The following is a 106,243-nucleotide window of genomic DNA, read 5'->3' on the forward strand; positions in this document are numbered from 1 at the left end:
CACTGACCGATTTCGCGCCGGCCTTGCCGCGCACAGCGTCGACGAAGGCCTGCCCGATACCGCCGGCACCCGGAGGCTCTCCTGTCCCGCGGGCGAACACCACTTCCGCGTCCGGACATGGGGCCGCGTCGGCCTGGGGCGCCGGAGCGCTCACCACTGCCAGCGCCGTGGACGAGGCTGCGAGCAGGCCCATGAGCCCGTGGATTCTTCCGCGGTTGGGCGCCGCGGGAGGTTGGTTGCAATCGATTGTGTACATAGGAGAACCTTCGCGTCGGGATAGGACGGCCGATTGCCCGAATTCGATGGTACGTAACGCCCGCAAGCCCCTCGGAGCGTGCAGTTCGTGGCCCCACCGCACGCGCGCGAAAATCGTTGGACGGGTTGCGGACGAATTGATAGCGTCGCTCGCGACCGTGACGGCACGCGAGGAGGTGAGACCCATGGACGCTGTAACCCTGTGGGTGCTCCCACTCGCGTTCGCGGTCGGGCGATCGAGGTAGGTGTCGCCGGGAGCGCCTGAACAATGGAACTCCCGAAAGGCGCCACACCATGCATTTCACTTCTGAGACATCGTCGAACGGTGTCATCGAACGCACCTTCACCCTGGACGACGTCACCGGCGTGCTCTGGTCACCGGAAACCGGCTCCGACGGCGCGCCCGTGGTCCTGGCCGGTCACCCCGGCGGCTTGGACAAAATGGCCCCGGGGCATGTCGGGCGGGCCCGTTCCTCGGTTCTCACGGACGGTTTTCACGTCGTTTCGATTGATGCACCCGGACATGGCGACCGGCCACGGAGCGCAGCCGATGTGCACCTGGTCACCGCCTTCCAGCAGGCTCGGGCAGAGGGCAGTCCGTCATTCGGCCGGATCCTCGCTGAGTACTGCCACTCGGTGGCCGAGCGCGCCGTCCCCGAATGGCAGGCGACGATCGACGCCGTTCAGGCCCTACCCGAGATCGACGCGCGGGCGGCCATCGGTTACTCCGGCATGACGCTGGCGAGCGCGATCGGCATACCGTTGGCCGCGGCCGAGCCTCGGATCACCGCGGCGCTCTTCGGTGGGGTAGTCGCACACGATGCGCTGCTGGAGGCGGCGAAACAGGTAACCATCCCGATCGAGTTCCTGCTCCCGTGGGACGACGAGGAGATCCCACGCGGATTCGGTCTCGAGTTGTTCGGCGCGTTCGGCTCGGAAGACAAAGTGCTGCACGCCTTCCCGGGTCGACATCACCCGGTGCCCACGGACCGGATCGACACCCGGTTCTTTCCCCGACATCTCGGGCGGTGAGTGAGGGCACACTGCCAAAATGACAAGTGTCTGAGGATTGAGGCGGGATATGTGGAGTACACGAGTTGAACAGCCGCAGGATGTCAGCCGCATCCACGCTGTGAACGCGGCAGCGTTTCCCACCGAGTTGGAAGCGAACCTCGTCGACGCGCTCCGGGAAGACCCGGCCGCGTGGATCGACGGACTGTCCGTCGTCAGCTGCGACGCGAGCGGCGAAATTGTGGGATATGCGTTGCTCACGCGATGCACGGTCGACAGCCATCCCGCGCTCGCGCTCGGACCCTGTGCGGTCGTGCCCGACCTCCAGCGAGGTGGGGCTGGTTCGGCAGCTATTCGCGCGGGGCTCGCGCGGGCGCGAGAACTGGGGGAGAACCTGGTAATCGTTCTGGGGCACGCTGATTACTACCCGCGATTCGGATTCGTCCCGGCATCGCGTCTCGGCATCACTGCGCCGTTTGCCGCACCCGACGACAATTTCCTGGCCCTCACTCTCAATCCTGATGACAAGGTACCCAGCGGTGAGGTTGCCTATGCGAAACCCTTCGGCGTCTGACGCTTGAACCGCACCGTCACTCTTCTGTGAGTCGGGTCGGCTGCGATTCTGCCTGCGCCAGAGCCGATTCGGCAGTTCCCAACCCGATGCGGGTGTTGCGATAGTCGGTGGGGGTCAAGCTGAACCAGCGTTTGCATGCGCGGGTCAGCACGCTCTGCTCGGCGTAGCCGAGTTGGCGACACAGCTGCACGAGGGGCAGGTCGGTGTCGAGCAACAATCGATGGGCGAGTTCGCGGCGAGTTTGATCGACCATCTCGGCAAAGGTGGTTCCTTCAGCGGTGAGACGGCGTTGCAAAGTCTTGGAGTGAATGCCGAACTGGCGGGCGACCAGTTCGGCGGTCAGCTCTCCGGTGGGCAGGAGCTGGCGGATGATCCTGCGCACGGTGTCGGTGAAGCCCCTTGCATGTTCGGCGCGGGCATTGGACAGGTAGTGCAACGCGAGCTGATGAGCGAGCGGATCGTGGTTGAGTGGGCGTTGTAAGTCGTTGGCGTGCAGGGTGAATCCGGCGAACGGTTCGCTGAAATGCGATGGGCACCCGAAGTAGCGGCGGTAATCGGCTCTGGTGCCCAGCGCGGGGTGGGGCAGGTGCACGGACACGGGCCGGTAGGTGGTGCCCAGGAAAAGGTGCAGCACGCGCAGGGTGACGCCGAGGGCCAGTTCGACGGCCTGGGCCTGAGGCGGCGCCGGGTGTAGCAGAAAGTCGAATTCGAACCGGCACATCGTCTCGTCGGTGTGCGACTGGATGTGTGCGGTGATGCCGGGACTGTAGGCGCTCATGTAGGTGTCGAGGATCGTGAACGCCTCGGCCACGGTGGCGGCGGTGCGGGCCGCGACTCCGACCGGGCCGAGGATGTCGATGCTCTGCCGCTCGGCGAGCCGGCGACCGAAGTCGTCCGCACCCAGTACCGCGGCTGCGCTTTCGACCGCGGCGATGGCACTGCGCAACGGAATATAGCGGTCACGTTGTCCGGCATCGGCGGGATTGATGCCGGCGAGCTCCAGCAGCGCCGCGGGATCGCCCTCATGGGCGGCGACGAGTCCGCTGAATCCCACCAGCGATGATCCATGGACCAGTTGCATGTCCATCACGATCAAGAAGATGTCCAGCAAAGTCAAGACACCAGCTAATGGCTCAGGCAAGGATGAGCGGGGCTCGGGCGACAGAAGGGACAGCATGGATAGCAAGAGGTCTTGGCGGAAGTTGAGCGTGGTGGCCGTCGCGGCAATGGCGCTGACCGCGGTCGCCTGCGGCAGTGACAAAGGTTCGGACAACGTTTCGAGTGCGCCCGCCGAAGAGGTGACCCCCGACCAGATCCGGGAGATCGCCAAACAGGCCTACATCTACGGCTTCCCGATGGTGGACAACTACCGGATCCAGTACGCCTACTTTCAGGACAAGCAGAACCCGCAGTACAAGGCCCCCTGGAACACACTTCAATCCAACGCGCAGGTGTTCACGCCGGCCGATACTGCCATTCAGACCCCTAACTCGGACACCCCGTACAGCTTCTTCGGGGCCGATCTGCGCACGGAACCGTACGTGCTGAGCGTTCCGACGATCGAAGCGAAGCGGTATTACTCGCTGCAGTTCATGGATCAGTACATGTACAACTTCGACTACGTAGGCAGCCGGACGACCGGCAACAATGCCGGCAAATACCTTCTCGCGGGGCCGAATTGGAAGGGTGAGAAGCCTGCCGGTATCGACAAGGTGATTCAGTCGGACACCGAATTCGCCTTCGTCGCATACCGGACTCAGCTGTTCGGGCCCGACGACCTCGACAACGTCAAGGCGATTCAGGCCCAGTACGGAACCGAACCGCTGTCGACGTTCCAGGGCAAGCCGGCGCCGACCGCCGCACCTGCAGTGGACTTCATGGTTCCGCAGACCGCCGAGGAGGAGCGCAAGTCGCCGCAGTTCTTCGAGACCCTCAACTTTGTTCTGCAGTTCGCGCCGGTCTTGGACACCGAGAAGGACCTGCGCGCGAAGTTCTCCTCGATCGGCATCGGCACGGACAAGAAGCTGGATATCGCATCGCTGAGCAAGGACGAGCAGGACGCTTTCCAGGCGGCGATCACCGATGCCTGGAAGGAATACGATCCGATCCAGGCGAAGGTGGACAGCGGCGAGATCTCACCGAGTGAGTTGTTCGGCAATCGGCAGACACTCGGAACCAACTACCCGTACCGCATGGCCGGTGCGATCAACGGCATCTACGGCAACGACAAAGCCGAGGCCATGTACCCGAGCTTTTCGAAGGACTCGACGGGCGCTCCGCTCGACGGCGCGAACAAGTACATCTATCGCTATGCGCCCGGGCAGCTGCCCCCGGTAAACGCGTTCTGGTCGCTGACGATGTACCGGATGCCGGAGAGCCTGCTGGTGGCCAATCCGATCAATCGTTACCTGATCAATTCACCGATGCTGCCCAGCCTGAAGCAGGATCCGGATGGTGGTTACACCATCTATGTGCAGCGGGAAACCCCCGGCCCGGAGAAGGAATCCAACTGGCTGCCGGCGCCCGAGGGCCCGTTCCGGTTGACGCAGCGGCTGTACTGGCCCAAGGAGGCCGCCCTCAACGGCACGTGGCAGGCGCCTGCGCCGCAGAAGGTCGGGTGAATGTGATGTTGCGACAACATGTTTCGTGGCTTCGTGGAATGGCCGTCATCGCCGCGGCGACGCTTGCGGTCACGTTGACCGGCTGCGGTAGCGGCAAGGATCCAGGCAACGATTCGAAGGAGCAGTCCGTGCTGACCACCGCTCAGATCCGCGAGATCGCCAAACAGGCGTACGTCTATGGCTTTCCGATGGTGGACAACTACCGGATCCAGTACGCCTACTTCCAGGACAAGCAGAGCTCGCAGTTCCGCAGTCCGTGGAACACCCTGCACTCCGATGCCCACGTCGCCACTCCCGCGGATACCGCAGTGCAGACCCCGAACTCGGATACCCCGTACTCGACGCTGGGCGCGGATCTCCGGGCGGAACCGCTGGTACTGACGGTGCCGGAGGTGGAGAGCAACCGGTACTACTCGGTGCAGCTCATCGACGCCTACACCTACAACATGGGCTACCTCGGCAGCCGCACCACCGGAAACAAGCCCGGAAAGTACCTGCTCGCAGGCCCGAACTGGAAGGGAGAGAAGCCTTCCGGTATCGACGGCGTGCTGCACGCCGAGACCGACTTCGTGCTCGCGTTGTACCGCACCCAGTTGTTCGGCCCGAACGACATCGACAACGTGAAGGCGATCCAGGCCGGTTACAAGGTGGAACCGCTGTCGAAGTTCCTCGGTACCGCGGCGCCCCCGGCGCCGGCCGCGATCGACTTCGTGGTTCCGCAGACCCCTGACGAGCAGCGGAAGTCGACCAACTTCTTCGAGACGCTCAACTTCGTCCTGAAGTACGTGCCGGTGCTGGACTCGGAGAAGGAGCTTCGGGCGAAGTTCGCGTCGATCGGGATCGGCACCGACAAGGACCTCGACATCGGTGCGCTACCCGCGGACCAGCAGCAGGCCTTCCAGGACGGGCTCAACGACGCGTGGACTGAATACAACGAGCTGCAGGCGAAGATCGACAACGGTGAGGTCACGACCGCGCAGATGTTCGGCGACCGCCGGACGATGGGTACCAACTATCTGTACCGCATGGCCGGTGCGATCAACGGCATCTACGGCAATGACACCGCCGAGGCGATGTATCCGATCTTCCGCCTGGATTCGGCGGGGGCCGCGCTCAATGGCGCCAACAAGTACACCTATCGATTCGCTCCCGGCCAGCTGCCGCCGGTGAAGGGTTTCTGGTCGATCACCATGTACCGACTGCCGGAGAGCCTGCTCGTGGCCAATCCGATCAACCGGTACCTGATCAACTCGCCGATGCTGCCGCAACTGAAGAAGGACGCCGACGGTGGCTACACCTTTTACGTGCAGCGGGAATCCCCGGGCGCGGACAAGGAGTCGAACTGGCTGCCGGCTCCGGACGGTCCGTTCGTGTTGATCGAACGGCTGTACTGGCCTGAGGAAGCCGCAGTCGACGGAACCTGGAAGGCACCTGTTCCCGAGCAGGTTCGTTGACATCGTCTGGCAACCTGACAGCGAGGTGATCCGTTGTCGGGCAGTCAGACTCGACCGCCGAATCCGCGGAGTTCCTGCACCGTTGCGCCGGGCCCGGCCATGCTGATTTCGCCTGCTGTGCGGCGCCCGGACAGCCAGCGGACCAGATCCGGGGGAGAGCCACGGAGAATCACCTCTGGCCCAGACTTCGGCCCAACCGACCACCGGTGATCGCCGTCGCTGCTACCGATCGTCACCCGAGCGCCGGCGGGCAGCTTCCTGAGTTGATAGCGCAGCACGAGCGGAATGACGTCCACGAGTGTGGCCGGCACCGCGTGGGTTCGGGTGTCGAGGCCGACGAGATCCTCGTGGTGGGTCCAGTATTCGAACAGAGCCAGCGGAGCCACCACCGGCTGTAGAAGCAGCCGCGGCATGGGGCGACGCAACCGATCGACCACTGCGGCAAAACCGTGGCGTCGTTCTCGGCGAAGCGCGGTGTCCACCATCTTCGGTGTGCCTGCCACCGAAACTCCATGGGTTACCAGCGATCGGGCGATGAAGGTCGTCACGCCGCCGTAGCGTTCTTCGCCCGCGAGGTGAGCCGCAAGGTCCAGCGCGGTCCACTCGCCGCATGCGGTCGGCGCTGAGGGACCCCGCTCGATCAACGACTCAGTCAATGCTGCGCGTTCGGCGCTGACGTCCTCTGCGATCGTCATGTCCAGAAGTGTTACCTCAGGGCGACGGGCAATCGTCACGTTTCCGACGAATCAATCAGCCCTTCCAGACCACCTTGTCGGTGCCGCCGGAGTCCCGATAGACGACGCTGTCGGGTGCTGTCCCGCCTCGTACGTCAAAGTAGATCCGTCCGGTGGTTTGGGTACCTGGCGCGATCGGTTGGTTGGCCAGGCCGTCCGTCTGGTTTCCCTTCATATCCGCGTAAGTAGAGCTGTTGACAGCCCGCGCGTTGAAGTCGGAAATGTTCGGAGTGGGGAAGCCGCTCACGGCCTCGGCCGTTACGTCGGCATACCAGATTCCGTCATTGTGGCCGCTGGGTTGCAAGTTGCTCACGGTGTAGTCGATGGCGCCACCTGGACTGGGAAGCTCTGCTGTTTGGCCGAACTGCAGCGTTTCCGGATCTGCATATGCCGGCGTCGCCGCCACGATTCCGGCCGCCGCGATCCCGGCAGCCGCCGTCATCGTTTTCATCGCGATCTGTGAGAATGCCACGTTGGGCTCCCTCCGCCGTATTCCTGTTGCCTCCAGGAATAATTGCCGTTTGCCTGCATCAGAGGTGTATCCAAAAGCGGGGCTGTCAAACGTGTTGTCTGCGGTGCGGCCGGTATCGCGTCGCCGTCGGGGGTGACCGTTTCAACCGCCGATTTTCCGGCTGACCGGCCTCGACCCTTCCTGCCTTTTGAGCCGTGAGCGAGGCTGCAGATTTCGTGATGGTTTCGGTTGAGCATAGGTATTGCAGCTAACCCGCGAGGCGCGGCGCCGACATCGCCCTTTCGGCTCTAACTTTGGCCACCATGGCGGGATTGGGCAAGTACGTGAAGCACTGGCGCACAGCGCTTCACGCAAGCGTATCGGCGTTGATACTTGCGATCCCGGCACTTGCCATCGCCCCCGTGGCTCACGCAGCTGCGCCTGCGGCGAGGTTATCGGTGTCATCGACATGGCAAACCGGTTTCATCGGCCACTTCGTCATCACCAACCCGAGCACCGTGCCACTGTCCGATTGGAAGCTTGAATTCGACTTGCCGATGGGTGAATCCGTCTCGCACACGTGGAGTAGCAACCTCACGCGGTATGGCACGCACTATGTGCTCACACCCGCGAATTGGAATCGCATCATCGCACCCGGCGGTACCGCCACCGGCGGCCTCAGAGGCGTGTTGTCGGGCTCGTACGTACCACCGTCGAATTGCGTGCTCAACGGACAATATTTGTGCACCTAGCGGTGGCGACGCGAACGGAACGGGAGCACGTCTGACCAGGGGGTACGACTGCCCATCGGCAAACGAGTTGCCTACCGGCAACCATGCGATCGCCCGCCGTTCCAGCCCGAACCGTTATTGGCGTTTTGCCAGATCTCAAATGTTCCAATACAGTTCCTGGCTAATTACTGCACCGCTGTAGTGCCAGCTAGGGTGATATCGACCACATTCTGGCAATAAGGGTGGTAGTTGCCACAAATGTGACGTGTCGGCGGCGGGCTGACTCTTGCGTCGCCTCGGCTGTAATGCACGCAGCAAACATGCATTCGCGCGCTTCTGGTCGGATCGGCGCTTGGTCGCCGCGGAATGACCGATGCACGGTCCATCCCTGTCTTTTCGGCGCCCGGAGCGCGGGGGGAGGGGGTGCTCGTGTCTGACACGGCTCTACTAACTCAAACCCAGAGAAGCGAGTACCACCATGCCGAAGTTCGGCGGACCGATCGAGAAGTTCGGAAAACAGAGACACGTAAAGAAGAGCATCACCGCCGTTCTCATTGCGACCGGCGTCGGCGGTGCCACTTTGCTTTCTGCCCCGATACACCGGCCTGCGGTGGTAGCCGTTGAGCGACCGCCGGTGGCGGACACAGTCGCCAAGCCCGCAGTTGTCGCCCCCAAGCCGGTGGTCGTGACCAAAGACTCCAGCGCGCAGGACATCGTCAAGGCCATCGTGAGCCAAGGCCGAGCCGCCAGGCTGAGCGACGACCAGATCAAGGCCGTCATCGCCACCGCGAAAATCGAGTCCACTTTCCGCCCGACCGCCTCCGGCGGTGTGCAGGCCTATGGCGGCCCGGGAGGTGCGGCCGATGAGGTCATCGGGCTGTTCCAGGAGAAGGCCAGTTTCGGCACCGTCGCGGAGCGCCAAGACCCCAACAAGTCGATAGCCCGGTTCATCGGCCGGTTCACTGAGGCGTTCAAGAAGTACGGCATCAACAACGACGCTGTGCTGGCGGCCACGCTCGCGCAGAACCCGCAGTTGCTCAAGTACCGCGGCGGCGTCGGAACTCATTACTACAACACCATCAAGGCCGCGATGAGCGCTGCCGCAGATATGTACGGTCAGGCCGTCAGCGCCCCGCTGCAGCCTGTCACCTGACTCTTCACGTCCAGACCGTCAGACTGACTTGGTGACGCCGTAGTAGGCGACCGATCGTCCTGGAACTGCTCAGCGATGCCGCCCGCAGGCGAGCGGCGCACGGTGCGATCTCCTGCGCCACTCAAGTGGTTCGGTTATAGTCCCGGCCGGGCAAGGGTTCAGGCGCAACGTGTGCCACACCACACCAAGACGCGGGAGGAAAACCCATGAGGACGAACGCATACCGCAACACGGCCGTCGTCGGCCTGGCGGCTGTTGTGCTGATCGCTGCGGGTTGCAGCAATGGCACGAGCGTCGACGCGTCGGCGCCGCCTCAGGTCGAATTGATCGTCACCTCCGCGACGGAATCCCCTGCGCAGCCCCACGAAGTGAAGCTCGCCGGAGATAGGGACGTCGAGGTGACGCTGACCGGCCCGATCGCTGCCAAGTACGCATCGGCAACCGACAAGCAGAAGGAAACTCTCGGCAAGCCACTGACCGGTGACCGCAACGCGGGAACCCGGGACAGCGGCGTGGTGTTCCAGCAGTTCCAGGGCGGCGTGATCGTCGCAAAGAACGACGAAGTGGGCACACCGGCCTACATCGTCGCGGGCAAGATCCGGGAGGCCTGGAACGTCCCGCGCGACGCGGCCGGCGTGCCCGTGGTGACGGGCGATAACGGGTCGGCAGGGCCGCTGGGCGTCCCCACCAGCGACGAGAACACCGATGGTGATCTGCTCGTGTCGACCTTCGAGCACGGCAAGGTCGAGTTCGACGCGAAGACCGGCAAGGTCGAGGTGACCGTCAACGACAAGGTCGTACCGTCCGGGCTGTAGACAACAGCCGAAGCGGTGCATGAAACATGCTGCTATACAGCATGTTTCCGTCGCGATGCGGTCGACCTGAGGAGCGTCGAACGGAAACTTTCCTGTTGCGGGAAATAGGATTTTATGGCTTCGAGCGTGGGCCTTTAGCGTCAGTCGCATGGAGCGGAATTTTCAGTCGGCCCGTGAATTGGTGGTCGCGTTGCGCGCCGGTGAGGTGTCCTCGGCGGAATTGATCGAGGCGGCGATCGCTGCGGTCGAGCGGGACGACGCGGTGATCAACGCGATCTGCGTGCCGGACTTCGACCGTGCACGAGAGGCTGCTCGGCATGCCGACCAGGCGCGTGCCCGTGGTGAGGATCGGCCGCTGCTGGGTATTCCGGTGACGGTCAAAGAGTCATACAACGTGGTCGGGCTGCCCACAACCTGGGGCATGCCCCAGTACCGGGACTTTCGGCCGGCCGAGGACGCGGTACAGGTGTCGCGACTCAAGGCCGCCGGTGCGGTGGTGCTCGGTAAGACAAACGTGCCGTTGGGGCTGCAGGACATACAGAGCTTCAACGAGATCTACGGCACCACCAACAATCCGTGGGATCACGCTCGTACGTCGGGCGGATCCTCTGGTGGCTCGGCCGCGGCCCTGGCCTCCGGGTTCGGTGCACTGTCCATCGGCTCCGACCTTGCCGGGTCGCTTCGGACCCCCGCACATTTCTGCGGCATCTACGCGCACAAGCCAACGCTCGGGCTGGCCGCGACGCGCGGGATGACCCCGCCGCCGGGGCCGGCCCTGCCGGCCGAGGCCGATCTCGCCGTCGTCGGTCCGATGGCGCGCACTGCCCGCGACCTCGCACTCCTGCTCGACGTGATGGCCGGACCGGACCCGCTGACGGTCGGCGTGGCGCATGAGGTGACGCTGCCACCTGCGCGCCACGAACGACTCGCCGATTTTCGGGTTCTGGTCCTCGACGAACATCCGTTCATTGCTACCGGGGCCGCGGTGCGCGCCGCAGTCAACCGGGTTGCGGATGCGCTTGTCTCCAATGGTGCCCGCGTCGAACGAAGCAGCCAGCTGCTGCCCGATCTGGACGACGCCGCATTGCTGTACACACAGTTGCTGTTTTCTGGCTCCGCAGCACGATTTCCCGTCGAGGCGTATGAGCAGTTGCAGACCCGCGCCGCAGGTCTGAGTCCAGACGACCAGAGTCTCGACGCGGCGCGACTTCGCGGAATGGTGTTGAGTCACCGCGATTGGATCGAGGTGAACAATCGTCGCGAGCTCCACCGCTACGGCTGGCGACAGTTGTTCGGCGAGTTCGACGTCGTGGTGTGTCCTATTACGCCGACTCCGGCGTTCGGCCACGACCACAACCCTGAGCTGTTGGAACGTCGGATTGACGTCGACGGAGTCGAGTACGCGTACTTCGACCAGCTGGTCTGGGCCGGTCTGGCCACAATGCCCGGCCTGCCCGCCACCGCCATCCCAGCGGGTCAGTCTCCGGAGGGACTGCCGGTCGGAGTGCAGCTCATCGGTCCGATGTTCGAGGACCGCACTCCGTTGCGGCTGGCCGAACTCCTCGAAAAGGAGATCGGCGGTTTCCGGGTGCCGGAGTAGGCGCGCCTGGATGTTCCGGCGGGATGGCGAACCGTCAGCCTTGTGGCTTCGTCCATGACCGAATCGCCTCCGCCACGGACTGAGAGACCGGTCAGTCGCGTTTCGTCTCGTAGCGCAGCAGCACGGTGCCGCCCGGGAAGGTGCGGTTCTCCAACAGCCGCAGCGAGATCCATGAAGGCAGGGTCGGGAAGAACGGTATGCCGCCGCCCACGGCGGTGGGCGCAACCACGATCCGGTATTCGTCCACCAGTCCGGCTTGCACGATCGGTGCGGCCAGCGTCGCGCCGGCCACCTCCAGCGTTCCGTCGGTTTCGGCTTTCAGCTGCCTCACCACCTCGACCGGGTCGTCGCGCACCAGGCGGGAGTTCCAGTCGACCGAATCCAACGTGCGCGAGAAGACGACCTTGGGCATGTTGCGCCAGATTCGGGCGAAGTCGACGATCAGAGGGGTGGCGTCGGGGGCCTGGTCGGCGGTCGGCCAGTAGGCGGACATCAGTTCGTAGAGTCGGCGCCCGTAGAACGCCAGGGCAGTCTCCCGTTCGAAGTCGTTCCAGTACTGGTGCAGTTCCTCGCTCGGTTCGGACCAGTCGATATTGCCTTGTGCGTCGGCGATGTACCCGTCCACCGACACGTTGAAGCCATAGATGAGTTTGCCCATTCAACTCAGACCGCACCGGAGGGCAAAACTCATCGCGACGCCATATGCCGTCCCTCCGTATCCGTGTGGTCCACACCGCGAAGTGCGGGCAGTCAGCCGTCCCCGAGTCGGCCCAGCCGCGACTCTGCTTGTGCCAGAGCCGATTCAGCGGCTTGTAACCTCCGTTGCTGCGCTTGCGCTGACCGCTCTGCTACGTCCAGCTGCGTCGTCGCCGTCTCGATGTCATGCTCAGCGGCGGCCACCGCCTCGAGCAGCTTCTCGTAGCGCCGACGCGCAGTTTTGACGCTCGCACGATGCTCAGTCACCGAGGCGACCTCGTTGTCGTGGGCGGTGCGCGCTGCGTTCACCTCGGACGCGGCAGTGTCGCGGTTGCGTCGAGCCTCGTCCAGCGCGGCAACGTCCGAGTCGGACTGTTTCTTCGTCGACAGCGGTGGGGTCGCCCGCGATACCGAGCCGGTCTCGGGCCATGATTGAGTGACGACCGCGGAGGAAGCTCCGAAGTCGCCGAAGCCCGACCACTCTTCGGCTCGAGACAGCCGGCCCAGGCGGGCGGCGACCTCGGGGTCTGCGATCGCCGCCTGCAACGTGGCTGTGACGTCGTCGCGCACACCCGCCGCGGGATCCAACCCTGCAGACGCAAACGCCGCGCGGGTCAGTTCCTGTACCAGACGCCGCTGGACCGTGGACAATTCGCGGATGCGTTGCCCGTCCATGGCTGCATGCGCGGCGCGCAGCGCCTCATGCAGATCGGCCACTCGCCGGCGCACCGTTGCGTCGGTCAGTGCCAGCCGGTTCACCACCCAGGCCGCCATCGTCGGTCGCCGGGCCGCGGCGATCGCCTTGGCCGCCTCAGCGTCACCGCGCTTGCGTGCGGCCGCCGCGAACTCCTTGCGCCGAGCCGTGAACTCCTCCGGCCGCGTGCCGTAGAGCGAGTCGAGGTCGTCGTCGGCAGTCACTGCCACGGCCTCGTAGTAGGACAAGCCACGCGTTCATTTTCGCAGATGGGCAGGCTGTCACACCGAGGAGCAGATGAACGGCGCCGATTTGGTGTGGAGTGGGCGAGAACCGCGGGCTGTTCGGGGACCATCGTCTCTGTCAGCGTGAGCGCTTCCGGAGGCCCGCGGACTTCGGGATTTCAGGCGTTCTTGGGCAACCGAATACCCTCGGCAGCAGTGAAACTGGCGTCGTCTTCTGAAGACAGTCCGATAGACACCACAGTGCGCGCGAAGACGGCGTCGGTCAGATACGCGAGCGCTACCGCCCACCGGTTCACCATTCGCGGCATGGCGTAGAGGTGGTAGGCGCGGGTGACTGCCTTGGCAGGCAAGCCGGACATGTGCACGCCCAGCGGATTCGCGACAGCGTAGCGCGGCCCCAAATCGACGACCAGACCCATGTTGCGGTGCTTGTAGTGTCGCCTGTTGCCGTAACCGAGGCTGGCAGCAACGTTGTGCCCCAACGTGTTACCTTGCCGGATCGCATGTTGGGCGGTCGGCGGAGTGATCTTGCCAGGCTGGGTCATGTCCGGCACGGCGGCCGCGTCACCGGCGGCGAAGACGTCGAGGTGGCCCGGCACCTGCAGATCGGTCTGCACTTTCAACCGGCCCTTCTCGGTTTCCAGTCCCAGCGTCTCGATCAGCGGCGCAGCGGTCACCCCGGTCACCCACGCGACGGTACGGGTGCCCACCACCGAATCGTCGCTCAGCACCACGTGATCGTCATGGACCTCTTTGAGTGTCGTGCCGAGCCGTACGTCGATACCTCGGCTTTCGAGTACCCGCATCGCAGCCTCGCCCAATTTGCTGCCCACCTCTGGCATCACCTGCTTCGCCACGTCGAGCAGCAGGAACTTGACGGATCGCGGATCGAAATTCATCTGCTTCGCGGCCGCATCCGCGAGCGCCCGCAACTGGGCAGTGAGCTCGGTTCCCGAATACGAGGCCCCCACGACGACGATGGTGCGCCGCGCCTGAGCCAGAGTCGCGTCGGTATCGAGGCACGCAAGCTCGAGCTGTTCGATCACGTGATCACGTAGGTAGAGCGCTTCGGCCGTCGTCTTCAGCCCACGGGCATGTTCGGCCAGACCGGGAATGTCGAACAGCTTCGTGACGGATCCTGGCGTCAGCACCAGCCGGTCCCACGCCATGCTCGCCGCGCGCTGCTCTGGATCGGTGAACGTCACCGTGCGGGCATCAAGGTCAACGCCGTCGACGCGACCGCGTACCGCCCGTACGCCCTTGAGCGCACCGGCCAACGGGACGGTGACGAACCGCGCATCGACGACACCTCCGGCCACGTCCGGGAGCAGCGGCGTGTAGAGCATGTAATCGACCGGCGAAATGATCGTGATGTCGATCGGCGCGTGATGCCGGCGTGCCAAACCGGCAAGCCGCCGTGCGCATTGGAAACCGGTGAACCCGCTACCGACGATGACGACAGACTTTCTCGGCCCGCCGCCGTCCAGAGAATGTTCGCCCATAATGCTGGCGTACCCGTCTGGCAACGGGACGACACCTCACAATCAACCTGTACGGGCCCGTTGAATCCTTTGTCGATTGCGGGACAATGCGCAATGACGCGCTGCTAGCGTGGGGTATGAGAGCGCAATCATCGCCATTCCACCCCGTCCATTGCGCCGATGATCTTATTGACGCCTACCTCGCACACGAAGATCGGCTACTCGCCGAAGCCGCGGGCGACGCGACCGGCGCCGGCGAGTACCGCCGCCGCGACGATGACGACGTCCTGGCGGCGCTCCGCGCCTGGAAAACGAAGGCGGCAGATCGCGGCAAGCCGCTCACCGAGAAGGACTGGACAAGTCTGGTCCTCGAGCTTGTGCACCGCGCTGCTGCGCAACGCTGACGGCGCGTCGGTATCGCGCCGTTCACCATGCTGACGTCGTGCACCTTGCCGTCGCCCCGGAAAATTCGTGCACGGAACGGCTGTGTCGGCGACTTAGCCTTGGGGTCATGGGTCAGGGGACAGTCGACGGTTCATTGCAACTCGCTTACTCAGCCATGGTTTCCGCCGATGTCGGGCCTTTCCTGCGAGCGCGGGGGTTCGACGTAGCCGGGTCCGGTTTCGAGCGGGAACGGGGACCGCTCTACGACATCATCAACTTTCAAGCCGACTGGCATAACGGCACGACGTCGTGGCACGGATTCTTTGTCAACGTGGGCATCGGATCGGCTGAGGTCGACACCGCATGCCCAGGATACGAGCGAATGAGTCATCCACTCAAAGGTTCGCTCATGCAACATCGTTGGGAGCATTTGGTACCTGATCTGCCTTACGAGGTGCGGTTCAACGATCGCACCGACATGCACCAGCTCGCCGCCGCGCTCTGCGATGGCCTAGATCTGGTGCTGGCTGAGATGGAACAGATAAGCACCACAAAGCAGTTGGTGCGGTGCGCAGTCGACAACAACTTGCTGATCGAATACGACAAGATCAGCCGGTACCTGGCCGCAGTCGACGATATCGACACGCTGACGGAATACGTCACGACATTGCACAATTGCTTTGGGGGTCAAGAGCGTTGGTCGATCTTCAGCCGCAACATCAGCGCGGCCGTCGGGCCTTGCGCGCGCCTGCTACGGGAGCAAGGGGTGCTTGACCCGCCTACCCTCAGTGGCGGGAATGACTGTCCTTGATTGACGCCGTCACCGGCTCGAAGCGCATGGGTTCTATATCCGCTTGCGGTTCGAAGCGTCGCCTACCGACGCGCTACTGCACCGAACGCGTGGCTGATTCTTCTCGACTGTACAGTGCCGCGGCGCCTAGGCCGGCGAACAGTGCAGCACCGCCTCCGGCGACGATGGCGCCGGTGGCCGACAGGCTTCGGGCCCGTACACCGCGCACGGCAGCGATGACGTCCAGGAGGTCGGTGAGCAGGCCAAGCTGTAGCGCGCGCGTCTGCAGTGGCGGTGAAGCGGCGTCGGTGATCGCGACTGCCAACGTCAGTTCACGCGAGCCGAAGAGTTGGGCAGTGAGGGGTTGATCGCGGCCGGCACTCAGTCCCATGAGCCGGCCGGTCGTGTTAGGAACCAACCACGCGGCGAGGCCGGTAGCGAGCCGCAGGGCTGCGAAGACATGGATGAGTGCGTTGCGATTCACTCTTCCAGACTTCAGGAAAGCCGCAGACCCTTCAAGAGGGAAACCCATCCTCCAGTTTCGCTGGTGCGACAGCCAGACCGACGGGCACGGCGTCGCGCCTCACCCGTTGTCCCGCCAGGTGAGCACCTCTTTGAGAGACGCGAGGTCGTAACCGTTGTCGGCGGTGAGTTCGGTCTGGAACAGCGTGACTCCTGCCTCGCGGAATGCGTCGGCGCTATCGGCGTTCTCCCACAGCGTCGAGCGTTCGATATCGGCACCGTTGCGGCCGAACGTCGCTGCAAGCTCATCGACGCGGTCGCTGGACCTGCGGAAGGCGTCGAGGTCTTGGAAGGCGTGCCAGATGTCGGCGTGCCGGGCAACGGCGGGCAGCGAGCGCTTTGGCCCGGTGCCGCCGATGAGGATCGGTACCTTGCGCACGGGCGGCGGAATCAGTGCAGCGAGCCGGTTTTCGATGCGAATCAAGCTGTCGTCGAACAGATCGAAGCGGGAGCCGAAGGTGCCGAAGTCGTAACCGTATGTGGTGTAGTCCTTTTCGTACCATCCCGCGCCGAGGCCGAGAATGAGCCGGCCGCCGCTGATGTGGTCTACGGTGCGCGCCATGTCAGCGAGCAGGTCTGCGTTGCGGTAGCCGACGCCGGTGACGAGGAGCCCGATCTCGGCGTGTGAGGTGATCTCGCCCCACGAGGCGAGCGCGGTCCAGCCCTCGAAGTTGGCCACGTCGGGCTGCTCGTCGGTCAGGATGGGCTTGCCGTCGACGATGCCCTCCATCGCCGGGCGATGAAAGTGGTCGTAGCCGAAAATCACGTCGACGCCGAGGTCGTCAGCGGCGAGGACAGCCTCGCGCCATGTGCGGTAATCGGGTGCGCCGCCGGGCTGGATCTGCACGGCGACGCGGACGGGACGGGTCATGGATGCTCCTGAGTCGGGGAGGGGGCGACTCTTGAGCCAAGTTCATCGGGCGCGATGTTTATTCCGGACCGGCACGTCTTGGTAGTGACCGGCTCATCCCAGGATCGCCCGGGCTGCGCGTTCGGCGATCAGCATGACCGGCGCGTTGGTGTTCCCGGAAGTGATGGTGGGCATCGCCGAAGCATCAACCACTCGAAGGCCGGCGACGCGGCGCACGCGACAATCGGTGTCGAGCACCGTGGCGGCCGATCGCGGCAGACCGCGCGTGTCAAAGGCCCCCATCGCGCAGGTGCCTACCGGATGAAAGATGGTGGTACCGAGCTCGCAGGCCGCCTGCTGTAGGTCTTGGTCGCTGACCAGTTGCGGGCCAGGAAGCAACTCTTCGGGGCAGTAGCGTGCCAGGGGCTGCGCCGCCATGATCTGGCGAGTCATCCGGAGCCCGCGCACGGCGGCTTGACGATCGGCGTCGGTGGAGAGGTAGTTGCAGGAGATCTTCGGGTTGGCGAGCGGATCTGCGGTCGCTATGCGCACATGGCCCCGCGAACTGGGTCGCAGATTGCAGACTGAGGGAGTGATCGCTGCGAAAGGATGTAGCGGTTCACCGAACTTGGGCAGAGACAAGGGCTGCACATGCCACTCCAGATCGGGACTGGCCAACTCGGGATCGCTTTTGGCGAAAGCTCCCAGCGTGGAGGGCGGCATGGTCATGGGCCCTGAGCGCAGCAACAGGTACTGAATTCCCATGCCGCCACGGGTGATCCAATTCCGGTACAACGTATTGACGGTTTGGGCGCCGCGCACCCGGTAGACCGTTCGCAGCTGAAGATGGTCCTGGAGGTTTTCACCCACACCCGGCAGATCGACGGCCACCGGCACCTGGTGCTGGGTGAGCAGCCCGGCCGGGCCCAGACCCGACGCTTGCATGAGCTGCGGTGAACCGATCGCTCCGGCACTCAGGATCACTTCCCGGCGAGCCTGAACGTCGATGATGTGGCCGTCTTTGAGCAGCCGCACACCGGTGGCGCGGTGCTGGGCGGTAATCCAGGCACCGCGACGCTGGTCTTCGCTGACCTGGTCGTCCATCAGCAGCTGTAGGGCCTGGGTGTGGGTGTAGACGGTGAGATTGGGTCGGTGGACGACGGGATGCAGGAAAGCATCGGCCATCGACCAGCGACGGCCGCGCCGTTGGTTGACGTGAAAGTAGGCGCTGCCGGAGTTGTCGCCCCGGTTGAACTCGTCGATCGGGGCAATGCCGACCTGGGCGGCGGCGGCCTGCCAAGCGTCCAAGATTTTCCAACGCACTCTTGGCCGTTCGACGCGGATCTCACCACCGGCGCCGTGCCAGTCATCAGCTCCGCCGAAGTAGTCCTCCAATTGCTTGTAGATCGCCAGTGTCTCGCCGGGACCGTCCGGGCCACCCCAACGCCAGCGGTCGTCACCGGTGGCGTGGGCCCACAGGTCGTAATCGCTGGCTTGGCCGCGCATGTGGATCATGGCGTTGATCGACGAGGAGCCGCCGATCACACGGCCTCGCGCGTAGTGAATGCTGCGACCGGCCAGACCTGTGTCGGCCTCGGTCGTGAAGCACCAGTCGGTGCGAGGGTTCGCAATTGTGTACAGGTAGCCCACCGGGACCTTTATCCAAAACCAGTTGTCGTCGCCGCCGGCCTCGATCAAGAGCACTCGGTGATCGGGGTTGGCGCTGAGACGGTTGGCGAGCAGGCAGCCCGCACTACCCGCGCCGACGATGACGAAGTCGAATTCGGCGACGGGACTCATTTCCGGCAACGTTCCTCCATGGCGTCTGATGCGTGTCCCAGTGTGCGCGAAGTCCGCCCGAGCACGTATCCACGCGTGCCGTCGTGGTTCACCGTGTCGCCTTCGTCGGGAGAAGCCAAGACCGCGGCACGGGATCCGGAATAGCGGGTTGCCATACTCGATCTCGCCGTATTCCTGTTCCTACTGAGTCTTGCAGCGCCAGGCCAGGCCAAGCCTCGATGACAGTGAACGGGGACGTTTAGGAGCCGCGAAGTTATCGAATTTGTCGTAGCACGGCAAAGCCGCAGGCTTCTCCACCCCGGGGTGCAGCGACCCGGGCGAAGAATTCGAAACCCTGCCCTCCGGTGCCGCGCTCGATCCCCCGCCCGCGGTAGAGCCTGTCGAAATACGCACGCGGGCTTTGCGGCGGACCGATCTGGACGTTGACGCCATTGTCCAGGTTGTACGGGCAGGCAAACAAGAGTGCGAAGCGCAGCGTCGGCAGTTTTGGAGAGGACAGCAGCATCACCCCCTCCGTCCCATACACGCCGATCTTCTTTTCAGCACAGAAGATCCCCGCTGAGACGAGGTTGTCGGGATCGCCTGGCGCGATCGATTGTCGGGCGACGACCTGCACGAGAGGGGAGTCCAGTTCCGGCGTCGAGTGCGTATCCATGAACGAGGTCATGGAGCCGGAGTCCATGAACAGATCGCCCGCTTCGCGGCCGGTCGTGCCAAGGCGCCAGTCGCGGACGACGAAGTCATGATCGGTGTCGTTGAACACCATGCCGAGAAATACCTTCTTATTGAGCACGAGAAAGAAGAGCAAAATTTCGGCCACTATGGCCAAGGCGGCGCCGACGACCAACGTCATGCTGCCCATGGCCACCACGCCGGCGATGAGTGCCGGCAGCAAGGCGGCACCACCGAGCAGCGCGGAGAAAGTCCCTGCGATCATGGCAATGCCGAAGGATGCCAGGGTAGTTTCCGCGATGGTTCTTGCGGCCTGTTCGGGTGTCATCCTCTCATTCAGTAACGACAGGCCGTTCGTGACATGGCGGAGGTACCGATCAATTTCGGATCCCCGGAGTGTGCTTACCTGCTTGAATCGCTGCTCGGTGAGCGCAACGTTGGGCACTACGTTCACACCTGCGCCAGCCCCGAAGAGGATCTCGCGGACGTTGATCCGTGGGTCAGCGTGAGGCCATTCGGCGGAAGGCTGCACGCCAGAGATTCTCTGCTCCACCCAGTTCAGAATGAGCTCGTGTACGTCGTGGCGGGCCTGGGCAGCGCTCCGATTGCCGTCGAATAATGGACCTAATTGGAGGCCGGTGTTTGTCGCGACCCGCTGCAGGATTGTTTGGGTAAAGTCGCGATTCTGTGCGGGGTCGGTAGGCGCTGGTTTTGACATCACTTCTCCGGCGGACAAATTAGTCAGGCGCCCACACCGCCGATTTTTATTAGCAGTGCGGGCGGCTGGTTGGCTGGGGCGCTATTTCCCGTCGAAGGCGTAGATTCCCGCGGCGTCTCCACCTGTGGGCCCGGAGCAGCTTGCCGCGAAGGTGTATCGACCACCGGTGGTGGACACGTATTGGCCCCGGCCGGCATAGAGTTCCCGATAGAAAGCCTTGGCGCTGGTCGGACTTTCGCTGGTCTGGACGGCGACGTTGACGCCATTGAGGTACGGCAGGGCGTATGGGCAGGCGAAGAGCGCCGCGAAACGTGGCACGGTTTCCGTATGGCCGTCGGAGTAGTTGGTGAAGACCATCACTCCTTCAGTGCCAAATAAGCCGGGCTTCTTTTCAGCAAAGAAAATTCCGCCTGCAACGATGTTCTCTTTGACGTCGCCGACATCGGTTTTGGCGATAACCTGGACCAATGGCGAGTCGAGAAATTCTGTCATGTGGCTCTCCATGAAGGAATTGATCTCGCCGGTTTCTAAATACAGATCGCCCTTATCGGTGCTGCCGGAGCGCCAACCGTAGGCCTCGAGGTTCAGATCCGAGTTGTTGTAGACGATCCCAAGGAAACTCTTCTGATTCTTGAACATGAGGTACAAGAGCAGTTCGGTAATCAGGACGAGGGCCGCACCGATGACGACGGACATTTTGCCCATGGCCTTCACGCCGGCGACGACGGCCGCTCGCAGCGCCTGCCCCGCGCGCAAGGCCTTTATCGTTCCGACGATCATCGCTAGCGCAAACGACGCAAGTCCAGAACTGATGATGGTGGCGGCCGCTTCGCCGGGCGTCATGTCCTCTCTGAGCAACCTGAGTCCGTTGGCGGTGCGCGTTACGTAGGCATTGACGTCGTCTCCGCGATACGTCTTGAGAATGTTGTAGTTGTATTCGATGACTGCCACGTTGGGCGTGACCGGCACCTGACCGGTGCCAAAGATGGCTTCGCGCGGGTCAATTCGCTGGCCGGCGAGCGGCCAGTCAGCATCGGCGGATTCGCCGGCCTGCTTCTCCTCGACCCAGTTGAGGATGAGGCTATGCATCTGTTCGCGGATCTGGGTAGGTCCAAGGTCTTGCTCGAAAAGGCTTCTGATCGCCAGGCCGGTGTTGGCTTCGATCGCCTCAATAATTTCGAATGCCGCGGCGCGGGAATCAGTGGTGAGGGTGTTGTGATCTGACATGGTGTCCTCCAGAGGATGAGAATGCAGAATTTGGCCGGCCGCGATGTATTGGCCGGTGTGCAGGTTGGCAGGAGAGGTATTTGCCCGCTGCCAGATTCGGTAAGTATCGCTGGGCGGTCTGGGCGGCGATGCACGTCCAGTACATCTGAGGCAGTCGCAGCGGTTTTCGAGGGGCGCGCTCACCACCCTGACGTCGTCCGTCGTAACGTTGCAGGCCCGGACAGTTGATCCGAGGCAGCTCAACAAGTTTGAGCAGACGGGATAGCTTGGATATGACGCCCGCTGACACGCTGCGCGACGATGCGCCAATGACAGAAGGCGGCTCACTGAGCGCGGCGAGGACCGCAACTACATCGTTAGCTCATCGAACCGGATGACATCGATGCTGGAGATCTGCGGCAACCTCCGATGCATCAAATATTCGAATTGGCTTCCGCGCCGAACTGCTCGATCGTCGCATCACGATCGTCGGGTCCAAGGCGGGCGGGCAACGGCTTGTCGGATTCCGGCTGTTCGGCGCCGTCGACGGGCAGGAGACGCACGAGATCCACAGCCTCCAAACGACCTAACCGCTTCACCCGGGAGGATTGAATTGGCATCAAGAATGGTCATGAGCGACCTCCTTGTGCCCCTCGGGATGATGTATTCAATACTAGCGACCAACGGTGTTCTGCACCCATGCATCGGCAACAACCAATTGACGCGAACGACGTATCCGTTGATATCACAAGCATTTTCGGCGACCAGGGAGAGTCGCGATGAGACGACGGCATGAACGTCAGCAGTTGCTGGCCCTCATGGTCGTCCGCCCGATGCGACAGCAGAACTCGGAGGCGAGCGAAACCCTTTCTCCAACAGGAGAAAAGGGCGACCATTTCCTGTCAACCCATCACATTCGGTCCGGTCGTGTTTATGCCCTTGCCGGGATCCATTCTGGGGGAGAGGCGGTACGGGAGGTGGCGAAGCGCAGAAATGACGGCCGGGGCTGAGTTCGACCTATGCGCTGACTAAGCGTGGTTGTTGGCTGTCGCGCTGGTCGGCGAGGGGATGGAGCACCGGGCCCGTCAGTCGCGCCGCGGTGTCACAACGCGTCGTACACGGCGGCGATGAGCCGATAGGCACGGCGATCGCCGGCCAGCCAGTCGCGGCGCAGGTTGGGCACGAAGGCGAAAGCGACATTGTGGTCGAGATCTGCCAGTCCCACCGACCCGCCGGCCCCGGGGTGACCGAAAACAGTCCGCTGCGCGGGTTCGGGCACCACGAAGTTCTGCGACGGCAGCATGTAGCCGAGACCGAATGCGCTTTCCAGGCACAGCACCCGGTCGCGGCCGCGGACGCGTTCTGTGATCGCTTCCCGCAGTGGACCCGGGGCGACCAGGGTTCCCCCGATCAGGTCGCCATAGAATTTGGCCAGATCACGCGCGGTGGTGACGAGGCCGGCCGCGGGCCAGCCGGCCGCCAATACTTCTGGATCATTATAGGATGCAACGGGATTCGATGATGCCCGGATGAACAGCGATTCTGGATCGGCGATCGCGGCCACCATCTCGGTGACTGTGTCGTCCGGAATCGGCGGCGCGTTCTCGGCGCTCCAGATGCGCTGCTCGGGCGGTGGCGAACTCATCCGGGCAGCCTCGAGCACCGCCGCACCGGAAGCGCCCATTTGCAGCCGATCGCCCAGGTGGCGCCGGGTGAACTCGCCGACTGTCATGCCGGTGTGGCGGCGCACGAATTCGCCGACCAGCCATCCGAAAGTCAAAGCGTGATAACCATGTTCGGTCCCGGGCTGCCAGAGCGGGCGTTGACGCGCCAACAGGTCGGCCATGGCCGCGGGATCCGCGGCTTGGGCCACCGAGACCGGGCGCTCCAACACGGGCAACCCGGCCCGGTGGGCCATCAGGTCGCTCAGGGTGATCTCGCCCTTGTCCTGTTGGGCGAATTCCGGCCACCAGGCGCTCACAGGTTCGTCGGCACCGTTACCGCGCTGCTGGGCGACCATGAGGGCCGCGGTCGCCGTCACACCCTTGGTGCAGGAGAAGGTCGGACAGGCGGTGTCGCGAGTCCATGGACGTCCGGTCCGTCGGTCGGCGATGCCTCCCCACAGATCCACCACCGCACGACCGCCGACGTACACCGCCACGGCGGCGCCGAGGTCGTCGCCGTTGGCCAGACCCGCTTCAAAGACGGCTTTCACTTCGGCAAACGCGGGGTCAGCGTGCCCCTCCGCTGAACTGGACATACAGCGAATTAGAACACGTTCTAGTATTGATCGAGTGCGGATCCGGGGCAGCCGACGGTTTTACCGCTCCCTCGCCCCGATCAGGGCTTCCGAGATCACGCCGGTCGCCTTCTTCAGTGCGGGGACGGCCCGAGCGATCAGTTCCTCGTTGACGTGAGCCGAGGGCCCGGAGATGCCGATTGCCATCGGCGTCGGAGCGCCGGGCACCGCCATGGCGACGGAGCGAACACCGATCTCGAACTCCTCATTGTCGACGGCGTAGCCGTCGACGCGCACGCGTTCGACGTTCGCGAACACCGCAGAAAGGGTCGACGCACTGTTCTCGGTCGGTGCGGGAAATCCGGACTGCGTGACCAGTTTCAGAATGCGTGCATCATCCAACTCGGCCAAGACCGCCTTGCCCACACCGGTTGTGTGCAGACCGACGCGCTGGCCGACCCCACTGTTCGTCCCCATCAGCTTCGAAGGCAGAACCTGTCCGGTGTAGATCACCATGTCACCGTCGAGCACAGCGAGACTTGCCGTCTCCGAGAGCTCGTCGACCAACGACTGCAGCACCGGGGCGGCGACCGCGCCCAGCTGGCGGTTCGCCACTACGCCGAGCCGAATCAATCTCGGCCCCAGTGCGTAGCGGCGATTGGGCAGTTGGCGCACATAGCCGATTCCGACCAACGTGCGCAGGAAACGGTGAATTGTCGGTGGCGGCAAGGGGGACTCCGCCGACAACTCCGTCAGCGAGCACTCTCCGCCGGCACGTCCGATCAATTCCATCAACTCGAACGCGCGCTCCACCGACTGCACGCCGCCCGACTTCTCCGCCATACAGTCCACTCCTGGTCGACGATTGTTGTTCCATCCAACATGCGCAACTTAGTTTCCGCAATATGGAAAAGTGTTCGAGTGGGGATGATCGGCCGATAATCTCGCGCTAAACTCCACAATGTGGAATTCTGTTTTCACGGAAACTCTCGACAGGGGAGGGGGCACCTGTGACACGACGCCTCGACGATGCGGTGCTGGCCGATATCGATCGCCGCCTCTCGGACGCCGACGCACAACTGGTGAACCGATACCCCGGCGACGACGGACGTCGGCAGCCGGTCCATACCGTCTACATTCCGGGCAACCAGTACTCGGCGGCCATGCCCGCCGAGTGGGGCTCCATTGCTCTTGCAACCACGAAGGATGCAGGCGGGCTCGACGCAGTGGCCGCACTCGTCGGTGCGAGCCGCGGAACCGACTGTGAACCCGAGACGCTCGCAGGCCTCGTCGAGAACAAGCTGACCACCGAGCCGATCGAAGACCTCCGCATCGACTTCGAGGACGGCTACGGCACCTTCGATGATGCGACCGAGGACGCCGATGTCGCACAGGCGATCGCCGCACTGCGGATCGCGCTCGACGCAGGCACCTCGACCCCGTTCGTCGGCACCCGCTTCAAGTGCTTCGAAGCGGGCACCCGTGCGCGCGGATTGCGCACGCTCGACATGTTCGTCAGCGGACTCGCCGAGTCCGGCGGCCTCCCTGACGGCCTCACCCTCACCCTCCCCAAGGTGACGTCCGTCGATCAGGTTGAGGCGATGGTCCTCGTCGCGAGCGCGCTCGAACGTGCGAACGGACTGCCGGCCGGCCGCATCCGTTTCGAAGTGCAGGTCGAGACACCGCAGGCGATCCTCGGCGCCGACGGCCGCGCACCCGTTGCCCAGTTCATCCACGCCGGCCAGGGACGTGTCAGCTCGCTGCACTACGGCACCTACGACTACTCGGCGTCCCTCGGTATCGCCGCCGCCTACCAGTCGATGGAGCATCCGGCGGCAGACCACGCCAAGAACGTCATGCAACTCGCCGTCGCAGGCACCGGCGTTCACATGTCCGACGGCTCCACCAACATCCTCCCGGTCGGTGAGCCCGACAACGTCGCCATGGCGTGGAAGCTGCACGCGCGCCTCGTTCGACGCCACCTGGAACGCGGCATCTACCAGGGCTGGGACATGCACCCCGCCCAACTCGTCACCCGATACCTGGCGACCTACGCGTTCTACCGCGGTAGCTTCGCGTCCGCCGCGACACGCCTGCGCAACTACGTTCACCGACTCGACTCAACCGTCATGGACGAGCCGGCCACCGCCCGCGCACTCGCGAACGTGATCCATCGCGGCAGCGTGTGCGGAGCCCTCACCGACGACGAGATCGAGACGGCCGCCGACCTTCCCACGTCCACCGTGCGCGACATCGCGCTCGGCCACACAACCAGGAGTAATCAGTGACCACAGCGTCGTACTACACGCCCCGCGGCGGCTTGCCCCCGCAGACCGATCTGCTGACCGACCGCGCCATCGTCACCGAGGCCTACACAGTGATCCCGCGCGGCGTCCTCTCGGACATCGTCACCTCGGTGTTCCCGGAGTGGACCGATACGCGCGCATGGATCATCAACCGACCGGTCGCCGGTGGTGCCACGACGTATTACCAGGCGATCGTCGAGGTCAAGCCCGGCGGCGGGGCGCAGCGACCCGAGCCGCAGCCCGAGGTGCAGAGCTTCCTGTTCGTCACCTCCGGTGCGCTCACCGTCGACGCGGCAGGTCAGTCGCAGACGCTCACCGAAGGCGGCTTCGCCTACCTTCCTGCAGGCACCGACTGGTCGGCCCACAACAACGGCGACGCCGACGCGACGTTCGTCTGGATCCGCAAGCGCTACGAGGCCATCGAGGGCCACACGGCGTCGGTGAAGTTCGGCAACGAGCAGGACATCGAACCGTCGGCCATGCCGGGCACCGACGGCAAATGGCGCACCACGCGCATGCTCGATCCGCAGGACCTCGCATACGACATGCACGTCAACGTCGTCACCTTCGAGCCCGGTGCGACCATTCCGTTCGCCGAGACTCACGTGATGGAACACGGCCTCCTGATGCTCGAGGGCAAGGCCGTTTATCACCTCAACGGAGACTGGGTCGAAGTTCAGGAAGGCGACTTCCTCTCGCTGCGCGCCTTCTGCCCGCAGGCGTGTTACGCGGGCGGGCCGTCGAACTTCCGTTACCTGCTGTACAAGGACGTCAACCGCCAGATCATGCTCTGACGCACGACGAGACCGGGCGCCTCATTGAGGCGCCCGGTCTCGCGTATGTCGTTGGCCTACGGCTGGATTGGCCAGCCGATGACCTTCTTCTCGCGCGGCGTCGCGTAGGTGCGCACCTTCGAGGTGGACAGACCCATCCGGACCAGGCCTTCGGCGATGGTGACCGCCGAGCGGACTCCGTCGACGATCGGGACTCCGGTCGCGGCTCTCACCTTCGCTTCGAGCTCGGCCATACCGCCGCAGCCGAGACAGATCACCTCGGCGTGATCGTTCTCGACGGCCTCTCGCGCCTGGCGCACGATCGCCTCGACGGCCCGATCCGGATCCGACTCGAGTTCGAGCACACCAAGGCCCGACGCCCGCACCGACGCGCATCGTGCGTCCAGGCCGGCGAGTTTGAGACGGTCTTCGATCAGCGGGACGGTGCGGTCGAGCGTGGTGACGACCGAGTACTTGTGTCCCAGATACATCGCTGTCGACGCGGCCGCCTCAGTGATGTCCACCACCGGGACGTCGAGCAACTCCTGCAGACCTTCCCGACCGTGCTCGCCGTAGCCGGCCTGGATCACCGCGTCGAACGGCTCGGGGTATGACGTGATCGCGTCCATGACTGCGATGGCCGCGAGATAGCTCTCGAAGTTTCCTTCACACGAGTCCGCGCCGAAACGCGGTGTGATTCCGACGATCTCGGTACCCGGCGATGCGACACCGCGTGCTGACTCGGCGATCGCATCGGTCATCGAGACCGTCGTGTTGACGTTGGCTACGAGGATTCTCATGGCAGTCCCTACTAGTGCGTGCTCGCCACGGCGATCGGCTCGCCGGAGACATCGTGGAACGGTCCCCGGCGGTCTGCAACCAGCAAGTACACGATCGCACCGAGTCCTGCGCCGATGAACCAGGAGAACTCCGAGACGACCTTGAACGCCGGAACGAACGCCATCAGGAGTGCCACTACCGCAGTGATGACCAAGGCAACCACGGCACGCACGTTGACGCCCTTCGCGTAGTGGTATTCACCGAGCGCATCGGTCGAGAACAGGGCGGGAACGTTGATCTTGGAACGACGCACCAGCCAGTAGTCAGCCATGATGATGCCGAAAAGCGGCCCGAGTATGGCGCCGAGGCCACCGAGGAAGTAGTTGATGACGGCGGGGGAGTTGTACAGGTTCCACGGCAGGATCACCAGCCCGATGACGGCCGAGATGAGTGCTGCGCGACGGAAGTTGAGGTGCTTCGGGAACAGGTTGTTGAGGGCATAGATCGGGGCGACGAAGTTCGCCATCAGGTTCACCGCGATGGTCAGGATCAGCAGTGCGAGTGCCGCGAGTACCAGCAGCAGGGTGTTCGGCACTTCCTTGACGATGTCGGCGGGCGAACCGATGACGCGCCCGTCGATGCGGAACTGAGCGCCGGCCAGGGTGATGACGATGCTGCCGAACACCAGCATGTTGAGCGGGATGCCCCAGAAGTTGCCTTTCACGATGGCCCGCTTCGACGTGGCGTTACGGGTGAAGTCGCAGAAATTGAGGACGAACGTGCCGTAGATCGCGACCCACAGGCTGGCGCCGCCAACGATCTTCAGCCACATGTCGACGCCGGTCAGCGAGTCGGGTGTGGTCCACGCGATGGTCCAGTCGGCGCTGCTGAGCATCCAGATCGCGAGCGCGACCATCGTGATCAGAATGACCGGACCGGCGACCGCCTCGTACTTGCGGATCATCTCCATGCCGTAGCTGACGATGACCACCTGGATCACCCACAACCCGACGAACGAGATCCATCCGAGTGTCGACAGCCCCAGGAAGCTGTTCGAGTCAAGGGTCTGGGCCGATGGTGCGAGCGCGACGATCAAGATGCGCAGCACCACCGACGCGAGGTAGGTCTGGATGCCGAACCAGGCGATCGCGACCGCGCCACGGATGACGGCGGGGATCTGGGCGCCGCGGGTGCCGAACGAGATGCGGCTCATCACCGGGAACGGGACGCCGGTTTTCTCTCCCATGAACCCGGACAGGCTGAGCAGCAGGAAGAGGAAAGCGCCGCCGAGTCCGAGGACGAGCAGGATCTGCCACCCACCGAGACCGAGAGCGAACAGGCCGATGGCGAACGAATAGTTGCCCAGGCTGTGTACGTCGTTCGCCCACAAGGTGAAGATGTTGTACGCGCTCCACCGGCGACCTTCGCGCTTGGTGGGCGCGAGATCGGCGTTGTACAAGAACGGGCTCACGTCGGAGAACGGGGCCGCATCGGTACGACCGGAGTCGCCGATGAGCCCGGTGGACTCTGTGGTCATGGATAAGCCTGTCACGGTCAGTGCGACGGCGCTCACCGCCGGCGCATGCATTCCATTATGTGGAAGTACTATTCCACGATTTTAGTAAGTAAGTCGTATAAAGACGCCGACTGTCAAGCTTTTGGCGCGATTGACTGTGTCCGCGCTCACACTTAGGGTTGGTCACACGGTGGAGTGTCATTTCCACGATGAGGAATTATGCTGCTAGTTATGGAGAGCTGCCGATGACCGCCGCCGCACCCGAGACGTTGAAACAGCCTGAATTCGACCTGGTGGTCCGCGGTGAACGCACGCTGACGACGGCGGGAATCGTGGCCCGAGAGATTGGTATCCGCGACGGTCGCGTCGTCGCGATCGAGCCGCTGGGGAGCGGCCTCACCGGCACAGAGATCGTCGAGCTCACCGATGAGCAGGTCATGATCCCGGGGTTGGTCGACACGCACGTACACGTCAACGAGCCGGGCCGCACCGAGTGGGAGGGTTTCGACTCCGCTACCCGCGCAGCCGCGGCGGGCGGTGTGACCACGCTGATCGACATGCCGCTCAACTCGATTCCGCCGACGGTCAACGTCGAAGCACTGAATGCCAAGCGCGCGGCTGCCTCGGGCAAGACGCACATCGACGTCGGTTTCTGGGGCGGCGCGATCCCCGGCAACACCGACGATCTGCGCGGACTTCACGACGACGGCGTGTTCGGCTTCAAATGCTTCCTACTGCACTCCGGTGTCGACGAGTTCCCGCATCTCGACGCCGATGAGATGGAGAAGGACATGGCCGTACTGGCCGGCTTCGACTCCATGATGATCGTGCACGCCGAGGACTCCCGCGCCATCGACCATGCCCCCACGGCCGAGGGTGACCGGTACGAACGCTTCCTCGCGTCTCGGCCGCGCGGCGCCGAGAACGTGGCGATCGCCGAGGTCATCGAGCGCGCTCGGTGGACCGGTGCCCGCGCGCATATCCTGCACCTGTCGTCGTCGGACGCACTGCCGATGCTCGCGACCGCAAAGCGCGACGGCGTCCGGATTTCCGTCGAGACCTGCCCGCACTACCTGACGCTGCTGGCCGAGGAGATCCCCAACGGCGCAACCGCATTCAAGTGCTGCCCACCGATCCGTGAGGCGTCGAATCGGGAGCTTCTGTGGCAGGGCCTGCTCGACGGCACCATCGACTGCATCGTCTCTGACCACTCACCGTCGACGGTCGACCTGAAGGACGTCGAGAACGGTGACTTCGGCGTTGCGTGGGGCGGTGTCGCGTCGCTACAGCTCGGCCTGTCGTTGATCTGGACCGAGGCAAAGCGTCGCGGGATCAAGCTCACGCAGGTGCTCGAATGGATGGCGGCCAAACCCGCCGCACTCGCCGGACTGAACAACAAGGGCAAGATCGCCCTCGGCTACGACGCCGACTTCGCGATCTTCGAGCCCGACTCCGCGCAGGTCGTCGACGTGCACAAGCTGCACCACAAGAACCCGATCAGCCCGTACGACGGACGTGCGCTCGCCGGGGTCGTGACGAGTACCTGGTTGCGCGGCAAGAAGATTGACTTCAAGACGGCACAGGGCAGGATGCTGCGCCGCGGCGGCGTGTAGCGCAAGGCTGCGGGAAGCCACATGGGCGGGGCGTAGTTGGGAACTCAGGTAGCCTGGGGTACGACCTCGAGGAGCTTCGTCATCATCTCGCACCCCATAACCATCGAGTTGTTTCGTGGACTCGCAGAGCTCGAAGATACTGGCCGCGGCCAACTTCCGCACCGCTTGCCGCGGAGCGCACGTGCGCGATGCGACGACCCGCAACTGTTGAGTGCTGAAGCGCAGCCCTCCGGTGTGCGTGTCGCGGTGCGAACGACCGCGACACTTATCGAGCTCGATCTGCTGCGGACACGCGTTGTATTGACCGGCGTGCCGCCGCGTGCCGACGGTGCCGTGGATCTGCTGGTCGATGGTCGGCGGGTTCAGCATGCGACGGTGTATGGCGGTGATCTGGTGCGCATCGACCCGGCAACGGGTGCGACGGAGATGGAGCAAGGTGAGGCGGCGACCCTTCGCTTCGACGGGCTTGCTCCACAGGACAGGACGGTCGAGCTGTGGCTGCCGCATTACGAGCGAGTCGAATTGATTGCCTTGCGTACGGATGCACCGATCGCAGCCGCCCCGGCGGACCGACCCATCTGGGTACACCAGGGCAGCTCGATCAGTCAGGGTTCCAACGCCGCCACTCCCAGCACCACGTGGCCCGCGTTGGCGGCCGCTCACGCGAACCTCGACCTGGTGAATCTGGGCTTTGCGGGTAGCGCAATGCTGGATCCGTTCGTCGCCAGGACAATTCGTGACCACCCCGCCGACCTGATCAGCGTGAAGATCGGTATCAACCTGGTGAATTCGGACCTGATGCGCCAACGCGCGTTCGGTCCCGCTGTACACGGATTCCTCGACATCATCCGTGACGGGCACCCAACGACGCCAATCATGGTCATCGGCCCACTGCATTGTCCGATTCACGAATCTACGCCAGGGCCGGGAAGTTTCGACGAGGAAGCGCTGGCAGCAGGAACGATTCGCTTTATTGCGCTGGGCGACCCGGCCGATGCGGAGGTTCCGAACGCGGCGCTACGGCGGCTCACGCTCCAGAGCATCCGCGAGCAGCTCACTCAGATCGTGGCGCGGCGCCAGACCGAGGATCCGCATCTATCCTATGTCGATGGTCTCGACCTGTACGGACCTCGCGACGAGGCGGCACATCCGCTACCCGACAATCTGCACCCGGACGCCGCTACCCATCGGCTCATCGCAGAACGGTTCGTTGCATTGGCATTGGGGTAGATACGACACTGACCTCCTGGTAAAGCCCACATACTGACTAGTGGACCTTTCGGGTGGCGAAACCGTTTCCGTCTTGCCGGGTGACGAAGGGCTATCCGCTGTTCGGCATCTACGCTGAGAACGCGCGGTGTCTGGCAACAGCGCGAACACGATGGGGGAATGCAGCGAGGTGCGTCAGGCATTGCATAGAGGCTCACAGTGGTAGCTGTTTCGGCGCTGGTGCTTTCGGGTAAGGGCGGAACAGCGAAAACGCTATGGCAGATGATGCTGGCGGGGGAGGCCTCGCGGGCTGGGATCTCCGCGTTGTTAGTCGACGCAGACCCAGAGCGAAATCTGTCTAACCACTTCGGAGTTTCGCAGCATTCGACCGGCCTGGGTTCAGTGCTTGAGGATGCCGATATCAGTTTTTGGGGGAATCCCGACAAGGGAGCGAAGCGAATCGATGAGGAGATCATTGAAACTCGATGGCCCGGAATCGATTTGCTACCTGCGGGTGCTTCCTTAGGCCGTGTTGCGGGCTTCGGCGTATCGGACACGGGATTGTTGCGGGCCATATTTGACGCTGCCGGCATCTTTGGCCGTTATGAGGTTGTCCTGATCGACACTGGCGGCCGCACTGGCTCTCTGGAAGCCCTGGCAATGCATCTAGGTGACGTTGCGTACGCGCCGATCACTCCGACCCTTGACGCTGTACGCAAAGCCCGCGAGGCCCGTGACAGAGTTGAGCGCATCCAACGAACGCATCCACTGAGGTGGTGTGGTGTGGTTTTATCTGGTTTCGACCGTAGAAACGGCATCGACCAGTCGATCAGGGAACGGGTAGAGACGGAATTCGGCGACGAGGTCCGTGCTGAATTGCCACGGCGGGCCGTCATCAATGAGGCCTTTCAACTCGGAAACCGACTCGGTGATTACTCCGACGCAACAGCGAAGAATCTCGCGCGAATCTTCCGAGATTTCCTGGAACACGACCTGCTGGGTCGAAACGCGAGCGACCTGTGACGGCAGCGAAATGTGGTGGGTCAGACGTTCACTGCAGTGGTTCGGGCGTGAAGGCGACGTCGACACCGCCCACGGTCATCGTCACCTGATCTTCCATGACCATCACCTGCTGGCCAGAGTCACGTTGTGCATGCCGTGAGCGTACGGCGCGAACGGAAGCACTCATACTCGACGAGGTGTGAACGAGCTCTTCCTACAGTCACTCAGAGTCACTGCGAGAGCATCTCCTCCACGGGTAGAAAAGGTTGGGCGGCAGTCCAAATGGGGAGCGTGACCGCCACTCGCAGTCGGACGTGCTTCACTGGTAGACCGCCATATTCGTTCCGGCCATACTCCTGGATGAAGAGGGGGCCTGGACATGCGAGACGGTCGGCCATATAACCGTCGCGCATTGGCTACGCTGTACACCATGCGCCCGTTGAATCTGCATCGGGTTGACCTCAACCTGCTCCCAGGTCTCGTCGCGCTGCTCGACGAAAGACACGTCTCTCGCGCCGCCGAGCGGGTGGGCATCAGTCAACCTGCGATGAGCCGCACGTTGCACCGGTTGCGACGGCTCTTCGACGACGAACTGCTTGTGCGCGGTGACGAGGGCTATGCCCTGACGCCGCGCGCAGAGCGAATCCGCGCTCAAATCTCAACGTTCCTACCGAGTTTGGACGAGCTGTTTGGTACGGATGCTTTCGATCCGGCCTTGGCGGCCCGTGATATCCGCATCATGCTCACCGATTACACGGTGTCGGCGTTCGGAACGGCCCTCGCCCGAGCCATCCGCGCCGAATCGCCGGGGTCGACGATCTCATTCGAGGTGCTCGACGGTCGGGCGTTAGACAAGCTCGAGGGCGGCAGTATCGACCTGCTGGCACTCGGGCGAACGCCGCCGCCGCGATATCGCGCCGAGAAGCTTTTCAGCGATCGGTTCGTCTGTGTAGTGGCGGCCGATCATCCGCTGGCCAAGCGGCGGTCCATGGGATTGGCGCAGTATCTGCGCTGGCCTCATCTGGCGATCGACGTCGAAGAGGGGATGCAGCCCGGCGTGGATCCCGCGCTGCACAGCCTCGGCGTGTCGCGGCGCATTCAACTGACCACTCCCTTCCATGTCACCGCGCCCGCAGCGCTGCCCGGATCCGACCTGGTGCTGACCTTCCCGTCGCGACTGCTGTCCTGGGTGCCCGATGACGGTGCGACCAAGGTGATCCCGGCGCCACCTGACATCCCGCCGTTCACCATTTATGCGGTCTGGCACCCGCGGATGGACGCCGATCCATGGCATCGGTGGCTGCGGCGCATCCTGCAGGGCGTGACCGCCTCACCGCCTTCCGGGGCGCCGCCCGTCGAAGCCTGATGGGTCGCAACTGCCTCTGGCCTGACCTTCCTCGAACTATGCGTGTCATGCATGTGCTACTAGGCAAATGATGCACTTCACAGATGGCAAACGGTGAGGCAGCGTGGAGTTGTGCGGCCGATCGGACTTCCTCCAGAACGACGGCGCCGGAGCAACATCCACATCGAAGGAGAATTCCTTGGCTACCGTGAATGAAAAGCTCGGCGGGCGTTTACCACTGGTCGACCCCGCCGGATTGTCACCCGAGCAGCAGGACCTGGCTGCTTCGGTGAGAACCACACAATTGCCGTGGGCCATCAACGCCGGATTCGAAATCACCTCACCAGATGACCGATTGATCGGTCCATTCAACGCGTTCATGCATCATCCCGAGATCGCCTCTCGCTTCCTGGCTTTCGCGGCTGCCGAATCGAAGTTCGCCATGCTCAACGAGCGCATCCGCGAAATCGTCATCTTGGCGGTCGGGGGAGTGTGGGCCGCCGAGTACGAGCTCTATGCGCACTCGGTGCTGGCGGCCAACGCCGGGATCGACACGGCGGTCATCCAGGCGTTGGCCCATGGTGAAGTTCCGACGTCCCTTCACGGTGACGAACTGATCGCCGCTGAACTGGCGCAGCAACTTTCGAAGGCCCATCGCATCGACGACGCGTTGTATCGGGCTGCGGAAACGGCCTTCGGTCGGCGCGGCCTTTTCGACATCGTCGCGCTGATGGGGCAGTACCTCACCGTATCGGCATTGCTCAGCCTTTTCGAGGTGCCGGCGCCCCGCTGAAACATGCGGCCGGATAACGACACATCGACGTAACAGCATATTTCGAAGGAGCATCATGACCCTCAGCAACACCGCGAACACCACCCTCGCAGCGGTGGCCAACTTCCCGCCGAGCTACTTCCTCGAGAACATCGCGGTACGCGGTGATGGATCCCTCCTGGTGACGGCCCTCAACCACAGCGAGCTGTGGTACGTGCCCGCGCCGACGAGCACCATCCCAGTCGAGCCGCTCCTCATCGCGACGCTCGACGGGCTCACCATGGGCATCGTCGAGACTGAACCCGACATCTTCTACGTCGGAACGCTCGGCGATCCGTCATTGCACCGCTTCGACTTTCGCGGGTGGACGCCGGGTGACGCGGTGCCGACCTCCCGGGTGCTGACCTTTGCTCCCGACAGCGCGGGGCCAAACGGCGCGTGCCTCCTGGCGCCGAACGTGATCCTCGTGGCCGACTGTGTGGAGGGCCTCATCTGGCGGGTCGACCTCAGCGATGGCGGTCTGAGTGCGACCGTGAAGTTGTGGCTACAGCATGAGTCGATGGCGCCGTCGTACACCGACCCGTTCGCGCCGGTGGTGCTGTCATCCACCGTGCAGATCCCGATGCCGGGCGTCAACGGCGTGCGCTACGCCGCCTCGACCGGTCACCTGTACTACACCGGGTCCGCGACGGAGAGCTTCCTGCGCGTGAGGGTCGATCCCCGCACGTACGAGCCGGAGGGTGCGCCGGAACTGATCGCCGAGGGCATCCACGCGGTCGATGACTTCTGCCTCGACGAGGAGCCGGCGTCGCCTACATCACCACCCACATCGACAACACCATCCATCGGGTTCCGCTACAGCCGGGCCACGGGCCGGAGCCGGCAATCGTCGCGGGTGATCCGTTCACCGATTCGCTGGTGGGCCCGTCGAGCATCGTCTGGGGCAGGGCGCCGGGTGACTACGGACGGGTCGCTTACGTCACCACCGATGGTGGACATGCCAAGCCACCCACCGACGGCATCGTGCGACCCGCGCAAGTGGTGCGCCTTGCTCTCGAAAAGGAAACCGTGTCGAGCGGATAAACCGGAGGCACTGACCGAACGTGTCCGATATCCACGACTGTGCCGGCGAGGACGATTGTGAGGAAGGCCAGGCCAGGGCGCGTCACCGACTGCCAGCCCTCGACAACGATGACGTCAGCGTCCATGGCGCCAACGTCGACAAGTACCGGGGCTCAGACGCTCACTGAAGTGGTTCGGGCGTGAAGGCGACGTCGACACCGCCCACGGTCATCGTCACCTGATCTTCCATGACCATCACCTGCGCCGAGACCCGTCGATCGACACTCTGGGCCAGTTGCTGCACCGCCGCATGCGGTATCTGCACCACCGACAGGTTCGGCAGCTTCGCCACTTTGGGTCCCACGGTGCGCCACCAGGTGGCCACGCCGGCGGCGAACGGGAACAGCAGCACCTGGTCAGCCTGGCTGGCCGCCTTACCCAAGGCGCGTTCATCGGGCTGGCCGACGTTGATCCACTCCAGGATCCGGCCCGTGTAGTCCGCAAGCCGTAAGTCCGGTATGCCAGGTGTGGACAGGCCCGCACCGAACGCCAACTCACCGTCGACGTCGTTGAGCCGGTGTGCGCGTAGCCCAAACGCCAATAACCGCACCACCATCCGCTCATCGGTCTCACTGGGATGACGGGCCACGGTCAGCGTGTGATCGGCGTAGTAGCCGTGATCGACATCGGAGACGCCAAGTTCGACTTTGAACACTGTTGCAGAAAGGGCCACGTCATAGTGTCCACCCTGGTGGTGTTCCCCGGGCAGGCAGGCCGCTTAGCGTGGTCATAAGCCTCGCGCACGAGCACTGCTCCGGTGCTGTCGGCCACGTATGCCATCGTCTCGTCCGCGCTGACGTCGACACCCTGCGAAAACCCACCCAGCCGGGTGGCCAACTGAGGCCTACGCGCAACCCGGTACGGCATGGTCGCGTAGATTCTTCGAGAACAGTCCGAGCATTCAACGAAGGCCATCATGTCCGAGGATCAGTTCACAGACGTTCCACCGAATCACCTCTCCATCGATCCGCGCAGCGCCTTCTACAGCGAAGAGGTGCTTCGGCGCGATGTGGGTGTTCGCTTCAATGGCGTCGAGAAAACCAATGTCCACGAATACAACGTGGCCGAGGGTTGGGTGCGTGTTGAAGTCCCTACCGCTAAGGATCGCCGCGGAAATCCTATGGTCGTCAAGGTAAGTGGCACGGTCGAACCTTATTTCCGCTCAGCGGAATAGCGGACGCCCAGCAGCTGCAACGAGTACTGGTTCGCCCAGCGCGCTGTCGCAGTTCACGCGACACTGCTCACGATTGCGATAACCAGCCCGCCCAGGGTCAGCACCCCGACCATCACCGCGGCGGCGATCGCCCGGCCCCGGCGGTGCCGGCGTACGTCGTAGATCGCCACCGCGATGCCGGCCAAGATCAACGCTGCATAGGCTGCCAGCCCCATCGTCAGTGTCGCCGTTGACGCGGCGCTGGCAAGGGTCACGTTGTGCACGCCGTGAGCCTACGGCGCGCGGCTTGGCCAGGTGGCGCGTAGGGGAGTCGTCATCCGCCGGCCGTCGTTCGTCATGCCACCACTGTTAGTGCAATCGACCCGCCCGATCCAGACGCGAGCGCGCCCAGGGAATGCCGAACCGGGTTCTGGACTGCGTCCTACGGCCACCTACGTTCAAGCGAAAGCGATTGCAGCGCATATGATCGCGATCCACGCGAGGCCGAGTACCTGCAGCACGCGGTCTTTGAGAACGATGTCTTCGGGCTCGCCGGCTATGCCACCGTCGACGTCGACGGCATAGCGCAGGACTGCGATGGTGATCGGGACCATTGAGACGGCAAACCATGACCCGGAATGCCCGTCGCGCTCGAACGCCCACAGTCCGTAGCACACGACGACGGCTGTGGCGGACATCGTCCACACAAATCGCAGGTATGTGCTGGTATAGCTTTCCAGCGACTTGCGGATCTTCGCGCCGGTCCGCTCAGCGAGCTGCAGTTCGGCATAGCGCTTTCCAGCGACCATGAACAGCGATGCGAACGCCATCACCAACAAGAACCACTGCGATAGCGGGATGCCGGTCGCTGCGCCACCAGCAATCGCCCTCATCAGGTAAGCCGAGGAGACGATGCAAATATCAAGCACGGCTTGATGTTTGAGACCGAAGCAGTACGCAAGCTGGATCGCCAGATAGACCGCGATCACGAGCGCGAGCGATGGTGCAATCGCGGCGGAAATCGCCAGCGTAGCCGCGGCGAGCGCGATCGCCAACGTATAGGCGAGGGCAGGGGAGACCACCCCGGCGGCAATAGGCCGGAACCGCTTGGTGGGATGCTGGCGGTCGGCCTCCACATCACGGGCGTCGTTGACGAGATAGATCGAGGATGCAGCCAAACTGAACGCCACAAACGCGACACCCACGTTGAAGAAGAGATCACGGTAGTCGTAGTGGACATCGCCGCCCAGAGTCGCCAAAGGTGCAGCCACCACGAGGACGTTCTTGATCCATTGTCGAGGTCGCAGCGCCTTGATAATGCCGGCGGCCAGGTTGGTAGGCGGCCCGACGAGGGTGGATGCTTGTTCGCTCACAAGTCGTGATTATCGACTAGCGACAACCGCAGGTCGTACTGGCGCGCCTGACAAAATGCACAATTGGCACCGTCGCGGATTGCTCGTAGGTCTGGGAAGGGGCGACTCTTCAGCCCATCACGTGAATCGGGTGCCTGTCTTACAAAACGTCGTACACTGTCGTTATGGCTGACACGATTACCTTCCGGCCGGACGAAGACACATCGAAGGCTCTGGAGGTCTTGACCAAAGACGGAACGGCTGTGTCCGCAGTTGTTCGATCTGCGCTTATCGATGCCGCCCGGCGGAAGGCCGGCGCGGCGATTCGCGCCGAGGCGGAAAGGCTTGCTGAAGACGTGTCTGACCGCGCTGAGGCCATGCAGGTGCTACGCGATATGGATACGCTGCGTGCGTGGTGAGGTCTTTCGGTTGAGTGCACCGCGGGGGAGTCGCGGTCATGAGCAGTCCGGTTCCCGCTATGCAGTAGTAGTCCAGTCGGATCAGTTGCCTTTGTCGACCTGGCTGGTTGCGCCAACCTCCACGTCGGCTCGTGCAGCCAGCTTTCGTCCTGAGGTTGAAATCGGCGGCGTCAATACCCGGGTACTTGCCGAACAGGCTGCGGCGGTCGACCCGGGCCGGCTCGGCAAGAGCGTCGGGTTCTTGAGCTTCGATGAGATGCGCCGCGTCGATGCGGCACTCCGTATCGTGCTGGATCTATGAGCGCCGCGCCGTCACTGGGTTGATCCGCTGCTCTCCACTCGACGGGTGCGGCAAGTCAAAGCCGCGAAAACAGATGGCGCGGCTCGAAGATCGACGCCGGGGTACGCGAGACAGTCGGTGTGGAGCACCGTGGCGGCGGACCGCGGCAGGCCACGTGTGTCAAAGGCCCCCGCTGAACCCGTGGGGCCCGCTGCGGCAAGTCTCCGTGTTGTGTCGTGCCCCTCGACTGGGCACACAAACACCGACATACCGTTGTCGCGACACTGTCTGATGCTGGTGTCATGAACAAGAACACGAACACGAACACGAACATGGTGGATACAAACTCGGTTGCTGCGGATGCGGCGCTCGCGGTGTGGTTGGAGATGTGGAACACCGACAGTGAGATCGCTCGTCGGATCTGCAGTGAGGATTTCCTGATTCATTTCCTGATCTCCGAGACGGATGGGTCGAACCCGGGCGACGACGTGCTGGGCGCGGAGAGTTTCGTTCGGTTCCTGGATCGGTATCGCGAGCAGCATCCGGATGTGGTGTTCACCGAGGTCGCGCGGGCCGTGGACGGCCCGCGCGGGCGGATGCTGTGGAACGTGCAGGACGGGGAGGTTGCTGCGGGAGGGATCGATGTCTTCGACTTCACCGAGGATGGGCTGATCCGTGAGGTGTGGTCGGTGGGCGGGACGCGCGCGCACCTCACCTGAGACCGGGGGAGACTCACATTCATGAGGAGAGCCGAGCGGTTGTACGCGCTGGTCGATCTGCTGCGGGGATCACGCCGGCCGTTGTCGGCCGCTCGGCTCTCTGAGGAGTTCGAGGTGTCAAAGCGCACGATTGAGCGGGACATCCAGTCGCTCCAGCTCGCGGGGGTCCCGATCTATGCCGACTACGGGGTGTCGGGCGGGTATTCGATCCTGCGGGAACACTCCCTGCCGCCGCTGAATCTCTCGGTACCGGAGTCGCTGGCGGTGCTCGCGGGGCTTGGTTTGCTGGAGAACTCTCCATATGGTGCGGCGGCGCGTCGGGCGCGGGGCAAGGTCCTCGCGATCAGCCGCGAGGATCAGCTCTCGCCAGTCGATGAGGCGTTGGCGTCTATGTTCGTCATCGACGCCCAGTCGCCGTCCGAGGCGGCGATCTCGCTGATTCCCGAGGCGGTCGCCGCGCGCCGGGTCATACGGCTGGAGTACACCTCCGAGGACGGCGAGACCCACACCACCCGTGACGTGGAGGCGATGGGTCTGCTGCGCGGCGGTGATTCGTGGATGTTCGTCGGATGGTGTCGGCTGCGTGAAGGCATCCGCGGATTTCACCTCGGCCGCATCCGGCACCTGGAGATCACCGGAGAGGTGTTTCCCGAACGCGATCCTGCGGTGCTCGACGCGGATCTGTCGCGCTGGCGCACTCGGCGGCTCGGGTGACGCCCCAGCCGGCAACCGCGGGCATGTCGCGGTGCGCCCAACTTCGACGAGAAAGCCGCCAAGTGCGATGCGACCCGGACAGCCCGATAGGCGAGAACCGTTGGGCGGCAGAGCAATATACAGTAGATAACTTGACATAATGTAGCTTATCGGCACAGTTTCAATGTGGCGATAACGGCGGCGACGTACTGCCACCTTCTTTACCTGCGGCGGACTCAAGCCTCTGGGCCTTCCCGTGTCCAACCATCATCCGTCTCGCTCGTTGCGTGGCTGTGCGATGTGCAAACCGAACACGCGGTCCGTGGCGGCCGGGCCGCCACGGATCCCGCCGCAACACGTTCGACTTCTTGGATACGCACGCCAGCCTCTTGGCCCAACCCCAGCGCCAGTGCAAGTTTTTCCCCATATTGCAGATTACGTCACAGTGACGTTTTACAGGGTGGTGCCCGTGTGCGCTAATTCGATTGCCCTGCAGGCTCTTCCGGCCTTCGCTGGCCCGGCGTGGTGTGGAGCCTGACAGCAGGTCCAGGTGTCGATCCGGTGATAGCGTCGTTGGTGAATCGCAAGGGGTTGGTCAGATGTCGATTGCGACGGAGCGGACGCGCCGGCGAGCTGCGCTGCTCCTGTCCCTAGCGTCTGCAGTGGCGATCACCGCCGCCTGTGGTGCCGATTCGATGCGGCCGATCGCATCGGATGATCCGGTGACGACGCTGCCGGTGCCGGCCAACGTTCCACCGTTTCCGTTGCCCAGCGACATTCCACCGGTGCCTTTGCCGAGTTCCGTCCCCACGGTGCAACTGCCGAACGAGATTCCACGGGCGCAAATTCCGGCAGACGTACCGCAAGTTGAGTTGCCTGCCGAGATTCCCCAGATTCATCTACCGTCCGCGATCCCTCCTATCCCCTTCCCATGACCATGTTGCAAGGCATCATTCGTCACTGTGACGAATGATGCTGTCCAGGAACGAGTTTCGGGTGTACCTTGTTGCCGTGGTCGCACTCCTCCTGCCCCGGGCTCCGGCGATTAGCCCTCGCGGTCGGACGCGGTGGTGAGGAAATCGACGGCGGCGCGAATTGCGGGGCGGTGCCGCAGTATTCGATAGTGCGCGAGACGTCCGAGCCCACGGGTGGTTACCAGGCTCGCCGCCGGCCACATGCCAAGGATTTCTTGACTTGTCTCGTATGGGCTGTCGGGATCGTCAGGGTCGTGGACAAGCAGTAGCGGCGGATTGTCGCTGCGCGCGGCCACCGCTGTTATGTCGGTGTCGAACAGCGGCATACCGAGGCGGCGGTCGAGGCGGCGGTGCAGCCGGTCGCGGATACGTTGACCGAAACCATGACGATCGGCGAAAAGGTCCAGATACAAAGAGAAGTCGCCCATCGGCGCCAGAAACACCAGCCGCTCGGCGGGTGTGCCTTGCGCCACCGCCAGCGCGGCGGCTTTGGCGCCGAGCGAGTGCGCGACGATCGCGCTCGCGGGACCGTGCTCGCGCACGACCGCGCGGACTGCCTCGGCGCACTCCACGATCGTGGTGCGGCCCGGGGCGAGTGCGCCGGGGTCGGATTCATTGTGGCTGGGCAAATCGAACGCGATAACGCGGTGTCCGGCGTCGACGAGCGGCTTGACGAGGACGGCCAGGTGGGCGCGACAGCCGCCCCACCCGTGCACCAAATACACCGGCGCCCCCTCCCCCCACGCCTCGCCACAGATCCGATGGCCGTCCCACGCAGCCTCAACCGGTTGCCCCGGAGGAACTCCCGGTGGCATGCGCAAGCTCATCTCCACCGCAGGCGGCGTGCACCAGAGTTCGATCGCCCACCTCGCGCCCAGTGCGGGCGCGAATCGTTCGAGCAGCCCGAACGTCTTGCGCACTTTCGGTTCGATCGGCGGTTCGACGCCAGAGCCCGCCTCACCCCGGTCGAGTTCGGTAGAACGCGCCATCAGCAACCCCCCATCTCGGTGCACCGCGCGATCCCCGTTCGCTCTATCCGGGTGCCCCGCGATCATTTGACATGTGGCGGCATATGTCAACGGACGAGTGGTGGCGCCAATGAACGACCTCCACGGCCGGGCAGGATGGCGAACGCCGGCCGCCTCGGACACCTTCAGCTGGTCGCGGCGCAGTGTCAGGATGATTTCTGCTCCGGGGCAAGCCCCTGGGTCAGCCACGGGTTCTGTGTCGCCGACATCAAGGCGCACCCGTGGAGTCGAGGGCTCGACGGAGCAGATCCAGTAGCGTCGCGCGCTCCTCGGCCGTCAGGCCGCGAAGCAACTCCTTGCCGACCTCGGCCGCCGCCGGCGTGAGCCGACGCACGGTGGCCACTCCGTCGTCGGTGATGGCGATCAACTTGCGGCGCCGGTCATTGCCGTCAGGCTGGACGGTGATCAAGCCACGTTCTGTCAACTTGGTCAGGACCGGGGTCAGTGTCGACTTGTCGAGGTGGGCAACCTCGGTGAGCGCCGAATGGTCAAGCTCCCCCCGTTCGGTCAGCTCGGCGAGCACGGTGAACTGAGGCCCGGTCATCTGCGGGTCGACCTTTTCGTGCCACAGTCGGGTGTGACGCTGGTACAGCCGCCGGGCCAGTGGTCCGGCGCCGTCGAGTACGGCGTGCGTCCGTGACATTGCAGTCCTCCTCCGGTTGACACCAATAATAGGACGTGTACATACTAATTAATAGTTCGTACACGGAATAATTGGAGGGATGGCGCGGATGAGGCTGGTCGTCGGCATGACGGGTGCGACCGGAGCGCCGATCTGCGTGCGGTTACTCGAGGCGCTCCGGGAGATGGATGTGGAGACGCATCTGGTGATCAGCCGGTGGGCCCGCGCGACGTTGCAGCAGGAGACCGGCATGAGCGCCGCGGCGGTATCGGCACTGGCCACCGTCGGCTATCAGCCCGACGATCAGACGGCCACAATCTCCAGCGGCTCGTTCCGCACCGACGGCATGATCGTGGTGCCGTGCAGCATGAAAACGCTGGCGAGCATTCGGATGGGATTCGGCGAGTCACTGATCAGCCGCGCTGCCGACGTCACGCTCAAAGAGCGGCGCAAGCTTGTGCTCGTGACGCGTGAAACCCCGCTGTCGTCAATCCATCTGGAAAACATGCTCGAACTCAGTCGCATGGGAACGGTCATCTTTCCTCCGGTGCCGGCGTTCTACAACGAACCAGCCACCATTGCCGACTTGGTCGAGCATCTGACCGCGCGCATCCTCGACCAGTTCGACCTCGAACTGCCCACCGCTAAGCGCTGGAGCGGAATGAGTCGCCGACGCGCCTCCGCCTCCTGAGCTCTCATCGACGAAAAGGAATCCCGACGTGCAACACGGCAGTGCCCTGAATTTTCGTGACTTCGTCGAGGATCTGATCCAGGCCGGCGATGCGGTGATGATCGACGCGGAGGTGGATGCCCACCTGGAGGTAGCCGCCATAGCGCGTCGTGTATACGAAAATCGTGGTCCTGCACCGGTTTTCAATCGGGTGAAGGGCGCCGCCGACGGCTATCGGCTGATGGGCGCGCCGGCCGGTATGAGCCGCACGGTATCCGGTTTTGGGCGGATCGCCAGCCACTTCGGACTGCAGCGGTCCAGTGGACCCCGCGACATCGTTGAACATCTCGTGTCGACGATGAGAGCCGATCCGATCGCGCCGCATGTGGTCGACTCCGGGCCGGTTAAGGAACACGTCCTGACCGGGGCGGAGGTAGACCTCGAGCGGTTCGGTGTGCCGATGTTGCACCAGCAGGATGGCGGTCGCTATTTCGGCACGTACGGGATGCACGTCGTGCAGACACCGGATGGATCTTGGACGAGTTGGTCGATCAGCCGACTCATGCTGCGGGACAGCAGATCCCTGGTAGGCCCGGCAATGCCGATGCAGCATATCGGCATGATTCACCAAGAATGGTCGAAGCTGGGAAAACCCACACCCTGGGCGTTCGTACTGGGCGCTCCGCCCGCCGCGATCGCCGCCGCCGGGATGCCGCTACCCCACGGTGTGAATGAGGACGGTTACGTCGGCGCTCTCACCGGCGAGGGCGTGGAGGTGACCAGGTCTGAGCTCCACACGCTGATGGTCCCGGCGAATGCCGAGATCGTCGTCGAGGGGTACATCGACCCGACAGCTACCGACTGGGAAGGGCCGATGGGTGAATACCACGGCTACCAATTCGATGAAGGCAAGCCGCAACCGGTGTTTCACGTCGAGGCGATCACCCACCGGGATCAGCCGATCCTGCCGTTCTGTGTCGCAGGCATGCCGCCGGAGGAGAACCACACCATCTGGGGCACCATGATCTCCGCGGCAGCCCTCGACCTGCTGCGCCAAGCCGGCCTGCCGGTCGACTTCGCTTGGTGCTCGTACGAGGCCGCGACGTGTTGGATCGCCATCTCCATCGACATTGCATTGCTCGCTGAAGACCCCATCGCCGAGAAGGATCTGGTCCGCGCGGTGGCCGACGTGCTGTTCAATTCGCACGTGGGGTGGTTGGTGCCAAAAGTTCTCCTGGTCGCCAACGACATCGACATCACTGATATCGATGCACTGGTATGGGCCATGGCAACCCGCTACCGGCCAGGCCTGGGCGAGTATGTGTTTCGTGACGCGCCTGGGATACCCCTGGTGCCATACCTCACCGATGAGGACGTCGCGAATGGACGGGGCGGAAAGTCCGTGATGAGCCTGATGCAGCCAGAGCAACTCGCAACTGGTCGTACGCACGGAATCGCCGCGCAGTTCAGCACCTCCTATCCCGAGGAGGTACAGCGCACCGTCATCGATCGGTGGGCCGAGTACGGGTTTCCCGCGGCCACCGAACCGTCCCGCAGATGTTGAGAATTCTGCGCTTTTCGCGACTCGTCACATCAAGTTTCCGACCCCCGGCGTGTAGGACGGTGATATCACCCCGCTGCTCGCCACCAGCGTCGTGCATGTGACGGTACCGCTGAACTTGGCGGTGGCCGCATTCAACCTGACCAGTGGAGCGGAAATCGTCAGACTGCCATCGGATTCCACGACCAACTCCGTTCCGTTGGGGTGCAGCAGCCGGACATTCTGCGCGGGCTCGTCAATCACCACCTGATGTCCGCTGCGCAATGTCAGCGACCGTACGGCAGGCGTCGGCGGCTCTCGCCACACCGCGCCGATCACATAGGGATGGTTGGGGTCGCCCGCCTCGAAGGCAACGAGCACCTCCGTTCCCACGGATGGCACCTCCTGTGTGACGCTTGTGAGGGGCTGTACGACTGCCGCCCACAGTGTCTGGGCGCCCGCAACGGCTGGCAGGGCGACGGCAACCCGTCCCGTCTGCTCCGGGTCGACGTTCTCAGCCACGAGGCCCCGGTAGACCCCGAACATCTTCTGATTGCTCATGGCATCGATGATTACGGTCGGCGGCGCCGACAACGCGCATCTTGCCCAAAGTCGAACACCGAATCTGTGGCCAAGAATCCGCGACAACGGCAGGGCAAGCGATGAGTCTCGGTCGGCCGCAGAGTCTGATCAGCATGACAACGACGACGAGAGTGCTCAGTGTGTCGATTCCGGTGTCTGACCAGGACGCCGCGCTGAAGTTCTACACCGAGGTGCTGGGATGCGAACTCCGCACCGATATGGAGGTCTGGCCGGGCGCGCGGATGATCGAGGTCGCCCCGCCGGGCTCGGTTGTCTCCCTTGTGCTGCTGCCGCACGACAGCCAGATCCCGATCGCGATCCGGCTGGGTACCTCTGATGCTCAACAAGCCCATGACAAGATCCGTACGGCCGGGGTGACCCTGCACAACGAGGAACTCGTGCGCATGGAGGGAATCCCGGCGATGTTCTCCTTCACCGACCCCGATGGCAATGGCTTGGTCTACCTCGAGGACACCGAACAGATCGATTCCCGCTAGCCACCCCAACGTTCGGCTCCACAGCACGGAGGACCAAGATGGCGGACTCACGTTCCTTGGACATCACATTCACCGCTCGCCTGGGCAAGGCACGCCCCGGAGACACGTGGACCTGCGTTCAGCTCCCTGATTCAGCACAGATCCTCGGCACGAGGGGTCTGGTGAAGGTTGCCGGCACAGTTGACGGTCACCCGTTCACCGGAGCATTCATGGCCCTGGGCGACGGAACGCACAAACTCCCGGTGGCTGCTGCCATCCGCACGGCTATCGGAAAGACCGATGGTGACGACGTCGAGGTCCACATCACCGAGCGGCTGAACTGACCCGGCACTCGCAGACTGGTGGAGCTCCGTGATGAGCGTCGTCATCCATCGACCCGAACCGGTGCGCAGCTGGGGCCTCGGCCAATTCTGTTCCGAACGTCGCAGGCCCCGACGAACGCCTGCTCGCCTTTGAGTTGCCGTGCTTTGTAGGCTTCGAACATGCCGTTCAATGCCGGTGACGTCTTTGCCGGGTACACCATTCAGCGGCTCCTCGGCGCCGGTGGCATGGGCGAGGTCTACCTGGCCCAGCATCCCCGCCTTCCCCGTCTGGATGCACTCAAGATCCTCTCTGTGAGCACCACGCGCGATGAGGAGTTCCGCGCCCGGTTCAACCGAGAGGCGGAGTTGGCCGCAGCGTTGTGGCATCCGCACATCGTCGGAGTGCACGACCGGGGCGAGTTCGACGGCCGGCTGTGGATCTCGATGGACTACGTCGAGGGCACCGACGCCAAGCACTTGATCGAGCAGCACCCGTCTGGGATGCCCTTGCCGGATGTGGTGGAGATCGTGACGGCAGTCGCCGAAGCGCTCGACGTCGCGCACGAACGGAACCTGCTGCACCGCGACGTCAAACCGGCGAACATCCTGGTCACTACGCCGTCGGGAAGTGCCCGGCGACGCATATTGCTCACCGATTTCGGTATCGCCCGGGAAGCCGACGACGCGAATGGCCTCACCGAGACCGACGTGGCCATCGGTACCGTCGCGTATGTAGCGCCCGAGCAGCTCACCGGGAAGACGCTCGATGGCCGGGCAGACCAGTACGCTCTGGCAGCGACCGCCTTCCATCTGTTGACCGGCACGCCCCTCTTCGACGACACCAATCGCATCGTCCAGGCCGGCAACCACCTCTACACGCCCCCTCCCCGGCTGTCCGAGCGCCGCCGCGACCTCGCCCATCTGGACGCTGTGATGGCGAAGGCGCTGGCCAAGCAACCCGATAAGCGCTACGCGCGGTGCCTCGATTTCGCCCGGGCGCTGGGCGGGAGCACGGATGTGTCGACCGCGCCCCAGCCGGTGCCGCCTGCTGCGGGCGTCCACACCGCCCCGCAGGAGATCCCCGACGCCCACGAGCGGAGCAGCTCACCGGAAACCAAGCGGTTGGCCATGCTCACGATCCTGGGCACCGCCCGCGGCGTGCAGAAGACACCATCCGGGTCTAACGGCGAGGAACAGGTCTGGACCTTCCGTGTGGAGCGATACGAGTCGACCGGTGAAGCGCACACCGTCGTACCGGTCGAGCTCCGTGGCAACTCCATCACGGGCGAACTCTCCGACGGGGATGTGGTGGAGGTCAGTGGCCCTTGGGACGACCGAACGCTGTTCGCCGACTCAGTGGTCAATCATTCGGCCGGCGCCCGCGGACGCCGCCGGCGCGACTCGTTCGAGGTGAGGTCAGGTAACCGCCGACGTGCTTTGGCGTCGCGTCCGGTGCGCATCGTGTTGATTCTGGCCGTGATCGCGATGGTCGTTGCGACGTCCGTCCTTCTCATCCGCGGTTTGGGCTCGTCAGACCACAGCAACCCGGGGTCGATCGTGAAGCCCGAGAGTGCGACGGTGTTCTCCCCCGGCGGCTCACCAGACCATCCGGATCAGGCAAGTCTGGCCATCGACGGCAACCCGGATACGTCATGGTCCACCGACATCTACCAGGATGCGGCGCCGTTCCCGGCCTTCAAACAAGGCGTCGGCCTGCTACTTCAGCTCCCCTCGCCGACCGCTTTGAGCGAGGTGACGATCGACGTGCCCAGCACCGGAACGGAAGTCCAGATTCGTGCGGCAGAAAGTGCCCACCCGAACAGCCTGTCGGACACGACCGAGCTGACACCGAACGTGGCGCTACAGCCGGGAGACAACACCATCACCATCGACAATCAGACGGAGACGTCCAATGTGCTGGTGTGGATTTCGAAGTTGGGCACCCTTGATGGGCAGAGCCGCACGAACGTCTCGGAGATCACGCTGCGGGCCGCAGGCAATTAATCACCCGGCTCGAGCAGACGCTTGGGGTGCATGCCGTCGACCTGACCGATGAACGGTGGGTGGATGCTGTAGCCGAGCATGCGGCGAATGTCCTCGGAGACGGACCGCACGGTGTCGCGGGTCATCGACAAGGTGAATGCCTCCTGCGGGCGTAACCACGGCTCGCAATACTGCGCCGTCAGCGCCAGGCGTGCGTTCGCAGAACGGTTGGCGCCACCTCCGTGCCACAAGGTTCCGACGAAGAACACGCATGACCCGGCGCTCATCACCACCGGCTCGCGTTCGGCGGGCTCGGGCAGCCGATCGCCCCACTCATGGCTACCCGCGACGATGTCGGTGGCACCGTTGTCGGCAGTGAAGTCATCGATCGCCCAAATCGTGGCCGCTCCCAGTGCGTTTCGCGGTCGGGGCAGCGGATAGAAGCTGTCATCGGTGTGCAACATCTGGGCCTGCTCCCCCGGCAGGATGTTGATCACCTGGAGCATGGACAACAGGTAGTTGGGCATGAACAACCGATCCAGCAGCGCCAGCACACGCGGATGGTCGGCGATCCGGTCGCAGCTGCGGGTCTTGTTCAACACGCTGTACACCCGCTGCGTGGCATGCCCTTCAAACCCGTTGCGGCCCAGCAGATCCAACAGCGGATCCACAGATTTCCGAATCTCGTCGAGCTCGGCCCCACTCAGTAGATCAGGCAGGATCACGTATCCGTCGCGCAGCACTGCCGCCAGATCTGTGTCTGCTACCGCAGGGTCCACCTGCTCACCGCTGCTGCGGGTCCGCCGATACGTACCGGCCAGGTCACCGGCCAACTCCGTCAACGACGTCACTTCAGTGCTCATGGTCGCCCTCACCGATACATAACTGATTTCTGTTATGGTTCGGACTATGGCACGCGCGCCGGTCGGACGTCAACAACTGATCGATGCCGCGCGTGACGAACTCGTGCACGGAAACGGCGTCTTCGAACTCAGCGGGCTGACCCGTCGCGCCGGCCTAAGTACGGGCGCCCTCTATCACCACTTCGGATCGAAGAGCGGGCTTCTGACCGCGATTTACGACGGCTTCTACGACGGGCTGCGCCACGCGATCGCCGATGCCCACCTACCCGACGGCGACTGGGCTACTCGCGAGCGCGACCGCACCCACCGCTTCGTCGCCTATCACCTCGCCGACCCGCTGGCGCCGGTTCTGCTCAACCGCACCGCCAGCGACCCACAGCTCACCGAGCTCGGTGAGGCCTACATTCACGACCTCATCGACAACGCCGCCGCCAACATCCGCCACGGGCAGCAACTCGGCGAACTCCCAACGGATCTGGACCCCGACAGCGCCGCCGCGTACGTCATCGGAGGCCTACGCCACGGCATTGCGCAACAACTCCGGGTCATCCCAGCGCCCAATTCCGATCAAGCCACACAGACACTTTGGCGCTTCACTGCTGCCGTTCTCGGCATCGCCTAGCTAGCTCGCGCGAACGGCGTCACCGCTCCAGCTCACTGGCTGGGACGGTGCGATGTGCCATCGAAGAGTCTGTCGAGGTAGTAGTCGATAGCGGCCGACGCGGCGTCGGGATCGATGACGTCGAGGTCGAGAAGCGGGGTGAAGCCGGTCATCGCGAGCAGAAGGTTTGTCTCGATGACCGGATCGCGATCCGGCGGGATGTGGCCTTCGGCCATTGCATGCCTGATCAGGCGTTCGGTCAGCGCTCTGCCGTTCCGGAGTCCGAGGCGGGCCCGTTCATGCAGCTCTGGGTCGTGCAGCGCCTCGAGGGTGTAGGCGGCGCTCATACGGCTGGTGGCGCGGGCGTCCGCATGCAGGGGGAGCATCTCTATGAGGATCACGCGCAGTGCGTCTCGAGGGTGCGGGGGCGAGCCGAGACGCTCGAGGCTTTGGGTGACGCGCTGCGAGGTCTGCTCGGAAGCGAACTCCATCGCGAATTCGAGCATCGCTGTCCGGGAGGCGAAATAGTGCTGGACCTGGCCGAGGGAGACGCCCGCTTCGCTGGCGACCTCGCGCATCGTCGCCCGGGACCAGCCTTGTTGTTCCACTACCCGCCACAGCGCGCGTGCGATGGTTTCGCGGCGTTCTCGGTGGTCGACCTGTTTCGGCAACGCACACCCCTTTCGTTATTACCATACATCTGACTTAATACAAGCGACTTGGAAAGGAGTAGTGCGAATGACCAGTCGACCGAGGAACGTCGAAGCACACATCGAGGACCGTGCCCGATCGAGCTGGACGGAGGTTGGCGGCGCGCCACACGCCCTCCCGGGCGAGCGCAGCGCTTTTGAGTTTGGGAGTGCGCGATGACCGCATTCACCGACCCCGAGCTGGAGGCAGCATATTTCGCGGCCTACGACGCGGTGATGGCCAATTGGCCGGTGGCCGCCGAGACGGTAGATCTTCCGGGACGGTACGGGACGACACGGGTCACGTCCGCGGGCCCGACCGCAGCGCCGTCGCTGGTCCTGCTCCACGGATACAGCGGCACGTCCGGAATGTGGTATCCGGTAGTCGGTTCGCTGGCCGAGGAGCACCACGTGCGCGCCGTGGACACCATGGGTGAGCCGGGCCGCAGTCGACACACCGGCGCCGCCTTGACCAGCATGGAAGATCTCGTGGACTGGCTGGCGGAAACTTTCGATCTGCTCGAGTTACCCGCCGCCGACCTATGCGGCCAGTCCCTGGGTGGGCACCTCGCGCTCCGGTTCGCGCTCGTCCATCCCGAACGGGTGCGGCGGCTGGTCCTGCTCGATCCGCCGTTGACCTTCGCCGGGCTCAGCCCCGAGTTCGAGGAGCTGGGCCGGAACCGCGACCCCCACCCGACTTTCGAGGATGCTCGCGCACTGCTGGCACCGGGCGCTCCCAGCAGCGGGCCGGCCCATCTGGAGGCCTACTTCGACCTGCTCGCGCACGGAGCCGCGCACTTCCCGGCCTCCCCGATCGTTCATCCGCACCTGCCGGACGGGCTGACGCACCTGCCGGTCCCGACCCTCGTTGCCCTGGCCGGGGCGAGTCAGGTGCACGATTCGGAGGCAGCAGCGGAAGTCGCGCGGCGGGCCGGGGCGTACACGGTGATTCTTCCCGGTGCGGGGCACGGTCTCCTGGCCGACGTCGAACCTGTTCGCAGCCTTGTCCTCGAACACCTCCGGCAGAAGGACTCGCCGACTTGATACCGCGACAGCGGCCCACAAGGCCGATTGCCCGATCGCGTCAGCCCCGGTCGTCGCGACCGCGACCGGTGATCCGGTTGAAGGCGGAGACGCCCGGGATGTTCGTCAACATCCGGAAGACGTCATTGCCCGTGTTGATCAACGATTCCAGTTGCGGCAGGAGGCGGTCCAGTGTGCGGAACATCGGGTCGGCCATGGCCATGTACCGTTCGGTCCGATCGATGGTGGTGTTGAGCCGTTCTGTCGCGACGGCAAGATTCTCCAGCAAATCGGGTAGTTGGGCTGCTAGCTGAGCCGACGCCGGCGGAATCCGCATCGCGCCGCTCGCCACCGCCTGGGCGGCGCCAACGGCGGACTGGGCCGTCTCGACGGCTGCCTGAGCGGCCGATTTGAGGTCGCTGGGTTTAGGTACCTTCTGGCTACTCATACCGCTAACTGTCCCCCCACGTCGGCCGCTCCGTCAGCAATATGCTCGAGCTGATTCGGCGTCCGGGGCTCACCCATCGTCGAGCGGCGCAGCGGGTCACCGATCACTTCCAGCAGATGCTCGACGACGGCCTGATGCGCCGCATGCCGGGTAGTTAGTCCGCGGGCTCCGGCGGAAGCCCGTATTGCACCGCTATTCCGCTCAGCAGCATCGTCATTCGATGGTGAAAGGCGTGTTCGCTGAACGGGTCATATCCGGACTCGGCGACCGCGCGCAAAGTCGGATAGTCGGAAGCGGAACGTTTGGCCGTGAGGCGGAAGATCCGGGCCAGCCACGGCTGTCCGTTTTCGGCGTGGAGGTGTTCACGGTGCGCCTCGGTGACACTACCGATCGCCATCGCGCTCACCGCCGCCCACACTGCCATGGCATCATCGGGCGCCAGGCCGTGCTCTGCCAGCGCCTCGACCGCATCGCCGTTGCACTCCATCTCCATCTCGTCGCGCACCCCGCCCGTGACGAACTTCTCCACCAGTGCCGGCTGCGAAGCCAGCACGGTCCGGATATAGCACGCATAGCTGCGCATCCAGGTGGCCCAATGCTCACCGGCGTACCGCGGGGGCGGTGACATGACCAGTGCGCTCTCGGCGGTCAGACGCAGTAGATCGTCCTGGTTCTTCACATGGTGATAGAGCCCCGGGAGGCTGATGCCAAGATGCTCGGCAACCCGGCGCATGGTGACGTTCTCACTGCCGATCTCCAGCACCGCCGCAACGATGGCGCGCTGGTCGATGCGGGGCGGCCGACCGCGACGCGGCGCTAACTCGTTGGAGCTCATGTCATCCCGGTCGTTTCTCTCGCGGCGCTCATCGGTGCCCTCCCGCCTGGCGAGACACTTTCAATCCGGGGCTTGACGATAATCGATACGCATTCTAAGAATCAATATGAAAAATCGGGTGACCACCTCGATCGTCCACAGAAATGAGTAAGCGACATGACTGACTCCGCGCACCGCCAGAACCGTCAAGTCTTGTTGCGCCGCCGCCCGGATGGACTGGTCTCCCCCGATGACACGGAGCTGGTGACCACGTCTGCACCGGTACCCGCCGAGGGTGAGGCACTGCTGCGGACGACGTATGTGGGCATCGATGCGGCTGCGCGTACCTGGCTGGACGGCGAGCCCGGCTACCTTCCGGCCCTCGAATTGGGCGAGGTTGTCCGGGTGGCCGGTATCGGCGAAGTTGTCGAATCACGATGCGATGCCTACAAAGTCGGCGACCTGGTCACCACGCTGACGGGGTTGCAGGACTATGCGATCATCCGCGACGACCTGTTCAGTACGCCGGTGGTCGGTTACACCGATCCACTCGCGGTGATGTCGATCTACGGACCGACGGGTGCCACGGCGTACTTCGGCATGAAGGGCGTCGGCAAGCCTCAAGCCGGCGAGACCGTCGTCGTATCGGCTGCCGCGGGCGCCACCGGATCGGTGGCCGGACAGATCGCCAAGATCGTCGGTGCCCGGGTGGTCGGTATCGCGGGCGGCCCGGACAAATGTCGTGCCGTGGTCGAGGATTTCGGCTTCGACGCCTGCGTCGACTACAAGGCCGGCGACCTGTCCGCTGCGCTCAAGGAGCAGTGCCCCAACGGAATCAACGTCTATTTCGACAATGTCGGTGGAGACGTGCTCAATGCCGTGCTGGCCAACCTCGCGCACAAAGCCCGCGTGGTGATGTGCGGCATCATCTCCAGCTATCTCAACGGCGATCACCCAGGCCCGTCCAATTACGTGAACCTGCTCGCCACATCCTCGACGATGCAGGGCTTCATCGCACTCGAAGAGTGGGCACACTTCGATGAGGCCTTCGCGGCCCTGAGCGACTGGGAGCAACAAGGTCTGCTGGTCCACCGCGAAACCGTCTACGAAGGACTGGAATCCGGCATCGACGCTCTCAACGGATTGTTCACCGGGGCCAACATCGGCAAGATGCTGGTAAAGATCAACGAGCCGAACAGCTGACGCCGTGCTGACGCCGTTCGACGATTATCCGATTCACGCCTCGGCAGACCCGGTCGCCACACCGGCCAGTGCCGACCCCAACCACTACGACCGCTATTGGTTCAACGGTCATCAGCGTGACGGCGAGTTCTACTTCGGTGCGGCGATGGGCCACTACCCGGTTCGCGGGATCATCGATGCCGCTTTCAGTCTGGTGAAAGATGGGGTGGAGCATTCGGTCTTCGCCTCGGGGGCCATGCCTCTGGACCGATCGGCGTCCATCGGCCCGTTTCGTATCGAGGTGGTCGAACCGCTGCGCACCATCCGCTACATCGTCGATTCCAACGAGCACGGCATCTCCTGCGATCTGACCTTCCGCGCCACGACCGTCGCCATCGAAGAACCTCGCCAGCAGCGGCGCACCACCGAAGGCATCGTGCTGACTGATCACACCCGGCTCACCCAGTGGGGTTCCTGGGAGGGAACGATCTGTGTCGACGGCGAGGATCTGACAGTCGAGGCCGGTACCGTGCCGGGAACCCGCGACCGGTCCTGGGGAATCCGGCCCATCGGTGAGCAGGTACCTGTGCTGCGTCAACCCATGCCGTTTCAGGTGTTCTGGCTCTGGGCGCCTCTGCATTTCGGTGATCGATTCACGCACTACGCCTTCCACGAACACGAGGATGGCCGCCGGTGGTTGGAGACGGCCCAGATTCTGGATCCGATGCCGGCGGGCGCCTCCCCGTGTAGCCGGGTGGGTGTGCGCGAGTGCTATGAGCTCGGCTACGAGCTCGAGTGGGAACCGGGCCGACGGGAGATCCGGCGGGCCCATCTGTGGTTCACCGATCCCATCGAGGGCGAGACCCGCATCGAGGTGGAGAAGCTGTTCACCTTCCGGATGCGCGGGATCGGCTACTGGCATCCACATTGGGGACACGGTTCCAATCACGGACAGTTCGAGATCGGCCGGGAGTCAGTCAATCTCGACGACTTCGACCCGACCGACTTCGCGTCGATACACCTGCAGAACGTCGTGAAGGCCACTATGGGCGAGCGCGCCGGGATCGGTGTCGTCGAGCAGATCGCGATCGGACCACACGCGCCGTCGGGGCTCACCGGATTTATCGACGGCTACCAACCCTGAGGCCGCTGATCCCGCGCTACGCGCTTTCTGAATGGATTAGTGCGCGCGCCAACAGTTTCATGACGCGCAAGGTCTTCGGTTCGTCGGCATCGTCCAACGCCAGCCCGCGCGACGTCACTTCGTCGGTCAGGGCCTGTTGCCGTTCAACAGCCTGATCGACATCCGTGACGCGAATGGAGAGCTCCAGAAAGTCCGCTCCGGCGACCGTCCACCGTTCCGCGGAAACATGGTCGACCGCGCCGATCGTGACGTTCTTCCATTGGGTCGCGGCAATCGGGCCCAATGGCGTCAGCCCGCCGAACGCCACTCGAATCTCGCCGCAGTCGGCCAGGAAGTCGAGTTGAGACTTTGTGAACGCCTTGACGAGACGGCCGTCCCCCTCGAGAGCCGATTCGATGCTGCCTTCGTCGAGTTCGGCCTTGCACGACGCGGCAAGTACATGCTTTGAACGCGACCAATCACCTTCGACTGTCAGGTCGGCATCGTTGTCGGGGATGTCTCCCCATTGTCCGACCAGTTGTGACCACCGGCACGGACGCAGCTTGACCGTCGAATCTTCACCACCATCCCTGTTTCTGCGTAGCCGCAGAACAATTCCCGCGCTCAGCAGCGGCAAGGGGGGCCGCGCACCCTCGGTCAGATCGTCGAGGAACCACACTCTGCGCGCCTTGCCGTCGGTCAACCCCAACACCGACAACGCATGGTCGACGCTCCCCTCGATGTTCAGTTTGATCTCGACCGCGCTCGGCTCAGCCATCTCGCCTCCTGTTGCTCGCTTCATCGGCTCGGTGCATACGTGAACTACCCGATTCGTGGATCGGTCACCTCGTCGACCAGTTCGTTGGTCGCGGGGTCGAGGCGCTGCAGACGCGACACATGATCGGCATCGGTCGTCACTTTCATGATCAGTTCGGTCGCGTGCAGACCCAGCGATTTCAGTGTCGCCGTGGCCGTTTCGACGGCTTCCCGTTCGGTGATGTCACGGCCACCGGTATAGACCTTCGTGGTGTGGGCGAACGCCGTTGTTCCGTTCGTGCGGTGAAACGAAACTCTGCGGACATCGATGGGTTCCTGCGGCGGACCACTGAAGGTGCCTGTGGTATCGAACTGGTTGACGACCGACACCGATGCGCCGTTGTCCGTCATCAGCTCGAAATGCAGTTCCGTGACGCCGGTCGCCACCAGCGACGGTCCGTTCAGCGTGATGGTCGATCCATCGACAACTGCGGTACGAAAGAACCCGTAGCTGCGAAATATCGGTTTTGGCGGAAGGTCCACGTTGAATTCCAGGTGCAACGCGAGGGTTGATTGAGCGACCACCGAACGTGGAGCGTGGGAGTAATGGACCGTGGCCGAGTGGCCCCAGGTTTTCACGTTATCCGTCAAGACGATCATCACAGCGTCCCCTTCTGCAAACCGACGCCTATTAGCGTATGAAGCGCTGATTCAGGTGCCATGAGTACTGCACTACCTGTTCTGGCCCGCGTCCGGCACCGAGTCAGACCGTTGGTGGCCGATACCAAAACGCAACCTGCGCAATGAATTACCAGAGTGGAATTCTGTAACAGATGGGGCTGACGTTACTGTTGTGATATAGAGTACGTACGTACGTAGTTACTACATAGATTCCATCTGGACGTTATCGCTGCCACGGCTGTCGCAAGGCGGGAGGGGAATGCGTGACCATGCCTTCCGTACCCCACGGGTGTCCTCTCAGCTTGGGCCGTCGAACACTCTTGCGCACAGGGGTTCTCGCTGCCGCAGCGTTCGCGGCGTGGGGCACTCCCCTCGCCCGGGCGGAGCCCGACACTGGCCAGTGGGATCCCACGCTGCCCAATCTGCTCAGCGCAGGTGCGCCGGGCGATCCGGTCGCCATTGCCAACGCCTCATTGCAGGCGAGCGCTCTTGCCGCACAAACGACGTTCGACATGGGCCGAAAGTTTCTCGGCAGCATCGGTCTCGGGCCCGCTGACGCCGGTGTCGCAGCCCCGGGTTTGCGCGGCAACCGCGTTTACGGCCGACAGGCGGTCGAGTACGTCATCCGGCGCGCCGGAACGCAATTGGGGGTGCCCTATTCGTGGGGAGGCGGCAGCCTGACCGGTCCCAGCCGCGGAGTGGATTCCGGTGCCGGCACCGTCGGCTTTGACTGCTCCGGACTCACCCGCTACGCATTCGCCGGTGTCGGTGTCCTGCTCCCCCGCTATTCGGGTGATCAGTACACGGCGGGCCGCCATTTGCCCCCGTCACAGGCCAAGCGGGGCGATCTCCTGTTCTGGGGTCCTGGTGGCGGACAGCACGAAGCGCTGTATCTCGGCGGCGGTCAGATGATCGAGGCGCAGCAGACCGGAGTTCCGATCAAGATTTCGCCGGTCCGCACCTCCGGCATGACGCCATATGTCACTCGCATCATCGAGTATTGACGCAGATACCCGCTCGTGGTGTTCGAACGCGAACACCGACCTCAGCGACAGAGCAGGCCCGATGCCCCCAGCACCAACGTCGCGACCGGAACCAGGGCGATCACCGTCGCCGCGCCGAACAGGCCGGCGCCGGCACCGACCCGCATCCACGGTGTAGGCGGAAGAGCAAGGCGCTCAGCGCGGTTCAGTAATGCCACATCGCCGGCCCCGAGGGCCTGGGCCGGCGTAGCGCCGGCGAGTGCCATCAGCCCCGAGAGGAGCGTGTGCTGCCCATGTCGGCGCACCGCGACATCGTCGGCACACATTTCCAGCAGTCGACCGACATCGGCGGCGCCCCGGGTCATCAGGCGCACCCGTGGAAAGACAATCGCCAACCCACGTAGCGCGGTGACAATCGTCGGATGGTGTCCGTCGAGATGCGCCCGCTCGTGGGCGAGTACAGCCTGCAGCTCGCCGGTGCCCAGCACGGCGACCGCCCCGGTGGTGACCACGATTGCCGGAGGCTCCCCCGCCACGCAGTACGCAGTGCGCTCAGCGGTGTCGACGATGAAGACGTCGCGCTGATCAGTCGGACGTCCCACCAGACGCACCGCCTGGGCGTGACCGTGGGCATGGGCGTGCAGGCGCCGAATGGCCCGTACGGCTTTGATTCCGACACCAACCACCGCCACCATCAGCGAGACCGCCACGACCATCACCGCCGCTTGCGCCGCAACTCCCGCGCGCCCAGCTGCGATGTCGCAGAGGAACTGCACACACGATGCCAAGAACGACGTGCGCCGGCCGCCGTGAACGACCACATCGAGGATCACCAACATCGGAATGACGATCCAGGTGGCCAGAACGCTGACGACAGCGGTCAACCAGGCCGCCACACCGAACCGGGGAGCAGATCCGCCGCGGGTCAGGGCACTGAGGACAGTCGGCGCCAGCACCACCATCGCCACGCTGTAGATCAGCAGGCCCGCGGCGACATTCACCGCTTTTTCGCCCTCGTCGACCGTCTGGCCAACGTACGCAACGCGGCGCGCAATCGATCGGAATCCTGTGGGTCGATCTGCTCGATGAAGTAGCTGAGTACCAGATCCGAACGCCCACCACCGTCGAGAGCCTCACGCATCAACTGAGCGGTGTGCTGCTCGCGGTTCAACCTCGGCCAATACCGGTAGGCGCGGCCGTCGCGGTCCCGTTCCAGCCAGCCCTTCGTGTGGAGATTGTCCATCGTCGACATGACGGTCGTGTAGGCGATCCGGCGCTCCCCGACGAGCTCGTCGAACACCTCGCGCACAGTGACCGCCGCGGGAACGCGATTCCAGATGCGATCCATGATGTCGGCTTCGAGTTCGCCGAATCCTCGTACGCGCACAGCACCCCTCCAAGATCGGTGATCCGAGCGTACCTCGCACCGAGGCATGGCTCGTGTCCCGACGCGACCGCCGTATCTACTACATATGCCAGTACGTAGTACTGGCCTATGGTCAGTCGGCGTAATCGAGTCGGGTCATCATCCCGGCGTCCTGGTGATATGTGTTGTGGCAGTGGAGCATCCATGAACCTGGATTGTTCGCGTCAAACACCACGCGCACCTGCTGCATCGGCAACACGATCAGCGTGTCCTTGCGGGCGCCGGGTCGCCCATTGTCACTGATCACCTGAAAAGTATGGCCATGCAGGTGCATCGGGTGCCACATCATCGACGAGTTCCGGAAGGTCATTGCCACGCGTTGTCCTTCACGCACGGTCAATGGCTGCGCATCGGCGAACGCGCGGCCGTTGATCGTCCACTCGTAGTTCGCCATTGACCCGCCCAGTTCGACGGGCAGGTCCGTGTCCGCGGGCCTGGAGTCCAAGGTGGCCTCCGGAATTGCGGCGAACGTGCTCACCGTGCCGAGCCTCCCCTGCAACTGCGGAGGCGCATAGTCGAGCGGTGGGGTTGCGCCGTCAGCGGTGACCAACAGGGCCCGCGTCGACGCATTCTTACCCTCGGCCGCCGCCACGAGCGGGAATACCCCGTCGCGTGCCGTGACCACAACGTCGTAGCGCTCGCCCATCCCCAGCAGCACTGCATCTACCTCGGTGGGGACGACGGGGAACCCGTCGGTATGGGTGACGGTCATCCGGTGCCCGGCCAAAGCGACCCGGAACGCCGTATCGGAACCGGCGTTGATCAATCGGATCCGCACGCGTTGGCCGGGGCGCGAACGGAAGCTGTTGGGGTTCTGAGCGCTACGGCCATTGACGACGTACATCGGGTAATCGACGTCGCCGGCGTCGCCCCCGAGTGCCGAACTTGTATGACCGCCCATCGAGCCCATCTCGCCTTGGCCGTCCATACCCGGCATGTGGTGTCCTGCGCCCGACGGCTTGCGCAACCGGTCGTAGATCTGGGCAGGGCTTTCGCCGACGCCGTCGGTCCAATCGTCGAGCATCACAACCCATTCAGCGTCATATCGGCCGGGGTCATCGAGATCGTCGATGATCACCGGGAAGTACAGGCCGGTGTCGGCATCCAGTCCGGTGTGTGGGTGTGCCCAATAGGTACCGGGATGGGGTGCTGAGAATCTGTACGTGAAATCACGCCCATCGGGGACGTCGGGGGTGGCGGGCGCCGCCCCGTCCATGTCGTTGCGAAGCGCCAGGCCGTGCCAATGCGCCGAGGTCGCACGGCCGAGCCTGTTGCGCACTGTGACCTCCAACTCATCGCCGACCGAGGCCCGCAGCAGGGGTCCGGGCACCACGTCGTTATAGGCGATGGTCTCGGCGACCCTGCCACCGAGATCAATTTGCGTGCGTTGTGCGGTCAAAGTGGCCGACACGGTGCGGCCGCTGTGGGGGCGGCGGACCTCCGCCGCGGCGATGGCATCCGGGGAAGTTGCGACGGTAGGGGTGGCGCTGGTTTCCCGCTGGCACGCCGCGATGGCCGTCGCGCTCAAGGTTGCCGTGACCACGAGGAACCCACGACGGCTGAGACGCGGCGGGCTGGCGGTGTCGGGCATGGTCGGCTCTCCAGTGGTTCTTCCTGACGGGGCGAGGTGCATGGTGCTCGGTCTCCACCTGACCACCGGAGAACGGTGAATCGGTATGGGTTGTATGAAGATTTGTTGAAGAACGACGCCTCAGCGACGGCACAAGCGACTGCGCGAATCTGGTGCGATCTACTATTCCCGTACGTAGCTAGTAGACTGGTTGCGCAACCATGAATCCGGTCGAGCGGACATGGTCATCAAGGACACCTTGTCGATGGAGGCCTCGTGCAGCACCGCACCGGATATGTGTGGATCACCGCGATCGCGGCGACCGTCATCGTCACCGCATCAACCGTCACCGCTGCGTCCGCACAGGCGGACCCCGTGGGGCCGCCACCGCCCGTCGAACCGGCACCACACTTCTCGCCGGCCGAAATACCTTGGCCCGCACCGTTCGGTGTGGCAGCTGATGTCGGTGTCCCGGCCGGGCAGAACCCGCTACCGTTCACCGGTGAGGCGCCGTTCTCGCCACCTGCGTTCAACCCGGCCAATGGCTCAATGGTCGGTGTCGCCAAGCCGATCTACATCACGTTTCAGCGGCCGATCGCCGACCGTCAGATGGCGGAGGACGCCATTCACGTCTCATCCAACCCGCCGGTGCCCGGCAAGTTCTACTGGATGAGCGACACCCAGGTGCGTTGGCGTCCCATCGATTTCTGGCCGGCCGGCACCCTGGTGAGCATCGATGCCGCTGGCACGAAATCGAGTTTCCGCGTGGGTGATTCACTGGTGGCCACCATCGACGACGACACCCATCAGATGCAGGTTCACCGTAACGGCAAGCTGGAGAAGACCTTCCCGGTCTCCCTGGGTAAGCCTGGCTACGAAACCCCCAACGGCACCTACTACGTGTTGGAGAAGTTCTCCGACATCGTCATGGACTCCTCAACGTATGGAGTTCCGGTGAACTCGGCCGAGGGCTACAAGCTCAAGGTCAAAAATGCCGTCCGCCTCAGCAACACCGGAATTTTCGCGCACAGCGCTCCCTGGTCGGTTGCCGATCAGGGCAAACGCAATGTCAGCCACGGCTGCCCCAATCTCAGCCCGGCGAACGCACAGTGGTTCTTCGACCACTTCGGCAGCGGCGACCCTGTCGTCGTCAAGAACTCCGTCGGCCTCTACAACCAGCCGGACGGGGCGCAGGACTGGCAGATCTGATCAACGCGTCGGCGCCGAGCCTTTGCGCATTGTCGCGTTTAATTTGTAGTGCGAATTGTCCACATTGAAATGCGAGCAATTGATTGTCAACGTTGGGCAGGCGGTCAGCGATTGCACATGAGATCGACGTATGCGGTGGTATAGCGCACGAGGTTGTTCACGTTGCCCGAAGGACCCCGCTGCACCCACGAATGCTTGACGTCGGTGCCCTGCCGGACCGCCGTCACGGTGCATTGGTCCATAGGCGCATTACCCACTTTGTTGAGGATCACGCGGAATCCCTGCGCTTCGAGATCGCTGATGGTCGCCTGGGCGGACGTCTGACCACTGGGCGCAGCATTTGCCGGCACCGATGCGGCAAACCCGAGTGCCGCCGCAACCGAGGCAACGGCGACGGTATTCAAGAGCATATTGTTCGTCATCCAATTCCCTTTCCGGCCAGTCGATAAGCCGACCTCGTATTCCTGAGGCGTCTACATCGAGCCTACGTGCGAATACGAATCCAGGGTGAAATTCATAGGCGACCCATACTTAGCCGCATAGGAGTTTCACGGTTAATTCAGGTCGAATTCAAATATGGGACTGGTGCCGAACAATCCGGCGCGTCGGTCTCAAAAATTCCCGTCCAGGAATTCCGCGTACGCAGGCAGGTCGAGCTGGCCGTGAACTCCGGCGCCGGGACGATGCCCTGGCTCCGCGCGAACAGGACAGTGTGGCCGAGTGCGGGCGCCATCCGGTGGTAGCGCAGCCCACCGGCGTAAATCGGGTCAGGCACGAAATCCATTCCGAGCGTGTGCATCTTGAGCAGCGGGGTACCCTGCGATCACCGCAACGTGGGCGGATGCGGCTCGGTGTCGCCTGACGGCGTCACGGTTGGCGCAGCCGTGGCTGCAGTACCTCTGGCTACCGGGTCGGGTGAAGTCCACGAATGCCATCGTGCAGTCAACCAGGGCGCACCGGCGGATACGTTGCATCCCGCGTTCGGTGAGAAAGTGGGCAGCCGCAGCGCTTGTGGCGCCGGCCAGGGTGGCCGCGAAGCCCGCGTCGGCGTCGCGGTAGTGCAGATGCCAACCACTGCCGTCATGGTTGGTGATCGACGGACTGGTGGCAAATCGATCCAGCAACCGATTGAGGATGCACGCCCGGTTCTCATCGGTGTCGGCGTCGACGACATCCGTCCATTGCTCGAGATAATCGCCCACCTCTCGGAGGTCGGCGCGCGTGACGCGACAGTGGATCGGCATGCCCAGACCCGTCCAGCGCCGTTCCAGATCGCCCGGCGTCGTCGCAGGTTGATTGACCAGGTTGGTCGCGTTCCGCAGCAACGGCTCGATGTAATGGTTTACACGCATAAGACCATTACAGCAGTGTCGACCCATGCCGTCGACCTCTCCCAATTCCATTCCCGTTCACGATGCCGCAGGCGATCAAGTCACGGATTGGCGCCCCTTGGTGACCTGCTGTCTCGCAACCTTTCTGCTGCTGGCGTTCACCACAGTCGTGACGGTCAGCGCCGAGCCCATCGCAGACGGGCTCGGCGCTGGATTCGCGGTAGCCCAATGGATCATCGACGTCTACACCCTCGCTCTGGCGGCGCTGGTGGTGGCGATGGGCACACTCGGAGATCGGCTGGGACATCGGCGCGTGTTCCTGACCGGGCTGATCATCTTCGGCGTGGCATCGACGGGATGCGCGGCGGCCACCAGCGGCGGGGCTCTGGTCGCGGTCCGTGCCATCCAGGGTGTCGGCGGTGCCGCGATCTTCGGCACCGCCGTCCCGTTGTTGACCCACCACTACCATGCCCGGACACGTGGGATCGCATTCGCGGTGTGGGGTGCAGTGGCCGGGATCGGCAGCACCTCGGGCACGATTGCCGGCGGAGCCGCAGCCCAATTCATCACGTGGCGCTGGTTGTTTCTGGCGGCGGTGCCGATATGTGTGGTCGCCGTAACCGTCGGCCTGCGGTCACTGTCGCGTGACCATCACGCGCCCGTACGACTCGATGTCACCGGAGTAGCGCTCATCACCACGATGATGACGGGGACCACCTACGCCGTGATCAAGGCCGGCGAGTCGGGGTGGGCTTCGCCCGGAACCATGGGTGGGGCTGTGGCGAGCCTCGCCGCGGGCTGGGTTTTCGTACTCGTCCAACGCCGCGCCACGAGCCCGTTGTTGCCCCCGGAACTTTTCGCGACCCGCGGCTTCATCGCTGTCCTCATCGCCGGCTTCGCCTACTACTTCGCCGCTTTCGCCACATTGCCGGTCCTGTCGCGGTGGTTACAGTCCAGCTCCGGCATGCGGCCCCTGCAGGCTGCTCTGGTGTTGACGGTGCAGCTTGCGGCGTTCGTGCTGGTTTCGCTCGCATTCAGCGCACGGTTGCACCAGGCACCGCGCAGCTGGGTGCTCGGGGGCGGGACCGGACTCACCGGCCTGGCTTGCCTGTCCGGTGCCGCACTTCTGCTGCGCCCGGAATGGATGTCCCTGGTCGCGATGCTCATCGTCACCGGCATCGGGGCGGCGATCGTATCCCCCGTGCTGCCCGCAGTCGCGGCGACATCGGTCCCGCCGCCACGGGCGGGAGTCGCCGCCGCGGCTGCCAATGCCGCTCGTCAACTCGGTCTGACCATCGGTATCGCATTGTGCGGCACCATCAGCCAGGCAGCAGACGCGGGCAGTGGTCCCGCCACAGGCGCGGTCGTCGCCGCCCTCCTCACGTCGGGCACGGTTGGGATCTGCGGCGGAGCGATCAGCGCCCGGTTGCTCCGCGCCCCATGACCTTCCAATGGGATCAGGTTTAGGGCTCGCCCTGACCGGATAGCCAACGTATCCATGAGATTCATCCGGACGTGGATTGGAGGTCTACAGCCATGAATATCACCCGGATTATCGCCGGCGCAGCGGTCGCAGGTGGGATGGCGGCTGCAGCCGCCGGACTGAGCGCGGCCACCGCGAGCGCGGCCCCGGGGCCTGCGCCGATTCCGAATCAGCCGATGATCGCAATGACCATCCCCGGGGGGCCTAATCCCGGTCAGCCGCCTGCGTCAGCACCACCGGCACCGGCTCCTCCGACATGGGGTGCGGGCAATCCCCAGGTGTGGGATGAAGGCTGGCAGCACTGGGGCGTATGGATGAACGGAGTGTTCGTTCCGACGTACTAACCGGATCGGTGTCCTCCGTCACCGCGGAATCTCCGCGGTGACGGAGCCGCTTCCAGACCGTGTTCCGCGGGGCGGGACTGCTGCCGGTCCGGCACTTCGACACCCGTAGGTTGGTCGGCATGACCGAGCCGGAATTGAAGCAGATCGACACATCCGCCGGAGTGCTGCGGTATTACGACACTGGCGACGGACCAGCACTGCTGTTCCTGCACGGCTCGGGCCCTGGAGTCACCGGTTGGCGTAACTTCCGAGGGATACTGCCGACCTTCGCCCAGCAATTCCGTTGTCTCATACTGGAATTCCCCGGATTTGGGATCACTGATGACATCGGCGGCCACCCTATGATCTCTGCGCAGGGCGTGGTGGGGCCTTTCGTGGATGCCCTCGCCCTCGACCGCGTCCACATCGTCGGCAACTCCATGGGTGGTGGCGTCGGAATCAACTTCGCCATCCGGCAGCCCGACCGCATCGGCAAGCTCGTCACCATCGGTGGGATCGGAACCAACCTCTTCAGCCCGGGGCCCAGCGAGGGCATCCGGTTACTGCAGGAATTCACCGAAGACCCGACCCGCCAACGCCTTGTCGATTGGCTGAACTCAATGGTCTACGACCCGGCGCTGGTGACCGACGAGTTGATCGAACAGCGCTGGGAGCTGGCTACCGATCCCGGGACACTTGCCGCCGCCAAGCGGATGTATGGCAAGGCGGCGTTTGCGGGCATGATGGCCGCCCTACGGTCGTCTGACGCCCCGATGCCCTGGGCACAGATGCACAAGGTGGCGGCCCCGACGCTGCTGACCTGGGGCCGTGATGACCGCGTCAGCCCCCTTGACATGGCCCTGATCCCCATGCGGACCATCCCGAACGCCGAACTGCATGTGTTCCCCAACTGTGGGCACTGGGCGATGATCGAGGCGAAGGACGCCTTCGAGCAGACCGTGCTGGGATTCTTGACCCGCAGCTAGGCGGCGTTTGGACTGCGGGCCAGAGCGCATGCACTCATGGAAATCCATCGTTGAATCTGTGATACACCGCTGTATATTACTTATGTGCGCCACGTCGTATGAGCTCGCTGGCCTGCCCCTACCGCTCCCCCAACGGAGAAGGACCGCAATGGATCTGGTCGATCGAATCGCCAAACACCGCCGTATGGCCGAGAGCTACCGGGACAAATACGTACTGCGCAAGGTCCACGAAGGCGAGACTTACGACGAGTGGGAGTTCACCGACGACGCGGTGTACACGTCGCCCTACTTCGTGGCCGGGCAGGAACTCGTCCTCAAAGACGTCGCAACCTCGTTCGACGTCGCGGCCACCGTCGAGGCCAAGGCTTATTCCGTGGCCTTCCCGGACTGGAAACCCGTTGACCACAAGTTCTGGCCGGCAGAGAACGGCCTTGTCATGCGCTACCGCTGGGAAGGCACGACTGCCGACGGCGAAACGATGGGCTTCTACTCGATCAGCTTCATCGACACCAACGAGAACGGCCAGATCACCCACTGGTCCACCTACGTCAACGACGAGGAGTACGGGCCTTTCCTGGAGAAGGCAATCGGCGCTCGCGGGCCATTCCACGGCGACGAGTACATGGAGGCCTTGGCCCGCCACTTCGAAAAACACAACCTGACCTGGTGAGCGTGGGCCGCCGACCCTAATCTGAGAATCGGCTGTCAGCCATCAATCATCTTGACACCCTATGGATTTCAATCTGTTGCCGATTGCACAGCTCTTCCCCACAATCACCACAGGGCAAACACATCGCCTCGAAATAGCTTTGCTCTCCGTGCGGCACCGTCGTCGCACGGTTCAGAACGGAGTAGAGCAATGGGTTTCAAGAGATCCGTGGGCGTATCGGCGATGGCGGCAGGAATCGGAATGGCCGGGCTACTGGGCCTTGGCATCGGTACCGCCGACGCCGAACCGGGCCCTGGTTGCGACCGTCCGGGAGCGCCGCAGTGCGACCGTCATGACGACCGTGGCTCCCGGCCCGACGACTGGCACGGCCGTGGCATCGACCAGGGCCGTCGCGATCATCAACCCTTCGAATGGAATGGCCAGCGGGTGACCCCGATGCCCTCCGGCGACGGCCGCGGCTGGGGCTTCTGGTTCCTGGATCGATGGGTGCCGATGTAGACAACCGATTCTGGTGGGGCACTCATCCCCTAGTGCCCCACCAGATTCCGGAACGGCGACGGTCAACGCGAGGTAGAGCACACCGCTTTCGCTGCGCCGTCCATTGCGGTGGCCGCGGTCCAGTTCGCATGGTCTGCCGGCACGAACTTCGGCAGCTTGGTGGCGTAGTTGTCCACATACCGTGACTGTGCCCGCAGGAGACCGGCCAGCAACGGATCGGTGGCTTTGTCGGCCAAGGCGCGCAACTCGGCGGCCTCCTGGCGCATGACCGGAACGACAGCCAGTGTCACTGACCGTTGCTTGGGCGACCAGCGCGAGGCCGGAACCCGGTGATCGGTCTTGACCCAAGCCTGCTGCTTGCCGTCGTACCCGACGCTGGCCCGCTGCCACTGAGAGCAGACGGGATCCGGCTTGGTAGCCGCAAACGCCTGCGCGGGCCGGCGTCCCGGCTCATCGGTCACGGTCGACGCAACCACTTCGGCGGGAACGGGTTTCACACTGGTCCGAGTCGCTTCGGCAGCGCTCTGCTCATCGTCGTGTCCGGAGACGGTGACCGCCACGACGCCGCCGACGAGCAATGCGGCAGCGGTGGTCGCACCGATCGTTTTCCACACCCGTGCACCGGTCAACCTGGCGCTCAGGGGCCGACGACCGGCACCACCGGCGCCGAGCGCCACGTTGAAGGCCGCGTCCGGGCGAGCCCGTAGCTCCGCGACAGCCACTTCGACCGCAGCGGTCGGCGTTGCCAGATCCGTGAGTACCTTGACAAACCGCGCCACCGACACCAGATCGCGTCCGTAGAGATTCGCTTGCGGTTGTCCCGCCGGAAGGAACCGCTCGACCAGGTCCTCGCGCAGCTGCGACGCCCGGGCGATTTCAGCCGCGGTCAGCCAGTGCCCCGGAACGTCTTCTGCCCCAAACCCGGTCATCAGTTCGTCCTTCCCACCCGCACCTGATGATTGGTACCGCATGCTGTGCATGCGCGGCAACCGCCAAAGCGCTGCTACGTCACCACGTTGCTGTCACAAGTTGGCCACCGAAAGATCACGGCCCTCCAAAACAAGGGCAACCCGGGATCGACTGGCAAACAACCACTCTGGATCACGGCCGTGTGTTCACGACGGGAAGTACACCGTTTGGTTGGAGAACAAGGTGTGCGGGCGGCTGATGTAATTGGCCGCGGCGGCAACTGCGGCGCGGGTACTCACATCGTGGTCGCCGTACTCCTCGACGCACAGTGACTCGAGGGTGTCACCGGCGATGTGTCGACGACGATTGAGCCCGGGAACGACCAGAACCTGCCCTGGGGCCGGATCGGCAGACGCGTCGAGGTTGTTGGCGTTGGCGACGACTACCGTGAGGTGGTCATCCCCGTACCACCGGCCCGCCAACCCCGCGAAGGTCTCACCGTCGACAACCGTGTGGTGCCCGACGTTGGCGAGATCCGGGAGCAGCAACCAGGTACCACGATGAATTTCCCGTTGTGCCACACCGTTGACCACTTCCCAGATCAACTGGATCGCCGGGCTCTGTGTCCCATAGAAGGACTGCGTGAGCTGCTGGCGGGCGGCAGTGCCGTCATCGGAGGTGAACAGATACCGGTAGGTGACATACGGGATCAATATCTCCTGCCCGATGTTGATCAGGCCCGGATTGCTGAGGTGATTCTGTTCGGCGATGACGGGATACAGACCGCCGTCGCCATATTCGCGCTGGGCGATCCCGAACAGGGTGTCCCCGAGCGCCACGGTGTAGTTCTTCATCTGGCCGTACCTTTCTCATCGGTTGAGTCTCAGTGGTTGAGGCGTCGATCCGCTCAGTGTCGGTTCCGTCCACGGAGACAGTCGCGCGTAGCCGGCTACCTCAAATGACGGCATCGGATCTGAGGGCGCACATTTGAGGTAGCGCGCTACGCGTGTCCATACCCACCGGTCTGGTCATGCTGGAATTCTCGACCTGTCAGTTCAGATGCCGGACGGTGATGACGATGACGTATGGGATACCGACATGACCGCGCTGACCACACCGCAGTCAGCGGCAGGTGACCGCCCGACGCTCACTCTCGCCGGGTCAGGCTCGACGTCAGCAGGCGACAAACCATCCGGTTCCCCACTCCGAGACAAGCTGCGCCACCAGCCGTTGTCGGTGTGGCGCGAGGTCGCCCGGGGCCGGCTCGCCGATCTGCATGTCGATCTCGACGCACTCCCGATCGACTGCCGGGACAACCCGCGATACCTCGACGCACGGCGCCGGCTCGAGGAGGCCATCCAGATCGTCAATGCCCCGCGTAGCCTTCGTGGCCTGCTCAACGGAGCCGCTGTGGAAGCCACCTGGCTTCGAATTCACGCCGTGGATGTCACCGTCATCCGGCTGGCGACACCAGGAGTGGTCCGGGCTCGGCTACCCGAAATCGTCTCCACCGGAAAGGAATTGCTCGGCGAAAGCCATGAGGCGGTCGTGGCGATCGGGGCAATTCTGGGGCACTCGAAGTGGTCCGACCGCGACCGCGAAGCCCTGGCGCGCAGTACCAAGGCGGTACATGCCGCCTCTGACAGCGAGAGCATGCGGCTACGCAGCTTCCGCAATGTCCTGCTGGGTGCCACCGGCGTGTTGGCGCTGTTGGCCATATGTTTCGGGATTGTCGGTGCCATTCGCCCCGACACGTTCGGTCTCGTCACAACCGGCACATCGACACCCCGAGGTGATATCGCGATCGCCGAGCTCCTCGGCCTGGTGAGCGCCAGCCTTGTCGGTGCGGTGGCCATCCGGCGGATGAAGGGAACATCCACGGCCTACGCGGTGCCGATGGCCTCGCTGATGCTGAAACTCCCCACCGGCGCATTGACCGCTGTCGCCGGACTGCTGATGGTCAAGGCAGGGATCGCCGGAGACGGGGTCAGCGTCACCACCAACGCCCACGTAGTCGGCTACTCGCTGTTGTTCGGAGCGTCGCAGCAGGGCATCACCGGGATGGTGGACCGTCAGGCACAAAGCCTGCTCAACAACATCTCGTCGAAGGACAACGCCTGATCGACAGGCCGGCTTGGCATGATGCTGGATATGGATCAATACCGCCGCGGGGATTTCGTATTCGACGTCACCGACAGCGGACCTCCCGACGGACCGGTGGTTGTTCTGCTGCACGGCTTCCCACAGCAGAACAGCAGCTGGGAGCAAATCATCCCGCTGCTCACCGGCAAGGGCTACCGGTGTTTGGCACCCAATCAGCGCGGCTACTCGCCCGGCGCCCGGCCTACTCGCCGCCGCGACTACCGCGCGACGGAATTGGTGAAGGACACCCTCGCACTGCTCGACGCCAGCGGTGCCGACCGGGTGCACCTGGTCGGCCACGATTGGGGTGCCGCAGTCGCCTGGAGTCTGGCCGGCTACGCACCGGAAAGGCTGGCCTCGCTGTCGGCGTTGTCGGTGCCCCACCCGATCGCCTTCTTGCGGTCGATGATCACCAGCCGACAGGGCCTGGCGTCCTGGTACATGTACGTCAATCAATTGCCCCGGGTCCCCGAGCGGCTCATGCTCGGTCGCGACGGCAAGGGAAAGGCCATGGCCGAATCCCTGATCCGCAGTGGGCTGCTGCCGGAGGCAGCGGCACGTGACACCCGGGCCATGGCGGAACCCGGTGCACTGACCGCGGCACTGAACTGGTACCGAGCCATGCCTCTGAGCCAGTCCGGCCTGGACGCAGTGGACCAGATCACGGTCCCGACGCTGTATGTCTGGAGTGATCGCGACATCGCGATCACCGCCAAGCCGGCACGTGACACCGTGAAGTACGTGAGCGGTCCCTACCGTTTCGAAACGCTCGCCGGAGCTTCGCACTGGCTTCCGGAGGAAAAACCTGCGGAGATCGCAGAAATGCTGTTGCAGTGGTTCGCGACCCATCCCGTTTGAGCGGAAGATGACAAGTGTGCTGACTCTGGGAGTGCTCCTCGGCGACGGTATCGGACCGGAGATCGTGGATTCGGCGACCAGGATCGCCGAACGGGCCTTGTCAACTGCGTCGGTCGATGTGCACTGGCGCGAACTGCCCTTCGGCCTCGAGGCGATCGGTGAGTTCGGAACTCCGCTGCCAGAACCGACACTGGCCGAACTCGACGGGCTGCCCGGATGGATCCTCGGACCGCACGACAACGCCGGCTACCCTGCGCAGTTCCGCGGCACACTGTCGCCCGGTGGGGCAATCCGCAAGCGCTACAACTTGTTCGCCAATATCCGGCCCGCCCGGACCCTGAGTGCCGCCATCGACGCCTTATGCCCCGATCTGGACGTTGTCATCGTCCGGGAGAACACCGAAGGCTTCTACGCCGACCGCAACATGTACGACGGCGCAGGAGAATTCATGCCCACGCCCGACGTCGCGCTGGCCGTCGCCGTTTTCACCAGGACCGCGTGTGAGCGGATCGCCCACCAGGCCTTCCAGTTGGCCGTCGCCCGGCGCAAGTCGGTCACCATCGCCCACAAGACGAATGTCCTGGCCAAAACCACCGGACTGTTCCGCGACGTGTGTCTGGCGGTCTCGAAGAGCTACCCCGATGTCGAAGTGCGTGGCGAACACATCGACGCACTCGCGGCTCGGCTGGTGAGTCATCCCCGCGATTTCGATGTGATCGTGGCGGAGAACATGTTCGGCGACATCTTGTCCGATCTGGCAGGCCAGTTGAGCGGCTCCCTCGGGATGGCGCCGTCGATCAATGCCTCGCACACCCACGCGATGGCCCAGGCCGCACACGGGTCGGCGCCCGACATCGCCGGACGCGACGTCGCCAACCCGGTGGCGATGATCCTGTCCACCGCGATGTTGCTGCGCTGGTTGGGCAGCCACGACGGTGGCACCCCGGAGCTCGGCGTCGTCGCCGACCGGATCGAGGATGCCGTCCGTCGCGTCCTCGATGCGGGTGTCGGAACGCCTGACATCGGCGGCAGCGCGTCGACCTCGTCCTTCACCGAGCACGTACTCGCCGCACTGCGATGACCGCTAGGGGCGACGAGACGCCTGCGTCAGCAGTCGGTAGCCGCCGTAAAAACCCAGCGCTGCAACGAAATTGACAAAGTAGGCGATGTCGGCGCCGTGCCACGCAGTCGCCACTGCACCCTGGATCAGGGTGGTGTTCATGAACGGCACCGCTACCGCGTACGCCACCGCGAACGCGATCAGGGCCACCACCGCGTCGCGACGAACCGTGGATTCGGCACCCGGATCGATGCTCGCGCGGCCCCGGATTCGGTACATCCAATCCACCACTACCACCGCGACAAACGCCGGAATCCAGTAGCTGACCAACAGCAGGACGTCGGTGAACCGGGTCGCGGTGTCGGCGGCGTGCAGCCACAGGATCAAGCCGAACGCCAGCACCGTCACGATGATCGCCGACACCGGCCGACGCACGCGCACACCGATGGTCTGCAACGCCAATGAACCGCTGTAGTCGTTCATCACGCCCGACCCGATCGCCGCGAGGGCGATCACCAACAAGGCCAGCCCGCCGAGCAGACCCCCGCCCATGACGGCGTGAACGCCGTCGGCGGTGTGCTCACCGATGACGGCTGCGGCGGCGATCCCGATGCCCTGGACGAAGATGTAACCCAACACGATTCCGGCGAACGAGTATCCGAACACCTGCCACCGCGACGAATCCGTGGGGAGATAGCGACTGAAATCGGCGGCATAGCTGGCCCACGAGATCGCCAGGCTCAGGGCGATGGTGACCTCGAAAACGAAGGCCCCGGCCAGATCCGCACCGACAGCCGACGGCGGCACCACGATGTCATGGCCGCTGACCAGTTTGACCGTGAAGACCGCGAACGTGAGGAAGAGGATGACGGTCAACACCGCCTGCAGGCGGTGGATCAACTCGTATCCGAATACCCCCACGACGCCCTGGACTGCCAGCACGATCAACACCGCGCTCCAGAACGGGATGCCCAGCAGCGCCGCGAGCGCCTCTCCACCGAACAAGCCGACAAGGGCGTCCCAGGCGATCGACGAGCCCCACTGCAGGATGCCGGGCACCACGACCAGACCGCCAAATGCCATGCGCGCGTTGGGAAGTTGGCCAGCACCAGTGCGCGGTCCCCACGTCGACAGATAGGCGACCACGGCTGAGCCCAGGACAGTGCCGATGACCATGGCCAGCAGGCCCAGCCAGAACCCCAGCCCGAGCGTGATCGCCAATGTGCCGGTGAAAACTCCGGTCATATTGACCTGCGGCGCGAACCAGACCGTGAACAGCCGAGCCGGGTGGCCGTAGCGCTGGTCGGCGGCGAGGGGCGCGATTCCATGGGTCTCGACCGTCAGATCGCCCGAACCGGTCGGGCGACGCCCGCTGAACGTGGACGCGTTGAGTGCGCTGACTCCGAAAGCCATTCGTCTATTCGACCACGCACCCGGTGTGCGGGCACATGCCGGACCAAGGCCATAATCGACCAAACACAAAGATTAGCTATGGATCGGAGCGGAAGTGGCCAGGACCGACACACACCGGTCCGCCTTCCCGGCTTCTCCGGCGCGGCGCCCCGCCGGTGTCCTGATCGCCGGCCTCAGCCTGATCGCCCTGACCGTCGCCATACTGCAGACCGCGGTGGTCCCGATCCTGGGCATCATCGCCCGGCAGCTGAACACCACTTCGGTGGCGGTCAGCTGGGCCGTCACCGCCAACCTGCTCGCCGCGGCCGCCTCGACCCCGCTGATCGGGCGACTCGCCGACCTCTACAGCAAGAAGCGTGTCCTGCTGGGCGTCCTGGTGGTCGTGCTGACAGGTTCCGTGCTGGCCGCGGTCACCGCATCAGTACCTCTGCTGGTGGCGGCCCGCATCCTGCAAGGCGCCTCCTACGCGCTCTACCCCATCAGCATCGCGATCCTGCGTGAGGAACTCGCCGAGGATCGCCTGGTAGGGGCGATGTCGGTCTTGTCCGGAACGCTGGGTTTCGGCGGCGGCGCCGGTCTCGTCGTCACTGGTCTGCTGATGTCCGGCGACGCCGGGTATCACCGGGTCTTCTGGCTCACCACTGCGTTCACCGCAGTCGTGATCGTGGTGGCGGTCGTGGTCGTGCCCAACCGCCGGCCTGATGCCGGTGGTGCCATCGACTGGCTGGGCGCTGCCGGCCTGGCGATCGGCTTGTCGTCGGTGCTGCTGGCGATCACCCAGGGCAATTCGTGGGGATGGCGTCATCCGGGCACCGTCGGGTTTCTGCTCGGCGGCGTCGCCCTACTGACTGGCTGGTGGTGGTGGGAGCGACGAGCCGCCGATCCCCTGGTCTCGACCACGATGCTGGCCCGACGACCCATTCTGCTGACCAATCTCGCCACGATCCTGGTCGGAATGGGCCTGTACTTCGCCTTTCTCGGCCTCACCCAATTCGTGCAGATGTCGCGCCAGGCCGCCGGCTACGGATTCGGGGCCACCGTGCTGCAGGCAAGCGTCTACTTCCTACTTCCCGGGGCCCTCACGGGTTTCCTGGTGGCGCTGGTCAGCGGGCGCTACATCGACCGGTACGGCGCCCGCCGGGTGCTGATGGTGGCCGCTGTCGCGGGAATCGCAGGATTCGTCATGCTCGCAGTCGCCCATGACCGCCCGTGGCAGGTCATCCTGGCCGGCATGTTGGCCAACGCGTACATCAGCCTCGGGTACGGCGCGTTGCCCGCCCTGGTGGTCAGTGAGGTGGACACCAGCGAGACGGGCATCGCCACGAGCATGAACGCCATCGCCCGCACCATCGGCAGCTCGGTGGCGGCGGCGGTCGTGGCCGTGTTGCTCGGTCATCGGATGGTGCCCTCGGAAGTCAGCTTCGTGACCATCTTCGTTGCCGGCGCGGTCACCGCCGCGTTGGCGATGGCGCTCATCGCAATCTCCCGGGCACCGGACCGCCACCGCGACTCCGTGCACACCATGTCGGAGGCCCGCGCGATGAACCACGAGTGGGGCTGACCCCGCTCAGTCGGCGGTTTCTTGTGGCGTCTGGCCGCTGAGCTGCGAAACTCGATACCAGCCAGTGGTTGCTCCCGCAGAACATGGGCCGAACACGGCCGCCGTGGCCGTTGGCCCGCGAGGCTATGGAATCGCGCTGTCAAGGCGGCCCAAACGAAGGATTCCATTGAAAAATTGTTAATTCTCTGCGGAATCGCTTGCGAAGGTCGGCGCAATCGGCGATTGTTTACCGACAGCTTCCGCGGCTGTACTGGAGGAGGAGTCCGCTGACCGGCCCAGATATCACCGCCGTCGACAAGTCGACGGGACACGACGGCGCGCCACGCATCGGCGCCCCCGTCATCGAGATCGACCACGTCACGAAACGGTTCGGTGACTACGTTGCCGTGGCCGAGGCCGATTTCTCCATCGCGTCGGGTGAGTTCTTCTCGATGCTCGGCCCCTCGGGGTGCGGGAAGACCACCACACTGCGCATGATCGCCGGATTCGAGAGCCCGACCGAGGGTGCCATCCGGCTGGAGGGTGTCGACGTTTCCCGCGTGCCACCGCACAAGCGCAACGTCAACACGGTCTTTCAGCACTATGCATTGTTCCCGCACATGACGGTGTGGGACAACGTCGCCTACGGGCCGCGCAGCATGAAGAAAGGCAAGCCCGAGATCAAACGCAGTGTCGACGAGCTGCTGGAGATCGTTCGGCTCACCGACTTCGCCAAGCGCAAACCCGGCCAGCTCTCGGGCGGGCAACAGCAGCGGGTGGCGCTGGCTCGCGCCCTGGTCAACTACCCGAGCGCGCTTCTACTCGATGAGCCGCTCGGCGCCCTGGATCTCAAGCTGCGGCACGCGATGCAGTTCGAACTCAAGCGGATCCAGCGCGAGGTCGGCATCACGTTCATCTACGTCACGCACGATCAGGAAGAGGCGCTCACGATGAGCGACCGGATCGCGGTGATGAACAACGGAAACGTCGAGCAGATCGGTAGCCCCACCGAGATATACGACCGCCCGGCGACGGTGTTCGTCGCCAGCTTCATCGGGCAGGCCAACCTATGGGCGGGCCGACAGACCGGACGCGCCAACCGCGACTTCGTCGAGGTGGACGTGCTCGGCACCACGCTCAAGGCCAAGCCCGGCGACACCACCATCGAACCCGGCGGGCACGCCACACTGATGGTCCGCCCGGAACGGGTCCGTGTCTCGATGGATGCTCCCACCGGGGATGTGGCCACCCTTGCCGCCACCGTCAAAGACCTGACCTTCCAGGGTCCGGTACTTCGGCTTTCCCTCGCCGCACCTGATGATTCGACGATCATCGCCCATGTCGGGGCTGAACAGGACCTGCCGCTGCTGCGTCCTGGAGACGCCGTGCACGTCAGCTGGTCACCGGAGGCCTCGCGAGTACTCCCGGCGGCAGACATACCCACCGCCGAAGACCTCGAAGAGATGCTCGACGACAACGCCTAGACCCTCTCCGTCCAACGCCCGTCATTACGGAAGCGCCCGAATTCCCCGAAAGGTCGCCATGCCCGAGAACCTCGACCCCCGACTGCTCGCCCGACTGACTGCGAACCGCACATCACGTCGCCGTTTCCTGGGAGGCGGCGCGGCTGCCGCAGCCGCACTGGCGCTGGGGCCCTCGGTCCTGGCCGCATGCAGTTCAGGTGAGAAGTCCAGTGCCCCATCCACCTCGGCCGCACCCGACGACGGGTCACCGGCCAGTGGCCTGCTGCGGGTGTCCAACTGGCCGCTGTACATGGCACCCGGGTTCGTCGAGGCATTCCAGAAGTCGTCCGGTTTGCAGGTCGACTACAAGGAAGATTTCAACGACAACGAGCAGTGGTTCGCCAAGGTGAAGGAACCGTTGTCACGCAAGCAGGACATCGGCGCCGATCTCGTGGTGCCCACCGAGTTCATGGCTGCCCGCATCAATAATCTGCACTGGCTCAGTGAGATTCGTGACTCCCGAGTGCCCAACAAGAAGAACCTGCGCCCCGATCTGCTGAACTCGAAGATCGACCCGGGGCGCAAGTTCATCGCACCGTTCATGTCCGGCATGGTGGGCCTGGCATACAACAAGGCCGCCACCGGCCGGCCCATCACCAAGATCGAGGATCTGTGGGATCCCGCCTTCAAGGGCCGCGTCAGTCTACTGTCGGACCTGCAGGACGGCTTGGGCATGGTCATGCTCTCGCAGGGCAATTCACCAGAGGACCCCACCAGCGACGGAGTCAAGAAAGCCGTAGACACGATCCGGGAGAACAAGGACAAGGGCCAGATCCGCAAATTCACCGGCAACGATTACGCCGAGGAGCTGGCCTCGGGCAATGTGGTTATCGCCCAGGCCTATTCGGGTGACACTGTGCAGCTCAAGGCCGACAACCCCGACATCGAGTTCATCGTGCCGGAAGCCGGCGGTACCTGGTTCATCGACACCATGGTGATCCCCTACACCACACAGAACCAGAAGGCTGCCGAGGCGTGGATCGACTACATCTATGACCGGGCGAACTACGCGAAGTTGATCGCCACCACGCAGTTCGTCCCGGTCTTGTCGGACATGACCGACGAGCTGAGGAAGATCGACCCCGCAATCGCCGGCAACCAACTGATCAACCCGCCGGCCGCGACCCTGGAGAATCTCAAGTCCTGGGCGGCCCTCACCGACGAGCAGACGCAAGAGTTCAACAGCCTCTACGCCGCCGTGACCGGAGGCTGACGCCGATGGCAGGTGTGGCCACCAGCAGCCGGCAACGGAGCAAGATCGCCCCTTACCTGATGATCCTGCCGGCCCTGGTGTACCTCGGGATCTTCTTTGTGGTGCCGTTCTTCTCGCTGGCGCGCACCTCGTTGTCGACGTCGGGCGGCTCCGTGTACTTGCCGACGCTGCAGTTCGATTGGAACTTCGGCAATTACGCGCACGCCTTCACCGAGTACCAGGACCAGATACTGCGCACGTTCGGGTACGCGTTCGTCGCGACGGTGCTGTGCGCGATCCTCGCCTTCCCGCTGGCATACGTGATCGCGTTCAAGGCGGGCCGGTTCAAGAACCTGATCCTGGGCTTGGTGATACTGCCGTTCTTCGTCACCTTCCTGATCCGCACGATCGCCTGGAAAACGATCCTCGCCGATGACGGCTGGGTGGTGAGTGCTCTCGGCACCATCGGTCTGCTACCCGACGAAGGCAGACTGTTGTCTACCAGCTGGGCCGTGATCGGCGGCCTCACCTACAACTGGATCATCTTCATGATCCTGCCGCTGTACGTGAGCCTGGAGAAGATCGATCCCCGGCTGATCGAAGCATCCAAGGACCTGTACTCGTCGAACGCCCGCAGTTTCACCAAAGTGATTCTGCCGCTGTCGATGCCAGGAGTGCTGGCGGGCAGCATGCTGGTCTTCATCCCCGCTGCGGGTGATTTCATCAATGCCGACTATCTGGGCAGTACCCAGACCAGCATGATTGGCAACGTGATCCAGAAACAGTTCCTGGTGGTCAAGGACTATCCCGCCGCCGCAGCGCTCAGCATGGTGCTGATGGCCATCATTCTCGTGGGCGTGCTGCTCTACACCCGGGCGCTGGGGACGGAGGACCTGGTATGACCGCCGCCGCAGTCGAGGCCGCCACCAACCCGGCCGAACCGAAAGTCGTCAAAGGCTCCCCGCGATGGGGCGACCTGCTGTTACGGCTCATCGCCGGGCTGGTGTTGTTGTACCTGTTCCTGCCGATCTTCGTGATCGTGTTGTTCTCGTTCAACGATCCGGCGGGCAAGTTCAACTACACCTGGCAGGGATTCACCCTCGACAACTGGGCGCACCCGTTCAAATATCCGGCGCTCACCGAGGCTCTGAAATTGAGCCTCAACGTGGCCGCCGTGTCGACGGCCGTTGCCCTGGTGCTGGGCACCCTGGTGGCAATCGCCCTGGTGCGCCAACGTTTCCGTGGCCAGAAAGCTGTCGACACCTTTCTCGTGCTACCGCTGACTGCCCCCGAGGTCGTCATGGGTGCCTCCCTGTTGACGCTGTTCCTCGATCTGGGTTGGGCCACCGGCTACACCACGATCGTGGTGGCCCACATCGCCTTCCAGGTCAGCTTCATCGCAATGACGGTGCGGGCCCGGGTACGCGGTTTCGACTGGACGCTTGAGGACGCCTCGATGGATCTCGGTGCGAGCCCGACCCGGACATTCTTCAAAGTGACGCTGCCGCTGATCGTTCCGGGCATCGTGGCTGCCGCGATGCTGTCGTTCGCCTTGTCGCTCGACGACTTCATCATCACCTACTTCGTCAGCGGATCCACCGTCACCTATCCGCTGTATGTCAACGCAGCGGTCAAGGCCGCAGTGCCTCCGCAGATCAACGTGCTGGCCACCGCCATCCTGGTGGTGAGCCTGCTGTTGCTCATGGTCGGCACGCTGTACCGGCGCAAGCGGATCGACGCCTGAATCAGGGTGTGTCCAGTCGCACCGTGACAGCCACTTTGCCCCGACTGTCACGGTGGGCGACGGCATGTCCGGTCCGGTCGCGACCGTCCAGGTTCAGCAAGGTGAGCTGACCGCCCTCGCCGAGGAAGTTGCGCCACCAGGTCTTACTGTCCGGCGTCATCGCGTTGATGGTCACCTGGTCGCCGTCGCGCTTCACGGAAACCGGTGTCTCGAACGTGCGGCCCGACCGGCGCCCGGTGTACCGGATGACCACCACACCGTGACCGATCCAGCGGCCGAGCACCGGAACACGGGTGAGGCCCACGGCGGCCGCATTGAACCACCGGGCGACGGGGGAATTGAAGATTCCGCGTGACATTGGCGCCAGCGTAACCCGATCAGCCGACTTCGGCGGGGACCGGTGTGGCACGCGCTCCGGTGCGTGCCGCGCCGATCCCGGCGGCCACCACGAAGCAGATGCCGAACACGGCGGCCGGGGACGGAATCTGGCGCAGCAGGACAAGACCGACGAGCATGGCGAACGCCGGCTCGAGGGCCATCAGCGTGCCGAACGCGGTGGTGCTCAGATGGCGCAGTGCAGACATCTCCAGCGCGAACGGGACCACCGGTAGCAGGATCGCCAGGCCCACACCGATCAGCAACAGCTGCGGCGTCAGCTGCGGAATCACCGAGGGCCCGACGACCGCGGTGCCGACCAGGCCGGCGACCGGCATCGACACCCCCAGGCCCTTGATACCGGCCACCTCGTCGCCGACCCGTTGGGTCAGCAGGATGTAGCAGGCCCAGCACAGCGCGGCGCTCAAGGCGTAGAGCACACCGATGAGGTCGACGTCTCCCGTCCAAGGCTCGGTGAGCAACACGACTCCGGCCGCCGCCAGCCCAGGCCACAGAATCCGATTGCGGCCCTTGCCATGCGCCACCGCGACCCCGAGCGGGCCGAGGAACTCCAGTGCACTGGCTGTGCCGAGAGGGATCCGGGACAGCGCAGCCATGAACAGCATGGTCACCCCGGCGGTGACCACGCCGAGCGCGACGCAGGCCCAGAAGGCAGATTTGGTGAACGCCGAAGGGCGTGGCCGCACGATCAGCAACATGAGCACGCCGGCCCAGGCCAGGCGCAGCCACGCGGCCCCCTCGGCACCGATGTCGTCGATCAGGCCGACCGCCACGGCCAGACCGATCTGCACGCACAGCATGGAGGCCATGGCCATCAGGGCGCCGGTGCGCGCCGGATGTCGAACCTGGGTCACTCGCCATTCCCCTTGGGGACAACGATATTCGCCAGCACCATCCGGAGGAACGGACGGTAGACCGCCTGTTCATCGAGGAGGCTGTTGAGGGTGACGCCGTCGTTGGCGGCCAGAACCACCCGGGCGAGATCCTGCGCCGGGATGCCCAGGTGACCACCCAGGCGGGCCGCGCCCTTGGAGATGTAGTCCGCGAGGGCACGGACCGTCTCCTCCCGCTGTGCGGCCACCCGCTCCCGCGCGTCCGGGTTACGTAACAGAAACAGCGTGTATTCGGATCCGAGCGCGGCCCGGTCCGGCCCCTCGGCGGCGACCAGATCCCGCCAACGGTCACCGAGCTCGTCAGCGTCGAGATCGTCGAGTCGGTGAAATGTCGCGATGACATCGGCGAAGCCGTCGAGGAATTGTTGACGTTGCCGTTCGACCACAGCCAGGAACAACTCGGCCTTGCTCCCGAAGTGGGAGTAGATGGCACCGCGGGTATATCCCCCGACCTCGGCGATGTCTTCGAGCGCGGCCCCGTCAAACCCCTTGCGCGCAAATACCTCCTCGGCAGCATCCAGCAGAACGTTGCGCGTGTGCTCCAAGCGGCGTTGCTTCGTCCAGCGTTCGGCCATGACCCCATCCTGTCAAACGTTAGCCAGCGGGCGCGGCGTGCTCCTCCATGATCGTCGCTAGTCGAACCCATATATACATATTTGTATTGAATATACGTCTATGTATAGTAGTGACCACAGTCACAAAAAGCGGCCCCGACTGTCGCCAGGCTCGGGGCACACCGACGTCACCAACACCTCACAGCCCGGATATCAAATGAGGAGGCCCGCTCGTGCAGACAGCACGCCCCGGAAACTGGGTGGACAACGCCACCCGCCTGGACGACATCGCGCCGGACGCCTATCGGATGGAGATTCCGACGAGTCGCTATATTGCGCCGGAATTCGTTGCTCAGGAACGTGATTCGATCTGGAAGAAAGTCTGGCAGGTGGTCGGCCGGGCGGACGAGTTACCCAACGCCGGCGACTGGAAGCAGTACCAGATCTTCGATCAGTCCTATCTGATCGTGCGGGGCAAGGATGGCACGATCCGAGGCTTTGTCAATGCCTGCAGGCATCGGGGCAACGTGCTGTGCCGCGAAACCCGTGGAAACGCCAAACGCGGCTTCCTGTGCCAGTACCACCTGTGGTCGTATGACCTCGACGGCCGACTCAAGGGCATGCTCCGGGAAGCGTTGGCCGGGCCGATCGACAAAGACACCCACGGGCTCATCGACGTCTCGGTGGGCACGTTCGCCGGGTTCATCTTCCTGAATCCGGATCCCGATGCCGCGCCCTTGGCCGACTTCATCGGCGACGAGGTCGCGACCATGCTGGCGCCGTATCACCTCGACCAGATGGTGACCGTGATGGACGTGACCGAGGCCATCGACTGCAACTGGAAGGTCGTCCTCGATGCCTTTCAGGAGGGCTATCACATCGACGGCATCCACCCGCAGTTGCTGCGAGTGATCAACATCGACCCGGCCACGAGCCGGTACCGGTTCTTCGATCGGCACAGCGTGTCGATGGCACCGTTCGATGTTGTCGGCGCCACGCCGGAGCAACAGGTCGACGGCATCATGGACCTACCAGAGACCTTCCCGTCGACCGTTGCGGTGCTCCCCCGCTTCCAGGAGCTGATCGCCGAGTACCGCGCCGATGACGGCTCGTTGAACTTCGCCGACGGAGTGACCGCGCGCACGCTGCTACAGAGGGCAACGCGAGATACGTTGACCGGCATGGGGCTTGATGTCAGCGGTCTGACCGACGCCCAGATGAGCGACAACCACGGGTGGGTGTGGTTCCCGAATTTCTTCATGACCATCCGGGCCGGGGAAGCCACGATCATCATGGCGCTACCGCATCCCGACGGAGACCCCAACCGGTGCATCTGGCACGTGGCCAGCTACATGTGGTTACCCGACGAGCACAAAGCCGCGTTCACCGCGGAACCGATCGTGGTCGACCAGGCGGGCAGCTACAAGTATTTCGAAGCGCTACAACAGGATTACGAGCAGATGCCGCGTCAGCAGATCGGATTGCGCAACACCGCTCTCAAACACATGGCCTTGGTCAAGGAAGAAGTCGTCATCGCGCACTTCCATTCGGTCGTCGACAGATATCTGGCGCCAGCCGGATTCTGAGCCGTACCGACCGCCATTCCGACCACAGAAGAGGAACTTCCCCGTTGAGAGACGTCAGCGAAGTTGTCGAAGAATACACCGGCCGCCGCCGCACCGTGGTGCAGTACGCCGTCACCACCAAGCAATTGGTAGGCGCCGCAAAGCAACCCGGCTTCGGGGCCGACGGTTGGGCCCCGCTGGCCGCCTTGGTCGCCGTTGACGAGTTCGAACGCGTCGGCAATTTCAAGGAGGTCATGAACTGGGAGCAGTACACCGACTTCATGACGAACTGGGCCGCGACTTCCGAGTGGGACGGCTTGTTCAAACGCGTCAGCGAGGTTGACGGCATCGTGTTCCTCGAACTCGAGGAGCACACCAAGATGGGCGACTTCGAGTCGGTGGTCAACTCGATCTCGGTGTACGAGTTCACCGCCGACGACAAGATCCGCCACATCGACCTCTATCTGCAGATGGCGCTGCCGAACACCGAGATGCTGACCAGCTATGAGGGAGTTGCGATCTCCGAGTGACTGCCACCCCGTGCGGACACCGCCGGTGAAGTTCGCCCGGTGCTCACGGTCCCGACATCTTCCGATGCCACAGTGTCCATGTGCGGAGCGAACCGAGCCGGGTATCCTCGGCCGAGCGATTCCACCAGAGGTGTGTCGTGGCGGTGCGTATCCTGCCCGCGCCACTGAATTCTCTTGTGGCACCGACCTTTCTCGGTTTCGCCTTGATCAACACCTTCACCTTCGGCGTCGATCTGGCCATCCTGACGATGCTGCACGGCGGGTTGCGGGCGCCGCTTCCTGTCGCGGTGACCGTCGGATACGCCGCGGCCTTCGGCCTGGCCTACTACCTCAACCGGACCCTGAACTTCCGTTCGCATGCAGCCGTAGGTCCCCAACTGACCGTCTACGTCGTGGTTGTCGTGATCAACTACCTGGCGTTCATCCTGGGAGTGTCCAGTGGCCTGGCAACTATGGGGGTCGAGTACCACCTGGCGCGGATCGTCGCCGGCGGCTGCGAGGCCGCCTTCATGTACAGCGCGATGCGATGGGTGGTGTTCCGGTGACCGGGGCTACCGGGGCGCCGTCCGTTCTGGAAACGGATCATTGGAGAAATCGATCTGAGCCGCGGGGTTGCTGATCGCCGTGACGAGGCCGGTGCCGAACGCTCCGGCGCTGTCGTACAGCGTCGAAGCCCCCACGGCGACGCCGTCGGCGGCCCAATGCGAGTCCGCCTGCACACCGATCCACTCGTCACCGGGGAGTCGGGACAGCGCGACGGTGAGGTCACCGTTGATGTAGCCGACGCCGGCGGTTCCCAGGTTGGTGACCAGGCTCGTGCCCTCAGCCGCCATCGCTGCCCGCACAAACGGTGAATTCGGGTGCCCCTGCACCACGGTGATGGTGCGGTTCATGAATCGCTTACGCGACGCGTTCTGATGGTCGGCGATGGCGCGGCCCCACCCTCCCGCGTCACTGCCCATGTACGTCGTCCGGTCCCCGTCGAGCGCGGCGGGCGGTTCGAAGTCGGTAGGTGCAGTCCACTCCTCGCCCCGCGGCGGTGCACTGAGCCGGTATTGCACCAACGTCGCACGCGCCACGGTCACGCCGTCCTGAACCAGTTCGCACTCGGAATTACGGACCCGTCGGCCATCGCGGATCAACGCCACCTTTGTCGTGGTCGGCAGCCCACGCGCGGCTTTGAACAAGTCGACCGTCAACCGCGCCGGCAGATACTCGGGAAGCCCGAAGGCCGACTCCAGCGCCCGGGCGGCCAGGCCGACCAGCGCCGGCCCGTTGAGGTGGTCCTCACCCCAGTGGCTCTGCGCAAACCGGGTCGGCTGGAACCTGTCCTGCTCGGACTGCACAAAATGGGCGTCGACCTCCGTCATCGGCGAATCGTCGCATATGGGCTAACTAAATCGGTCAGCGGGGATCAGGTAACGCACCGGGCGCTCAGCCAGCGCTGCTGGAGCCGGATGAAATGGGCATCGACGACGGCGCCGTGGCCGGGCACGAACACCCCGTCCTCCCCGCCCGCGGCCAGCACCACCTCAAGCGTGGCCGGCCAGGCCACCAGATCGGAGTCGGCATCGATCACCGGGTCGCCCGACTGTTCCACGAGATCTCCGCAGAACACCACCGTGCGGTCGTTCGGCACCGTCACGATCAGGTCATGGGCGGTGTGGCCGGAGCCAGGACGGCGGATGCTCACGGACCGGCCGCCGAGATCGATATCGGCGCTGGACACCTGGTGGGCAGGAATCGACATCGCCGCAATCGCCCGGTCGACGTCGTCGGTGTCGGCACCGTGTCGGATCGCATCCGCGCGCAGGTGGGCCCGACGCCGCACCATGGTGACGGCAACCTCTGGGGCGCAGTGGATTTCGGCGTCCTTGAACCAGGAGCAACCGAGGATATGGTCGAAATGGTTGTGGGTCAGGACGATATGGCCGACGGGCTGCCCCGTCAGCGAAGCTACGTCGGCTTCGATTCCCGCGGCCTCGGCCAACGTGGTGCCGGAATCGATCAACAGGGTCTGCGCATCGCCGCTGACCAGTCCGACCGTCACGTCAAGAAATGGCAGGCGGGTGCGCCATACACCTGCACCCAACCGCTCCCAGTCGAAGTTCATCGTCCACCGTGAATGCCGACAATGCGCCGCACGCCTGCGAAGCTACTCCTGTGCGCCGCATCCTGTTCTGTGTTCTTGTACTCGCCGCCGTCGCCTGCGGCATCACCGTCCCGTCGGCGTGGGCGGCCTGCGCGACCGCGACCGACTGCGACTTCGCCGAACGGATCGCCGCTGCCGACGCCTATCTGACGACGCGCCCCGGCACGGTCGGATACGTGCTGCGCGACCGGTCCACCGGTGCCGTCTACCGGAACAGTCACGCCGGCGAACAGGTGTGGACGGCATCGACGATCAAACTGGGCATGGTGGTCGACCTGTTGACCAGACAACGGGCGGGCACTGTCGCGCTGACCGATGCGGACCGGTCCCTGATGGCGGCCATGCTGCATTCTTCTGACGACGATGCCGCCGACACCCTGTGGTCCCGGTACAGCGGCGCCGATCATCAGGCGTTCAACGCCGATTTCCCGGCCTACGGGCTGACCGGACTTCAACCGCAGCGCGGATTCAGTCGGATCTACCCCTATTGGGGCTTCCAGAAGGCCACACCCGAAGATCTGGACCGATTGATGACCTACACCCTCACCAGCCTCACCACAGCCGAGACCGCCGGCATCGTGGATGCGCTGCAGCACGTGGACGCGAACCAACAGTGGGGCGTCTGGGGCGCCGGACCGGCGATGAATCCCGGCAACAAGGACGGCTGGTCGCTCGAGCAGGGCGGCTGGGTGGTCAACAGCGTCGGTTTCGCCGGACCGCAGCAGCGCTACACGTTGGCGATCATGAACTCCCTCGGCGATCAGGGCGGCTATGACGAGGGAGTCCAGACCACCACCCACCTCAGCGAAGTACTGCTGGCCGGGCGCCGGTGAGCTGACCGCGCAGGTTTGCCGTGCCGGGCTAGGGGGCAACTACTAGCTCATGTTGATCAGACGAATCGCCCGCCCTATGTTGTCTGCGACCTTCATCGCCCGAGGTGTCGAAACCCTGCGCGACCCGAGTGCCTCCACCGAAACGACACGCAGAACGCTCGGCGCGCTGAGTGCCCTACCCGGCCCGGTCGGCGCAGGAGTACCCAACAACGCCGACGCGGTTGCACGGGTCAACGCGGCGGTTCAGGTGGCGGGCGGACTGCTCTTCGCGCTCGGCCGTGCTCCCCGGCTGACCGCGGCGGCGCTGGCCGTCACGATGATTCCGAGAAGCATTGGTTCCCAAGCATTTCTGAAAGATTCCGACCCGCAACACGCCGCGGCGCAGCGGCGTGAGTTCCTCACCGACGTGAGTCTGCTGGGCGGCCTGATCATCGCGGCGGCCGACACCGCGGGCAAACCGTCCCTGGCCTGGCGCGGACGCCGGGCCGCACGGCAGGTCTCGGCCAGCGTCGCCGCCGCTGTTCCCGGTGTGACGACCGGCAGCCTCAACAACAACGCCCTCACCGACAGTGCGTTCGCGGAGAAGGTCGGGCAGGGCCTGGCCGTCGGTGCCGAACGGGGCCGTGAGCTGGCCGATGTAGCGGTCGAGCGGACGAGCGAATTGGCCTCCGAGTTGGCGCAACTCGCGCGGGAACACGGGCCAGAAGTGGCCGACGCGGCCCGTGAACGTGCCACCGAGTTCGCGCACATCGCCCGTGAGCGCGTACCCGAACTTGCCGAGGCGGCCCGCGAACGTTCTGCCGCGGTGGCCGATATCGCGCGAGCTCAACTTGATCAGCGCCGCAATCGGTAGCGTTGGGGGCATGAGCACGGGTGACTATCAACCGGGATACGGTCAGTACGGACAACAGGGTGGCTATCCGCCGCCTTACAGCACGCAAGCACCTGGGGGCCTGGGCCGGCGCTGGCTCGCCAGGGTGATCGACGGGATCTTCGTCATGATCGTGGCGTTCTTCCTGTCGTTCGTCACCGATTCGCTGTCCAGCTATTGGGTAACCGGACTGTTCACCGGACTGCTGATGTTCGTCTACTACGTGGCTTTCGAGGTGGCGATGGGCGCGACGCCCGGCAAGAAGCTGCTCGGGCTCGTGGTGCATGGTCCGGCCAATGCGCCGAAGCCGACGGCCGCGCAGTCGGCGATCCGCAATGCCTTCACGCTCCTGACGATCATCCCGTTCGTCGGCGGCTTCCTGGCCGTTGTCGCGATGATCATCATCGCGGTGACCATCAGCTCCAGCCCCACCAAACAGGGCAAGCACGACGAACTCGCCGGCGGCACCCAGGTGGTCCGGGGCTGAAACCCGTTGTGTGGCGGCTCGGCTTACCCGTTCAGACGACGAGCCCCAGCAACAGCACGAAGAGCAGGCCGGACACCGACAGCACGGTCTCCATCAGTGACCAGGATTTGATGGTCTGACCCACGGTCATCCCGAAATACTCCTTCACGAGCCAGAATCCGGCGTCGTTGACGTGCGAGAAGAACAGCGAACCGGCACCCACCGCGAGCACCACGAGTGATACCTCGCCGGTGCTCATCCCCTCGACCAAGCCGAGCATCAGTGACGAGGCGGTGATGGTGGCCACGGTGGCCGAACCGGTCGCCAACCGGATCAGGACGGCCAGCACCCACGCCAGCAGCACCACCGACAGGTTGGCGCCCTTCGCCCATTCGGCGAGCAGGGTGCCGATACCGGTGTCGACCAGAACCTGTTTGAAGCCACCGCCGGCTGCCACGATCAGGATGATGCCGGCCACCGCCGGGAGCGATGACTCGATGCATTTCACGATCTGGTCACGGGTCATCTGTGCACCGCGCCCGAGGGTGAACATGCCGACCACCACCGCGATCAGCAATGCCATCAAGGGCTGACCGAGGATGTCGAACGTCTGACGCAGCAGATGGGACTTGTCGTCGACGAAGATGTCGACGAGCGCCTTGCCCATCATCAGGGCCACCGGCAGTAGAACGCTGAACATGGTGGTGGCGAACGTCGGCCGTGCCTTCGTGGCGGTCGTGGTGGCCCCACCGGAGTCAGCGCCTGCGGAGTCCGCCGCGTCGAACCGGTCCGGGACCTCCAACACCACCCAGCGACCGGCCAACTTGCCGAACAACGGACCTGCCACCACGATCGTCGGGATTGCCACCAGCACACCCAGCGCCAAGGTGACTCCGAGATCGGCGTTGAGCAAGGAGATCGCGGCGACCGGTCCGGGATGCGGTGGCACGAAGCCGTGCATGGCCGACAGGCCCGCCAGCGCGGGGATGCCGACGGTGATCAAGGACAGTTGAGAACGGCGGGCCACCAGGTAGATCACCGGCATCAACAACACCAGGCCGATCTCGAAGAACATCGGTAGTCCGATGATGGCGCCCACCAACGCCATTGCCCACGGCAGCGCCCGTGGCGAGGCATGCCCGACGATCGTGTCCACGATCTCGTCGGCGCCCCCGGAGTCGGCCAAGAGCTTGGCGAACATCGCACCGAGAGCGATCAGGATCCCGACGCTGGCAGCGGTGGATCCGAAGCCGGTGGAAAAGGAAGCGAGTACATCGCTCACGTTCTCGCCCGCAGCGATGCCCACGGTCAGCGCGCCGAAGATGAGGGCCAGGAACGGATGCAGTTTGACGATCGTGATGAGCACGACGATCACGGCGATGCCGGCCAGTGCGGCCAGGACCAACTGCGCGCCGCCGGCCACCGGCTCGACCAGCTCGGTCCCGGCCGCGAGATGAGTGAGCGCCGAGGTCATCGGTTCTCCTGTTCTGTGGTCGCAGTGTCGGATCGGACTGTGCCCCGGTGCACGTACTCGTCGACGATGGCGTCGATGCTCTGATCCACGTCGATGGCGACACCGACCTCATCAGGGCCGAGCGGCTCCAGCGTCGCGAATTGCGAGTCCAGCAGGGCGGCCGGCATGAAATGCCCCGGTCGGCTGGCCTGGCGCCGGCGGATCACCTCGGGTGATCCGCTCAGATACAGAAACACCACATCGTGGCAGTGCTGCCGCAATTGGTCGCGGTACTTGTGTTTGAGCGCCGAGCAGCTCATCACGCCGCCATGGTGGTGCTTGGCGAGCCACTCACCGATCGACTCCAGCCAGGGATAGCGATCATCGTCATCGAGGGCGTGCCCCGCAGACATCTTGGCGATGTTGGCGGCGGGGTGAAAATCGTCCGCGTCGGCGAACGGCACCCGCATCCGCTGTGCCAACGCGGCCCCGACGGTCGACTTGCCCGACCCCGATACGCCCATGACCACGACTGGTGAACCCATACATCCGCCTCACAATGTGTGTCTGCCGTCACACAGTTTGGCGTAAAAAGCATACGATTGCAACACCATCACAATTAGATCTGTTTATTAACCACTCCATGCGAGATATGACAGGATGTGAACGTGTCCTCGCCCTCAAACGTCGGCGCGCTGCATGCCAGTCTGCTGACCGCGCTCGGCACCGGAATCGTCTCCGGCAAACTGGCGGCTGAGCAGGTACTGACCCTGGACCGGGTCAGTGCCGAGCACGAGGTATCCCGCAGCGTCGCGCGCGAGGTCATCCGGGTACTCGAATCGATGGGCATGGTGGAATCTCGGCGCCGGGTAGGGATCACCGTCCAGCCCGCGCGCAAATGGAATGTGTTCGACCCCATGCTCATTCGCTGGCGACTGCAGGCCGGCGACCGCGCCGCCCTGCTGGCATCGCTGTCGGAACTTCGGCGAGGTTTCGAACCGGCCGCCGCAGCACTCGCCGCCAGGCGGGCGAACCCCGATCAGTGCCGAATCCTGGCGGCCGCGGTTTCGGACATGGTGGTGCACGGACGGTCCGGCAATCTCGACGCATACCTGTTGGCGGACAAGGTTTTCCATCACACACTTCTCGATGCCAGCGGCAACGAGATGTTCCGCGCACTCAATGACGTGGTGGCCGAGATCTTGGCCGGACGCACCGAACACGGTCTGATGCCGGACTCCCCCAACCCGGCCGCCACCGAGTTGCACGACGAGGTGGCCCGGGCGATCCGGCTGCGTAACGAGGACGCCGCCGAACGAGCGATGCGAGCAATCATCGACGAGGCCGCCACCGCGGTGACCGACGGTGACGCTCCCGGTGCTTAACTAGCGGTATGGGTCGTTCTCCCGCTTTGGCGCGTCGTTTCTTCGACCGGTTGGAGCCGGTACACGGGGTCACCTACTTCGCGCCGGAATCGCTCGCGGCATTCGCGGAATTCGGCTACCCCGGCTTCTGGATGGGGTACTTCGGTGCCCGCTCGGCGCCGCTGGGCATCGTGCCACCCGAAGTCGTCGCCGCAGCGTTCTACAACTTCACCATCGAGCGCGTGGCCAGGGCGCTGCCCGCGGCCTGGGACAAGGCGAGTCCGGCAACGCTTTTGCGGGTGCGGTCGGATTCGGCTGTCGCGGCCCTGCGCCGCTCCGGGGTAACCGACTCCGAGTCCACCCGACTCGCGGCCGAGCTGACGGCAAAAGCCGCCCGCACCGCACCCTTGGATGGCCGGCCTCTCTATGCCGCCAACCGAGCGCTGCCGTGGCCGGAGGAACCGATCGCGAAGCTCTGGCATGCGGTCACCCTGCTGCGCGAGCAACGCGGCGACGGCCATATCGCTGTGCTGGTCTCCGAGGGGATCAGCGGTCGGGAATGCAACGTGTTGCACGCCGCGGCCGGTCGGGTGCCGCGCGAGATGATCATGCGCGGCCGCGACTATGACGATGAGCAGTGGTCGGGTTATGTCGAACAATTGCGCTCGCGCGGTTGGCTCGACGGTGAGGGTGAGCTCACGGACGCCGGGCGAGACGTCAAGCAGGCCATCGAGGATCGCACCGATGCCCTGGCTCTGAGAGCACTGGATGCGTTGACCGACGACGAGATCAGCACCCTGTTCCGGGTGCTGACGCCGATCACCCGGCAGGTGGTGGCCGCCGGCGACGTTCCGGCCGCCACGCCGATGGGCCTGAACCGTGACGACCTCGACGACGACAGCGCCCATCTGGGCTGACGGTCAGCGCGGGGCGTACATGATCAGTCCGACGCCGACGAGGGCTACCAGCGCACCGGCGACATCCCAGCGGTCGGGCCGGAAACCGTCGGCCACCATGGCCCACAACAACGAACCGGCGATGAACACGCCGCCGTAGGCAGCGAGGACCCGGCCGAAATGAGCGTCGGGCTGGAACGCCGCGACGAAGCCGTAGGCACCCAGTGCGATCACACCGGCGCCCATCCACGTCCAGCCGCGATGCTCGCGCACGCCCTGCCACACCAGCCAGGCGCCGCCGATCTCCAACACCGCGGCGAGGACGAACAGCGCGACCGACTTGCCTACCATTGCTCAAGCCACTCCGAGGTAGGCGGCACGAATGCTGTCGTCCGCCAACAACTCCCGCGCATCGCCGGTTCGGGTGACATTGCCGGTCTCCAGGATGTAGGCCCGGTCCGAGCGACTCAGCGCCTGTTGGGCGTTCTGCTCGACCAGTAACACCGTGGTGCCCTGCGCGTTGATCTCGGAGATGATCTTGAAGATCTGGGAGATCACCATCGGCGCCAACCCCATCGACGGCTCGTCGAGCAACAGCACCCTGGGCCGGGCCATCAACGCGCGCCCGATGGCCAACATCTGCTGCTCGCCGCCGGAGAGGGTGCCGCCCACCTGGGAACGCCGCTCGGCCAACCTCGGGAACGTCTCGAACACCCAGTTCAATCGCTCGTCATGCTCGTGGCGGGACGCGAATTTGCGTCCATAACAACCCATCTCCAGGTTTTCCACCACGGTCATGCCCGGAAAGACCCCGCGTCCCTCGGGCGCCTGGATCAGGCCGTCGATGACGCGCTGGTGGGCTTTCACGCGCGTGATGTCGCGTCCTTCGAACCACACCGAGCCCGAGGTCAGCGGCCGTAGACCCGAAATCGCCCGCATCATCGTGGTCTTGCCGGCCCCGTTGGAGCCCAGCAGGGTGACCAACTCCCCCTCGTGCACCACCAGCGAAACCCCGTGCAACGCCTTGATGCGGCCGTAGTGCACCACCGCGTCGCGCACCTCGAGCAGCACCGGGCGGCCGGCCTCAGCCGAGTTCGTCATCGGGCACCCCCAGATACGCGGCGATGACCTTCGGGTCCTCGCGGATGTCATGTGGTGATCCGTCGGCGATCTTGCGGCCGAATTCCAGCACCACGATGCGGTCGGTCACGCCCATCACCAGGCGCATGTCGTGCTCGATCAACAGCACGGTGTAGCCGTCGTCACGGATCTTGCGGATCAGCTCGATCAGCGACGCCTTCTCGGCCGGGTTGAACCCCGCGGCCGGCTCGTCCAGGCACAGCAGCTTGGGCTCGGTGGCGAGTGCGCGGGCGATCTCGAGACGCCGCTGATCTCCGTAGGGAAGGTTCTTGGCCTTCTCCTCCCCGCGATGTGCGATGCCGACGAAGTGCAGGAGGGCCACGGCGCGTTCGACCGCCGATCGCTCCTCGCGACGATGCCGTGGGGACCGCACCAGGGCGCCCGGCACCGAGGTCTTGTGCCGCGCATCGGTTCCCACCATGACGTTCTCCAGTGCGGTCATCTCACCGAAGAGGCGGATGTTCTGGAAGGTACGGGCGATGCCACGACGGGTGATCTGATGACGTTTGATCCGGCCCAGCGGGGCGCCATCGAACATGACCGACCCCGAGCTGGGCCGGTACACGCCGGTGATCGCGTTGAAACAGGTGGTCTTACCCGCACCGTTCGGGCCGATCAGCCCGAGGATCTCCCCGCGGCGGATGCTGAAACTGACCGAGTCCAGGGCTACCAGTCCGCCGAACTTCACGGTGAGATCCCGGGTCTCCAGCAGCACCTCACCCTCGGCCGCCTGGATGTCCCGGTGTACCCCGGCCAGCTCCTCGATACTCTCGCTGACGCCGGGCATGGGCTCGCTCATCCCACCGGCTCCTTGTCCGTGCTGCCGCGCAACAACTGTCGGGCCGATCTGCCATAGGTCAACAGCTGCTGGCGTACCGGGAACAGCCCCTGCGGCCGGAAGATCATCAGGACCACCAGCGCCAAACCGAAGAACAGGTACTTCAGGTCACCGAGGTTGATCCCGAGGAATTCGACCCCCAGCAGGCGGTTCGGCAGATACACGACGATGAAGGCGCCGAAGATCACGCCGAGCTTGTTGCCCTGCCCGCCGAGAACCACAGCGCACAGGAACAACATCGAGTTGATGATGTTGAACGTCGGTGGCGCGACGTACTGGACCTGGCCGGCGTAGAGCGCACCGGAGAGCCCACCGATCGCGGCGCCGATCACAAAAGCCCACAGCTTGAACCGGAAGGTGTTGACGCCCATCACCTCTGCGGCGTCCTCGTCCTCGCGGACCGCCACCCAGGCGCGACCGACCCGGCTGCGCTCCAGGTTGCCGACCAGCAACAGGATGCCGATCATCAGGATCAGGCCGAGCCAGAACCACCAGGTGCCGTAGTTGGCCTCGCCGACCGAATTGCCGCTGGAGAACACGCCGTTGGGCAGCTTCTCGCTCTCCCCCACCCGCGGATAGGCAACCTGATTGAGCCCGCGCGAACCGTTGGTGACGTCGGACAGGTTGTCGGCCAGCAGCCGGATGATCTCCCCGAAACCGAGGGTGACGATGGCCAGATAGTCACCGCGCAGGCGCAGCGTCGGCGTTCCCAGGATCAACCCGGCCAGCGCGGTGACGGCCATGGCCAACGGCACGCACGACAGCCAGGCCCAGTCCTTGCTGAAGAATCCGTTGGGACCCACCTTGTTCCACGGACTGTCAGGACTGGTCAACAAGGCGACGGTGTAGGCGCCGACGGCATAGAACCCGACATAACCGAGGTCGAGCAGGCCGGCCTGGCCGACGACGACGTTGAGGCCGATCGCGATGATGGCGATCATGGCGAACTGCGCCATGGTGCCGCCGAAACTGATGCCAGGAGTGTTGAGGAAGCTCGGGGTGAACAACGGCAGCAGTGCCAGCAATCCGAAACCCGCCACGCCGACAACCCATTTGGCCACCCGCGGCAGAGTGGACCAGGAATCGCGAATGGCGTCGCCGGGGGCCAGCAGTGTCTTTGTCACCGAACCGGCGGATTCTGAACCGTGAGACTCGCTCATACCCGTGCCTTCCCGAGGCTTTCACCGAGTATCCCGGTCGGCCGGAACAACAGCACCAGCACCAGCAGCACGAACGCCACGACGTCACGCCATTGCGTTCCGAATACCGCCTGCCCGTAGTTCTCCATGATGCCCAGCAGCAGACCGCCCAGCAGGGCGCCACGGAGATTCCCGATACCGCCGAGCACCGCCGCCGAGAACGCCTTGATGCCGAGTAGGAATCCGCCCGAGTAGATGATGCCCTGAGGCACCTTCAGCGTGTAGAGCAGCGCCGCAGCTCCGGCCAGCAGGCCACCGATGAGGAAGGTCCGCATGATGATGCGCTCCCGGGAAACACCCATCAGCGTGGCGGTGGTCGGGTCTTGGGCCACCGCACGGATCCCGCGTCCGAACTTCGTGCGGTTGATTGCGATGTCGGTCAGAAGCGCCAGCACGAGCGCGGCGCCCACGACCACCAGCGTCACGTTCGACACCGTCGCGCCGAATATCGTGAACTGGGATTTCGGCTGGACCAGGACGATGGGTTGTTGCGCGTTGCTCCCGCCGTAGCCCTTCATCAGCTTCGGCAGCACGAAGTGCACGAACTCCTGCAATACGAATGACATACCGATGGCCGTGATGAGAAAGGTCAGGGCACGGGCATTGCGTTTTCGCAGCGGTCGGTACGCGATGAGTTCCAGACCGACCGCCGCCGACCCCGAGACCAGCATCGCGAACAGCAGGGCGATGCCGAGATACAGCACGGTCAACGCGACGCCCTTGTTGTAGGCGTTGCCGCTCGCGGTGAAACCGAGAATCACGTCCAGGCAGAAGTAGGCGCCGAACATGCCCAGCATGAAGATCTCGGAATGGGCGAAGTTGATCAGACGGAGCACACCGAAGACCAGGGTGTAGCCCACCGCCACCAATGCATAGATCGCACCCCAGGAGAGGCCGTCGATCGTCAACTGCCAGAACCCGTCTCGCAGGCCATCCAGGTTGAAACTGATGTTGGCTGCCAGGCAGGCGGACTGCTCGACGCACTGGTGAATCATCCGGCGGCGGCTCCTGACTGAAGTGATGTGTAGCGAAACGCGTCCGAGTCCTGGGACGGTCTCGGACGCGTTTCGTATGGCGACTACTTGACTTCGTACATCCAGATCAAGTTGGTGGTCAGTTCGCCCTTGTCGGTCCACTGGTACTTGCGCGCCACACCTTGGCCCTCGTACTTGCGGACGTAATCCAGTAGCGCCGGCCGGGTGATCGCACCGGAGTCGATGCCCTTGAGCAGGATGGTGCCCAGGTCATAGCCCTCGGTGCTGTAGGTGCCGGGCGCCTGACCGAATTTCTTGGTGTACTCGTCGGCGAATGCCCCGGTGGCCGGACCACACGGGCAGGACAGCAGTGCGCCCTTCGACGATTCGCCGGCCTGGTCGACGAACTGTTGGTCCTTGGTGCCGTCGGCGCTGACGAAGGTCGCTGTCACACCGCCGTCCTTGAGCTGCTGCACGAACGGCGCGGCCTCGGAGTAATAACCGCTGTAGAAGACCGAATCCGGGGCGGCGCCCTTGATCTGGGTGACGGCGGCCGAGAACTCCTTGTCTCCCTTCTTCACTGAGATGTTGCACGACGGATCGGCCACCGGGCCAAGGGTTTCACGCACCGCCTCGGCCAGGCCGAGACCGTAGTCGGTGCTGTCGTCGACAACGCAGACCTTCTTGTTGCCGAGCGTGTTCTTGAGGTAGTTGGCCACCGAGGGCCCCTGGACACCGTCATTGGCCAGACCGCGGAAGAATGTCCGCCACCCGTTCTCGCTCAACGTGACGTTGGTGGCCGATGCGGTGGCGGCGAGCAGGCCGGCCTGGTTGAACACATCACCGGTGGCCTTGGTCTCGCCGGAGAACGCGGGGCCGATCAGACCGATGATGAACGCCTCGTCGACGATCTGCGGCGCTACGCCGGTGGCCTTCTGCGGATCACCTTCGGTGTCGAAGCTCTTGAGTTGCACCTGGCAGCCGGCGTTGGCGGCGTTGTGCTTGTCGATCGCCAGCTGCACGCCGTTCTTGATGTTGATGCCCAGGGCGGCGTCAGGACCGTTGAGGGCACCCATCATGCCGATCATCACCGGCGGGCAGGTGGCCTTACCGTCGCCGGCCGGGTCGGCGGGCGTGACATCCTCGGCGGGTTTGACCTCTGCACCGTTCTCGTCGATCTGAACCTTCTCGACGATCTTCAAATTGGTCTGCGATGCCTCGCCTTCTGGCGAGGATTGGTTACAGCCGGCAATCGCCAGGGCAACCACACCCGCACTTCCGAGAGCAAACGCTTTCCGTGCCACGCGACCGCGCACGCTTCACCTCCGGGTCAGAGTTCTCAGCGGCACCGGCGCCCTGACCTTGTGAGGGCTGGGCGCCGGAGCTTCGGGTAGAACATAGCCAACCACCGGCCCGAGTGCGGGATGTTGAGTGAATGCTTCTTCCGCGCGTACTGGCTGAACGCGGAATTTGGGCCCGGCAGAAACCCACAATTAACAACCGGCGTGGTCGGTCAGTTCTCGGGAGCGGGTGCTTCCTCGGATTCGTCCAGGGTTTCCAGCACCACCTCGGCCACCCGTTTCATGGTGGTACGGCGGTCCATCGCGGCGCGCTGAATCCACTTGAAGGCCTCGGGCTCGGTCATCTTGTGTTTGCTCTGCAGCAAACCCTTGGCCCGCTCGACCAGCTTGCGGGTCTCCAGCCGGTCCCCCAGCGTCGCCACCTCGTTTTCCAGCGCGGCGATCTCACTGAACCGGCTGACCGCCACCTCGATCGCCGGGACCAGATCGGTGACACTGAAGGGCTTGACCAGATAGGCCATCGCCCCGGCGTCGCGGGCACGTTCGACCAGCTCCCGCTGGCTGAACGCCGTCAGGATGACGATCGGGGCGATGCGCTTGCCGGCGATCTCCGAGGCCGCATCGATGCCGTCGCGCCGGGGCATCTTGACGTCCATGATCACCAGGTCGGGCCGCAGGGCCTCGGCGAGCTCGACGGCCTCTTGACCGTCACCCGCCTCACCGACGACCTCATATCCCTCTTCACGGAGCATCTCGGCGAGGTCGAGGCGGATTAGCGCCTCGTCCTCGGCGATGAGCACGCGGCGGGGGCTGTCAGCGTCGTTCGGTGACCCGGTCATGGGGAACATTGTGTCGTGGAGGCCGCTGTTCGGCGACCTCGGGGCCATCCTCTAAGGTGATAGGCCGCAGTACCGAACGGGACGCCCTCGTATCCCAACTGGCAGAGGAAACGGATTCAAAACCCGTACAGTGTGAGTTCGAATCTCACCGAGGGCACCAGGCCGTCACTGGTAGCAGTGAGGCACACGAAGAGCGCGACGGAAACGTAACCGACCAGCGCCGCGTCGAACAGCCCGCAAAGCGCCCTCCACTGGGTCGCGGCTTGTCCCCAATCGCACCACCTCGCGGATAACCGACGGTAGGTTAGGCCGAGCGCTGCGTGACGCCCGCCGGTAGCCGGTGCTGCGGCGGCCGACAAGGAGGATCGTGAAAGCCGTTGCAAGAGTAGTGGGATTCGGGATAGTCGAACTCATCGTGTTCGGCTTGGTGCTGTTCTCCCTCGCCGGCACCGTCAACTACTGGCAAGCCTGGGCTTTCCTTGTGGTGTTCGCTCTCTCGACGTGGATCCCGAGCATCTACCTGCAGCGCGCCGACCCCGACGCGCATCAACGGCGCAAGCATGCCGGCCCGGCCGCCGAAAGCCGAACGCTGCAAAAGATCCTCATCGCCGGGTGGTACGCCTCACTGGCGGCGATGGTCGTGGTGAGTGCGCTCGACCATCGCTTCAACTGGTCGTCGGTGCCGGCGGCGATCTGTGTGGCCGGTGATGTCCTGGTGGCCGTCGGTCTGGGGGTCACCAGCCTGGTCGTCATCCAGAACAGCTTCGCGGCCTCCACGGTTCAGGTCGAGTCAGGTCAGAAGCTGGTGTCCACCGGCCTCTACGGGCTCGTGCGCCACCCCATGTACACCGGCAACGTGCTGACCATCCTCGGCTTCCCGCTCGCGCTCGGGTCCTACTGGGGGCTGTTGCCCGTCGTACCCGGTCTCCTCATGCTCATCGTCCGTATCCGCGATGAAGAGAAGCTACTGGTCGAACAGTTGGACGGATACCGCGAATACGCGGAGAAAGCGCGCTACCGCCTGGTGCCCTATATGTGGTGACCGCAGCGTCGACCCGATCGGGTCGACGCTGCGGTCTTCACTGCACGGGCGTGTTGGCCAACTGCTGCGCCAAGGTCCGTACCGACGGGGCGTCGAGCAGCGTGAGCACCGTCAATTCGACGTCAAGGGCGCCGTTGATCGCGGCGATGGCACGCATGGCGGAAATCGAATCGCCGCCCGACTCGAAGAACGACTCCTCCACTCCGACGCGGTCGACGCCCAGCACCTCGGCAAAGATGCTGGCCACGATCTGCTCGATCAAGGTGGCCGGGGGGCAGTAGGCATTGTCGGTCTCGGCGACCTCGGATACCGGCACCGGCGTGGCCCCGGGCTGAGCGGGAACCGCCCTGCCGATCCATCCGTGCAACCGTCGCTGCTCGGAGCCTTTGACAAAGTCCAAAGACGACACGCGGCGCCCCGGATGGGCGACCATCTCCACCAACACCTTCTTGAACCGCTCCATCAGTGCGTCGATGGATTCGGCGTCGAACACATCGGTGTCGTACTGGACGCGCAGTTCAAGCTCCCGGCCCGGCCCGGCCTGCACTGAGATCGGGTAGTGGTAATAGTCGCGGCTGCTGAAACCGGTGATGGCCAATCCGTCGCCACCCGGCTGCGTCCCCGCCTCGGTCGGATAGTTCTCGTAGACGAAGACGGTGTCGAACAGCCTGTCCTGGCCGGTGATTCGGTGGATGTCGCTGAGCGCCACGTGCTGGTGCTCAAGCGTGTCGTTGTGGGCACTCTGCAGTTGAGCCAACAGATCGGCCGTAGTCGTGTCCGGTGTGAAGGTGGCCCGCACCGGCACCGTATTGATCAGTAGACCCACCATCGAATCCGCGCCGTCGACCTCCGCGGGTCGGCCCGAGACAACGGTGCCGAATGCGACGTCAGGCTGGCCGGTCAGTGAGCTGAGCAGTAGGGCCCAAGCACCCTGCAACACCACATTGACGGTGGTGTGATGCGAACGCGCCAGCTTGGTGAGCGCCCGCGTGGTCCTCGCCGGCACCCGATACGAGTCGACGCGACGCTCACCGAACCGCAACTTCTGCGGCGGGCCGACCAGAATCGGGGTGTCGAAACCGGCCAGCACCTCACGCCACGCTCTATGGGCGGCATAGTGATCGCGTTCGGCCAGCCACGTCATGAATCTGCGATACGGCGAGGCCGCGGGTAACCGCAGCCCGTGGTATCCGGCGAAGATCTCCTGCATCAGGATCGGCATCGACCAGCCGTCGAGCACGATGTGGTGATTGGTCAGGACGAAACGGTGCCGGTCGCGGGCGACACGGATGAGGGCGACCCGGAACGCGGGCTGGTTCTCGAGGTCGCACACTGCTGCCCGCTCGTCCGCACAGATCTTCTCGATCTCCGCGTCGACGCCAATACCGTTGGCGTCCAGTTCGATATACCGCCAGGGCGCCACTGGGTCAGCGGGTATCGCCTGCACGGGCTGCTCGAACTGTGGGCAGAAACGGGCAGCCAGATGCGGATGCCGGCCGACCACCGTCTGCACGGCATCGCGGAGTTGCTGCACATCGAGCGGGCCGCTCAACGCCAGATCCAGCTGCACCGCATAGACGTCGTCGCCGGAGCTGCTGGCGATACCGGCGTGATACAGGAGTCCCTGCTGCAACGGCGTCAAATGCAGCACGTCAGAAAGGGGAAACTCTCCGTGCAGCGCATCGATCTGCTGCTGGCTCAGCCGGGCCGGGGCGATATCCGACGGGGTCAACCCGCCCCCGCCTCGCCTGACATGGGCGCAGATCCCCGCCAGGGCGTCAAACCACAGGCGGCTGATCCGGGTGACGGCCGTCTGATCGAGTGCCGACGGCGCCCACGTCCAGGTGGCATTCAGATGGGGGCCGGTGTCGGTGTCGATCGTCACGGCGTTGAGCTCCACGGAGTGCGCCAGAGCAATCGGCATCGCCCCGGCGGCGCCGGTCAATGACAGGCCTTCCTGGCTGAAACGCCACACGTCACCGGAGGCAAAAGCTGCCGGAGAGCCCAGCCGGCCCAGATAGTTGAACCCGATGACCGGATCGGATCCAGCCAGGTCCACCTCAGGGTTGAGGTATCGCAGCAGACCGTAGGTCAGCCCGTCGGGCAGCGCTCGAAGCTGCTCTTTGGCGTCTTTGATCACCGCACCGAGCGCGGCATCGCCGGCCACCACCTGCGTCCAACGCAGCCCGCCTCCGCGGCCGCCGAAGCTCAATGACACCGGGTACTTGGTGGTGAACCACCCGACCGTGCGTGACAGGTCGATCTCTCGATCGTCGCCCAAACCTGCCAATTCCTCTTGGCGCCCATGACCTTCCACATCGATGGCGACCGGCACGCCGCCGGTCCCCAGGTATTGCGCCCACGCTAGGGCAAAGGCGATCAACAAGATCTCCTGCACGCCGGCGTGGAATGCCGACGGCACCTCGCCGAGGAGCATGCGGGTGGTCTCGGTGTCCAGAAACTCCGTCAGGTATCCGGCCGTGGCAAACGTATCCTCGGCCGGTTGGGGTGCCGGCAATGCAGCTGGGACCGAGGTCACCTGCCGCCACACGTCCGCCTGGCCCACCACGTCGGGGTGACGGGCGTATTCAGCCAGCAGGTCGGCCCATCCGGTGAACGACGTTCCGGCGGGCGGCAACAGCACCGGCTGACCGCCGCGATGCTGAGTCCAGGCGATGTTGAGGTCCTCCAGCACAATTCGCCACGACACACCGTCGACGGCCAGATGGTGAACGACCAATGCCAGTTGGCCCGTCGAGGAACTCCACAACGCGCTGACCATGGCGCCGGTAGCAGGATTCAACCGCGACCGCGCCGCCGCCAGCGTGTCTTCGGTCAATACGTCCACCGTGTGCAGGTACGCGCGGGCGTCCATCCCGTCCGCCGGTGGCACCGTGAGAGACCATCCACCCGCGCTGTCGTCCTCGGCACGCAATCGGAGCATAGCGTGCCGATCGAGCAAGGCCTGCAACAGGATTACGACATCGTCCTCGGACGCGCCTGCGGGTGCCTGCAACACCACCGTCTGATTGAACTCGTCGATCGGGCCGTCGGCGGTTTCCAGGTCCTTCAACCACCGCATGATCGGGGTCGGCACCACCGGGCCGAGTCCCTCGTCGATCTCGCTGCCTGCGCAGTTGGCCATCCTGACCACCCGCGCCAGCCGAGCCACGGTCTGCTGGACGAAGATGTCGCGCGGGCGACCGGTCAGGCCGGCACCGTGCGCCCGCCATATCACCTGCATGGCCGAAATGCTGTCGCCACCAAGGTCGAAGAACGAGTCGTCGACTCCGACCTGCTCCAGCCCGAGGACTTGCGCGAAGATGCCGGCCAGGATTTCTTCGAGGCCGGTGGCCGGGGCGCGGTAGTGGTCGACGTCTTGGTATTCAGGTGCCGGCAGGGCACGGGTGTCGAGTTTGCCGTTGACGGTCAAGGGCAACGCCTCGATCGCGACGACTGCTGCGGGCACCATGTAGGGCGGCAACGTCTCCCCCAACATGGCGCGCAGGTCAGCGGGGTCGGCGGCCCCGGTGATATAGCCGACCAGGCGCTTGTCGCCCGGACGGTCCTCGCGGGCGATCACCACGGCCTGCTCGACTCCGTCCAAAGCCGTTAACGCCGACTGGATCTCACCGAGCTCGATGCGATAGCCCCGGATCTTCACCTGCTCGTCAGCGCGGCCCAGATATTGCAGTTCCCCGTCCGCACGCCAACACACCAGATCCCCGGTGCGGTACATCCGTTGTCCCGGCGCTCCGAACTGACACGCCACGAACCGCGATGCGCTCAACCCGGGGCGGCCCACGTACCCGGCGCCCAAACCCGCACCGCCCACATACAACTCCCCCACCACGCCGACCGGCACTGGCTGCAACGAGCGATCGAGCACGAAGAAAGCCAGATGGTCCAGCGGCACACCGATCGGGCTGACGCTGCCCTCGACATCGGCGGCGGTGATCTCACGGAACGAGGCATGCACGGTCGTCTCGGTGATCCCGTACATGTTGATCAACCGTGGTAGTACCGGATGGTCCTGCAACCACTCGCCCAGCCGGGCGGGTTCCAGTGCCTCCCCGCCGAACACCACCAATTCGAGTTGGAGTTCAGATGTCGAACCGGGGGAAAGCTCATCCGCGGCTTGTAGCGCGTAGAACGCCGATGGGGTCTGGCTCAACACGCTCACGCGTTCATCGACCAGGAGCGCATGGAACTCTTCGGCCGATCGCGCCACCGAATCGGCGACCACCACGAGTCGCGCCCCGTGCAACAGCGCGCCGAAGATCTCCCACACCGAGAAATCGAAGGCCAGCGAATGACTTTGTGACCACACCTGATCCGCTGACAGCTCCAGCTCGGTGTCCAGCGCCTCCAGCAACCGGGTGACATTGCGGTGCGGGATCGCCACACCTTTCGGCACGCCCGTGGTGCCCGAGGTGTAGATCAGGTACGCGATGTCATCGGGAGCGGGCACCGGCAAGACACCATCGGGACGATCGCCGGTCGCACGAGACGCGAGCTGGCAGACATCGATCACCGTCAACGCATGCCCGGCCAGCCGGTGGGTCAGATCGGTGGTGGTGACCACGGCCACCGGCGCGGAATCGGTGAGAACGAACTCCAACCGCGAATCGGGCACCACCGGATCGATCGGCACATACGCCGCACCGGACTTGAGAACTGCGAAGATCGCGACGATCGCCTCAACCGACCGGGAGAACAGCAGCGCCACCCGCTGCCCCGGGCCGACGCCCTGCTCGACGAGCAGGTGCGCCAACCGGTTCGCAGCCTCGTCGAGCTCTCCGTACGTCATCCGGCGTCCGTCGAAACTGACTGCTACCGCGCCAGGATCGCACGCCACGTGCGCCTCGAACACTGCCGGAATCGACACCGGTGCTGGCGCCGGACGGGTCAGCGTCGCCCGATTGCCCACCTGATCCAGCCGCGCCTGCTCATCGGCGTCGAGCACATCGATCGCCGATAAATGGCTGCTCGGGTCGGCAGCCATCGCCTCGAGCACCCGACGTAACCGATCGACCAGGGCCACGATGCTGCCGCTGTCGAACACGTCGGTACGGAACTCCACCGTCCCCGAAATGCCTGCGGCCTCTCCGGTTTTGGCCCAGCGTTCGGCCAACGAGAACGACAGATCCATGCGGGCGGTGTGGGTGTCCAGCGGTAGCGAAGTGACCTGCAGATCCCCCAGTGTCACCCCACCGTCGGCGTCACCGGTTTGTCCGGGAACGTTCTGCCAGGCCAGCATCACCTGAACCAGCGGGTGATGGGCCAGGGACCGGGTCGGATTCAGCCGCTCGACGAGCACCTCGAAGGGCGCGTCTTGGTGCTCGAACGCACCGAGACTGCGCGCCCGTACCTGTGCCAGCACCTCGGCAACGCTGGGATCACCCGCGAGGTCCACCCGCAGCACCAACGTGTTGACGAAGAATCCGATCAGCTCGTCGAGAGCCGGGTCGCGGCGCCCCGCGATCGGGAAGCCCACCGCGACATCAGAACTCGAGCAGAGTTTCGACAACAACACCGCCAGGGCGGCCTGCATGACCATGAATTTGGTCGCGTCGTGATCGCGAGCCAGGCGCGCGACCTGCTGTTGTAGATCGGCGGGCCACTCCACGTCGACGCGGTCGCCGTTTTGGTCAGCGACCAAGGGATAAGGTCGGTCGGTCGGCAATGCCAGGCGTTCGGGCATCCCGGCCAGGGTGTCCGCCCAGAACCTCAGCTGCTGGGAGATACGGCTGTCGCTGTCCTCCAGATCGCCGAGCTGCGCGCGCTGCCACAAGGTGTAATCCGCATATTGGATCGACAAGGGCTGCCATCCGGGAGCCTGCCCTGCGCTCCGGCCGGCATAGGCCACCCCCAGGTCGGCGACCAGCGGAGTGATCGACCAACCGTCGGCAGCGATATGGTGGACCACCGCCACCAGCACATGCTCGTGTTCGGCCAGTCGGAAAACCTTTGCCCGAAAAGGGATCTCGTCTGCCAGGTCGAAGCTGTACCGCGCCGCTTCCTCGACTGCCTGCTGCAACCGCTCTGCCTGCCATCCGACGGTATCGACGACTTCCCAACCGAATTCGATCTTCTCGGCGGGGATAATCAGCTGTTGAGGTGTCCCGTCTACCGTCGGGAACAGTGTGCGGAGGCTCTCGTGACGATCCAGCAGATCGGCGAACGCAGCACCCAGTGCATCGACATCGAGCGGGCCGGCCAGGCGTAGCCCCGCCGCCAGGTTGTAAACCGGTGAAGGCCCATTCAATTGGTCGATGAACCACAGCCGGCTCTGGGCAAACGACAACGGCATCACTGCAGGCCGCTCGCCGGCCATCAAGGGCTGCTGTCGACCTTCATCACCACCGATGCGAAGCATCAATTGGGCGACCGTGGGAGCGTCGAATACGACGCGCTCTTCCAGACCGGCGTCCAGGGTCCGGTTGAGCGCAGCGACCAGCCGCATGGCCTGCAGCGAATCACCGCCGAGATCGAAGAACGAGTCGTTGACGCCGACGCGGTCCAATCCGAGGACCTGGGCGTAGATTCCGGCCACGATCTCTTCGGTCGGTGTGGTCGGAGCGCGGTAATCGTCGAGGTGCTGGTATTCGGGTGCGGGCAAGGCTTTCTTGTCGAGCTTGCCGTTGACGGTCAACGGAAACCCATCCAATGCGACGACCGCCGTGGGCACCATGTAAGACGGCAACCGCTCGGCCAGCATGGCGCGCAGGTCCGCGGGGTCGGCGGTGCCGGTGATGTAGCCGACCAGCCGCTTGTCACCGGGACGGTCCTCCCGGGCGAGCACCACCGCTTGCTGGACACCGTCCAAAGCCGTTAACGCGGCCTCGATCTCACCGAGCTCGATCCGGTAGCCACGAATCTTGACCTGCTCATCAGCACGACCCAGATACTGCAGTTCCCCGTCTTGTCCCCAGCGCACCAGATCACC

108 protein-coding genes, 1 tRNA gene and 3 pseudogenes (1 of these 112 cut by a window edge) are annotated in these 106,243 nt (G+C 64.3%); 57 read left to right on the forward strand and 55 right to left on the reverse strand.

The annotated features are described in order from the left end of the window. A protein-coding gene (locus tag ACZYZF_RS26265; RefSeq protein WP_463748072.1) for a cutinase family protein crosses the window boundary here: on the reverse strand, positions 1–193 show its 5' portion. Its footprint begins 485 nt before the window's first position; the window shows 193 of its 678 coding nt (coding positions 1–193); its start codon is at positions 191–193; the stop codon falls past the left edge of the window. A 356-nt stretch (positions 194–549) separates the two neighbouring features. Here ACZYZF_RS26265 and ACZYZF_RS26270 point away from each other — a divergent pair, with 356 nt between their 5' ends. Next, positions 550–1,287 (forward strand): alpha/beta hydrolase family protein, encoded by a 738-nt coding sequence (locus ACZYZF_RS26270; protein ID WP_463837233.1) that lies wholly within the window; start codon positions 550–552, stop codon positions 1,285–1,287. 49 nt (positions 1,288–1,336) lie between these two features. Next, on the forward strand, positions 1,337–1,840 hold the full coding sequence (locus ACZYZF_RS26275) for a GNAT family N-acetyltransferase (RefSeq protein WP_463747971.1): 504 nt from the start codon (positions 1,337–1,339) through the stop codon (positions 1,838–1,840). Between the two features lie 16 nt (positions 1,841–1,856). On the opposite strand, the gene ACZYZF_RS26280 is transcribed toward ACZYZF_RS26275, so the two are convergent. Continuing rightward, positions 1,857–2,921 (reverse strand): AraC family transcriptional regulator, encoded by a 1,065-nt coding sequence (locus ACZYZF_RS26280; RefSeq protein WP_463748073.1) that lies wholly within the window; start codon positions 2,919–2,921, stop codon positions 1,857–1,859. A gap of 94 nt (positions 2,922–3,015) precedes the next feature. Between ACZYZF_RS26280 and ACZYZF_RS26285 the strand changes: the two genes are divergently transcribed. Both ACZYZF_RS26285 and ACZYZF_RS26290 read left to right on the forward strand, forming a co-directional pair. Beyond that, a complete protein-coding gene (locus ACZYZF_RS26285; RefSeq protein WP_463747972.1) occupies positions 3,016–4,461 on the forward strand; it encodes a DUF1254 domain-containing protein in 1,446 nt (481 codons plus the stop codon). 38 nt (positions 4,462–4,499) lie between these two features. Further along, entirely contained in the window at positions 4,500–5,915 is a 1,416-nt protein-coding gene (locus ACZYZF_RS26290; RefSeq protein WP_463837234.1) for a DUF1254 domain-containing protein, read from the forward strand. A gap of 44 nt (positions 5,916–5,959) precedes the next feature. On the opposite strand, the gene ACZYZF_RS26295 is transcribed toward ACZYZF_RS26290, so the two are convergent. Both ACZYZF_RS26295 and ACZYZF_RS26300 read right to left on the reverse strand, forming a co-directional pair. Further along, the gene (locus ACZYZF_RS26295) at positions 5,960–6,610 is read right to left on the reverse strand and encodes a maleylpyruvate isomerase family mycothiol-dependent enzyme (protein WP_463747974.1); all 651 of its coding nucleotides are present in this window, start codon (positions 6,608–6,610) and stop codon (positions 5,960–5,962) included. Positions 6,611–6,665: 55 nt separating this feature from the next. Further along, positions 6,666–7,121 (reverse strand): DUF1942 domain-containing protein, encoded by a 456-nt coding sequence (locus ACZYZF_RS26300; RefSeq protein ID WP_463747975.1) that lies wholly within the window; start codon positions 7,119–7,121, stop codon positions 6,666–6,668. Positions 7,122–7,423: 302 nt separating this feature from the next. Between ACZYZF_RS26300 and ACZYZF_RS26305 the strand changes: the two genes are divergently transcribed. The 4 genes from ACZYZF_RS26305 (at position 7,424) to ACZYZF_RS26320 (ending at position 11,399) form a co-directional block, all read left to right on the forward strand. Beyond that, positions 7,424–7,852 (forward strand): cellulose-binding domain-containing protein, encoded by a 429-nt coding sequence (locus tag ACZYZF_RS26305; RefSeq protein ID WP_463747976.1) that lies wholly within the window; start codon positions 7,424–7,426, stop codon positions 7,850–7,852. A 613-nt stretch (positions 7,853–8,465) separates the two neighbouring features. Beyond that, positions 8,466–8,984: a hypothetical protein gene (locus ACZYZF_RS26310; RefSeq protein ID WP_463747977.1), complete on the forward strand. Its 519-nt coding sequence runs from the start codon at positions 8,466–8,468 to the stop codon at positions 8,982–8,984. Positions 8,985–9,190: 206 nt separating this feature from the next. Then, positions 9,191–9,799 carry an LGFP repeat-containing protein gene (locus tag ACZYZF_RS26315; protein WP_463837235.1) on the forward strand — a complete coding sequence of 203 codons (609 nt, stop codon included), beginning with the start codon at positions 9,191–9,193 and terminating at the stop codon, positions 9,797–9,799. Between the two features lie 148 nt (positions 9,800–9,947). Next, complete coding sequence (locus ACZYZF_RS26320; protein WP_463837236.1) at positions 9,948–11,399, forward strand: amidase; 1,452 nt, start codon at positions 9,948–9,950, stop codon at positions 11,397–11,399. A gap of 91 nt (positions 11,400–11,490) precedes the next feature. Here the strand turns inward: ACZYZF_RS26320 and ACZYZF_RS26325 are convergent, their stop codons facing one another. The 3 genes from ACZYZF_RS26325 to ACZYZF_RS26335 all read right to left on the reverse strand — a co-directional run bounded on the left by ACZYZF_RS26325 (position 11,491) and on the right by ACZYZF_RS26335 (position 14,536). Next, a complete protein-coding gene (locus ACZYZF_RS26325; protein WP_463747980.1) occupies positions 11,491–12,057 on the reverse strand; it encodes a dihydrofolate reductase family protein in 567 nt (188 codons plus the stop codon). A gap of 92 nt (positions 12,058–12,149) precedes the next feature. Beyond that, the gene (locus ACZYZF_RS26330) at positions 12,150–13,019 is read right to left on the reverse strand and encodes a hypothetical protein (RefSeq protein ID WP_463837238.1); all 870 of its coding nucleotides are present in this window, start codon (positions 13,017–13,019) and stop codon (positions 12,150–12,152) included. 173 nt (positions 13,020–13,192) lie between these two features. Continuing rightward, a complete protein-coding gene (locus tag ACZYZF_RS26335; protein WP_463837240.1) occupies positions 13,193–14,536 on the reverse strand; it encodes an NAD(P)/FAD-dependent oxidoreductase in 1,344 nt (447 codons plus the stop codon). A 116-nt stretch (positions 14,537–14,652) separates the two neighbouring features. Here ACZYZF_RS26335 and ACZYZF_RS26340 point away from each other — a divergent pair, with 116 nt between their 5' ends. Continuing rightward, a complete protein-coding gene (locus ACZYZF_RS26340) occupies positions 14,653–14,919 on the forward strand; it encodes a hypothetical protein (RefSeq protein WP_463747983.1) in 267 nt (88 codons plus the stop codon). 107 nt (positions 14,920–15,026) lie between these two features. After that, the gene (locus ACZYZF_RS26345) at positions 15,027–15,710 is read left to right on the forward strand and encodes a DUF4304 domain-containing protein (protein WP_463837242.1); all 684 of its coding nucleotides are present in this window, start codon (positions 15,027–15,029) and stop codon (positions 15,708–15,710) included. Positions 15,711–15,783: 73 nt separating this feature from the next. On the opposite strand, the gene ACZYZF_RS26350 is transcribed toward ACZYZF_RS26345, so the two are convergent. From ACZYZF_RS26350 to ACZYZF_RS26385, 8 genes are all read right to left on the reverse strand, one after another. Further along, the gene (locus tag ACZYZF_RS26350) at positions 15,784–16,173 is read right to left on the reverse strand and encodes a hypothetical protein (protein ID WP_463837243.1); all 390 of its coding nucleotides are present in this window, start codon (positions 16,171–16,173) and stop codon (positions 15,784–15,786) included. Positions 16,174–16,272: 99 nt separating this feature from the next. Then, on the reverse strand, positions 16,273–17,082 hold the full coding sequence (locus ACZYZF_RS26355; RefSeq protein WP_463837244.1) for an LLM class F420-dependent oxidoreductase: 810 nt from the start codon (positions 17,080–17,082) through the stop codon (positions 16,273–16,275). Positions 17,083–17,175: 93 nt separating this feature from the next. Further along, entirely contained in the window at positions 17,176–18,861 is a 1,686-nt protein-coding gene (locus ACZYZF_RS26360) for a GMC family oxidoreductase (protein WP_463837245.1), read from the reverse strand. Between the two features lie 253 nt (positions 18,862–19,114). Continuing rightward, positions 19,115–20,251 carry a hypothetical protein gene (locus ACZYZF_RS26365; RefSeq protein WP_463837247.1) on the reverse strand — a complete coding sequence of 379 codons (1,137 nt, stop codon included), beginning with the start codon at positions 20,249–20,251 and terminating at the stop codon, positions 19,115–19,117. Between the two features lie 81 nt (positions 20,252–20,332). Next, positions 20,333–21,478 (reverse strand): hypothetical protein, encoded by a 1,146-nt coding sequence (locus tag ACZYZF_RS26370; protein ID WP_463837249.1) that lies wholly within the window; start codon positions 21,476–21,478, stop codon positions 20,333–20,335. 413 nt (positions 21,479–21,891) lie between these two features. Then, on the reverse strand, positions 21,892–22,020 hold the full coding sequence (locus ACZYZF_RS26375) for a hypothetical protein (RefSeq protein WP_463837250.1): 129 nt from the start codon (positions 22,018–22,020) through the stop codon (positions 21,892–21,894). A gap of 539 nt (positions 22,021–22,559) precedes the next feature. Next, on the reverse strand, positions 22,560–23,717 hold the full coding sequence (locus ACZYZF_RS26380; RefSeq protein WP_463837251.1) for a serine hydrolase domain-containing protein: 1,158 nt from the start codon (positions 23,715–23,717) through the stop codon (positions 22,560–22,562). 60 nt (positions 23,718–23,777) lie between these two features. Beyond that, positions 23,778–24,539 carry an IclR family transcriptional regulator gene (locus ACZYZF_RS26385; protein ID WP_463837252.1) on the reverse strand — a complete coding sequence of 254 codons (762 nt, stop codon included), beginning with the start codon at positions 24,537–24,539 and terminating at the stop codon, positions 23,778–23,780. Between the two features lie 167 nt (positions 24,540–24,706). On the opposite strand from ACZYZF_RS26385, the gene ACZYZF_RS26390 reads away from it, so the two are divergent. After that, positions 24,707–25,984: a DUF6986 family protein gene (locus ACZYZF_RS26390; protein WP_463837253.1), complete on the forward strand. Its 1,278-nt coding sequence runs from the start codon at positions 24,707–24,709 to the stop codon at positions 25,982–25,984. Continuing rightward, positions 25,981–26,796 carry a bifunctional allantoicase/(S)-ureidoglycine aminohydrolase gene (locus ACZYZF_RS26395; protein ID WP_463747992.1) on the forward strand — a complete coding sequence of 272 codons (816 nt, stop codon included), beginning with the start codon at positions 25,981–25,983 and terminating at the stop codon, positions 26,794–26,796. Before ACZYZF_RS26390 ends, ACZYZF_RS26395 begins: the two co-directional genes overlap by 4 nt. A 56-nt stretch (positions 26,797–26,852) precedes the next feature. Here the strand turns inward: ACZYZF_RS26395 and ACZYZF_RS26400 are convergent, their stop codons facing one another. Together ACZYZF_RS26400 and ACZYZF_RS26405 are read right to left on the reverse strand one after the other, a co-directional pair. Further along, a complete protein-coding gene (locus ACZYZF_RS26400; protein WP_463747993.1) occupies positions 26,853–27,575 on the reverse strand; it encodes an aspartate/glutamate racemase family protein in 723 nt (240 codons plus the stop codon). Positions 27,576–27,586: 11 nt separating this feature from the next. Further along, a complete protein-coding gene (locus ACZYZF_RS26405; RefSeq protein WP_463837254.1) occupies positions 27,587–29,092 on the reverse strand; it encodes an NCS1 family nucleobase:cation symporter-1 in 1,506 nt (501 codons plus the stop codon). A 224-nt stretch (positions 29,093–29,316) separates the two neighbouring features. Between ACZYZF_RS26405 and allB the strand changes: the two genes are divergently transcribed. From allB to ACZYZF_RS26420, 3 genes are all read left to right on the forward strand, one after another. Beyond that, on the forward strand, positions 29,317–30,684 hold the full coding sequence (gene allB, locus ACZYZF_RS26410; protein WP_463837256.1) for an allantoinase AllB: 1,368 nt from the start codon (positions 29,317–29,319) through the stop codon (positions 30,682–30,684). 81 nt (positions 30,685–30,765) lie between these two features. Further along, positions 30,766–31,914 carry an SGNH/GDSL hydrolase family protein gene (locus ACZYZF_RS26415; protein ID WP_463837342.1) on the forward strand — a complete coding sequence of 383 codons (1,149 nt, stop codon included), beginning with the start codon at positions 30,766–30,768 and terminating at the stop codon, positions 31,912–31,914. Positions 31,915–32,112: 198 nt separating this feature from the next. Further along, positions 32,113–32,916 carry a ParA family protein gene (locus tag ACZYZF_RS26420; protein ID WP_463837259.1) on the forward strand — a complete coding sequence of 268 codons (804 nt, stop codon included), beginning with the start codon at positions 32,113–32,115 and terminating at the stop codon, positions 32,914–32,916. 28 nt (positions 32,917–32,944) lie between these two features. Here ACZYZF_RS26420 and ACZYZF_RS26425 read toward each other — a convergent pair. Continuing rightward, positions 32,945–33,025: pseudogene (locus ACZYZF_RS26425) on the reverse strand (YaeQ family protein); the annotation flags it as partial. Between the two features lie 300 nt (positions 33,026–33,325). On the opposite strand from ACZYZF_RS26425, the gene ACZYZF_RS26430 reads away from it, so the two are divergent. From ACZYZF_RS26430 to ACZYZF_RS26440, 3 genes are all read left to right on the forward strand, one after another. Continuing rightward, positions 33,326–34,261: a LysR family transcriptional regulator gene (locus ACZYZF_RS26430; protein WP_463837261.1), complete on the forward strand. Its 936-nt coding sequence runs from the start codon at positions 33,326–33,328 to the stop codon at positions 34,259–34,261. Between the two features lie 178 nt (positions 34,262–34,439). Beyond that, positions 34,440–35,033 carry a carboxymuconolactone decarboxylase family protein gene (locus tag ACZYZF_RS26435; RefSeq protein WP_463837262.1) on the forward strand — a complete coding sequence of 198 codons (594 nt, stop codon included), beginning with the start codon at positions 34,440–34,442 and terminating at the stop codon, positions 35,031–35,033. A 55-nt stretch (positions 35,034–35,088) separates the two neighbouring features. After that, the gene (locus ACZYZF_RS26440) at positions 35,089–36,156 is read left to right on the forward strand and encodes a hypothetical protein (RefSeq protein ID WP_463837263.1); all 1,068 of its coding nucleotides are present in this window, start codon (positions 35,089–35,091) and stop codon (positions 36,154–36,156) included. Between the two features lie 99 nt (positions 36,157–36,255). Here ACZYZF_RS26440 and ACZYZF_RS26445 read toward each other — a convergent pair whose 3' ends face one another. Then, positions 36,256–36,807, reverse strand: coding sequence for a YaeQ family protein (locus tag ACZYZF_RS26445; RefSeq protein WP_463837265.1), 552 nt, complete (start codon positions 36,805–36,807; stop codon positions 36,256–36,258). Between the two features lie 243 nt (positions 36,808–37,050). Between ACZYZF_RS26445 and ACZYZF_RS26450 the strand changes: the two genes are divergently transcribed. Further along, positions 37,051–37,308, forward strand: a complete 258-nt coding sequence (locus ACZYZF_RS26450; RefSeq protein WP_463837266.1) for a DUF3297 family protein — start codon at positions 37,051–37,053, stop codon at positions 37,306–37,308. A 53-nt stretch (positions 37,309–37,361) separates the two neighbouring features. Here ACZYZF_RS26450 and ACZYZF_RS26455 read toward each other — a convergent pair whose 3' ends face one another. Then, entirely contained in the window at positions 37,362–37,571 is a 210-nt protein-coding gene (locus tag ACZYZF_RS26455; protein ID WP_463748002.1) for a hypothetical protein, read from the reverse strand. Between the two features lie 174 nt (positions 37,572–37,745). Then, positions 37,746–38,660 carry a decaprenyl-phosphate phosphoribosyltransferase gene (locus ACZYZF_RS26460; RefSeq protein ID WP_463748003.1) on the reverse strand — a complete coding sequence of 305 codons (915 nt, stop codon included), beginning with the start codon at positions 38,658–38,660 and terminating at the stop codon, positions 37,746–37,748. A 164-nt stretch (positions 38,661–38,824) separates the two neighbouring features. On the opposite strand from ACZYZF_RS26460, the gene ACZYZF_RS26465 reads away from it, so the two are divergent. The 5 genes from ACZYZF_RS26465 to ACZYZF_RS26485 all read left to right on the forward strand — a co-directional run bounded on the left by ACZYZF_RS26465 (position 38,825) and on the right by ACZYZF_RS26485 (position 41,685). Further along, positions 38,825–39,058, forward strand: a complete 234-nt coding sequence (locus ACZYZF_RS26465; protein ID WP_463748004.1) for a hypothetical protein — start codon at positions 38,825–38,827, stop codon at positions 39,056–39,058. Further along, positions 39,048–39,359, forward strand: a complete 312-nt coding sequence (locus ACZYZF_RS26470; protein WP_463837268.1) for a type II toxin-antitoxin system PemK/MazF family toxin — start codon at positions 39,048–39,050, stop codon at positions 39,357–39,359. Before ACZYZF_RS26465 ends, ACZYZF_RS26470 begins: the two co-directional genes overlap by 11 nt. Before the next feature lie 281 nt (positions 39,360–39,640). Continuing rightward, positions 39,641–40,057 (forward strand): nuclear transport factor 2 family protein, encoded by a 417-nt coding sequence (locus ACZYZF_RS26475; RefSeq protein ID WP_463837270.1) that lies wholly within the window; start codon positions 39,641–39,643, stop codon positions 40,055–40,057. Positions 40,058–40,078: 21 nt separating this feature from the next. Continuing rightward, a complete protein-coding gene (locus tag ACZYZF_RS26480; RefSeq protein ID WP_463837272.1) occupies positions 40,079–40,771 on the forward strand; it encodes a helix-turn-helix transcriptional regulator in 693 nt (230 codons plus the stop codon). A gap of 641 nt (positions 40,772–41,412) precedes the next feature. Beyond that, entirely contained in the window at positions 41,413–41,685 is a 273-nt protein-coding gene (locus ACZYZF_RS26485; RefSeq protein WP_463837273.1) for a hypothetical protein, read from the forward strand. Positions 41,686–41,795: 110 nt separating this feature from the next. Here the strand turns inward: ACZYZF_RS26485 and ACZYZF_RS26490 are convergent, their stop codons facing one another. Together ACZYZF_RS26490 and ACZYZF_RS26495 are read right to left on the reverse strand one after the other, a co-directional pair. Then, a complete protein-coding gene (locus ACZYZF_RS26490) occupies positions 41,796–42,713 on the reverse strand; it encodes an alpha/beta fold hydrolase (RefSeq protein WP_463748009.1) in 918 nt (305 codons plus the stop codon). A gap of 247 nt (positions 42,714–42,960) precedes the next feature. Continuing rightward, the gene (locus ACZYZF_RS26495) at positions 42,961–43,395 is read right to left on the reverse strand and encodes a MarR family winged helix-turn-helix transcriptional regulator (RefSeq protein ID WP_463837275.1); all 435 of its coding nucleotides are present in this window, start codon (positions 43,393–43,395) and stop codon (positions 42,961–42,963) included. 88 nt (positions 43,396–43,483) lie between these two features. Between ACZYZF_RS26495 and ACZYZF_RS26500 the strand changes: the two genes are divergently transcribed. Together ACZYZF_RS26500 and ACZYZF_RS26505 are read left to right on the forward strand one after the other, a co-directional pair. Then, the gene (locus ACZYZF_RS26500; RefSeq protein WP_463837344.1) at positions 43,484–44,065 is read left to right on the forward strand and encodes a UbiX family flavin prenyltransferase; all 582 of its coding nucleotides are present in this window, start codon (positions 43,484–43,486) and stop codon (positions 44,063–44,065) included. A gap of 28 nt (positions 44,066–44,093) precedes the next feature. Further along, the gene (locus ACZYZF_RS26505) at positions 44,094–45,608 is read left to right on the forward strand and encodes a UbiD family decarboxylase (protein ID WP_463837277.1); all 1,515 of its coding nucleotides are present in this window, start codon (positions 44,094–44,096) and stop codon (positions 45,606–45,608) included. A 24-nt stretch (positions 45,609–45,632) separates the two neighbouring features. Here the strand turns inward: ACZYZF_RS26505 and ACZYZF_RS26510 are convergent, their stop codons facing one another. After that, positions 45,633–46,145, reverse strand: a complete 513-nt coding sequence (locus ACZYZF_RS26510; RefSeq protein ID WP_463748011.1) for a phage baseplate assembly protein V — start codon at positions 46,143–46,145, stop codon at positions 45,633–45,635. A 134-nt stretch (positions 46,146–46,279) separates the two neighbouring features. Here ACZYZF_RS26510 and ACZYZF_RS26515 point away from each other — a divergent pair, with 134 nt between their 5' ends. The 3 genes from ACZYZF_RS26515 to ACZYZF_RS26525 all read left to right on the forward strand — a co-directional run bounded on the left by ACZYZF_RS26515 (position 46,280) and on the right by ACZYZF_RS26525 (position 48,969). Continuing rightward, positions 46,280–46,663: a VOC family protein gene (locus ACZYZF_RS26515; RefSeq protein WP_463837279.1), complete on the forward strand. Its 384-nt coding sequence runs from the start codon at positions 46,280–46,282 to the stop codon at positions 46,661–46,663. A gap of 38 nt (positions 46,664–46,701) precedes the next feature. After that, a complete protein-coding gene (locus ACZYZF_RS26520; protein ID WP_463748013.1) occupies positions 46,702–46,986 on the forward strand; it encodes a DUF1905 domain-containing protein in 285 nt (94 codons plus the stop codon). A gap of 159 nt (positions 46,987–47,145) precedes the next feature. After that, positions 47,146–48,969, forward strand: coding sequence for a serine/threonine-protein kinase (locus ACZYZF_RS26525; RefSeq protein WP_463837280.1), 1,824 nt, complete (start codon positions 47,146–47,148; stop codon positions 48,967–48,969). Here the strand turns inward: ACZYZF_RS26525 and ACZYZF_RS26530 are convergent. Beyond that, complete coding sequence (locus ACZYZF_RS26530) at positions 48,966–49,811, reverse strand: phytanoyl-CoA dioxygenase family protein (RefSeq protein ID WP_463837281.1); 846 nt, start codon at positions 49,809–49,811, stop codon at positions 48,966–48,968. The two genes, ACZYZF_RS26525 and ACZYZF_RS26530, sit on opposite strands and share 4 nt — an antisense overlap. A 46-nt stretch (positions 49,812–49,857) precedes the next feature. Between ACZYZF_RS26530 and ACZYZF_RS26535 the strand changes: the two genes are divergently transcribed. Continuing rightward, positions 49,858–50,433, forward strand: coding sequence for a TetR/AcrR family transcriptional regulator (locus ACZYZF_RS26535; protein ID WP_463748016.1), 576 nt, complete (start codon positions 49,858–49,860; stop codon positions 50,431–50,433). 32 nt (positions 50,434–50,465) lie between these two features. Here the strand turns inward: ACZYZF_RS26535 and ACZYZF_RS26540 are convergent, their stop codons facing one another. Then, positions 50,466–51,083: a TetR/AcrR family transcriptional regulator gene (locus ACZYZF_RS26540; RefSeq protein ID WP_463837282.1), complete on the reverse strand. Its 618-nt coding sequence runs from the start codon at positions 51,081–51,083 to the stop codon at positions 50,466–50,468. A gap of 195 nt (positions 51,084–51,278) precedes the next feature. On the opposite strand from ACZYZF_RS26540, the gene ACZYZF_RS26545 reads away from it, so the two are divergent. Then, the gene (locus ACZYZF_RS26545; RefSeq protein ID WP_463837283.1) at positions 51,279–52,145 is read left to right on the forward strand and encodes an alpha/beta fold hydrolase; all 867 of its coding nucleotides are present in this window, start codon (positions 51,279–51,281) and stop codon (positions 52,143–52,145) included. Positions 52,146–52,185: 40 nt separating this feature from the next. Here ACZYZF_RS26545 and ACZYZF_RS26550 read toward each other — a convergent pair whose 3' ends face one another. Further along, positions 52,186–52,572, reverse strand: coding sequence for a hypothetical protein (locus ACZYZF_RS26550; RefSeq protein ID WP_463748019.1), 387 nt, complete (start codon positions 52,570–52,572; stop codon positions 52,186–52,188). 154 nt (positions 52,573–52,726) lie between these two features. After that, positions 52,727–53,407, reverse strand: a complete 681-nt coding sequence (locus tag ACZYZF_RS26555) for a TetR/AcrR family transcriptional regulator C-terminal domain-containing protein (protein WP_463837284.1) — start codon at positions 53,405–53,407, stop codon at positions 52,727–52,729. Between the two features lie 156 nt (positions 53,408–53,563). Between ACZYZF_RS26555 and ACZYZF_RS26560 the strand changes: the two genes are divergently transcribed. Both ACZYZF_RS26560 and ACZYZF_RS26565 read left to right on the forward strand, forming a co-directional pair. Next, entirely contained in the window at positions 53,564–54,589 is a 1,026-nt protein-coding gene (locus ACZYZF_RS26560; protein ID WP_463837285.1) for an NADP-dependent oxidoreductase, read from the forward strand. A 4-nt stretch (positions 54,590–54,593) separates the two neighbouring features. Then, a complete protein-coding gene (locus ACZYZF_RS26565) occupies positions 54,594–55,712 on the forward strand; it encodes an Rv3169 family protein (protein ID WP_463837286.1) in 1,119 nt (372 codons plus the stop codon). A gap of 16 nt (positions 55,713–55,728) precedes the next feature. Here ACZYZF_RS26565 and ACZYZF_RS26570 read toward each other — a convergent pair whose 3' ends face one another. Further along, positions 55,729–56,469, reverse strand: a complete 741-nt coding sequence (locus ACZYZF_RS26570) for a hypothetical protein (protein WP_463748023.1) — start codon at positions 56,467–56,469, stop codon at positions 55,729–55,731. Between the two features lie 44 nt (positions 56,470–56,513). Beyond that, entirely contained in the window at positions 56,514–57,107 is a 594-nt protein-coding gene (locus ACZYZF_RS26575) for a hypothetical protein (protein ID WP_463837288.1), read from the reverse strand. Positions 57,108–57,397: 290 nt separating this feature from the next. Between ACZYZF_RS26575 and ripB the strand changes: the two genes are divergently transcribed. After that, positions 57,398–58,132: an NlpC/P60 family peptidoglycan endopeptidase RipB gene (gene ripB / locus ACZYZF_RS26580; protein WP_463837346.1), complete on the forward strand. Its 735-nt coding sequence runs from the start codon at positions 57,398–57,400 to the stop codon at positions 58,130–58,132. A 41-nt stretch (positions 58,133–58,173) separates the two neighbouring features. Here the strand turns inward: ripB and ACZYZF_RS26585 are convergent, their stop codons facing one another. The 3 genes from ACZYZF_RS26585 to ACZYZF_RS26595 all read right to left on the reverse strand — a co-directional run bounded on the left by ACZYZF_RS26585 (position 58,174) and on the right by ACZYZF_RS26595 (position 61,128). Continuing rightward, complete coding sequence (locus tag ACZYZF_RS26585) at positions 58,174–59,112, reverse strand: M56 family metallopeptidase (protein ID WP_463837290.1); 939 nt, start codon at positions 59,110–59,112, stop codon at positions 58,174–58,176. Next, positions 59,109–59,498, reverse strand: a complete 390-nt coding sequence (locus ACZYZF_RS26590) for a BlaI/MecI/CopY family transcriptional regulator (RefSeq protein ID WP_463748026.1) — start codon at positions 59,496–59,498, stop codon at positions 59,109–59,111. The genes ACZYZF_RS26585 and ACZYZF_RS26590 overlap by 4 nt, the downstream gene beginning before the upstream one ends. A gap of 112 nt (positions 59,499–59,610) precedes the next feature. After that, positions 59,611–61,128, reverse strand: coding sequence for a multicopper oxidase family protein (locus ACZYZF_RS26595; RefSeq protein ID WP_463837292.1), 1,518 nt, complete (start codon positions 61,126–61,128; stop codon positions 59,611–59,613). A gap of 255 nt (positions 61,129–61,383) precedes the next feature. Between ACZYZF_RS26595 and ACZYZF_RS26600 the strand changes: the two genes are divergently transcribed. Continuing rightward, positions 61,384–62,316 carry a L,D-transpeptidase gene (locus ACZYZF_RS26600; RefSeq protein WP_463837294.1) on the forward strand — a complete coding sequence of 311 codons (933 nt, stop codon included), beginning with the start codon at positions 61,384–61,386 and terminating at the stop codon, positions 62,314–62,316. Between the two features lie 104 nt (positions 62,317–62,420). On the opposite strand, the gene ACZYZF_RS26605 is transcribed toward ACZYZF_RS26600, so the two are convergent. From ACZYZF_RS26605 to ACZYZF_RS26615, 3 genes and pseudogenes are all read right to left on the reverse strand, one after another. Beyond that, positions 62,421–62,738, reverse strand: a complete 318-nt coding sequence (locus ACZYZF_RS26605; protein ID WP_463748028.1) for a hypothetical protein — start codon at positions 62,736–62,738, stop codon at positions 62,421–62,423. Between the two features lie 189 nt (positions 62,739–62,927). After that, positions 62,928–63,130 (reverse strand): annotated as a pseudogene (locus ACZYZF_RS26610) (TrpB-like pyridoxal phosphate-dependent enzyme); the annotation flags it as partial. Continuing rightward, positions 63,084–63,668, reverse strand: coding sequence for a CGNR zinc finger domain-containing protein (locus ACZYZF_RS26615; RefSeq protein ID WP_463837296.1), 585 nt, complete (start codon positions 63,666–63,668; stop codon positions 63,084–63,086). The pseudogene ACZYZF_RS26610 and the gene ACZYZF_RS26615, both read right to left, overlap by 47 nt. Before the next feature lie 25 nt (positions 63,669–63,693). Between ACZYZF_RS26615 and ACZYZF_RS26620 the strand changes: the two genes are divergently transcribed. From ACZYZF_RS26620 to ACZYZF_RS26635, 4 genes are all read left to right on the forward strand, one after another. Continuing rightward, complete coding sequence (locus ACZYZF_RS26620) at positions 63,694–65,091, forward strand: MFS transporter (RefSeq protein WP_463837298.1); 1,398 nt, start codon at positions 63,694–63,696, stop codon at positions 65,089–65,091. 502 nt (positions 65,092–65,593) lie between these two features. After that, on the forward strand, positions 65,594–66,439 hold the full coding sequence (locus ACZYZF_RS26625) for an alpha/beta fold hydrolase (protein WP_463837300.1): 846 nt from the start codon (positions 65,594–65,596) through the stop codon (positions 66,437–66,439). A gap of 148 nt (positions 66,440–66,587) precedes the next feature. Beyond that, entirely contained in the window at positions 66,588–67,109 is a 522-nt protein-coding gene (locus tag ACZYZF_RS26630; RefSeq protein ID WP_463837301.1) for a nuclear transport factor 2-like protein, read from the forward strand. 189 nt (positions 67,110–67,298) lie between these two features. Further along, positions 67,299–67,607 (forward strand): hypothetical protein, encoded by a 309-nt coding sequence (locus tag ACZYZF_RS26635; RefSeq protein ID WP_463837303.1) that lies wholly within the window; start codon positions 67,299–67,301, stop codon positions 67,605–67,607. Between the two features lie 62 nt (positions 67,608–67,669). On the opposite strand, the gene ACZYZF_RS26640 is transcribed toward ACZYZF_RS26635, so the two are convergent. After that, positions 67,670–68,536, reverse strand: coding sequence for a hypothetical protein (locus tag ACZYZF_RS26640; protein WP_463837304.1), 867 nt, complete (start codon positions 68,534–68,536; stop codon positions 67,670–67,672). 186 nt (positions 68,537–68,722) lie between these two features. After that, the gene (locus tag ACZYZF_RS26645; RefSeq protein ID WP_463748034.1) at positions 68,723–69,370 is read right to left on the reverse strand and encodes a LysM peptidoglycan-binding domain-containing protein; all 648 of its coding nucleotides are present in this window, start codon (positions 69,368–69,370) and stop codon (positions 68,723–68,725) included. A gap of 205 nt (positions 69,371–69,575) precedes the next feature. On the opposite strand from ACZYZF_RS26645, the gene ACZYZF_RS26650 reads away from it, so the two are divergent. The 3 genes from ACZYZF_RS26650 to ACZYZF_RS26660 are packed head-to-tail and all read left to right on the forward strand — an operon-like array spanning position 69,576 to position 72,597. Then, positions 69,576–70,637, forward strand: a complete 1,062-nt coding sequence (locus ACZYZF_RS26650) for a hypothetical protein (protein ID WP_463748035.1) — start codon at positions 69,576–69,578, stop codon at positions 70,635–70,637. Positions 70,638–70,667: 30 nt separating this feature from the next. Then, positions 70,668–71,516 (forward strand): alpha/beta fold hydrolase, encoded by an 849-nt coding sequence (locus ACZYZF_RS26655; protein WP_463748036.1) that lies wholly within the window; start codon positions 70,668–70,670, stop codon positions 71,514–71,516. A 7-nt stretch (positions 71,517–71,523) separates the two neighbouring features. Next, positions 71,524–72,597 carry an isocitrate/isopropylmalate dehydrogenase family protein gene (locus tag ACZYZF_RS26660; protein ID WP_463748037.1) on the forward strand — a complete coding sequence of 358 codons (1,074 nt, stop codon included), beginning with the start codon at positions 71,524–71,526 and terminating at the stop codon, positions 72,595–72,597. Positions 72,598–72,600: 3 nt separating this feature from the next. Here the strand turns inward: ACZYZF_RS26660 and ACZYZF_RS26665 are convergent, their stop codons facing one another. After that, positions 72,601–73,989 (reverse strand): purine-cytosine permease family protein, encoded by a 1,389-nt coding sequence (locus tag ACZYZF_RS26665; protein ID WP_463748038.1) that lies wholly within the window; start codon positions 73,987–73,989, stop codon positions 72,601–72,603. 94 nt (positions 73,990–74,083) lie between these two features. Between ACZYZF_RS26665 and ACZYZF_RS26670 the strand changes: the two genes are divergently transcribed. The 5 genes from ACZYZF_RS26670 to ACZYZF_RS26690 all read left to right on the forward strand — a co-directional run bounded on the left by ACZYZF_RS26670 (position 74,084) and on the right by ACZYZF_RS26690 (position 79,988). Continuing rightward, entirely contained in the window at positions 74,084–75,550 is a 1,467-nt protein-coding gene (locus ACZYZF_RS26670; RefSeq protein ID WP_463748039.1) for an MFS transporter, read from the forward strand. A gap of 326 nt (positions 75,551–75,876) precedes the next feature. Next, complete coding sequence (locus ACZYZF_RS26675) at positions 75,877–77,013, forward strand: ABC transporter ATP-binding protein (RefSeq protein WP_463748077.1); 1,137 nt, start codon at positions 75,877–75,879, stop codon at positions 77,011–77,013. A 58-nt stretch (positions 77,014–77,071) separates the two neighbouring features. Further along, positions 77,072–78,265, forward strand: a complete 1,194-nt coding sequence (locus ACZYZF_RS26680) for a polyamine ABC transporter substrate-binding protein (RefSeq protein WP_463837305.1) — start codon at positions 77,072–77,074, stop codon at positions 78,263–78,265. A gap of 5 nt (positions 78,266–78,270) precedes the next feature. Continuing rightward, positions 78,271–79,146, forward strand: coding sequence for an ABC transporter permease (locus ACZYZF_RS26685; protein WP_463748041.1), 876 nt, complete (start codon positions 78,271–78,273; stop codon positions 79,144–79,146). Then, entirely contained in the window at positions 79,143–79,988 is an 846-nt protein-coding gene (locus ACZYZF_RS26690; RefSeq protein WP_463837307.1) for an ABC transporter permease, read from the forward strand. The genes ACZYZF_RS26685 and ACZYZF_RS26690 overlap by 4 nt, the downstream gene beginning before the upstream one ends. 1 nt (position 79,989) lies before the next feature. On the opposite strand, the gene ACZYZF_RS26695 is transcribed toward ACZYZF_RS26690, so the two are convergent. Genes ACZYZF_RS26695 through ACZYZF_RS26705 form a run of 3 tightly spaced genes read right to left on the reverse strand, consistent with a single transcriptional unit; the run spans position 79,990 to position 81,852 of the window. Beyond that, positions 79,990–80,346 carry a nitroreductase/quinone reductase family protein gene (locus ACZYZF_RS26695; protein WP_463837308.1) on the reverse strand — a complete coding sequence of 119 codons (357 nt, stop codon included), beginning with the start codon at positions 80,344–80,346 and terminating at the stop codon, positions 79,990–79,992. A 19-nt stretch (positions 80,347–80,365) separates the two neighbouring features. Beyond that, positions 80,366–81,199, reverse strand: coding sequence for an EamA family transporter (locus ACZYZF_RS26700; protein WP_463837348.1), 834 nt, complete (start codon positions 81,197–81,199; stop codon positions 80,366–80,368). Positions 81,200–81,234: 35 nt separating this feature from the next. Then, entirely contained in the window at positions 81,235–81,852 is a 618-nt protein-coding gene (locus ACZYZF_RS26705; protein ID WP_463748044.1) for a TetR/AcrR family transcriptional regulator, read from the reverse strand. Positions 81,853–82,064: 212 nt separating this feature from the next. Between ACZYZF_RS26705 and ACZYZF_RS26710 the strand changes: the two genes are divergently transcribed. The 3 genes from ACZYZF_RS26710 (at position 82,065) to ACZYZF_RS26720 (ending at position 84,471) form a co-directional block, all read left to right on the forward strand. Continuing rightward, entirely contained in the window at positions 82,065–83,417 is a 1,353-nt protein-coding gene (locus tag ACZYZF_RS26710) for an aromatic ring-hydroxylating oxygenase subunit alpha (protein ID WP_463837310.1), read from the forward strand. Positions 83,418–83,461: 44 nt separating this feature from the next. Continuing rightward, positions 83,462–83,926 (forward strand): hypothetical protein, encoded by a 465-nt coding sequence (locus ACZYZF_RS26715; RefSeq protein ID WP_463837312.1) that lies wholly within the window; start codon positions 83,462–83,464, stop codon positions 83,924–83,926. 80 nt (positions 83,927–84,006) lie between these two features. Next, positions 84,007–84,471: a GtrA family protein gene (locus ACZYZF_RS26720; RefSeq protein WP_463837313.1), complete on the forward strand. Its 465-nt coding sequence runs from the start codon at positions 84,007–84,009 to the stop codon at positions 84,469–84,471. Between the two features lie 6 nt (positions 84,472–84,477). Here ACZYZF_RS26720 and ACZYZF_RS26725 read toward each other — a convergent pair whose 3' ends face one another. Next, positions 84,478–85,296: an acyl-CoA thioesterase domain-containing protein gene (locus tag ACZYZF_RS26725; RefSeq protein ID WP_463837314.1), complete on the reverse strand. Its 819-nt coding sequence runs from the start codon at positions 85,294–85,296 to the stop codon at positions 84,478–84,480. A 44-nt stretch (positions 85,297–85,340) separates the two neighbouring features. After that, complete coding sequence (locus ACZYZF_RS26730; RefSeq protein WP_463837316.1) at positions 85,341–86,039, reverse strand: MBL fold metallo-hydrolase; 699 nt, start codon at positions 86,037–86,039, stop codon at positions 85,341–85,343. A 50-nt stretch (positions 86,040–86,089) separates the two neighbouring features. Here ACZYZF_RS26730 and ACZYZF_RS26735 point away from each other — a divergent pair, with 50 nt between their 5' ends. The 3 genes from ACZYZF_RS26735 (at position 86,090) to ACZYZF_RS26745 (ending at position 88,269) form a co-directional block, all read left to right on the forward strand. Then, positions 86,090–86,911, forward strand: a complete 822-nt coding sequence (locus ACZYZF_RS26735; RefSeq protein WP_463837318.1) for a tat pathway signal sequence — start codon at positions 86,090–86,092, stop codon at positions 86,909–86,911. Between the two features lie 76 nt (positions 86,912–86,987). After that, positions 86,988–87,764, forward strand: coding sequence for a DoxX family protein (locus tag ACZYZF_RS26740; RefSeq protein ID WP_463748051.1), 777 nt, complete (start codon positions 86,988–86,990; stop codon positions 87,762–87,764). A gap of 10 nt (positions 87,765–87,774) precedes the next feature. Then, entirely contained in the window at positions 87,775–88,269 is a 495-nt protein-coding gene (locus tag ACZYZF_RS26745) for an RDD family protein (protein WP_463748052.1), read from the forward strand. A gap of 31 nt (positions 88,270–88,300) precedes the next feature. On the opposite strand, the gene ACZYZF_RS26750 is transcribed toward ACZYZF_RS26745, so the two are convergent. After that, a complete protein-coding gene (locus ACZYZF_RS26750; RefSeq protein WP_463837319.1) occupies positions 88,301–89,722 on the reverse strand; it encodes a GntP family permease in 1,422 nt (473 codons plus the stop codon). After that, positions 89,719–90,246, reverse strand: a complete 528-nt coding sequence (locus tag ACZYZF_RS26755; RefSeq protein ID WP_463748054.1) for a gluconokinase — start codon at positions 90,244–90,246, stop codon at positions 89,719–89,721. Before ACZYZF_RS26755 ends, ACZYZF_RS26750 begins: the two co-directional genes overlap by 4 nt. 123 nt (positions 90,247–90,369) lie before the next feature. Here ACZYZF_RS26755 and ACZYZF_RS26760 point away from each other — a divergent pair, with 123 nt between their 5' ends. Together ACZYZF_RS26760 and ACZYZF_RS26765 are read left to right on the forward strand one after the other, a co-directional pair. Further along, on the forward strand, positions 90,370–91,086 hold the full coding sequence (locus tag ACZYZF_RS26760; RefSeq protein ID WP_463837320.1) for a FadR/GntR family transcriptional regulator: 717 nt from the start codon (positions 90,370–90,372) through the stop codon (positions 91,084–91,086). Positions 91,087–91,094: 8 nt separating this feature from the next. Further along, complete coding sequence (locus tag ACZYZF_RS26765) at positions 91,095–91,982, forward strand: SCO6745 family protein (RefSeq protein WP_463748056.1); 888 nt, start codon at positions 91,095–91,097, stop codon at positions 91,980–91,982. Between the two features lie 3 nt (positions 91,983–91,985). Here the strand turns inward: ACZYZF_RS26765 and ACZYZF_RS26770 are convergent, their stop codons facing one another. From ACZYZF_RS26770 to ACZYZF_RS26800, 7 genes are all read right to left on the reverse strand, one after another. Next, positions 91,986–92,312 carry a YnfA family protein gene (locus ACZYZF_RS26770; RefSeq protein ID WP_463837321.1) on the reverse strand — a complete coding sequence of 109 codons (327 nt, stop codon included), beginning with the start codon at positions 92,310–92,312 and terminating at the stop codon, positions 91,986–91,988. Between the two features lie 3 nt (positions 92,313–92,315). Continuing rightward, positions 92,316–93,062, reverse strand: coding sequence for an ABC transporter ATP-binding protein (locus ACZYZF_RS26775; RefSeq protein ID WP_463837322.1), 747 nt, complete (start codon positions 93,060–93,062; stop codon positions 92,316–92,318). After that, the gene (locus ACZYZF_RS26780; protein ID WP_463837323.1) at positions 93,046–93,900 is read right to left on the reverse strand and encodes an ABC transporter ATP-binding protein; all 855 of its coding nucleotides are present in this window, start codon (positions 93,898–93,900) and stop codon (positions 93,046–93,048) included. The genes ACZYZF_RS26775 and ACZYZF_RS26780 overlap by 17 nt, the downstream gene beginning before the upstream one ends. Then, positions 93,897–95,099 carry a branched-chain amino acid ABC transporter permease gene (locus ACZYZF_RS26785; protein WP_463837324.1) on the reverse strand — a complete coding sequence of 401 codons (1,203 nt, stop codon included), beginning with the start codon at positions 95,097–95,099 and terminating at the stop codon, positions 93,897–93,899. The genes ACZYZF_RS26780 and ACZYZF_RS26785 overlap by 4 nt, the downstream gene beginning before the upstream one ends. After that, a complete protein-coding gene (locus tag ACZYZF_RS26790; RefSeq protein ID WP_463748061.1) occupies positions 95,096–96,133 on the reverse strand; it encodes a branched-chain amino acid ABC transporter permease in 1,038 nt (345 codons plus the stop codon). Before ACZYZF_RS26790 ends, ACZYZF_RS26785 begins: the two co-directional genes overlap by 4 nt. An 83-nt stretch (positions 96,134–96,216) precedes the next feature. Beyond that, positions 96,217–97,428: a branched-chain amino acid ABC transporter substrate-binding protein gene (locus tag ACZYZF_RS26795; RefSeq protein WP_463748062.1), complete on the reverse strand. Its 1,212-nt coding sequence runs from the start codon at positions 97,426–97,428 to the stop codon at positions 96,217–96,219. 197 nt (positions 97,429–97,625) lie between these two features. Continuing rightward, positions 97,626–98,252, reverse strand: a complete 627-nt coding sequence (locus tag ACZYZF_RS26800; protein ID WP_463748063.1) for an ANTAR domain-containing response regulator — start codon at positions 98,250–98,252, stop codon at positions 97,626–97,628. Positions 98,253–98,335: 83 nt separating this feature from the next. Here ACZYZF_RS26800 and ACZYZF_RS26805 point away from each other — a divergent pair. Together ACZYZF_RS26805 and ACZYZF_RS26810 are read left to right on the forward strand one after the other, a co-directional pair. Continuing rightward, positions 98,336–98,412 (forward strand) — tRNA-Leu (locus tag ACZYZF_RS26805). A gap of 207 nt (positions 98,413–98,619) precedes the next feature. Continuing rightward, positions 98,620–99,294, forward strand: a complete 675-nt coding sequence (locus ACZYZF_RS26810) for a methyltransferase family protein (protein ID WP_463748064.1) — start codon at positions 98,620–98,622, stop codon at positions 99,292–99,294. A 37-nt stretch (positions 99,295–99,331) separates the two neighbouring features. Here ACZYZF_RS26810 and ACZYZF_RS26815 read toward each other — a convergent pair whose 3' ends face one another. Both ACZYZF_RS26815 and ACZYZF_RS26820 read right to left on the reverse strand, forming a co-directional pair. Then, positions 99,332–99,703 carry a phosphopantetheine-binding protein gene (locus tag ACZYZF_RS26815; RefSeq protein WP_463837349.1) on the reverse strand — a complete coding sequence of 124 codons (372 nt, stop codon included), beginning with the start codon at positions 99,701–99,703 and terminating at the stop codon, positions 99,332–99,334. Continuing rightward, a pseudogene (locus tag ACZYZF_RS26820) lies at positions 99,682–106,243 on the reverse strand (amino acid adenylation domain-containing protein); the annotation flags it as partial. The pseudogene ACZYZF_RS26820 and the gene ACZYZF_RS26815, both read right to left, overlap by 22 nt.

Source organism: Mycobacterium sp. IDUB_24, from assembly GCF_055419385.1.

Excerpts from the sequence above, each read along its gene's own strand:
- ACZYZF_RS26650 (WP_463748035.1), top strand. The coding sequence starts at position 69,576 with ATGCCGGACGGTGATGACGATGACGTATGGGATACCGACATGACCGCG.
- ACZYZF_RS26275 (WP_463747971.1), top strand. The coding sequence starts at position 1,337 with ATGTGGAGTACACGAGTTGAACAGCCGCAGGATGTCAGCCGCATCCAC.
- ACZYZF_RS26525 (WP_463837280.1), top strand. The coding sequence starts at position 47,146 with ATGCCGTTCAATGCCGGTGACGTCTTTGCCGGGTACACCATTCAGCGG.
- ACZYZF_RS26440 (WP_463837263.1), top strand. The coding sequence starts at position 35,089 with ATGACCCTCAGCAACACCGCGAACACCACCCTCGCAGCGGTGGCCAAC.
- ACZYZF_RS26630 (WP_463837301.1), top strand. The coding sequence starts at position 66,588 with ATGGATCTGGTCGATCGAATCGCCAAACACCGCCGTATGGCCGAGAGC.
- ACZYZF_RS26545 (WP_463837283.1), top strand. The coding sequence starts at position 51,279 with ATGACCGCATTCACCGACCCCGAGCTGGAGGCAGCATATTTCGCGGCC.
- ACZYZF_RS26535 (WP_463748016.1), top strand. The coding sequence starts at position 49,858 with ATGGCACGCGCGCCGGTCGGACGTCAACAACTGATCGATGCCGCGCGT.
- ACZYZF_RS26705 (WP_463748044.1), bottom strand. The coding sequence starts at position 81,852 with ATGGCCGAACGCTGGACGAAGCAACGCCGCTTGGAGCACACGCGCAAC.
- ACZYZF_RS26280 (WP_463748073.1), bottom strand. The coding sequence starts at position 2,921 with ATGCAACTGGTCCATGGATCATCGCTGGTGGGATTCAGCGGACTCGTC.
- ACZYZF_RS26645 (WP_463748034.1), bottom strand. The coding sequence starts at position 69,370 with ATGAAGAACTACACCGTGGCGCTCGGGGACACCCTGTTCGGGATCGCC.
- ACZYZF_RS26475 (WP_463837270.1), top strand. The coding sequence starts at position 39,641 with ATGAACAAGAACACGAACACGAACACGAACATGGTGGATACAAACTCG.
- ACZYZF_RS26635 (WP_463837303.1), top strand. The coding sequence starts at position 67,299 with ATGGGTTTCAAGAGATCCGTGGGCGTATCGGCGATGGCGGCAGGAATC.
- ACZYZF_RS26400 (WP_463747993.1), bottom strand. The coding sequence starts at position 27,575 with ATGAGAATCCTCGTAGCCAACGTCAACACGACGGTCTCGATGACCGAT.
- ACZYZF_RS26685 (WP_463748041.1), top strand. The coding sequence starts at position 78,271 with ATGGCAGGTGTGGCCACCAGCAGCCGGCAACGGAGCAAGATCGCCCCT.
- ACZYZF_RS26520 (WP_463748013.1), top strand. The coding sequence starts at position 46,702 with ATGGCGGACTCACGTTCCTTGGACATCACATTCACCGCTCGCCTGGGC.
- ACZYZF_RS26305 (WP_463747976.1), top strand. The coding sequence starts at position 7,424 with ATGGCGGGATTGGGCAAGTACGTGAAGCACTGGCGCACAGCGCTTCAC.
- ACZYZF_RS26380 (WP_463837251.1), bottom strand. The coding sequence starts at position 23,717 with ATGTCCAGTTCAGCGGAGGGGCACGCTGACCCCGCGTTTGCCGAAGTG.
- ACZYZF_RS26385 (WP_463837252.1), bottom strand. The coding sequence starts at position 24,539 with ATGGCGGAGAAGTCGGGCGGCGTGCAGTCGGTGGAGCGCGCGTTCGAG.
- ACZYZF_RS26655 (WP_463748036.1), top strand. The coding sequence starts at position 70,668 with ATGGATCAATACCGCCGCGGGGATTTCGTATTCGACGTCACCGACAGC.
- ACZYZF_RS26790 (WP_463748061.1), bottom strand. The coding sequence starts at position 96,133 with ATGATTCACCAGTGCGTCGAGCAGTCCGCCTGCCTGGCAGCCAACATC.
- ACZYZF_RS26750 (WP_463837319.1), bottom strand. The coding sequence starts at position 89,722 with ATGACCTCGGCGCTCACTCATCTCGCGGCCGGGACCGAGCTGGTCGAG.
- ACZYZF_RS26625 (WP_463837300.1), top strand. The coding sequence starts at position 65,594 with ATGACCGAGCCGGAATTGAAGCAGATCGACACATCCGCCGGAGTGCTG.
- ripB (WP_463837346.1), top strand. The coding sequence starts at position 57,398 with ATGCCTTCCGTACCCCACGGGTGTCCTCTCAGCTTGGGCCGTCGAACA.
- ACZYZF_RS26430 (WP_463837261.1), top strand. The coding sequence starts at position 33,326 with ATGCGCCCGTTGAATCTGCATCGGGTTGACCTCAACCTGCTCCCAGGT.
- ACZYZF_RS26800 (WP_463748063.1), bottom strand. The coding sequence starts at position 98,252 with ATGACCGGGTCACCGAACGACGCTGACAGCCCCCGCCGCGTGCTCATC.
- ACZYZF_RS26615 (WP_463837296.1), bottom strand. The coding sequence starts at position 63,668 with ATGCGTGTAAACCATTACATCGAGCCGTTGCTGCGGAACGCGACCAAC.
- ACZYZF_RS26270 (WP_463837233.1), top strand. The coding sequence starts at position 550 with ATGCATTTCACTTCTGAGACATCGTCGAACGGTGTCATCGAACGCACC.
- ACZYZF_RS26285 (WP_463747972.1), top strand. The coding sequence starts at position 3,016 with ATGGATAGCAAGAGGTCTTGGCGGAAGTTGAGCGTGGTGGCCGTCGCG.
- ACZYZF_RS26620 (WP_463837298.1), top strand. The coding sequence starts at position 63,694 with ATGCCGTCGACCTCTCCCAATTCCATTCCCGTTCACGATGCCGCAGGC.
- allB (WP_463837256.1), top strand. The coding sequence starts at position 29,317 with ATGACCGCCGCCGCACCCGAGACGTTGAAACAGCCTGAATTCGACCTG.
- ACZYZF_RS26660 (WP_463748037.1), top strand. The coding sequence starts at position 71,524 with ATGACAAGTGTGCTGACTCTGGGAGTGCTCCTCGGCGACGGTATCGGA.
- ACZYZF_RS26345 (WP_463837242.1), top strand. The coding sequence starts at position 15,027 with ATGGGTCAGGGGACAGTCGACGGTTCATTGCAACTCGCTTACTCAGCC.
- ACZYZF_RS26495 (WP_463837275.1), bottom strand. The coding sequence starts at position 43,395 with ATGTCACGGACGCACGCCGTACTCGACGGCGCCGGACCACTGGCCCGG.
- ACZYZF_RS26295 (WP_463747974.1), bottom strand. The coding sequence starts at position 6,610 with ATGACGATCGCAGAGGACGTCAGCGCCGAACGCGCAGCATTGACTGAG.
- ACZYZF_RS26490 (WP_463748009.1), bottom strand. The coding sequence starts at position 42,713 with ATGGCGCGTTCTACCGAACTCGACCGGGGTGAGGCGGGCTCTGGCGTC.
- ACZYZF_RS26360 (WP_463837245.1), bottom strand. The coding sequence starts at position 18,861 with ATGAGTCCCGTCGCCGAATTCGACTTCGTCATCGTCGGCGCGGGTAGT.
- ACZYZF_RS26595 (WP_463837292.1), bottom strand. The coding sequence starts at position 61,128 with ATGCCCGACACCGCCAGCCCGCCGCGTCTCAGCCGTCGTGGGTTCCTC.
- ACZYZF_RS26640 (WP_463837304.1), bottom strand. The coding sequence starts at position 68,536 with ATGACCGGGTTTGGGGCAGAAGACGTTCCGGGGCACTGGCTGACCGCG.
- ACZYZF_RS26690 (WP_463837307.1), top strand. The coding sequence starts at position 79,143 with ATGACCGCCGCCGCAGTCGAGGCCGCCACCAACCCGGCCGAACCGAAA.
- ACZYZF_RS26480 (WP_463837272.1), top strand. The coding sequence starts at position 40,079 with ATGAGGAGAGCCGAGCGGTTGTACGCGCTGGTCGATCTGCTGCGGGGA.
- ACZYZF_RS26725 (WP_463837314.1), bottom strand. The coding sequence starts at position 85,296 with ATGACGGAGGTCGACGCCCATTTTGTGCAGTCCGAGCAGGACAGGTTC.
- ACZYZF_RS26370 (WP_463837249.1), bottom strand. The coding sequence starts at position 21,478 with ATGTCAGATCACAACACCCTCACCACTGATTCCCGCGCCGCGGCATTC.
- ACZYZF_RS26530 (WP_463837281.1), bottom strand. The coding sequence starts at position 49,811 with ATGAGCACTGAAGTGACGTCGTTGACGGAGTTGGCCGGTGACCTGGCC.
- ACZYZF_RS26570 (WP_463748023.1), bottom strand. The coding sequence starts at position 56,469 with ATGGCTGAGCCGAGCGCGGTCGAGATCAAACTGAACATCGAGGGGAGC.
- ACZYZF_RS26680 (WP_463837305.1), top strand. The coding sequence starts at position 77,072 with ATGCCCGAGAACCTCGACCCCCGACTGCTCGCCCGACTGACTGCGAAC.
- ACZYZF_RS26325 (WP_463747980.1), bottom strand. The coding sequence starts at position 12,057 with ATGGGCAAACTCATCTATGGCTTCAACGTGTCGGTGGACGGGTACATC.
- ACZYZF_RS26785 (WP_463837324.1), bottom strand. The coding sequence starts at position 95,099 with ATGAGCGAGTCTCACGGTTCAGAATCCGCCGGTTCGGTGACAAAGACA.
- ACZYZF_RS26695 (WP_463837308.1), bottom strand. The coding sequence starts at position 80,346 with ATGTCACGCGGAATCTTCAATTCCCCCGTCGCCCGGTGGTTCAATGCG.
- ACZYZF_RS26355 (WP_463837244.1), bottom strand. The coding sequence starts at position 17,082 with ATGACCCGTCCCGTCCGCGTCGCCGTGCAGATCCAGCCCGGCGGCGCA.
- ACZYZF_RS26755 (WP_463748054.1), bottom strand. The coding sequence starts at position 90,246 with ATGGGTTCACCAGTCGTGGTCATGGGCGTATCGGGGTCGGGCAAGTCG.
- ACZYZF_RS26740 (WP_463748051.1), top strand. The coding sequence starts at position 86,988 with ATGTTGTCTGCGACCTTCATCGCCCGAGGTGTCGAAACCCTGCGCGAC.
- ACZYZF_RS26780 (WP_463837323.1), bottom strand. The coding sequence starts at position 93,900 with ATGAGCGAGCCCATGCCCGGCGTCAGCGAGAGTATCGAGGAGCTGGCC.
- ACZYZF_RS26515 (WP_463837279.1), top strand. The coding sequence starts at position 46,280 with ATGACAACGACGACGAGAGTGCTCAGTGTGTCGATTCCGGTGTCTGAC.
- ACZYZF_RS26335 (WP_463837240.1), bottom strand. The coding sequence starts at position 14,536 with ATGGGCGAACATTCTCTGGACGGCGGCGGGCCGAGAAAGTCTGTCGTC.
- ACZYZF_RS26605 (WP_463748028.1), bottom strand. The coding sequence starts at position 62,738 with ATGACGAACAATATGCTCTTGAATACCGTCGCCGTTGCCTCGGTTGCG.
- ACZYZF_RS26745 (WP_463748052.1), top strand. The coding sequence starts at position 87,775 with ATGAGCACGGGTGACTATCAACCGGGATACGGTCAGTACGGACAACAG.
- ACZYZF_RS26320 (WP_463837236.1), top strand. The coding sequence starts at position 9,948 with ATGGAGCGGAATTTTCAGTCGGCCCGTGAATTGGTGGTCGCGTTGCGC.
- ACZYZF_RS26555 (WP_463837284.1), bottom strand. The coding sequence starts at position 53,407 with ATGAGCTCCAACGAGTTAGCGCCGCGTCGCGGTCGGCCGCCCCGCATC.
- ACZYZF_RS26465 (WP_463748004.1), top strand. The coding sequence starts at position 38,825 with ATGGCTGACACGATTACCTTCCGGCCGGACGAAGACACATCGAAGGCT.
- ACZYZF_RS26290 (WP_463837234.1), top strand. The coding sequence starts at position 4,500 with ATGGCCGTCATCGCCGCGGCGACGCTTGCGGTCACGTTGACCGGCTGC.
- ACZYZF_RS26340 (WP_463747983.1), top strand. The coding sequence starts at position 14,653 with ATGAGAGCGCAATCATCGCCATTCCACCCCGTCCATTGCGCCGATGAT.
- ACZYZF_RS26550 (WP_463748019.1), bottom strand. The coding sequence starts at position 52,572 with ATGAGTAGCCAGAAGGTACCTAAACCCAGCGACCTCAAATCGGCCGCT.
- ACZYZF_RS26730 (WP_463837316.1), bottom strand. The coding sequence starts at position 86,039 with ATGAACTTCGACTGGGAGCGGTTGGGTGCAGGTGTATGGCGCACCCGC.
- ACZYZF_RS26365 (WP_463837247.1), bottom strand. The coding sequence starts at position 20,251 with ATGTCAAAACCAGCGCCTACCGACCCCGCACAGAATCGCGACTTTACC.
- ACZYZF_RS26765 (WP_463748056.1), top strand. The coding sequence starts at position 91,095 with ATGGGTCGTTCTCCCGCTTTGGCGCGTCGTTTCTTCGACCGGTTGGAG.
- ACZYZF_RS26665 (WP_463748038.1), bottom strand. The coding sequence starts at position 73,989 with ATGGCTTTCGGAGTCAGCGCACTCAACGCGTCCACGTTCAGCGGGCGT.
- ACZYZF_RS26575 (WP_463837288.1), bottom strand. The coding sequence starts at position 57,107 with ATGATCGTCTTGACGGATAACGTGAAAACCTGGGGCCACTCGGCCACG.
- ACZYZF_RS26315 (WP_463837235.1), top strand. The coding sequence starts at position 9,191 with ATGAGGACGAACGCATACCGCAACACGGCCGTCGTCGGCCTGGCGGCT.
- ACZYZF_RS26775 (WP_463837322.1), bottom strand. The coding sequence starts at position 93,062 with ATGACGAACTCGGCTGAGGCCGGCCGCCCGGTGCTGCTCGAGGTGCGC.
- ACZYZF_RS26700 (WP_463837348.1), bottom strand. The coding sequence starts at position 81,199 with ATGGCCATGGCCTCCATGCTGTGCGTGCAGATCGGTCTGGCCGTGGCG.
- ACZYZF_RS26450 (WP_463837266.1), top strand. The coding sequence starts at position 37,051 with ATGTCCGAGGATCAGTTCACAGACGTTCCACCGAATCACCTCTCCATC.
- ACZYZF_RS26560 (WP_463837285.1), top strand. The coding sequence starts at position 53,564 with ATGACTGACTCCGCGCACCGCCAGAACCGTCAAGTCTTGTTGCGCCGC.
- ACZYZF_RS26405 (WP_463837254.1), bottom strand. The coding sequence starts at position 29,092 with ATGACCACAGAGTCCACCGGGCTCATCGGCGACTCCGGTCGTACCGAT.
- ACZYZF_RS26510 (WP_463748011.1), bottom strand. The coding sequence starts at position 46,145 with ATGAGCAATCAGAAGATGTTCGGGGTCTACCGGGGCCTCGTGGCTGAG.
- ACZYZF_RS26770 (WP_463837321.1), bottom strand. The coding sequence starts at position 92,312 with ATGGTAGGCAAGTCGGTCGCGCTGTTCGTCCTCGCCGCGGTGTTGGAG.
- ACZYZF_RS26500 (WP_463837344.1), top strand. The coding sequence starts at position 43,484 with ATGAGGCTGGTCGTCGGCATGACGGGTGCGACCGGAGCGCCGATCTGC.